This is a genomic window from Pseudoalteromonas sp. AOP7-A1-14, assembly GCF_052376275.1.
Taxonomy (GTDB): Bacteria; Pseudomonadota; Gammaproteobacteria; order Enterobacterales; family Alteromonadaceae; genus Pseudoalteromonas.
The window spans coordinates 1-88,901 of record NZ_JBQSVO010000002.1 but is presented as its reverse complement, the minus strand read 5'-3'; the positions used below and the strand labels follow the sequence as shown (position 1 = coordinate 88,901).

The 88,901-nt window shown below is 41.0% G+C and carries 82 protein-coding genes, 2 pseudogenes and 1 riboswitch; of the genes and pseudogenes, 20 read left to right on the top strand and 64 right to left on the bottom strand.

Annotation, left to right across the window (positions count from 1 at the left end; translation table 11 throughout):
- The coding region (locus tag ACT3RM_RS00895; protein ID WP_444511299.1) for an EAL domain-containing protein at window positions 1-1,340 on the top strand (1,340 nt) is incomplete at its 5' end.
- Window positions 1,341-1,362: 22 nt separating this feature from the next.
- Here ACT3RM_RS00895 and trmB read toward each other — a convergent pair.
- The 8 genes from trmB to folB all read right to left on the bottom strand — a co-directional run bounded on the left by trmB (window position 1,363) and on the right by folB (window position 7,513).
- Window positions 1,363-2,034, bottom strand: coding sequence for a tRNA (guanine(46)-N(7))-methyltransferase TrmB (gene trmB, locus ACT3RM_RS00890; protein WP_441835914.1), 672 nt, complete (start codon window positions 2,032-2,034; stop codon window positions 1,363-1,365).
- Window positions 2,034-2,801 carry an ABC transporter permease gene (locus ACT3RM_RS00885; protein ID WP_441835915.1) on the bottom strand — a complete coding sequence of 256 codons (768 nt, stop codon included), beginning with the start codon at window positions 2,799-2,801 and terminating at the stop codon, window positions 2,034-2,036. Before ACT3RM_RS00885 ends, trmB begins: the two co-directional genes overlap by 1 nt.
- Window positions 2,802-3,728 carry an ABC transporter ATP-binding protein gene (locus tag ACT3RM_RS00880; RefSeq protein ID WP_441835916.1) on the bottom strand — a complete coding sequence of 309 codons (927 nt, stop codon included), beginning with the start codon at window positions 3,726-3,728 and terminating at the stop codon, window positions 2,802-2,804. It lies immediately after the preceding gene.
- Window positions 3,725-4,348, bottom strand: coding sequence for a flavin prenyltransferase UbiX (locus ACT3RM_RS00875; RefSeq protein ID WP_441835917.1), 624 nt, complete (start codon window positions 4,346-4,348; stop codon window positions 3,725-3,727). The genes ACT3RM_RS00880 and ACT3RM_RS00875 overlap by 4 nt, the downstream gene beginning before the upstream one ends.
- Before the next feature lie 17 nt (window positions 4,349-4,365).
- Entirely contained in the window at window positions 4,366-5,703 is a 1,338-nt protein-coding gene (mpl, locus tag ACT3RM_RS00870; protein WP_441835918.1) for a UDP-N-acetylmuramate:L-alanyl-gamma-D-glutamyl-meso-diaminopimelate ligase, read from the bottom strand.
- A gap of 156 nt (window positions 5,704-5,859) precedes the next feature.
- Entirely contained in the window at window positions 5,860-6,660 is an 801-nt protein-coding gene (locus tag ACT3RM_RS00865; RefSeq protein ID WP_441835919.1) for an undecaprenyl-diphosphate phosphatase, read from the bottom strand.
- Entirely contained in the window at window positions 6,657-7,145 is a 489-nt protein-coding gene (folK, locus tag ACT3RM_RS00860; protein ID WP_441835920.1) for a 2-amino-4-hydroxy-6-hydroxymethyldihydropteridine diphosphokinase, read from the bottom strand. Before folK ends, ACT3RM_RS00865 begins: the two co-directional genes overlap by 4 nt.
- Window positions 7,146-7,156: 11 nt before the next feature.
- Complete coding sequence (gene folB, locus ACT3RM_RS00855; protein ID WP_441835921.1) at window positions 7,157-7,513, bottom strand: dihydroneopterin aldolase; 357 nt, start codon at window positions 7,511-7,513, stop codon at window positions 7,157-7,159.
- A 232-nt stretch (window positions 7,514-7,745) separates the two neighbouring features.
- Here folB and plsY point away from each other — a divergent pair, with 232 nt between their 5' ends.
- Window positions 7,746-8,354 (top strand): glycerol-3-phosphate 1-O-acyltransferase PlsY, encoded by a 609-nt coding sequence (plsY, locus tag ACT3RM_RS00850; protein WP_441835922.1) that lies wholly within the window; start codon window positions 7,746-7,748, stop codon window positions 8,352-8,354.
- Between the two features lie 19 nt (window positions 8,355-8,373).
- Here the strand turns inward: plsY and tsaD are convergent, their stop codons facing one another.
- Genes tsaD through ACT3RM_RS00835 form a run of 3 tightly spaced genes read right to left on the bottom strand, consistent with a single transcriptional unit; the run spans window position 8,374 to window position 10,365 of the window.
- A complete protein-coding gene (gene tsaD, locus ACT3RM_RS00845; protein ID WP_441835923.1) occupies window positions 8,374-9,387 on the bottom strand; it encodes a tRNA (adenosine(37)-N6)-threonylcarbamoyltransferase complex transferase subunit TsaD in 1,014 nt (337 codons plus the stop codon).
- 38 nt (window positions 9,388-9,425) lie between these two features.
- The gene (locus tag ACT3RM_RS00840; protein ID WP_441992758.1) at window positions 9,426-10,016 is read right to left on the bottom strand and encodes a YjaG family protein; all 591 of its coding nucleotides are present in this window, start codon (window positions 10,014-10,016) and stop codon (window positions 9,426-9,428) included.
- On the bottom strand, window positions 10,009-10,365 hold the full coding sequence (locus tag ACT3RM_RS00835) for a putative signal transducing protein (protein WP_441835925.1): 357 nt from the start codon (window positions 10,363-10,365) through the stop codon (window positions 10,009-10,011). The genes ACT3RM_RS00840 and ACT3RM_RS00835 overlap by 8 nt, the downstream gene beginning before the upstream one ends.
- Before the next feature lie 64 nt (window positions 10,366-10,429).
- On the opposite strand from ACT3RM_RS00835, the gene ACT3RM_RS00830 reads away from it, so the two are divergent.
- The gene (locus ACT3RM_RS00830; protein ID WP_441835926.1) at window positions 10,430-10,837 is read left to right on the top strand and encodes a DUF2721 domain-containing protein; all 408 of its coding nucleotides are present in this window, start codon (window positions 10,430-10,432) and stop codon (window positions 10,835-10,837) included.
- A 505-nt stretch (window positions 10,838-11,342) separates the two neighbouring features.
- Window positions 11,343-11,979, top strand: a pseudogene (locus ACT3RM_RS00825) (2OG-Fe(II) oxygenase).
- 23 nt (window positions 11,980-12,002) lie between these two features.
- Here the strand turns inward: ACT3RM_RS00825 and ubiA are convergent.
- Both ubiA and ACT3RM_RS00815 read right to left on the bottom strand, forming a co-directional pair.
- A complete protein-coding gene (ubiA, locus tag ACT3RM_RS00820) occupies window positions 12,003-12,881 on the bottom strand; it encodes a 4-hydroxybenzoate octaprenyltransferase (protein WP_441834497.1) in 879 nt (292 codons plus the stop codon).
- Window positions 12,878-13,420, bottom strand: coding sequence for a chorismate--pyruvate lyase family protein (locus ACT3RM_RS00815; protein ID WP_441834496.1), 543 nt, complete (start codon window positions 13,418-13,420; stop codon window positions 12,878-12,880). Before ACT3RM_RS00815 ends, ubiA begins: the two co-directional genes overlap by 4 nt.
- Before the next feature lie 212 nt (window positions 13,421-13,632).
- Here ACT3RM_RS00815 and ACT3RM_RS00810 point away from each other — a divergent pair.
- A pseudogene (locus tag ACT3RM_RS00810) lies at window positions 13,633-13,885 on the top strand (hypothetical protein).
- On the opposite strand, the gene glpG reads toward ACT3RM_RS00810, so the two are convergent.
- The 6 genes from glpG to ACT3RM_RS00780 all read right to left on the bottom strand — a co-directional run bounded on the left by glpG (window position 13,882) and on the right by ACT3RM_RS00780 (window position 19,225).
- Window positions 13,882-14,703, bottom strand: a complete 822-nt coding sequence (glpG, locus tag ACT3RM_RS00805) for a rhomboid family intramembrane serine protease GlpG (RefSeq protein WP_441834495.1) — start codon at window positions 14,701-14,703, stop codon at window positions 13,882-13,884. The pseudogene ACT3RM_RS00810 and the gene glpG overlap by 4 nt on opposite strands.
- Window positions 14,700-15,017, bottom strand: a complete 318-nt coding sequence (gene glpE / locus ACT3RM_RS00800; RefSeq protein WP_441834494.1) for a thiosulfate sulfurtransferase GlpE — start codon at window positions 15,015-15,017, stop codon at window positions 14,700-14,702. The genes glpG and glpE overlap by 4 nt, the downstream gene beginning before the upstream one ends.
- A 68-nt stretch (window positions 15,018-15,085) precedes the next feature.
- Window positions 15,086-16,111: an L-threonine 3-dehydrogenase gene (gene tdh / locus ACT3RM_RS00795; protein WP_441834493.1), complete on the bottom strand. Its 1,026-nt coding sequence runs from the start codon at window positions 16,109-16,111 to the stop codon at window positions 15,086-15,088.
- 52 nt (window positions 16,112-16,163) lie between these two features.
- Window positions 16,164-17,360: a glycine C-acetyltransferase gene (locus tag ACT3RM_RS00790; protein WP_441834492.1), complete on the bottom strand. Its 1,197-nt coding sequence runs from the start codon at window positions 17,358-17,360 to the stop codon at window positions 16,164-16,166.
- Between the two features lie 252 nt (window positions 17,361-17,612).
- Complete coding sequence (gene gmhB, locus ACT3RM_RS00785) at window positions 17,613-18,170, bottom strand: D-glycero-beta-D-manno-heptose 1,7-bisphosphate 7-phosphatase (protein ID WP_441834491.1); 558 nt, start codon at window positions 18,168-18,170, stop codon at window positions 17,613-17,615.
- Window positions 18,167-19,225 carry a glycosyltransferase family 9 protein gene (locus ACT3RM_RS00780; protein ID WP_441834490.1) on the bottom strand — a complete coding sequence of 353 codons (1,059 nt, stop codon included), beginning with the start codon at window positions 19,223-19,225 and terminating at the stop codon, window positions 18,167-18,169. The genes gmhB and ACT3RM_RS00780 overlap by 4 nt, the downstream gene beginning before the upstream one ends.
- Before the next feature lie 129 nt (window positions 19,226-19,354).
- On the opposite strand from ACT3RM_RS00780, the gene ACT3RM_RS00775 reads away from it, so the two are divergent.
- Complete coding sequence (locus tag ACT3RM_RS00775; RefSeq protein ID WP_441834489.1) at window positions 19,355-20,074, top strand: 3-deoxy-D-manno-octulosonic acid kinase; 720 nt, start codon at window positions 19,355-19,357, stop codon at window positions 20,072-20,074.
- Here ACT3RM_RS00775 and ACT3RM_RS00770 read toward each other — a convergent pair.
- Entirely contained in the window at window positions 20,067-21,152 is a 1,086-nt protein-coding gene (locus ACT3RM_RS00770) for a glycosyltransferase (RefSeq protein ID WP_441834488.1), read from the bottom strand. The genes ACT3RM_RS00775 and ACT3RM_RS00770 overlap by 8 nt on opposite strands.
- Window positions 21,149-22,222, bottom strand: a complete 1,074-nt coding sequence (locus ACT3RM_RS00765; RefSeq protein ID WP_441994527.1) for a glycosyltransferase family 1 protein — start codon at window positions 22,220-22,222, stop codon at window positions 21,149-21,151. Before ACT3RM_RS00765 ends, ACT3RM_RS00770 begins: the two co-directional genes overlap by 4 nt.
- Window positions 22,223-22,419: 197 nt before the next feature.
- Between ACT3RM_RS00765 and ACT3RM_RS00760 the strand changes: the two genes are divergently transcribed.
- Window positions 22,420-23,928, top strand: coding sequence for a capsule assembly Wzi family protein (locus tag ACT3RM_RS00760; RefSeq protein WP_441834499.1), 1,509 nt, complete (start codon window positions 22,420-22,422; stop codon window positions 23,926-23,928).
- A gap of 103 nt (window positions 23,929-24,031) precedes the next feature.
- On the opposite strand, the gene hldE is transcribed toward ACT3RM_RS00760, so the two are convergent.
- Window positions 24,032-25,471 carry a bifunctional D-glycero-beta-D-manno-heptose-7-phosphate kinase/D-glycero-beta-D-manno-heptose 1-phosphate adenylyltransferase HldE gene (gene hldE / locus ACT3RM_RS00755; protein ID WP_441994525.1) on the bottom strand — a complete coding sequence of 480 codons (1,440 nt, stop codon included), beginning with the start codon at window positions 25,469-25,471 and terminating at the stop codon, window positions 24,032-24,034.
- Window positions 25,471-26,061, bottom strand: a complete 591-nt coding sequence (locus ACT3RM_RS00750; RefSeq protein ID WP_441834486.1) for a D-sedoheptulose-7-phosphate isomerase — start codon at window positions 26,059-26,061, stop codon at window positions 25,471-25,473. The genes hldE and ACT3RM_RS00750 overlap by 1 nt, the downstream gene beginning before the upstream one ends.
- Before the next feature lie 190 nt (window positions 26,062-26,251).
- On the opposite strand from ACT3RM_RS00750, the gene waaA reads away from it, so the two are divergent.
- Entirely contained in the window at window positions 26,252-27,535 is a 1,284-nt protein-coding gene (waaA, locus tag ACT3RM_RS00745; RefSeq protein ID WP_441834485.1) for a lipid IV(A) 3-deoxy-D-manno-octulosonic acid transferase, read from the top strand.
- Window positions 27,532-28,092, top strand: a complete 561-nt coding sequence (locus ACT3RM_RS00740; protein WP_441992760.1) for a DUF1415 domain-containing protein — start codon at window positions 27,532-27,534, stop codon at window positions 28,090-28,092. Before waaA ends, ACT3RM_RS00740 begins: the two co-directional genes overlap by 4 nt.
- Window positions 28,093-28,117: 25 nt before the next feature.
- Here the strand turns inward: ACT3RM_RS00740 and ACT3RM_RS00735 are convergent, their stop codons facing one another.
- The 4 genes from ACT3RM_RS00735 to purL form a co-directional block, all read right to left on the bottom strand.
- Window positions 28,118-28,450, bottom strand: a complete 333-nt coding sequence (locus ACT3RM_RS00735) for a YdbL family protein (protein WP_441834483.1) — start codon at window positions 28,448-28,450, stop codon at window positions 28,118-28,120.
- 9 nt (window positions 28,451-28,459) lie between these two features.
- A complete protein-coding gene (locus ACT3RM_RS00730) occupies window positions 28,460-28,642 on the bottom strand; it encodes a YnbE family lipoprotein (RefSeq protein ID WP_441992761.1) in 183 nt (60 codons plus the stop codon).
- Window positions 28,635-31,115 (bottom strand): intermembrane phospholipid transport protein YdbH family protein, encoded by a 2,481-nt coding sequence (locus ACT3RM_RS00725; protein ID WP_441992762.1) that lies wholly within the window; start codon window positions 31,113-31,115, stop codon window positions 28,635-28,637. The genes ACT3RM_RS00730 and ACT3RM_RS00725 overlap by 8 nt, the downstream gene beginning before the upstream one ends.
- 119 nt (window positions 31,116-31,234) lie before the next feature.
- Complete coding sequence (gene purL, locus ACT3RM_RS00720) at window positions 31,235-35,119, bottom strand: phosphoribosylformylglycinamidine synthase (protein ID WP_441994524.1); 3,885 nt, start codon at window positions 35,117-35,119, stop codon at window positions 31,235-31,237.
- A 274-nt stretch (window positions 35,120-35,393) separates the two neighbouring features.
- On the opposite strand from purL, the gene mltF reads away from it, so the two are divergent.
- Together mltF and ACT3RM_RS00710 are read left to right on the top strand one after the other, a co-directional pair.
- Entirely contained in the window at window positions 35,394-37,007 is a 1,614-nt protein-coding gene (gene mltF, locus ACT3RM_RS00715) for a membrane-bound lytic murein transglycosylase MltF (RefSeq protein ID WP_441834479.1), read from the top strand.
- A gap of 504 nt (window positions 37,008-37,511) precedes the next feature.
- Window positions 37,512-37,727 (top strand): hypothetical protein, encoded by a 216-nt coding sequence (locus ACT3RM_RS00710; protein WP_441834501.1) that lies wholly within the window; start codon window positions 37,512-37,514, stop codon window positions 37,725-37,727.
- Here ACT3RM_RS00710 and tadA read toward each other — a convergent pair.
- Entirely contained in the window at window positions 37,724-38,227 is a 504-nt protein-coding gene (tadA, locus tag ACT3RM_RS00705; protein WP_441834478.1) for a tRNA adenosine(34) deaminase TadA, read from the bottom strand. The genes ACT3RM_RS00710 and tadA overlap by 4 nt on opposite strands.
- Before the next feature lie 387 nt (window positions 38,228-38,614).
- Here tadA and ACT3RM_RS00700 point away from each other — a divergent pair, with 387 nt between their 5' ends.
- Window positions 38,615-39,919, top strand: coding sequence for an inosine/guanosine kinase (locus tag ACT3RM_RS00700; RefSeq protein ID WP_441834477.1), 1,305 nt, complete (start codon window positions 38,615-38,617; stop codon window positions 39,917-39,919).
- Window positions 39,920-39,946: 27 nt separating this feature from the next.
- Here the strand turns inward: ACT3RM_RS00700 and glsB are convergent, their stop codons facing one another.
- The 16 genes from glsB to ACT3RM_RS00620 all read right to left on the bottom strand — a co-directional run bounded on the left by glsB (window position 39,947) and on the right by ACT3RM_RS00620 (window position 57,259).
- Entirely contained in the window at window positions 39,947-40,873 is a 927-nt protein-coding gene (glsB, locus tag ACT3RM_RS00695) for a glutaminase B (protein ID WP_441834476.1), read from the bottom strand.
- 26 nt (window positions 40,874-40,899) lie between these two features.
- Window positions 40,900-41,988: an alanine racemase gene (alr, locus tag ACT3RM_RS00690; RefSeq protein ID WP_441834475.1), complete on the bottom strand. Its 1,089-nt coding sequence runs from the start codon at window positions 41,986-41,988 to the stop codon at window positions 40,900-40,902.
- Window positions 41,988-43,367, bottom strand: coding sequence for a replicative DNA helicase (dnaB, locus tag ACT3RM_RS00685; protein ID WP_441834474.1), 1,380 nt, complete (start codon window positions 43,365-43,367; stop codon window positions 41,988-41,990). The genes alr and dnaB overlap by 1 nt, the downstream gene beginning before the upstream one ends.
- 334 nt (window positions 43,368-43,701) lie before the next feature.
- Complete coding sequence (gene rplI, locus ACT3RM_RS00680) at window positions 43,702-44,154, bottom strand: 50S ribosomal protein L9 (protein WP_441835542.1); 453 nt, start codon at window positions 44,152-44,154, stop codon at window positions 43,702-43,704.
- A 35-nt stretch (window positions 44,155-44,189) separates the two neighbouring features.
- Window positions 44,190-44,417: a 30S ribosomal protein S18 gene (gene rpsR / locus ACT3RM_RS00675; RefSeq protein ID WP_006793721.1), complete on the bottom strand. Its 228-nt coding sequence runs from the start codon at window positions 44,415-44,417 to the stop codon at window positions 44,190-44,192.
- 12 nt (window positions 44,418-44,429) lie between these two features.
- A complete protein-coding gene (priB, locus tag ACT3RM_RS00670) occupies window positions 44,430-44,732 on the bottom strand; it encodes a primosomal replication protein N (RefSeq protein ID WP_441835557.1) in 303 nt (100 codons plus the stop codon).
- Window positions 44,733-44,800: 68 nt separating this feature from the next.
- Window positions 44,801-45,142 carry a 30S ribosomal protein S6 gene (rpsF, locus tag ACT3RM_RS00665; protein ID WP_441835543.1) on the bottom strand — a complete coding sequence of 114 codons (342 nt, stop codon included), beginning with the start codon at window positions 45,140-45,142 and terminating at the stop codon, window positions 44,801-44,803.
- 278 nt (window positions 45,143-45,420) lie between these two features.
- A complete protein-coding gene (lpdA, locus tag ACT3RM_RS00660) occupies window positions 45,421-46,848 on the bottom strand; it encodes a dihydrolipoyl dehydrogenase (RefSeq protein ID WP_441835544.1) in 1,428 nt (475 codons plus the stop codon).
- A 184-nt stretch (window positions 46,849-47,032) separates the two neighbouring features.
- Complete coding sequence (gene aceF, locus ACT3RM_RS00655; protein WP_441835545.1) at window positions 47,033-48,970, bottom strand: pyruvate dehydrogenase complex dihydrolipoyllysine-residue acetyltransferase; 1,938 nt, start codon at window positions 48,968-48,970, stop codon at window positions 47,033-47,035.
- An 11-nt stretch (window positions 48,971-48,981) separates the two neighbouring features.
- Window positions 48,982-51,648, bottom strand: coding sequence for a pyruvate dehydrogenase (acetyl-transferring), homodimeric type (gene aceE, locus ACT3RM_RS00650; RefSeq protein ID WP_441835546.1), 2,667 nt, complete (start codon window positions 51,646-51,648; stop codon window positions 48,982-48,984).
- A 76-nt stretch (window positions 51,649-51,724) separates the two neighbouring features.
- Complete coding sequence (gene pdhR / locus ACT3RM_RS00645; protein ID WP_441994523.1) at window positions 51,725-52,474, bottom strand: pyruvate dehydrogenase complex transcriptional repressor PdhR; 750 nt, start codon at window positions 52,472-52,474, stop codon at window positions 51,725-51,727.
- 296 nt (window positions 52,475-52,770) lie between these two features.
- The gene (locus ACT3RM_RS00640) at window positions 52,771-54,624 is read right to left on the bottom strand and encodes a TonB-dependent receptor domain-containing protein (protein ID WP_441835548.1); all 1,854 of its coding nucleotides are present in this window, start codon (window positions 54,622-54,624) and stop codon (window positions 52,771-52,773) included.
- A 49-nt stretch (window positions 54,625-54,673) separates the two neighbouring features.
- A riboswitch (cobalamin riboswitch) is annotated at window positions 54,674-54,849 on the bottom strand.
- Between the two features lie 134 nt (window positions 54,850-54,983).
- Window positions 54,984-55,991 (bottom strand): NAD(P)H-dependent glycerol-3-phosphate dehydrogenase, encoded by a 1,008-nt coding sequence (gpsA, locus tag ACT3RM_RS00635; RefSeq protein WP_441835549.1) that lies wholly within the window; start codon window positions 55,989-55,991, stop codon window positions 54,984-54,986.
- Between the two features lie 3 nt (window positions 55,992-55,994).
- On the bottom strand, window positions 55,995-56,486 hold the full coding sequence (secB, locus tag ACT3RM_RS00630) for a protein-export chaperone SecB (protein ID WP_441835550.1): 492 nt from the start codon (window positions 56,484-56,486) through the stop codon (window positions 55,995-55,997).
- 52 nt (window positions 56,487-56,538) lie between these two features.
- On the bottom strand, window positions 56,539-56,796 hold the full coding sequence (gene grxC, locus ACT3RM_RS00625; protein ID WP_441835551.1) for a glutaredoxin 3: 258 nt from the start codon (window positions 56,794-56,796) through the stop codon (window positions 56,539-56,541).
- A 31-nt stretch (window positions 56,797-56,827) separates the two neighbouring features.
- Window positions 56,828-57,259 carry a rhodanese-like domain-containing protein gene (locus tag ACT3RM_RS00620; RefSeq protein WP_441835552.1) on the bottom strand — a complete coding sequence of 144 codons (432 nt, stop codon included), beginning with the start codon at window positions 57,257-57,259 and terminating at the stop codon, window positions 56,828-56,830.
- A 194-nt stretch (window positions 57,260-57,453) separates the two neighbouring features.
- Between ACT3RM_RS00620 and gpmM the strand changes: the two genes are divergently transcribed.
- The 4 genes from gpmM (at window position 57,454) to ACT3RM_RS00600 (ending at window position 62,235) form a co-directional block, all read left to right on the top strand.
- Window positions 57,454-58,998, top strand: coding sequence for a 2,3-bisphosphoglycerate-independent phosphoglycerate mutase (gene gpmM, locus ACT3RM_RS00615; protein ID WP_441835553.1), 1,545 nt, complete (start codon window positions 57,454-57,456; stop codon window positions 58,996-58,998).
- A 6-nt stretch (window positions 58,999-59,004) separates the two neighbouring features.
- On the top strand, window positions 59,005-60,141 hold the full coding sequence (locus ACT3RM_RS00610) for a murein hydrolase activator EnvC family protein (protein ID WP_441835554.1): 1,137 nt from the start codon (window positions 59,005-59,007) through the stop codon (window positions 60,139-60,141).
- A gap of 35 nt (window positions 60,142-60,176) precedes the next feature.
- Window positions 60,177-61,412, top strand: coding sequence for a S41 family peptidase (locus ACT3RM_RS00605; protein ID WP_441835555.1), 1,236 nt, complete (start codon window positions 60,177-60,179; stop codon window positions 61,410-61,412).
- A 64-nt stretch (window positions 61,413-61,476) separates the two neighbouring features.
- Window positions 61,477-62,235, top strand: coding sequence for a divergent polysaccharide deacetylase family protein (locus tag ACT3RM_RS00600; protein WP_441835556.1), 759 nt, complete (start codon window positions 61,477-61,479; stop codon window positions 62,233-62,235).
- A 164-nt stretch (window positions 62,236-62,399) separates the two neighbouring features.
- On the opposite strand, the gene lpxC is transcribed toward ACT3RM_RS00600, so the two are convergent.
- From lpxC to mraZ, 16 genes are all read right to left on the bottom strand, one after another.
- A complete protein-coding gene (gene lpxC / locus ACT3RM_RS00595) occupies window positions 62,400-63,311 on the bottom strand; it encodes a UDP-3-O-acyl-N-acetylglucosamine deacetylase (protein ID WP_441835433.1) in 912 nt (303 codons plus the stop codon).
- A 104-nt stretch (window positions 63,312-63,415) separates the two neighbouring features.
- Complete coding sequence (gene ftsZ / locus ACT3RM_RS00590; protein ID WP_441992861.1) at window positions 63,416-64,660, bottom strand: cell division protein FtsZ; 1,245 nt, start codon at window positions 64,658-64,660, stop codon at window positions 63,416-63,418.
- A gap of 24 nt (window positions 64,661-64,684) precedes the next feature.
- On the bottom strand, window positions 64,685-65,917 hold the full coding sequence (ftsA, locus tag ACT3RM_RS00585) for a cell division protein FtsA (RefSeq protein ID WP_441835431.1): 1,233 nt from the start codon (window positions 65,915-65,917) through the stop codon (window positions 64,685-64,687).
- Window positions 65,914-66,693 carry a cell division protein FtsQ/DivIB gene (locus ACT3RM_RS00580; protein ID WP_441992862.1) on the bottom strand — a complete coding sequence of 260 codons (780 nt, stop codon included), beginning with the start codon at window positions 66,691-66,693 and terminating at the stop codon, window positions 65,914-65,916. The genes ftsA and ACT3RM_RS00580 overlap by 4 nt, the downstream gene beginning before the upstream one ends.
- Before the next feature lies 1 nt (window position 66,694).
- Window positions 66,695-67,615 carry a D-alanine--D-alanine ligase gene (locus ACT3RM_RS00575; protein ID WP_441835429.1) on the bottom strand — a complete coding sequence of 307 codons (921 nt, stop codon included), beginning with the start codon at window positions 67,613-67,615 and terminating at the stop codon, window positions 66,695-66,697.
- Window positions 67,612-69,021: a UDP-N-acetylmuramate--L-alanine ligase gene (gene murC / locus ACT3RM_RS00570; RefSeq protein WP_441835436.1), complete on the bottom strand. Its 1,410-nt coding sequence runs from the start codon at window positions 69,019-69,021 to the stop codon at window positions 67,612-67,614. The genes ACT3RM_RS00575 and murC overlap by 4 nt, the downstream gene beginning before the upstream one ends.
- Before the next feature lie 39 nt (window positions 69,022-69,060).
- Window positions 69,061-70,167 (bottom strand): undecaprenyldiphospho-muramoylpentapeptide beta-N-acetylglucosaminyltransferase, encoded by a 1,107-nt coding sequence (gene murG / locus ACT3RM_RS00565; protein ID WP_441835428.1) that lies wholly within the window; start codon window positions 70,165-70,167, stop codon window positions 69,061-69,063.
- Entirely contained in the window at window positions 70,164-71,339 is a 1,176-nt protein-coding gene (gene ftsW, locus ACT3RM_RS00560) for a cell division protein FtsW (RefSeq protein ID WP_441835427.1), read from the bottom strand. The genes murG and ftsW overlap by 4 nt, the downstream gene beginning before the upstream one ends.
- Window positions 71,336-72,673 (bottom strand): UDP-N-acetylmuramoyl-L-alanine--D-glutamate ligase, encoded by a 1,338-nt coding sequence (murD, locus tag ACT3RM_RS00555; protein WP_441835426.1) that lies wholly within the window; start codon window positions 72,671-72,673, stop codon window positions 71,336-71,338. Before murD ends, ftsW begins: the two co-directional genes overlap by 4 nt.
- Window positions 72,674-73,756 carry a phospho-N-acetylmuramoyl-pentapeptide-transferase gene (gene mraY, locus ACT3RM_RS00550; protein ID WP_441835425.1) on the bottom strand — a complete coding sequence of 361 codons (1,083 nt, stop codon included), beginning with the start codon at window positions 73,754-73,756 and terminating at the stop codon, window positions 72,674-72,676. It abuts the gene before it with no gap.
- Window positions 73,750-75,138 carry a UDP-N-acetylmuramoyl-tripeptide--D-alanyl-D-alanine ligase gene (locus ACT3RM_RS00545; protein WP_441835424.1) on the bottom strand — a complete coding sequence of 463 codons (1,389 nt, stop codon included), beginning with the start codon at window positions 75,136-75,138 and terminating at the stop codon, window positions 73,750-73,752. Before ACT3RM_RS00545 ends, mraY begins: the two co-directional genes overlap by 7 nt.
- Window positions 75,135-76,613, bottom strand: coding sequence for a UDP-N-acetylmuramoyl-L-alanyl-D-glutamate--2,6-diaminopimelate ligase (gene murE / locus ACT3RM_RS00540; RefSeq protein WP_441835434.1), 1,479 nt, complete (start codon window positions 76,611-76,613; stop codon window positions 75,135-75,137). Before murE ends, ACT3RM_RS00545 begins: the two co-directional genes overlap by 4 nt.
- Entirely contained in the window at window positions 76,606-78,423 is a 1,818-nt protein-coding gene (locus ACT3RM_RS00535) for a peptidoglycan D,D-transpeptidase FtsI family protein (RefSeq protein ID WP_441994522.1), read from the bottom strand. Before ACT3RM_RS00535 ends, murE begins: the two co-directional genes overlap by 8 nt.
- Window positions 78,420-78,746 carry a cell division protein FtsL gene (ftsL, locus tag ACT3RM_RS00530; protein WP_441835422.1) on the bottom strand — a complete coding sequence of 109 codons (327 nt, stop codon included), beginning with the start codon at window positions 78,744-78,746 and terminating at the stop codon, window positions 78,420-78,422. The genes ACT3RM_RS00535 and ftsL overlap by 4 nt, the downstream gene beginning before the upstream one ends.
- Window positions 78,746-79,681: a 16S rRNA (cytosine(1402)-N(4))-methyltransferase RsmH gene (gene rsmH, locus ACT3RM_RS00525; protein ID WP_441994521.1), complete on the bottom strand. Its 936-nt coding sequence runs from the start codon at window positions 79,679-79,681 to the stop codon at window positions 78,746-78,748. Before rsmH ends, ftsL begins: the two co-directional genes overlap by 1 nt.
- 28 nt (window positions 79,682-79,709) lie before the next feature.
- Window positions 79,710-80,168 (bottom strand): division/cell wall cluster transcriptional repressor MraZ, encoded by a 459-nt coding sequence (gene mraZ / locus ACT3RM_RS00520; protein WP_441835420.1) that lies wholly within the window; start codon window positions 80,166-80,168, stop codon window positions 79,710-79,712.
- 836 nt (window positions 80,169-81,004) lie between these two features.
- Here mraZ and ACT3RM_RS00515 point away from each other — a divergent pair.
- Genes ACT3RM_RS00515 through ACT3RM_RS00505 form a run of 3 tightly spaced genes read left to right on the top strand, consistent with a single transcriptional unit; the run spans window position 81,005 to window position 82,079 of the window.
- Window positions 81,005-81,340: a DUF883 domain-containing protein gene (locus tag ACT3RM_RS00515; protein WP_441994520.1), complete on the top strand. Its 336-nt coding sequence runs from the start codon at window positions 81,005-81,007 to the stop codon at window positions 81,338-81,340.
- 5 nt (window positions 81,341-81,345) lie between these two features.
- A complete protein-coding gene (locus tag ACT3RM_RS00510) occupies window positions 81,346-81,795 on the top strand; it encodes a hypothetical protein (protein WP_441835418.1) in 450 nt (149 codons plus the stop codon).
- 29 nt (window positions 81,796-81,824) lie between these two features.
- Complete coding sequence (locus tag ACT3RM_RS00505) at window positions 81,825-82,079, top strand: hypothetical protein (RefSeq protein WP_441835417.1); 255 nt, start codon at window positions 81,825-81,827, stop codon at window positions 82,077-82,079.
- A 77-nt stretch (window positions 82,080-82,156) separates the two neighbouring features.
- On the opposite strand, the gene ACT3RM_RS00500 is transcribed toward ACT3RM_RS00505, so the two are convergent.
- From ACT3RM_RS00500 to ACT3RM_RS00490, 3 genes are all read right to left on the bottom strand, one after another.
- Window positions 82,157-83,137: a glutathione S-transferase family protein gene (locus ACT3RM_RS00500; protein WP_441835416.1), complete on the bottom strand. Its 981-nt coding sequence runs from the start codon at window positions 83,135-83,137 to the stop codon at window positions 82,157-82,159.
- 62 nt (window positions 83,138-83,199) lie between these two features.
- Window positions 83,200-83,373, bottom strand: coding sequence for a hypothetical protein (locus tag ACT3RM_RS00495; protein WP_441994519.1), 174 nt, complete (start codon window positions 83,371-83,373; stop codon window positions 83,200-83,202).
- A gap of 218 nt (window positions 83,374-83,591) precedes the next feature.
- A complete protein-coding gene (locus ACT3RM_RS00490; RefSeq protein ID WP_441836509.1) occupies window positions 83,592-84,566 on the bottom strand; it encodes a YihY/virulence factor BrkB family protein in 975 nt (324 codons plus the stop codon).
- A 173-nt stretch (window positions 84,567-84,739) separates the two neighbouring features.
- On the opposite strand from ACT3RM_RS00490, the gene ACT3RM_RS00485 reads away from it, so the two are divergent.
- Window positions 84,740-85,873, top strand: coding sequence for a mechanosensitive ion channel family protein (locus tag ACT3RM_RS00485; protein ID WP_441994518.1), 1,134 nt, complete (start codon window positions 84,740-84,742; stop codon window positions 85,871-85,873).
- A gap of 74 nt (window positions 85,874-85,947) precedes the next feature.
- Here ACT3RM_RS00485 and ACT3RM_RS00480 read toward each other — a convergent pair whose 3' ends face one another.
- A complete protein-coding gene (locus ACT3RM_RS00480; protein ID WP_444511298.1) occupies window positions 85,948-88,899 on the bottom strand; it encodes a TonB-dependent receptor in 2,952 nt (983 codons plus the stop codon).
- Window positions 88,900-88,901: the final 2 nt, after the last annotated feature.

Here is an 88,901-nt window from a genome sequence, read left to right as displayed (position 1 = left end):
GCGACCTTAATCAGCGATTACAGCACAGTGCGACTAAGGCTGGGGTAATGGCTAGCTTCTTTTTTGCTATCGCATTACTCCTTGCTGGTATTTATGTTTACTTGGTAAAGCGAGCGATTTCAAGTGATACCAGCACCGGTTTTGCAAACCACATAGCTCTTGAGTATTACATAAAAAAATCACCTACTCACCATATGCAACTCGCCGTTATTTGGGTTAATGAACTTGAAGATATAAACAGTTTTTATGGTACTGAAATTGGTGACACCGTGATTAAAAGTTTACTCAATCACTTTGATAAGCGCCGGCCACCAGGTAGTCAATTATTTCGTTTAGCTACCAATAAAATAGTGATGATTGGTCCATTTTCGGATAGTGACAACCAGTTTTGTGACTTAATAGAAGCCTATAATTGCAGTACCCCGTTAATGACAGAACCATTTATTTACGTCACATTGTGCGCCGGTATTGCCAGTGGAAATAAATCTTTATTACTAGAAAATGCACATATCGCAGCGCTGCAAGCAAAGCAAGGTCGCCACATCGCTATTAACTTTTCTAAAGCATTACATGATGTAAAAAACCAATATCAATATAATGTAGCTATGGCAAAAGAAGTATTAGAAGCATTTGAAAATAACCGTATTGTGGCTTATTTTCAACCCATAATAGATACCCAAAATAATACCGTTATCCAGTATGAATGTTTAGCACGTATGGTTACAAGCCAAGGTAAGGTGCTAATACCGGAAGCATTTTTAGATGTAGTAAATCGGTCTCGAATGGACGGGCGATTAACTAGAACCATGTTTATGCAGTGCATTGAACGCTTTCGTAAGACAGATACTTGCTGGAGTTTAAATATCACCGCGCAAGATATACTCGATCCAAGCTTAACTGAGTTTTTAGACCATGAACTTAAGCGCTACCCCAACCCAAGTAATATCACCTTAGAAGTGTTAGAGACCCAAGCCATTGCCAATTACTCAGAAGTAAAAGCATTTATCACTATGGTTAAGAACAGAGGCGTACGGGTAGTGATTGACAATTTTGGGACGGGTTATTTAAATATATCTAACGTGCTGAAACTTGATGTTAATGCCATCAAGCTAGATGGTACGCTAATAAAAAAAATAACCGACGACAATGACATTTATCTTTTTGTAGAGCACATAGCCTGCTTTGCCACACAACTAAAGTTACAACTTATTGCTGAACATGTTGAGAGTAAAGCGATTGCTAACACCTTAAAAAAAGCTAATGTAAGCTTAATGCAAGGTAATTACTTTGCCGAGCCTATGCCTCATGTGGCTAATTTATATAATTTAAAAACTAAATAAAATATATTTTAATAATTTTTAATCAATCACCTAAGTCTATAACTAAACGATGGCTTTGTTGTCCACTAGCCCAATACTTACGCTCAAAGGGAGTAATTGGGGTGTCGCTCCCGTACAGCTCAACGGCACATTCATGACCTGTCAGCAGCAATGCATGAGCAAACTCTTTAACGTAAATATCCCAATTGCTACGTACTTCTAAAAGCCCGCCTAATTTCACAATAAATGGAAATATTGCCGCCCCATGCCAGCGCCTTTGAATGTGCTTAGCTTTTGGCCACGGATTAGGGTAAAGCAAATAATGGTGCGTTGGCTGCCAATTAGCAGCTACAGCTAAGCGCCAAAAGTCATTTAGATCAGCTTGGACTAAAATGTATTGGCCTGACTCGGTTTGCTTATATTCTACATCGTGCTTTTCAAGACGGTGTGAAGACTTATCAATACCAATCACCAAAGCATCTGGGTGTCGCTTAGCTAAATTGGCTGTGCTTTCGCCTACGCCACAACAAGAGTCTAAAATAAGAGGCCCGTTAAAGGCGCGTACCTTTGCATCAACTTCGTCAAATGCCGCTTGCGTATGTGCCGCAATCGGCTTTTTAAACTCCGCATTTAAATGCTTAGTAACAATGTCGTCGAGCTTGTCATGAAGACCAGGTTGATTAGATACAATACTGCGTGAATTTGCATCGCTCATTAATGTCTAAGCCCTACACCTTTTTTAATTAACGTAAGCGCTAATGTAAATAAACCAACAATAAATAGCCCAAGCACACTAAAAGCAACACCTAAGCCCACATCCGATACCCCTAAAAAGCCATAACGAAAAGCATTAACCATATAAATAATCGGATTGATTTTCGATACTCCCTGCCAAAGTTCAGGTAATAAAGTAATTGAATAAAACACTCCACCTAAGTATGTCAGTGGCGTTAAAATAAAGGTTGGAATAATACTAATATCATCAAAGCTATTAGCATAAATAGCATTGATCAGGCCCCCTAAAGCAAACACTGCAGAGGTTAAAATAACCGTTGCCACAATCACAAAAATATTATGAATTTGAATATCCACAAATAATAATGACACACAGGTAACAAGTAAGCCCACCAGCATGCCACGAGTCATACCACCGCCCATATAGCCCAGTACAATTATGTAATTAGGCACCGGAGCTACAAGTAACTCCTCGATACTTTTTTGAAATTTATTAGAATAAAAACTAGAGGCCACATTGGAGTAAGAGTTGGTGATCACCGACATCATAATCAGTCCTGGAACAATAAATTCCATGTAACTAAAGCCGCCCATTTCACCAATTCGTGAACCGATTAAGTTACCAAAAATAACAAAATACAAACTCATGGTAATCGCTGGCGGTACCAAGGTTTGCACCCAAATACGTAAAAACCGAATACACTCTTTGTACCATAAACTCTTTAAGGCTACGCCGTATTTAAACATTTATTCCCGCCCTTGTTCTAATAAACCAACAAATAACTCTTCTAAACGGTTTGCTTTATTACGCATACTCAGCACCGTATTACTTTGTTTTGTAAGCGCTGTAAAAACCGCATTTAAGCCTTGCGATTTAGCAACTTCAACTTCTAATGTATGCTCATCTACCATCGTAAATTTATAGCCATCAAGTTCAACTGGTTGCACTGGTTGCTTTAAATCAAGTATGAAGGTTTCCTTATCAAGTTTCGCTAACAGCGCTTTAATAGTGGTATTTTCAACAATAATACCGCTATCGATAATGGCGATGTTTTTACACAATAATTCGGCTTCTTCAAGGTAGTGAGTAGTTAAAATAATGGTCACTCCTTGTTTATTGATTTCTCGTAAAAAATCCCACATAGAGCGTCGCAGTTCTATATCAACCCCTGCAGTTGGTTCGTCTAAAATAAGCAGTTTAGGCTCATGCATAAGTGCGCGAGCAATCATCAAACGGCGTTTCATACCGCCTGATAATGTCCGAGCTTGCTTATCTTTTTTCTCAAATAAGCCCAGCTGTTTTAGATACTTTTCAGCACGCTGGTGAGCAAGTGCTCGTGGCACACCGTAATAACCAGCTTGATTAACTAATATTTGGTTAAGGGTTTCAAATTGACTAAAATTAAACTCTTGTGGTACTAAGCCTAAATGCGATTTTGCCGCCTCTAAGTCGGTATCAATATCGTGACCAAATACCTGCACTTGACCTTGGGTTTTATTAACTAGTGAGGAAATAACCCCTATGGCTGTTGATTTACCCGCGCCATTAGGTCCAAGTAAAGCAAAGAAATCGCCTTCTTGTACTTCTAAATCAACACCTTTAATGGCTTCAACACCGTTTTTATAAACCTTAGTCAGGCCTTTGATATTTAATGCTATTGACTGTTCGCTCACTTTTTACCTTCCCCATAACCCCAACGCTTAGTCAGGGTATGTTCTATATTTAAATGATCTAAAATACGCGCCACCATAAAATCGACTAAATCGCTAATTGACTGTGGCTGATGATAAAACCCCGGAGCTGCAGGCATAATAGTTACACCCAACCTTGCCAATTTGAGCATATTCTCAAGGTGAATTTCATTAAATGGTGTTTCTCGTGGCACTAATATTAATTGTCCACGCTCTTTAATAACTACATCGGCTGCGCGCTCAAGTAAGTTGTCTGATGCGCCTACTGCAATAGCCGAAACGGAGCCAGCACTACACGGGCACACCACCATCTTTTTAGGTGCAGCAGAGCCTGAAGCAACGGGGCTAAACCAGTTATCTTTACCATATACTTTTAATTGTTCAGGCTGAGCATCAAGCAACGTACTTAATTGCTCTGTGGCTTTATCTTCATTACCGGATAATTTAATGTTTGACTCGGTATCAAGCACCACTCGCGCAGCGCTTGAGATAAGCACATACACTTGAAATTGCTGTGCAAGTAATACTTCAAGCAGGCGAAGCCCGTAAGGTGCACCTGACGCACCGCTAAAGGCTACAGTTATTGTATCTTTATATTGCAAGGTAACCTTCCCATTATTTATGTTAAAGCATCGATTAAGCGTTGGTGAATTCCTTCAAAACCGCCATTACTCATAATTACAATATGTTGCTGTGGCGCAGCTTGTTCAGCCACCTCACTGATAATCTCATTAGTATCAGCGTAACAATTCATACCTGCACGCTCGGCTTGTTCTTTCAACGACCAGCTTAAGTTATCAGGTTCAAATAAATATACTTCGTCGGCAGCGCTTAACGAATCTAATAATATATGTTGATGCACGCCCATTTTCATAGTGTTAGAGCGAGGCTCTAAAATAGCAATTATTTTATCATTACCTACTTTAGCACGAAGCCCAGCAAGGGTGGTTTTAATTGCAGTTGGGTGATGAGCAAAGTCGTCATACACATTAATATTATTAACCTGTGCTTTTAGTTCCATGCGCCTTTTTGGGCTAATAAACTCCCTAAGTGCTGCAATACTATGCTCAATGGCTATTCCTACATGGCGCGCCGCCGCAATAGCCATCATTGCATTTTTAACATTGTGCTCACCCATTGCTTGCCAGTTTACAACGCCTTGCGGTTGATTATTTAATAACACTGTAAACTCGCTGCCATCTGCATTTATTAAATCATAACCCCAATCATCACCTAGGGTTTCACTATTGCTCCAGCAACCCTGCGCTATAACGTCACTCAGCGCGAGTTCATTACTCGGCCATATCACTTTGCCGCTTGCAGGTAATGTACGCATCAAATGATGAAATTGTTTTTTGATGGCGTTTAAATCGTCAAAAATATCAGCATGATCAAATTCAAGATTATTTAAAATAAGAGTTCGTGGCAGGTAATGTACAAATTTACTGCGCTTATCAAAAAAAGCCGTGTCGTATTCATCGGCCTCAATAACAAAAAAAGGCGTATCTCCTACTTTGGCCGATACGCCAAAGTTTTGCACTATGCCTCCGATTAAAAAGCCCGGCTTTAAACCTGCATATTCTAAAATCCACGCTAGCATACTCGCGGTCGTGGTTTTACCATGTGTACCCGCAACAGCTAACACCCATGAGCTTTGTAATAAATTATGCTTTAACCATTCTGGTCCTGAGGTGTAAGGCAGGCCTTTATCAAGGACATATTCAACACAAGGATTTCCGCGACTCATCGCGTTACCAATAACCACCATATCAGGGGCTGGTGTTAACTGTGCAACATCGTAGCCTTTGGTTAATTCAATGCCAAGATCTTCAAGTTGCTTACTCATTGGAGGGTAAACGTTTTGATCTGAGCCTGTTACTTTATGACCGAGTGATTTTGCAATAGCCGCTATCCCGCCCATAAACGTGCCACAAATACCTAAAATATGAATATGCATTGGGTTCCTTGCAGGTTAATAAGATAGCTTTAAAGATAAAACCAACTAATGACTATGATGCCAAATATAAACGTGTGTTACCATGCTCTGTAGGCAATAGTGTTTTGCATAATGGCAATTTAAAACACCTCTGGAAAGGCGTTTTAAATACTTATTTTACCACATCAAAAATGCGATTAGGCCAGCTCCTAATAACAAGCGATAGATTACAAACGGCATCATACCCATGCGCTCAATAATTTTTAGAAATAGGAAAATACAGGCATACGCTGACACAAAAGATAAACCCGCGCCCAAGATTAACGTATTCCAATCAACTATGTGATCCCCTAAAGCAAGCTCTATTGTGTAATATAGCCCCATCATCGAAATAACAGGGATGGCTAATAAAAATGAAAAACGTGCAGCACTTTGTTTATTCATACCCAGCATTAATCCTGCGGTCATGGTTATACCTGAACGAGATGTGCCAGGGATCATAGCCATTGCTTGCGCCATCCCTATCATTAACGCAGACTTCCAATTTAGTTGATAAATCGTTTTGGTTTGCTTACCTTTCGCATCGGCATACCAAAGCAATAAACCAAACAAAATAGTAGTTATAGCTATTACCCACGCACTACGTAAATACAGCTCTATTAAATCTTTAAAAATTAGCCCCAACACAGCAGCGGGTATAGTGCCTAATATAATCCACCAGCCTAATTTACTGTCATCCGTCGTCCCCTGCTTGCCAAATGATTTAAACCACGCGCCAAGAATTTCGACCACTTCTTTACGAAAATAAATCACTACGGCGACTAACGTACCAACATGTACAGCAACATCAAACGCTAAGCCTTGGTCGTGCCAGCCTAAAATTTGTGACGGCAAAATAAGGTGCGCCGAGCTTGAAATAGGTAAAAACTCAGTCAACCCTTGAATTAGGGCTAAAACAATAATTTCGATAATACTCATGGGTTAGTAAACTCCACCTTCCATAGTTTTTGCTGGGGGTTGTTGTAGGCACTCCATAACTGGGCAATCGTTTGCTTTGCTGTGGGATGATAAAAATTTGGGGCGATTTCAGCCAATGGCTGTAAAACAAAAGCATTTTTTGTTATTTCGTCACGCGGTAATTGTGCGGGCGAATCACAAATAATTTCATCATAAAATAATAAGTCTAAATCAAGAGTCCGCGGGCTAAACTTTTTATCACTTGCGGTGCGGCCATTATTTTGCTCTATCTTTTTTAATAACTTACACAGTGCGGGAAGTGAAATATCGGTTGTTGCAGCCACCACTGAATTATAAAAATTATTACCGGCAAATCCTACCGCTTCACTTTCATAGACCGAGGAATGAGTAAAATCAGCAAGGTGCTCTTTTAAGGCAATTAACGCCTGACGTAAATAATGTTTTTTATTAACGTTAGAGCCTAAACTGATAAAAATTTGTGCCATATTAATAAGCCTTAGTTTGCTTTAGCACGGGTGATCTCAACCCCTACCGTTTGCGCTTTAGCAACGGCAGCCGGTTTACTCACCCGAATCATCACTTGCGTGGTAGCAAACTCAGTTAAAATAATTTCTGCGAGTTGCTCAACTAGCGTTTCTAGTAACTCAACCGGTTTTGCGGTGGTATGGTCAATAACACGCTCACTCACTTTGGCGTAATCTAACGCAAGATTAATGTCATCGTTTGTAGCTGCGGGTTTAATATCGCAAAGCATTTCAATATCAAAATATAAACTTTGTTTGCTGAGCTTTTCAAAATCGTAAACACCTATGATAGTGTCAACCTGTAGTTGTGATATAAAAACCTTGTCCATGATGACTCCAACTTGCAAACTGTTTTAAACATCCGAGCTATAATTTAAATAAATAATCTTTATACACGAATACTGTGTTTTATTATACAAAAATTAACCATACAATAGCAGACCGGTACACCCATGTGTTGACAGGTTTGGATAACGACTATTTTGGTTAACTAGTAATGCCCAGATTTATTTTTGCGGCCAATGATAGCCGAAAAATGCAGATTAAAAAATAAGGAAGCGCGTGATAGCTGTTTTAATGTTAGTTTTAGCCTACTTACTGGGGTCGATTTCATCGGCTATTCTAGTATCTCGGCTATTTAGACTACCCGATCCACGCACTCATGGCTCTAATAATCCGGGGGCGACAAATGTTTATCGCCTTGGTGGTAAGCTACCCGCTGTAATGGTGCTTATTTTTGATATTTTAAAAGGCACGATCCCGGTGTGGGCCGCATACTTTTTAAAATTAGATCCACTTTTGTTAGGTTTAATCGGTGTTGCAGCCTGCCTCGGTCACATGTACCCGTTATTTTTTAGTTTTAATGGCGGCAAAGCAGTCGCAACTGCATTTGGTGCGTTATTGCCGATTGGCTTATCTCTTGGCGGGTTACTTATTTCAACATGGCTTATTATAGTTGCAATAACGCGTTACTCATCGCTGGCTGCTTTAGTAACCGTTTCGCTAGCGCCGCTTTACACTTGGTGGATAAAGCCACTTTATACCCTACCTGTTACTTTTTTAACGATACTGATTATATTCAGGCACCGCGCTAATATCACTCGCTTATTTCAGGGTCAAGAGCCGCGAGTCGAGGCTAAAAAAGCCTCGAAGGATGATACAAAGAGCTAAGCTACATAGTTCAAATTAACTATATAGCTTCTAAGCTATCTATTGGCCACCGCGGTTTAGTTTTCATATCTAAAGTTGCAAATTGTCCTGCTTTTAAACGCTGCATACCTGCATAGGCAATCATTGCGCCATTATCAGTACAAAACTCAGTACGCGGATAATAAACCTGCCCCTGCATACCTTGCATTACTCGTTCAAGCTGTGCACGTAACTGCACATTTGCACTGACACCCCCGGCAATAACTAAACGTTTGATCCCCGTTTTCTTAAGCGCACGCTTACATTTAATCACTAAGGTATCTATGACTGCGGTTTGAAACGCATGGGCGATATCTGCTTTGGTTTGCTCATCATCGTCGTTGTTACGAATCGAAATAGAAGCTGCTGTTTTTAATCCACTGAAACTAAAGTCAAGGCCGGGTTTATCGGTCATTGGCCTTGGGAAAATAAAGCGTTTGGGTGTACCTTGCTCTGCAAGTTTGGCAAGACGCGGGCCACCTGGGTAATCAAGGCCAAGTAATTTAGCTGTTTTATCAAATGCTTCACCAGCAGCATCATCAACAGACTCCCCTAGCACTTCATATTGGCCAATACCGGCTACTTTTACCATCATGGTGTGGCCGCCAGAAACTAACAGCGCAATAAAAGGGAATTCAGGTATATTTTCTTCCAACATCGGGGCTAATAAATGCCCTTCCATATGGTGTACGGCAACCGCTGGAATATCCCAACCATAAGCAAGTGAGCGCCCAATAGACGTGCCAACCAATAAAGCACCGACAAGGCCAGGCCCTGCGGTGTAGGCTATACCATCTAAATCTTCAGGACCACAGCCCGCCTGTGCAAATGCGGCATCAATTAACGGTAACGTTTTGCGCACATGATCCCGCGATGCAAGTTCTGGCACTACACCACCGTAGTCGGCATGTACTTTTACTTGGCTATATAATTGATGAGCAAGCAAGCCTTGTTCATCATCATAAATAGCGATACCGGTTTCATCACACGACGATTCAATGCCTAAAATCCGCACTGCTGTTTCTCCTTCTACCTTTTAATTCTTAGCAAACTTTAAAGTGTTAAACCTATATTAGTCTGCCCATCCGCGATAACGTGTTGTTTTAGCGCTTTAACATTTTCTGAGGTAATGCGCCCCATTTGTTCAACAAAGTCTATCAGCTCACCGAGTACGGCTATTTCATATTGCATTAGCGGGTGCTCGCGCACGGCTTTGTTATCAGCAAGTTCACCTTCTACTGTCATTTGATACTCAATAAAACGTGCGACAGTCGCTTGTGATATTTTACTTATACTGATGAATTCTTGCTCGTCTTTGGTCATTAAGCCATGCAATAGCCCTAACAGAGCCGTTGCGACATCTATCGCAGGGTATGTACCAAACATATCAAAATCAGCGAGTTCAGGCACATTTGGTTCAATTTTTTCGATTTGCTTTTCGAGGCTTATTTTACTTTTTGGTAGGAGTATTTTTTCCCAGCATAAATTTAAAGCACTGCGCAATGTTGCTTCATCACCAAACTCGGTCGCTTCACTAAATAAGCCATAATTAGGTAGCATACGTTCAATTAACGCAGCTGCTAATACCGCTTGCTGTAAATAGTTAAGCTCTCTAATTCTTTGGAAATTATTCGCTTTAGTCATTCTTTGGTGTCCTACAGGACCAACAAAAATCAAATGTTGACCCGTTATGCTCATTACAATTGGGACAAACCCAATCAGGAGCGGATTGTTGTACTTGTCTATAGTTTACCAATATTTCTGCCGCCTGGCGCTGTTTAATCGTAAAAACCTGCACTTTCACTTCAGTTTGATCAAGCGGGATTTCACCCACTGCTCCTTGCAGCGTTTCACCTAGTAACTGACACTCTACATTATTACTAATTAATAACCCTTTAACGATATTGGCCTCTACCACATTGGCAGCGCTATAAACTGTCACCCACGCAAAAGGAGCTGAATTTACAGACTCTTCATTATTATTTGTTTTCAAAGTAAACCTCTTTTACTATATCTAAGCTAGTATAAGCAAAGTAACTGTTATTTAGGAAAGAATCATGACCCTCACCACTCCAGGATTACTATTTCCTGCCATCTCGTTATTACTTTTAGCCTACACCAACCGCTTTTTAGTGTTGGCACAATTAATTCGTGGGCTCAATGACCGAGAAGGCGATACTATTCGCCCCTTAGTTGTGGCGCAAATTACTAATTTAAGAAAACGCATTAAACTTGTCAGAACCATGCAAGTTTATGGCGTTGCCTCTTTTTTATTATGCACCATTTCTATGTTCGCGTTATTTATTGAGTTCAAAACAACGGGAATTATTTTATTTGGAGTAAGTCTAGGCTGCTTGGCGTTATCCCTTTTAACATCTTTATATGAGATTCATATTTCATGTGATGCTATAGAAATTGAGCTTAGAAACATTGAAGAAAAACCACTCGCAAATAAGGCGGACTAAAATACAGTCTCGACACTCCAAAAGGCATAAATAAACTTGCCTATCGGATTCTATTAATCGTTGGTGATGGAGGCATTCAGCAAGTTAACAAATCGGAGAGCTTGCTTTAGTTTTGAAAATAAAGCTCTGCGCTTAGCGTTACGTACAGACAAATCCAATGAGTGCCATTACTTAGAAGCACTAATTACTGGAGTGTTTAGCCAACCATATAGCTTTTTGGCTGATATTTGATGCGCGAGAAAACCGTGAATATAAAAAAGCATGCCCTATTTAATGACACCCGGTGTCTAATAAATAAGCAATTGAACATAAAAACCAGTCACCAAGTCGTTGCTACAGAGCAGACAAAGCAATTGCTTTGGCTAATAGAAAAAGCAGCATCATCATTAAAAAGTTAATATCCCAGAAAAAATAAATTTAAAAACCTGATTTATTGAGGTTTATAAAACTCGCTTTTATCAATTTTTAGGCTAAACTAGCGACCCCTCAATTATTAAGTACCTAGATGAACGCCCGTTCTATTTCAGAAATCTATTTAGATGATATTGAAAGCCGCGGTTATACCGTCATACACAATGCCATAAACAAACCGCTATTAGCGAGGTTAATGCTTGACTGTTACCGTATTAATCCTGACTTTAGTTTGGCGGGAATTGGTCGGAAAAATGAGCTACAAATTGACAAAACTATCCGTAATGATAAAACTTTTTGGTTTGACGGTACAAGTGATGCACAACTTGAATACCAAGCACTGATGGAGCAAATTCGAATCACCCTTAACCGTACTTTCTTTTTAGGGTTATTTGATTACGAGTGTCATTATGCAAAATACCAACGAGGTGACTTTTATAAAAAGCATTACGATGCTTTTAAAGGCCGTTCTAACCGTGTTTTTACAACTGTGCTATATTTAAACACTCCGCCTTCTGGCGTTAAGCTAATAATTTATAAACAAAGAAGTAGAGAAGTAGAGAAGTAAAGAAGTAGAAATTAGTATAAGCCCGCAAGCTGGCACATTACTAATGTTTGAAAGTGAATGCTTTATGCATGAAGTATTACCCGCGGTGGACGAGCGTTACTCTATTGCAGGCTGGTTTAGAAAAAACACCTCAATCAGCGGGATTATCGACCCGCCAAGATAGCTTATAATAAAAGTTTACTTTTATTATAAGCTAAGTGGCAATGACGCCGCCAAACCAACAAACACAACCAACCCGACATAGTGATTATTTAAAAATGCTTTAAAGCAACGAGCTTTATCACGATGATGTATTAAGTATTGCTGATATACCAAGAATCCACCCGCAACAATAAGCCCTAACCAATATGGATAACCAAGTGTATAACTATGCCCAACATAGGCAAGTAAACCAATAAACGTGCTGTTAAGCATAAAAATAATGTGGCGATCATAATCGCCAAATAAAATAGCCGTAGACTTTACGTCAATTTTTAAATCGTCATCTCTATCGACTATGGCATACATGGTGTCATAAGCCACAGTCCAAATAACATTGGCTAAAAATAAAAACCAGGCTACGACAGGCACATTATTACTTACTGCCATAAATGCCATAGGAATAGCCCAACTAAATGCAGCCCCTAAAAATACTTGCGGTAAATTTGTATAGCGCTTCATAAATGGATAGCAAAACGCCAATGCCAGTGCTGCGAATGATAAAAGTACGGTTTGCCAGCTCAATATCAACACTAAACCAAATGCAATTACAATTAACAGTATAAATAAACTGAGCGCTTCACCACTACTAACAAGCCCCGTCGCTAAAGGTCGCTGATTGGTACGAGTCACCTCACCATCAACTTTTCGATCAGCATAGTCGTTGATGACGCAACCGGCACTACGCATTACAAACACCCCCAAGCTAAACACAATAAAATGCATAAAGCTTGGTATACCATCGCTTGCAAGCCAAAGCGCCCAGTAAGTAGGCCAAAGCAAAAGCAATGTGCCAATTGGCTTATCAGTACGCATGAGCTGCTTATAATAGGGAATATTTTTAATCTTTAACGCAGTGAATTTCATAAGTAAATGTATGCTCCAGGTAAGAATACTTCGGCAACTAAAAACTGGCTTTGTTTTAATGAAAATATACTGCGCCTCCCCCATAAGGGAGTCGTATTTTGTTCTAAACTGGACTGAAACTGCTGAAACTGCTGGCTGTCAAAATAAGCAATTTCAATATCGATTCGACTAAGCTCTGGGTGTTGAAAAATAATATCACCTAGCGGTTTATCTCCTAAGCCCAACAATCGTTGTTGCTCCATTGCAGAGCTTATTGGTAGCCAACTTTGTGCATATACCATTGCAACATCATCACATAATAGTAAAACCTCACGATTCATTGCATGGCTGCATGAGCAATTAAGCAGTCGCTGTTGATGCTCACTTAAAGCAAAGCGCTGCTCACTGAGCACTTCAACAGCAAAAGTGGCTGCGTTTGATTTTAATTTAGCGGTTAGAGAACCCGGCTCAAGCAGCCAGTCTCGTTGGACTTTTGATAAGTCAGCGACGCTATGACCTAGTTGCCAATTTGCTTTGAGAGAGAGGGGAAATCTGTTCACGATAACTCTTTATAATAACAATCACCTAAATAATACCATTGCGGTGACACTTGAAAAAGTGGTGATTAAAACAAATACTATTCTCAGCCTGCTTTTAATTGGTATCAATTCTTAACGTATAAACTCATACATATATTACAATTAATACTGGGCTTTGAATTAAATATGATGAAAACCACCTACACTACATTACTTATTACTGCCTACTCGCGATGAGTTTTACAGCGAAGAGTAAGCCTACTGTAGACTACTTTGGCTTTAAGCTTTAAGCCTGACATTATCGCCAATTACCTTGGCAACAATAATAAAAAGCTCGATCATTTACGTATTAGCGTTGATCTTATGCTCACTGATATGAAAAAAATCGCTAATATTGAGCACCACACACCATTTTTACGTGATGCCTTTGTCAATATTATATCAAAAGAACGCGAAGTATTATTTACTAAGTACTTGTATCACTAAGCTGGTTTTTTATTAAACAAGTGTGTGGTAAGCCCATAGGCCATACCGCCAATTAAACCACCTAAATGAGCCCAATTTGCCATATTTACAGGAAGCATATTTACAAAACCAAGTACAAGCCAAATAAGCATAAATCCTACAACACTATTCGTAACTAATGGCGGTTGTTTAGGATTAAGTAAACTATATACCCAACAAAAACCGAGCAAACCATATACCACGCCGCTTAAGCCGCCAAAATTAGGGCCAACCAGTAAAAACTGTACCCAATTACTGATAAAAGCAGTTACTAAAAACAATCCCACTAAGGTTAACTTACCACTATATTTTTCTATGTCATTGCCTAATGTCATCCACCAAATTAAGTTAAAAATTAAGTGGATAGCACTAAAATGTACGATGGCTGGGGTAAACCAACTAAGCGGTTGAGCTGGGTTAAACTGCAATAGTGCATAAATTTTTTCAAACCCGCCCAATAGAAATGCTACAAAAATAGCAATAGATACGAGTGTAACGGTACGGTTTAACCAGCTTAGTGCTTTAAAGCGCGCTTTAATATTAAACGCTTGCCCCTGATAACTAAGTGAAGACTCAGTACTGCCAACTTGCCAAGAAGCCTCTTGATAACGAGCGTGATGAGGGTTTTCTGCAAACTCTAGCCATAGCGGCTTTACTTGATGAAAGTGCTCTGGCGTAATACTAATGATCACCTTTTGACCATCTGTAGAACGCAATTCACCTACTAAGCCTTTACTTTTAATATAATCGATAAAGCCTTGAGCAGCACGGGGGTTATTGATACTACCAAGCTCGATCATTTTTCAACCAATTCCGGTAATTCAGTTTGCCACTGAGTAAAACCACCATCCATACTGTACACATCTTCAAAGCCTTGCTCTACTAGGTAGTTAGCTGCACCTTGCGAGCTCATACCATGGTAACAAACAATAATAATTGGCTGTTCAAAATCCTTATTCATCATAAATTCGCCAATATTGGCGTTTGATAAATGCTCAGAGCCTGAAATATGCCCTGCTTGATAAGAATTAGGATCACGAATATCTGCTATCACCACACCTTCTTGTTTCAGCAATGCTTGCGTTTGTGTAATCGAAATATGTTTAAATGCCATTACTGCCTCTTGAAAATAAATAAAAAAAGCGGCATAACGGCCGCCTTTAGCTACCTACTATTGGAAGTTTAATTCCAATTAAGAATAACTTTACCTGATTGACCTGAAATCATCATATCAAAGCCAGCTTGGAAGTCATCTATTGAGTACTGATGGGTAATAATTGGCTTTAAATCTAACCCAGATTGAATAAGGCTGGCCATTTTATACCAAGTCTCAAACATCTCGCGACCATAAATACCTTTAATCACTAAGCCTTTAAAAATTACTTGATTCCAATCAACAGCCATATCTGACGGTGGAATACCTAACATGGCAATTTTACCGCCATGGTTCATATTATTAAGCATACTATTAAATGCAGAAGGAACACCTGACATTTCAAGGCCAATATCAAAGCCTTCGGTCATACCGAGCTCTTTACTAATATCTTCAAGCTTTTCATTAGCGACATTCACGGCGCGTGTTGCGCCCATTTTACGCGCTAAGTCTAAACGGTATTCGTTCACGTCAGTTATCACGACATGACGAGCACCTACATGTTTTGCTACTGCAGCGGCCATAATACCAATGGGTCCTGCTCCAGTAATAAGTACATCTTCACCAACTAAATCAAACGATAATGCAGTATGTACAGCATTACCAAACGGGTCAAAAATTGACGCCAGTTCGTCGCTGATATTGTCGGGAATTTTAAAGGCATTAAATGCCGGGATCACTAAATATTCAGCAAAGGCTCCCTCACGGTTAACCCCTACGCCGGTGGTGTTACGGCATAAATGCACACGGCCCGCGCGGCAGTTACGGCAGTGGCCACAGGTAATATGACCTTCGCCTGAAACTCGGTCACCTATAGCAAATCCACGAACTTCTTGACCCATATCAACAACTTCACCCACATATTCATGGCCAACAACCATAGGTGTAGGAATCGTATTTTGTGCCCACTCATCCCATTTATAAATATGTACGTCAGTACCACAAATAGCCGTTTTACGAATCTTAATCAATAAATCGTTATGGCCTACTTCTGGTTTTGGCGCATCGGTCATCCAGATGCCAGTTTCTGGTTTTAATTTAGATAATGCTTTCATCAGTCACACTCAATTAAACAAACCGCAGCTAGCTGCGGCTTACAAAAAAAATTTAAATTACGCCCATTTCTTTACCAATGCGGGTAAAGGCGTCAATCGCGGTATCAAGTTGCTCAATGGTGTGCGCCGCAGAAATCTGCGTACGAATACGCGCTTGCCCTTTAGGCACTACCGGGAATGAGAAACCAGTTACATAAATGCCTTCTGCCAATAGCTTATCAGCCATTAGCGATGCAACTTTAGCATCACCAAGCATCACCGGAATAATAGCGTGATCTTTACCTGCGCAGGTAAAACCGACGGCTTCCATCTGCTCACGAAAATACTTTACATTGCTCCACAATTTAGCGCGTAGCTCACCACCGTTATTAAGCATTTCAAGTACTTTGATTGATGCCGTTACAATTGATGGCGCTAGTGAGTTAGAAAATAAATAAGGACGCGAACGTTGGCGTAACCACTCAACAATCTCTTTTTTACCTGAGGTATAGCCGCCCGAAGCGCCGCCAAGAGCTTTACCTAAAGTACCGGTCACAATATCAACGCGATCAATCACATTACAATATTCTGGCGTACCTTTACCGTTTTCGCCAACAAAACCAACAGCATGAGAGTCATCAACCATGACTAACGCATCGTATTTATCAGCTAGGTCGCACACAGCCTCAAGACTGCAAATAACACCGTCCATTGAGAATACACCGTCAGTGGCGATAAGTTTTGTTTTAGCACCCGCTTCATCGGCAGCAATTAGTTGTTTTTCAAGATCGCCCATGTCGTTATTAGCATAACGAAAACGCTTTGCTTTACATAAACGTACGCCATCAATAATTGACGCATGGTTTAATGAATCTGAAATAATTGCATCATCAGGGCCTAAAATTGTTTCAAATAAGCCGGTGTTCGCATCAAAACATGAAGAGTATAAAATGGTGTCTTCAGTTTCTAAAAACTCAGATATTTTTTGCTCAAGTGTTTTATGAATATCTTGCGTACCGCAAATAAAACGCACAGACGCCACGCCAAAGCCGTGATCGTTTAGACCTTGTTGCGCAGCATTTATTAATTCAGGGCTATTTGCTAAACCTAAATAATTGTTGGCACAAAAATTAATAACCTTATCGCCAGAAGCAACTTCAATTTTTGCTTGCTGTTGCGAGGTAATAATACGCTCATTTTTATATAGGCCTTCGGATTTAATTTCTTCAATTTGCTGTTGTAGCTGGTTAAAAAATGCAGATGCTCTCATCTGTAACCTCCAAGTTATTGAACGGGTAAGTAGGCATTATTAATGCTCGCGGCTCATCATTGTGTCTATTGTAAGAGTTTAGCCAAATAAATGCACTGTTTGTAGCTAAGTAGGTATAGTTAAACTGACAACTTAAGCTGCCAGTCTATACCCTACCCACCTCAAGATACAGAGTTCATAGCTTCACAAGGGGTTAAATATCAAGGCGTTGCCTTATAAGCATGGCAGTATTAATTATCGGTATATTCTCAATTAACTAGATAAAATAGTCGGTAGATCAGCAAGGGAATCAAAAATATAATCCGCAACTTTAACTGTATGCTCATCAAAGCTTTGCCCTGTTCGAACAAGTACCCGAGTAGCTATATTTGCAGCACTTGCAGCTTGCATATCACTGAGCTTATCACCCACCATAATACTAAGCGCAGGATTTATATTGTGCTCTTTTATGCCTTGATACAGCATACCGGGCGCTGGTTTACGACAATCGCAGTCTTGTAAATATTCAGGCAGTGCTTTTTTAGGGTGATGCGGACAAAAATAAACGTCAGTGACCGGCACATCATTTTTAACAAATTCACTAATCATCCACTTAGTTAATGCATGAAAGTCCGCTTCTGTGTAATACCCACGACCAATTCCAGATTGGTTAGTCACGATGATTAGTTTAAAACCAGCCTCAACAAACGCTTTACAAGCTGAAAATACGCCGGGTACAAACTCAAATTTATCAGGCTGATAAACATAACCATGGTCGATATTAACGACCCCATCGCGGTCTAAAAATAGGGCTTTATTAATATTTTTCATAACTGCTCTTTTTTCACGACTAAATTAAATATTGAGGTAACATCGTCAACCGTAATTTGTGACATTAAGTCTGCGCCTTTAACACGGATCCCCCATGGTAATTCGGCTGCGGTTTTTCCAGTTTGCTTAAGTAGATTTTGATGATAAACCTCAACCACATAATCTTGATATAAATAAGGACCTGTGCGTTTTGGGTTAGAATGTGCGTATAAACCAATAACCGGCGTACCAACAGTTACCGCCATGTGCGCAGGCCCTGTATCTGGCGCCAAGACCAAGGCCGCACGCTTTAATACACACAGTAATTCTTTTAATTTAGTTTTACCGACTAGATTTAAAATAGGTATTTTAGTGCTGGCAATAATTTGCTCACTTAGTTCAACTTCAAGTGGAGTCGGTCCGCCAGTAATAACCACTGTAAAGCCTTGCTGATGAGCATGCTCTGCAAGTAGCGCATAACGCTCAGGTAACCAGTTACGCTCTTTTTTACTCGCTGCGGGGGAGATAACAAAAATACGTCCGGCTAAGCGCTCTGTACCGAGTAATTCATCGGCGCATTTTTGATCTTGCTCCGTATATGGCATTTGCCAGCTTGGCTGATAGTCGGTGACTCCTATCGCCTTGGCAAAACCTTTAAACCCTTCAAGCACGTGTGACTCAGGCTCCGCTGCAATGCGTTTATTAATAAACAAACCATGTAACTCTTTTGAGCGCGCCCAATCAAAACCTATTTTTATTTTTGCCGGAATACAGCGCGCAACTAAATTGGCCCTCAGTGCTACTTGCATATGCAGCAACACATCAAAAGTATGCCCTTTAAACTGCTGTTTTAATTGTTGATAAGCTGCTTTACCTTGCTTTTTATCAAAGACCACCAGCTCAACACCCGGTAAATCAGCAAGTAGCATTGCTTCAACTTTACCAACCACCCAAGTAATTTTGGCATCTGGATAGGCCTTTTGAATTGCTTGCACAGCCGAAATACCATGGCAGACATCACCAATAGCTGAAAGCCTTAAAATACAAATATCTGAATAACGAGGTGTTTGGCTCACGGGCGCCCTTTGCATTGTAATTAACTAAGCTTTGATCTTAAATTAACCACTCACTTTTGCAAGCACTTATGCTTAATCTCAAAAATACGATACTATTAGTGCTAACATTCGCAGGTATTGAATTTCATTATGTTTAATCAGCACACTATTAATCAACACATCATTTTAAGCCACCCCGAATATAGCGCCGAAATTAGCTTAAACTGGTTTGACGCTGATTACTGGCAACAGCAAGGTCAAATTGTTGGCGCAAAAAAAGGCCGTGCTACAGCGTGGTTTTTTAACTACCACGAACTTACCGCTGTGCTCAGACATTACTGGCGAGGTGGGCTAGTTGGTAAGTTGCTCAGTGATCAGTATATTTTTTTAGGACTTGAAAAAACTCGTGTTTACCGTGAGTTTTCGCTAATGGTAAAACTTTGCGAACTTGGCCTGAATGTACCTAAACCCATCGCAGCAAAAATCACCCAATCAGGGCTAATTTATCGCGGTGATATTATTACGCAAGCAATTAATGGTGCACAAAGCCTGCTTGATGTATTAGTTACTCGTCCACTCACTGAGCAAGAGCTTATAAAAGTTGCCAACACCATTGCGCAGTTTCATAACCATGGCATTTATCACGCCGATTTGAATATTAATAATATTTTGTTTGATGAAACAGGTGTAGTTTACATTATTGATTTTGACCGCGGCAAAATAAAAGCCCCCGATACCCGATGGCAACTAGCTAATATGGCCCGCCTTGAACGCTCATTTAATAAAGAGCAAAGCCGTAATGAAGTGATGCATTGGCAACAAAGTAATTGGCAACAGCTATCAAGCTATTACCAGTCTAAAATTAACTAGCAAGTTTCAAATACTGCTTAACAACTGGTTCGGCAGTTACTTTTTTTAAAATATCAGCATCAAGAACATTAGGCTTATCTCTATGTACTTGTTCAATAGCATTAGCTAGCTCATCAGGTGACTGAATAGGAACTAAGTACTTAGCAAGAGCGTTTGTCAGTATTTCTTTAGGGCCATGATTACAATCAGTACTCACCACAGCAGTGCCGACTGCCAGCGCTTCAATTAACACTGTAGGTAGCCCTTCAAAATCTGAGCTGAGGACCAACGCATCGGCTCTTTTTATCCATTGATATGGGTTTTGTTGAAAACCGGGTAAAACCAACTGCTCAGCAATACCATATTGTTGCGCCAATTTAAGTGCTTTCGCGGGCTTATTACACAGCAGAACCAGCTTATAGCGCTTATCTAACTGAGCAAAAGCTGCAAACAATATATCGTGCCGTTTTTGTTTTGCTAGCCGCCCCACGTGGATTAAATAAGGCGAATTAGGAATAGCACTATTCTCTTGCTCTGCTAGCTCTCTAATTGCTGGTATATCAAATGGGTTATAAATTGTTGTAATAAATTTTGGCTCAATAATGTTGCCTTGAGTTATTTCTTCTTCAATCCCTTTTGAAACACATATAAGCGACTTATCAGATAGATTTCTCTTACTTTTTTTAAGGTATAAATGAGCAAAAGGGCCTAATTTTTTCTGCCTTGCAAGCTCTCCCTCAACTGAGTTATGAATAACATAATGCACATTTTTAATGCTACTTTGTGATAGCAGATTGTTACTTCTGTCAAGATTAGACAACACAACATCGAACTCACCATAGTTTTGTTGCTCTGCTGAAAACCAACTTTCAAGTTTTTTGATGCTGGCTTTTTTATGCCAAAAACGATCAACTTTAGAAGCTCTATGGTTAAATAAAAAAGCCACTTGGATAGTACTTGCGATATCATATTCAATACTATTAGCTAAAGATAAAATAGTCACTGTATGCTCTTGGCGTACTAGTTCTGTCGCAAGTGTAAGCATAACCTTCTCCGCCCCACCACCGACTAAGGAATCAATAACAATCGCTACTTTCAATTTTTATCTCCAAATAGCATTGTTTCTAAAGCACTGAGCATAATCGCTTTCCCTTGCATATTAGGTTGTATAGCAAGCTGCGTTAATTGTAACTTAAGATTAGTGGGTAAAAGTAAGGCTTGTGCTTTTTCGGCTAAGTCATTCGCCGTTGTTTTAGCTACAACAACAAGCCCTTCATCTTCACATTTAGCTAAACGATAAGGTTGATCTTTAGAAATAGCAGAAGCAACTGTCGGCACATTGAGTATAATAGCTTGTAATAGGCTATCTCCCGCACTTAACACAGCGCACTGAGCGCCTTTTAATAAAGTAATAAACTCATTACTCGACAAGCTTTTGAGCACTAATAGTTCATCGTTTTCTGGTAACTTTTTAGGGTAGTTGGCCCCTAATACAACAACACCTTTGAGCCCTGTTTTTTTAGTAATTAGCCTTGCAGCTGCTAAGTAAATATCTGCACACAATTGATTACCAATAAGGTGTCCACCAGAACCAGCATTAACTAAAAAATAATTATTTTTTTGCAGTTGAAAACGGCCTAAAAACTCACCTTCCTGCGGCTTATTTAAATCATTGAAATACGCGCCAACATTTTCAGGTACCGTTAATGGCAGCATTTTCAGCATGAGCTTTTCTTTAAAACTTAAGCCTTCTAAACAAAAGTCTGGCTGCACCACCCAGTGTTTATCTATTAAGTTAATACGATTAAGTTTTAGCCCTTTCGCTCTTTTTTTAGCATGCTGAGATATAAACACCACTTTTGCGCCCACGGCTTTGGCTTTTTTCATTTGACTAGAGCGTCCTGCGCAGTCAAAAACCACTACATCAGGGCGGTAAGTATCTATTAATGCATTTACTTGTTGATGTTCTTTAGTCGCTGAGTGCTCAAGTAACGTCACAGAAAAAGGGCATGAAGCAGCATAGCTAGTATGTTTATTTAGCACAAAATGGATCGTTAAATTGTTGGGGTATTTCTCATTTAATGCCTGTGCGATTGATAACGAGCGCACGTACTCACCAATCCCTTCTGGTGATGATACGGGAATAAATAACAGCCGCTTTTTTTCCATGCTAATCTCTAATGTCTCTTTAATGGGGATTGTATGCAAATTCACTCCTTTTTACGATAACACTTAACCACCCATAAATTGAAATTTTACTGTATTCATAACGAGAAATTGGTAAACTCAATGCAACTTGAATTGCAGGGAATTGAGCATTGCATAATAAAACTTTTCTTTTTTGTACGCTTACATCATTACTTAGTATGCCACTCGTCGCTGAACCATGGGTTAAGCCAGACGATTATGGGCTAAGAGCTGATATACAAAGACTCGCTGATGCCGGGGTTATCAATAGCCCAGTAACCACTTACCCGCTGATGTGGAAAAGCTTTATTGGCGAAGTACGCAGCATGCCACTAGAGAAGCTATCACCTTCCTTACAAGATGCAATATTACGCGTAAAAAATCGTTACAGCTCAGAAAATAACAGTGCTCATAACTTTCACGTTGACGCTTATGTGAGCTCCGATACTCGCACGGTAACCAGCTTTGGCGCAGCCAACACACAAGAAACGGAATTGCTAACATCCTACAGCTATATGGGTGAAAATTTTGCGGCCAAGGTTGCGGTTAACCATCGTGACAATGGCAAAAAATGCTATGTTACAGGTAAAACTCAAACTGATATTGCAAGCAACGAACAAGCATTAGAAGACTGCGATGATACTTCATTTGATCACAGCTATATCGCTTACCGTTTGGGAAATTGGATACTAAGAGCTGGCGCTATTGAACAGTTCTGGGGTCCAGGTGTTGATAACAGTTTAATTATGTCAACAAATGCAAAACCACTCCCTGCACTGAGTATTACTCGTGAGCAATCGAGCGCTTTTGAAACTCCGTGGTTAAGCTGGATAGGCCAATGGAGCTTTACTAGCCAGATGGCAGAGCTTGAATCTAATCGGGCCATCCCTGATGCACTCCTTTGGAGTAGCCGTTTAAACTTTCGTCCTTTACAACAACTTGAAGTAGCATTTAGCTGGTCAGCACAATGGGCAGGTGAAGGACAGGCTAGCTCAGGAAAAGACTTTTTTGAAATGATCACCGGTGGCACATATTGCATTAATGGCGAGGAAAACTGTGATAGTCAGCTTGAATCAAAATTAGGCAATCAATTAGCCGGTATTGATTTACGTTGGTCTGACACTTTATTTGAGCAACCTTATGCTTTTTATATCAGTGCTATAGGTGAGGATGCTAGTAGCTACTTTAAACCCGCCGATCGCGCTTATTTAGCAGGTATTGAAACTACAGCTAGGTTATTTGACCAAAATCTAATGTTTAACCTTGAATATATTGATACCGGTGTAAGTTGTACTGCGGGCTTAGAGAATCAAAACTGCTACTACGAGCACTCAGACTATAACTCTGGTTACCGCTATCATGGTAAAACCATAGGTTCGACTTATGATAATGACAGCCAGTCTCTAGTTTTTACCGCATTAGGGCAGCTTAGTAATGGTGATGACTGGCAAGTTAAACTTCGCCAAGTTGACTACAACAACGACAATGCAGACCGTTACCCCAGTAACCCTGATTTAGGAAATACCATTACGAAACAAGCACTCGATAGTAAGCAATTAGAGCTTCGCTACAGAATGCTGGCATTTAATGGTCGTTTAAGCTTAGGTGCACTTACGGCTAAAAATAAAGCAACAAATGAGAGCAACACCGACACCTCTGGATTTCTCAAGTATGAGTATAACTTTTAGTCCTTAACTTTTAGTCCTTAGTTTCTAAACTTTAACTTGAATGCAACTCTATAAAAAAATCGACCCGTGGGTCGATTTTTTTATATTTAAGTAATTTTAAAAATTAACGTTTAATTTTACTGATCACTTTTGAAGTCGAGCAGCCATTTAAGAATTCTAGTACTTCTACTTTTCCACCATGGCGAAGCACATGCTCAGCACCTGCTATCTGCTCTATGGTATAATCGCCGCCTTTTACCAATACGTCAGGACTAATTTTTTCAATAAGTTTAGCTGGTGTGTCATCTTCATCTACGGCACCAAAAGGAAGCACCCAATCAACCGATGCTAAAGCACTTAATACCATCGCTCGCTCATCAAGCGGGTTTATGGGTCGCTCAGGGCCTTTTAACCGCGTGATTGACTCATCGTTATTGAGCCCTACTACCAAACGATCGCCACGCGCCTTTGCCTGTGCTAAATAACGTACGTGACCAGCATGTAAAATATCAAAGCAACCATTAGTAAAAACAATAGTTTCACCATTTTGTTTCGCAAAGTCAATATGCTGGAGTACATCATCAAATGGGGTTTGATAATGCTCCCCCGTTTTTTGTAAGTATTGACCAAGTTTGCGGCTAAGCTCTTCTGGCGATACAGTTGCAGCGCCTAATTTACTAACTGCAATACCGGCTGCTAGATTAGCCACTTCAACAGCATCTTTGGCTTTCATGCCCGCACCAAGCATCACTGCAAGCGTTGCAATAACTGTATCACCCGCGCCGGTTACATCACTTACTTCTAACTGCTGCGCTGCAAAATCATACTTTTCATCAGCACTTATTAGTGACACCCCCTGCTCAGAGCGTGTTAATAACATTGCGACTACACCGGCATCTTTAATAAGCTCACGCGCACTGTCAGCTAGGCTTTGCTCTGAACCTGCTTTACCACCGGCAAGCTTAAATTCATTTAAGTTAGGCGTAATATAATCAGCACCGCGGTATAAGTTTAGATCTGAAGATTTAGGGTCAATCAACACTGTTTTTCCAGCACCTTTTGCCACCTGAATCATTTTTTGAATCAGGGTTAAAGAGCCTTTACTGTAATCAGAAAACAATACAAAATTATACTCATCCAGCACTAACTCTAAGCGATTTAATAATAATTGGCTGTGTTGCTCTGTGAAGGTTTCTTCCAAGTCTAAACGCACTACTTGCTGATGGCCGCTGATCACCCGCATTTTTGAAATAGTCGGTAAATCACAAACACTAACTAACTGCGAGTCTATACACTCATCGCCCAAAATAGCTTCCAGGATTTGGCCGCTTTCATCTTCACCAATTAACCCAAGCAATCCAACTTTACCATCTAAACGAGCAATGTTTTTTGCCACATTCGCTGCGCCACCGGCTTTATCTTCAAACTTACTGACTTTAACAATTGGTACGGGGGCCTCTGGTGAAATACGTCCAGAGTCACCATGCCAATAGCGGTCAAGCATCACATCCCCCACCACAAGAATTTTTGCCTGTGATAAGTTTTTAAGTAGTGCTAAATCCATTATTGCTGCTCCGCCACAACCATATCTATGGCTTCACAGAGCCAATGACCAATAAACATATGTGCTTCTTGTATACGCGCAGTTTCATCATTTTTAATAATAATAGGTAACTTGGCAATATCTTTCACTTTACCGCCATCACGACCTGTAAATGCAACAGTGTAAGCACCAATTTCGTTGGCTGCAGCCAGCGCTAAATTAATATTTACACTAGTCCCAGAGGTGGTTAAGCCAATCACTAAATCTTCTGGTTTACATAACGCTTGTACTTGACGTTCAAACACCGTGTCAAAATGGTAGTCGTTACTGTGCGCGGTTAAAATAGAGGTGTCGGTGGTCAATGCTATAGATGCCAATGGACCACGTTCTAATTTATAACGTACTACAAATTCAGCGGCTAGATGCTGCGCGTCGGCTGCACTTCCACCATTACCAAACCAAATGACTTTACCACCAGCTTGTAATGCACTGTGGCATACTTCAAGTAACTGCATAACATCGGGATGATAGATCTCCATCGTTTCAAATAATTCTTGATGGCGCGTTAAGCTTTCTAGGTAGCTGGTTGCTACAGAATCAATATCAGACATGAAAGTTCCTCTTTGGAATCAAAATGGCAGGAAAAATTAAATTCATTATTCCATAAATTTATTTACTTGTGTGCATTTTATCGTGTTTTACTGAACTGATGATGGATAAAAAGCGATTTATTTAGCGCTATGCTTGGAAAATACATTTATCAGGTTAAACTAGCACAATTAACACTTTCAAAAGTATCTGATGGCACGTTTTTTCTACTCGCTCGTTATTTATCTACTCAGCCCGTTGATTATTTTTTATCTTTATATGATCAGAGGTAAAAAGAACCCAGCTTACCGGGAGCACTTTACTGAGCGCTTTGGTTTTGTGACTACTAAAAATACACCTAAACAAAATACTCAACCCGTTATTTTTCACTGTGCTTCTGTAGGTGAGGTTTTAGCGGCCACACCACTTATCAAAGCATTACAAATAGCTCAGCCAACGTTAGCTATAATGATTACTTGCAATACACCAACAGGGCGTGAGCAAGTAATTAATAATTTTAAAGACTCAGTGCAAGTAGCCTACCTTCCTGTAGACTTTCCTTGTGCGACCTGGCGTTTTTTAAAGCGCATTAATCCACAGATATTATGTATTTTAGAAACTGAGTTATGGCCAAATTTAATGACGCAGGCTTTTAAGAAGCAAATTTCTGTGCTGGTGCTTAATGCACGACTATCTGAAAAATCCCAGCGTGGGTATAAAAAAGTACAACCGCTAACCCGTGTAATTATGAATTCTATAACGACTCTTGCCAGCCATAATGAAGAAGATGCAAAACGTTTTATTGAGCTTGGTCTGAAAGAATCAAAAGTAACTGTTACCGGCTCGATAAAGTTTGATATTACCCCCTCAAAAGAACAACTAGACAAAGTTACCAACCTAAAAGAACAGTATAAAAATGAGCGTTTTATTTGGGTGGCAGGCTCAACTCATCCTATTGAGCATGAGCTAATATTAGCCGCACATCAAACTCTTTTAAACACACAGCCTAATGCATTACTGGTTATTGCACCGCGCCATCCTGAGCAATTTGATAAAGTCGCTAAGCTACTTGAAGAAGCCGAACTTACTTACTGCCGCAGAAGTACTAATCACTTGCCATATAAGAAAGAGCAAGTGCTCTTAGCTGACACCCTTGGTGAGCTACAATGCTTATATGGCATGGCTAACATTAGCTATATTGGCGGCAGCTTAATTGAGCGCGGTGGTCATAATCCTTTAGAATCCGCGGCCTTTAATGTTGGGGTTTTAAGCGGGCCACATACTTATAACTTTAATCACGTTTATCCAGAGCTAATTGCGCTTGGCGGCTGTTTAATTGTCAAAAATGTCGATGAACTTAGCAAGCAATTAATTACACTTTGCCAACAACCTGAACAAATTGAAAACCTTGGCACGCAAGCCGCAAGGTGCGTCAACAATAATCAAGGCGCAATTGCGCGTACACTTTCTATTATTAAGCAAAGTTTAAAACTATGACTAATTCAACTTCAACGCTTGCTGAGCGTCAAACCCGCGAATGGGTATCTAGTGTTATTGTAAAATTTAACTTTTGTCCTTTTGCCCGAAAAGAGGTTGAAAACAACTGTATTCATTATCAAACAAGTACTGCTACCCGTGCTGATGATGCTGTAATGGAAATGCTTGAGCAATGCAACGAGCTTGATCAGCAACAAATGCGTGAAACTACATTACTAATATTTGAGCAAGGGTTTAGTGACTTTGATGAGTTTCTAGATTTAGTCGATTTAGCTCATGCTCTTTTGGTTGCCCAGGGGTTCGAGGGGAAATATCAAATAGCTAACTTTCATCCAGACTACGTATTTGCTGATAGTGATGACGCCGACGCGGCCAACTATACAAATCGCGCGCCCTACCCCACTTTGCATTTAATTCGTGAAGCGAGCATGAGCGAAGCACTTGAAAACTATAACGAGCCCGAGTCCATTCCTGAGCACAATATCAGCCTAGCAAGGCGTAAAGGGATTGATTTTTGGCATACCTTATTAGCAAACTGTAAAAAGCCGAGAACTTAACTCTCGGCTTATATAAATCAACTAATTACTTTTTAACCCACTCGCCATTCACTTCAATAAAGTGACCTGATTGGGTTTTTTTAATAGTTTTTGCAGCGGCTAACGCCTCCACCTGTGCTAAAGATAAATCGTTCTTTTTAGCTAATTTCAAATATTGCGCTTTACGCTTTTCATTGATTTCGTCAACAACTGCTTTTGCCTCTGCATTTTGTACTACAAGACCTAAATAACCAGAGCTATCTTCGCCAACTAAGCCTTGGTCTTTTGCATTATCTAGACTAATTGCCCACGCTGAAAACGATAAACATACAGCGCTTAATAGGGTAATTAAATTTAGCTTTTTGTTTTTAATAGTCATTATAACTCCTTAGAATAATTCACTGTCATCACTAAATAGACTATCAAGCTCTTTGTCTACTTTTACACGAATTTCATGATCAACCTTTACGTTTAGGTTAATGGTAATGGGCTCTTTAGCGGCTACTTCAACACGGTGCGTACAAGCACTCAATAGCCCAAGCACTGATATTATTACTAACCATTTAGTCATTCTTGCTTCCTTTTGTTGAATACTGTTGCTCTACTTTTTGGGTGATTTCATCGCTTAACCTGAGCGCCCGAAGTAAAGTAAATACGTTCTCTTCGTGATTATAGTTAAAGTTCACTTGCTGTTTTTGTACTTGGTTATAACCTTGTAAGCTAACTCCTAAGTACAACCAACCATCGGGCTTTAAATTAACGCTACTTTTTAAACTTTGAATATCTAAGTTCTCTAATAAACCAATAATAGGTTCTAACTCTTGCTGCTGCGCTTTAACAGCATTAAAAGCGGCGTTGTCGGCAATAATTAACTTACCATCACCTTGGTTATGTAACTCGCCCTCTTTAACTTCAACGCCTTGCTCATTAAAATGTACAGGTAAAGTACCATTAACTCTACCCGTTAAGGTAATACCCGATTTATCGTCTAGGGTAATTACTTTACTAGCATCAATATTATTAAAAGTCACTAAAGCTTGCTGAGGAGTATGAAACAGGCGGTACTTATCTAGCTTAAAACTGCCGCCCATTACTTCACCTTCCAGATTACTCACTTGAGGTACGGTATTGTTAACCTGCCATTCGCTACTGATATTTTTAACTATAGCGCCCGCTCGTAACTCTAAAAGTGTAAATGTAGTAGGTGCAACATTAAGCTCTCCTGAATCATAACGGCCACTTAACTGACTGCTAAAGTGATCACCTAAATAATCATTGTACAGCCCACTGGCTTTATTTATTTGGGCGTTAAAATCAGCACGCTGTAAATTAACATCACCTTTAACCTGTCCATTTAAAGTGCCATCAGTGAGTATCACTGAAGGTAAAAACTGTTGGATCAACGGATTAAGTTTTGTCATCGCTTGGCTTGGAATAATCACCTCAAATGGATGCGCTACTGCCGATACATTATGATTAGCAAGAAGCTCGACTCCATCAATAAATATATGATGAGATGCTTGCAATGCACGACTTTGCAGACCTTTAGAGCTAACTCGGATATTATTTAAATTAACCACGTCACTTTTAAATTGCTTAAGCTTAGTTTCACTGACTAAATCAATAAACAGCTCACCTACACGCAATGTGGTATTTGCCGTTAACTGATTAGTGGCACCTGTTAGTTGATAGTCGTTAAACTTTACAGAATCCAGCTTACTATCAAGCTGCAACTGTGTTTTTTTCGCTTTATCAATATTGGCTGAAAATGTTGCTTGGTATTTTTTTAACTTAAGTTCATTTTCGTTTGCTATGTAATTTGCTGAGTCTAAAGATAATTGCGTATTAAATATGAGGCCTGTTAGCGGCGTTAATACATTAGCTATATTAAAGCTACCTTGGCTTTTAAATCCCTCGCCGTTCACAGGTAAAAATACAGGTAGTGTGTCAATTTTTAGTAAGTAATCACCCTCAACAGCCCCTTCTTCTAAAGCTCCATTAAGCGTTAAGTTATTAATATCATCTGTTTGCATTACTAATGCAAGCTGCCCTTTAGCGCTATTGAAGGGATCATTCAAGGCTATACTTACATTTTCAGCTGTAACTATTGTTTGGTTACTTTCAGCTTTAAGCAATACTTTGTCAGTAGCTAGCTGCTGTTTATTTACAGTGATTTTTTCAGGAAGCGATAATTGCCAATCCAGAGAAAGCTGCTTACTTAAGTAGTTACGTTGCGGCTTATTATTGGTAATTAAATCAAAACAGCTTTCATGTGCTTTAATTTGGCTCGTTAATTGGCTGGCATCAAGGATTAATAGCTTTTCGTTAAGCTCATAATGTGTTTTAACATCACCATTAATATTAAAAGTTAACGGGCACTCATCAAGCTCTTTTGTATAGCGAGCTTTAATTGTGCTGTTTAAATCAACCGATACACCATCAAAACTAAAGTTGTGTTCACCAGTAAGTTGAATCTGTTCAATAGGGAACGCTTTTGCAAGTAGCTCATCGTTAACTTTAATAGTACCGGATATAAGCTCAGAGCTTGCCTTGATTGTCGCATTGATATCGCCGTTAAGCGTAAACATATTAAGGGTTGGCTCTTTTATAGCAGTAATTAAAGGTTTACTTAACTGAGGGTGAGAAACCTCAAGCCGCTCTATACTTAAAAGAGGTCGTTTTGCAGGTAACTCTAGTGCAAGCTTTTTAAGTTGTGCGGTTGTAACAGTATCCTTTTCGTCGCTGCTGCCCCCTGCAAAGGAGTCCTCACTTAAGCGTAAGTTAGCGCGGTGCACTGATACTTTCTGGCTGTTGGCTACAATACCACCTAACTCTAATTGGTGGTCTAAATAGGTAATACACACTCGCTCAACATGTAAATTTAAATCACTATTAATTGACCAGTCCAAGCAATGTAACTCGATACCCGACTGACTTAACGTGGGAGCAATGAACCACTGCGTTAATGGCATACGAAATACATAGCCAAGTGTTAGAACACTTAGTATTAAAAACAGTAAACCCCAAGCAGCACGTTTGATCATATTATCCTTAAAATTAATTTTTGAATCTTGAAGAATCAGTGTAGACAAAAAAGGCTGCACAATGCAGCCTTTTTTATTTTAAACGGTTTTTATTAACCTATGGTTTATAACCAAAGCTATTAACCTACATTTTTACGTGCATTACGGAACATACGCATCCATGGACTATCTTCTTTCCATTCATCTGGATGCCAAGAATTAGCTACAGCGCGGAACACGCGTTCAGGGTGTGGCATCATCACTGTTGCACGACCATCTGTTGATGTAAGACCTGTAATACCTTCTGGCGAACCATTCGGGTTGTTAGGATATTGCGTTGTTGGGTTACCGTAGCTATCAACAAACTTCACTGCCACAGAGCCTGAGTCAAGTGCAGCTTTAACAGCAGCATCGTTTGCAAATTCAGCATGACCTTCACCGTGCGACACAGCAATCGGCATACGCGAGCCTGCCATACCTTTAAAGAATACCGATGGACTCTCTTGCACTTCAACTAGACTAAAACGCGCTTCAAAACGCTCAGACTTGTTCGTCACAAAACGTGGCCAATGTTCAGTACCTGGGATCAGCTCTTTAAGGGTTGATAACATCTGACAACCATTACACACACCTAAGCTGAAAGTATCTTCACGGTGGAAGAAGTTTTGGAACTGATCGCGTGCCATATCATTAAATAAAATTGACTTAGCCCAACCTTCACCCGCGCCTAATACGTCACCGTAAGAGAAGCCACCACAAGCCACTAGACCTTTAAACTGTTCAAGCGTTAAGCGCCCTTCAAGAATATCACTCATGTGCACATCAACAGCTGCAAAACCAGCACGGTTAAATGCCGCCGCCATTTCAAGGTGCGAATTTACACCTTGCTCACGCAAAATAGCCATTTTAGGCTTAGCGCCCGTTGCAATATAAGGTGCAGCAACATCTTCGTTTAAGTCAAAGTTCAGTTTAACGTTAAGGCCTGGGTCCTTTGCATCAAACTTGGCATCGAACTCTTGCTTAGCGCAATCAGGATTATCACGACGTGCTTGCATTTGGTACGTTGTTTCAGCCCAAATGGTACGAAGCTCAGTACGGGTATTGCTTAGTACTGAGTTACCAGCGCGGTTAAATATGACTGCGTCATCGTTATTAAGCGTACCAATTTCGTGGCTAATTGCTGCAATGTCATGCTCAGCTAATACCGCATTTACTGCGTCTAGGTCGCTGTTAGCAACTTGAATTACCGCACCTAGCTCTTCATTATAAAGTGCTTCGATGTCTGAACCGGTTAAACCATCAAGATTTACAGTGACACCAGTGTGTCCTGCAAAAGCCATTTCAGTTACAGTAGTAAATAAGCCTCCGTCTGAACGGTCATGATAAGCAAGTAGTTTACTGTCAGCGACAAGTGCTTGCATGGCGTTGTAGAAACCTTTTAATAGCTCAGGGTTATCAACATCAGGTGTTACATCACCTAACTGCTTGTACACTTGTGCCAAACTTGATGCCCCTAGACGGTTTTGACCGGCGCCTAAATCAACTAAAATAAGTGATGTTTCACCTTTATCAGTGCGTAGTTGCGGTGTCACTGTTTTACGTACATCATCAACACGGCCAAACGCAGTAATGATAAGCGATAACGGCGCTGTGACTGATCTATTTTCGCCATTTTCGTCCCACTGGGTTTTCATCGACATTGAGTCTTTGCCCACAGGAATAGTTAAACCAAGCGCTGGGCAAAGTTCTTCGCCAACCGCTTTTACGGCTTCATAAAGGCCTGCATCTTCACCCGGGTGACCTGCCGCTGCCATCCAGTTTGCAGAAAGCTTAATATTTTCAAGGCTACCAATATTAGTACACGCAATATTAGTCAGTGACTCAGCAACCGCTAAACGGGCAGACGCCCCATAATTTAAAAGTGCTGCTGGCGTACGCTCACCCAGAGACATAGCTTCACCGTGATAAGTGTCGTATGTTGCTGCAGTTACTGCGCAGTTAGCTACAGGTACTTGCCAAGGGCCAACCATTTGGTCACGAGCTACAAGGCCTGTTACCGAGCGGTCTCCGATTGTGATTAAAAAGGTTTTTTCTGCAATGGCTGGTAAACGCAGTAAACGTGTTGCCGCTTCTGCAACATCAATTAAACTGGTATCAAGCGGATCGCTAAGTGCTTTTTTAGAGTGTGCTTCGCGGTGCATTTTAGGCGCTTTACCTAGTAATACATCTAACGGTAAATCTACTGGGCTATCATTAAAATGGCTGTCAGCAACGGTTAGATGACGTTCTTCTGTTGCTTCACCAATTACTGCGTACTCTGCACGCTCACGCTTACAAATAGCTTCAAAACGATCATAGTCTTCAAGGGCTACAGCAAGTACATAGCGCTCTTGAGATTCATTACACCAAATTTCATGCGGTGCCATACCCGGCTCATCATTTGGGATATCACGCAGTTGGAATTTCCCCCCACGACCACCGTCATTTACAAGCTCAGGAAATGCATTTGATAAACCGCCTGCGCCCACATCATGGATAAACGCAATAGGGTTTGCATCACCAAGCTGCCAGCATTTGTCGATCACTTCTTGGCAACGGCGTTCCATTTCTGGGTTTTCACGTTGCACAGAAGCAAAATCTAAATCTTCGTTCGATTGGCCAGAAGTCATGCTTGATGCAGCACCACCACCTAAACCAATGTTCATTGCAGGACCACCTAAGGCAATAAGTTTAGCGCCTACGGGAATATCGCCTTTTTGCACATGGTCGGTACGAATATTACCTAAACCACCAGCAAGCATAATTGGCTTGTGGTAACCACGTACTTCTAAACCATTATGGCTGGTTACTTGTTCTTCATAAGTACGGAAATAACCCACTAAATTAGGGCGGCCAAATTCGTTATTAAATGCCGCGCCACCCAAAGGGCCTTCAGTCATAATATCAAGCGCCGTTACAATACGTGCAGGTTTACCAAAGTCAGTTTCCCAGGGTTGTTCATAACCTGGAATACGCAAATTAGATACCGTAAAGCCCACTAAACCCGCTTTAGGTTTAGAACCTCGGCCTGTGGCGCCTTCATCACGAATTTCACCACCAGATCCTGTCGCCGCACCAGAGAATGGCGCAATAGCGGTTGGGTGATTATGGGTTTCAACCTTCATCAAGATCTCAATATCCTCTTGATGATATGCATATTCACCTTCAAAATTAGGGAAGAAGCGACCTGCTTTTGACCCTTTCATTACCGCTGCGTTATCTTTATAAGCCGATAAAACATTTTCAGGGTTTAACTCGTAGGTATTTTTGATCATTTTGAACAGAGACTTAGGCTGCTCGATGCCATCAATAGTCCAATCGGCATTAAAAATCTTATGACGACAATGTTCTGAGTTTGCTTGGGCAAACATAAATAATTCGATGTCGTTTGGGTTACGCCCTAACTTTTTAAAGTTTTCTACCAAGTAGTCAATTTCGTCATCGGCCAGTGCAAAGCCTTGCTCTATGTTTGCGTTCGCTAATGCTTCACGGCCACCACCTACAATATCTACAGATGACATTTTGTTGGGCGTATCAGTACGGAATAACTGTCCAGCGTCAGCAAGTGCGCTGTGTGTAGATTCAGTCATACGGTCATGTAATTGAGCCGCAACGGCTGTTAACTGCTCAGTGCTTAATTTACCCTCGATGTAGTAAGCAACACCACGCTCAACACGGTGAATTTGGCTCAAACCACAATTATGCGCAATATCCGTTGCCTTAGAGGCCCATGGTGAAATAGTACCTGGACGAGGGGTAACAAGAATTAACGTGCCGGCAGGTGTGTGCTCAGCAATCGTTGGGCCATAAGTTAACAACTTTTCAAGCTTAGTATGCTCATCAGCAGAAAGTTCGGCTGTTAAATCAGCAAAATGTGCGTATTCGGCATAAACATTAGTGACAGGAAGTTGCGCTTGTTGGCAACGGGCTAAAATTTTCTGAACTCTAAAATCGGAAAGTGCAGGTGCACCACGAAGGATCAACATAGGTATTTTCATCCGGGGTTAGGGATTGAACGATATTTTAGGCGCATAGTATACCCAAATCACCTCAAAATGCGAGTTTCAGTTGAAGTTAAAAGTGATTTAAGTAAGACATTGATTGCGATAATAATGGTTCTGTTTTTAAAATCAATAACGTAGTATAAGTCGCTTTAAACCAACACATGGGCGTAATTATACACCCCAATAAAACTAATCGTGCAGTGACGCCAGAGCGAAGTTTTGATATAACGGTATTATGGCACTCATGGGGCGCATTATGTTTAAACAAAAGCTAATAATAATCATTACGTTAGTAACACTTTTATGTGCCTGCAATATGCAGGAAGAACCGTCGCAGTTAAGCCAAATAAAAGCCGATAATAAAATTCGTGTAGGCACTCTCGCAGGCGCAACTAACTACTACCAATCGCCACAAGGCGAGCAAGGTTTTGAATACGAACTAGCGCAAGCATTTGCCGACCATTTAGGTGTTGAGCTTGAGATGGTACCGTTTTTTAATTTATCAGATATGTTTTCCCGATTGGACAGCGGCGACTTAGACATTATTGCCTCGGGTTTAACTTACGATAATGTCCGCGCACAAAACTATCGTTTTGGCCCAACATATCGCACCATAAGCCAAAAGCTCGTTTATAAACAAGGTCGCGTTCGCCCTCGTGAATATAGCGATTTAACAGGTAATTTAACGGTGCTTTCAAAAAGTAGCCATTCACTGGCGCTGCAAAAAGTACAGCAAAATCAACCTGATTTAACCTGGCAAGAAACCGAAGAATTTGACGAAGAAGAATTACTACAAGCTGTTATTGATGGCGATATTGACTACACCCTAGCTGACTCCCATACCCTTTCGCTATTTCGTCGCTACCACCCCAATTTAAGTATTGGTTTTTCAGTTACCCGTAACGACCCTATTGCATGGTTGTTGCGTAAAGATGGCGACGATTCACTATACGCGCTGATGGTGCCATTTTTTGGCGACGTTAAACAAAATAACCAACTTTATGTACTCGAAGAAAAGTACTTTGGACACGTGCGTCAATTTAATTATGTAAATACCCTCGCTTATATAGAAGCGATAAAAGACACCTTGCCTAAATACCAACCTTGGTTTGAGCATTACGCAGGCAGTTTAGACTGGCGTTTATTGGCCGCATTAAGTTATCAAGAATCGATGTGGAACCCACGAGCAAAATCGCCTACGGGGGTACGCGGAATTATGATGCTCACGTTAAATACAGCTAAACAAGTGAATGTTACAAACCGTTTAGCTCCTGAGCAAAACATTCGCGGTGGCGCCGATTATTTAACAACGTTAGTTAATCGCATACCCGATCGTATTCCACAGCCAGATAGAACTTGGTTAGCACTGGCCTCGTATAATGTTGGTTGGGGACATGTGAATGACGCGCGTATTATTACTGAAGTTCAAGGTGGCAGCCCTGACAAATGGGCCGATGTAAAAAAACGCTTACCCCTACTTATTAAAAAGCGTTATTACCGCACCACCAAATACGGTTATGCGCGCGGTGATGTAGCGGTTAAATACGTTGATAATATTCGCCGTTATTACGATGCACTCGTCTGGCTTGACGAAAATAATGCGATAGCCACTAACAAAAGTGAGACTGAACAAAAAGATTCAGAGCAAAACACTAAAGCAAGTACTACTGCTGAAGATACTACCGAGGGCAATAATTCAGAAAAAGCAGCTCAAAAAGACGAGAATAATAGTGCTGTTCTAGAAAGCAATGCCGATCCAAAAAACACCCAAAAGGAAAAGAATACCGAAAAAGTTATAACGCAAGACGAAAAACCGAAAACAGATAAAAGCACTGAGCAAATTAAAGAAGATGAGTCGAAAAAGAAGTAAGAATTAATGAAAGTGAGGATATTAAGATATCAGGAACAATTTTTAAAAAGTCGAATATACAATTTAAGTTTCAAGAGAATGCAAATGACTACTTTGAAATGGGCGTATATATAGGAAAACTTAAAAGTAATGTTTTATCAATCAGCTATACGTGCGTAAAAGGCGGTAAACAGTGCGCTGTTGCACGTGATGCAATTGAAAGTTCAGTATTTCAAAAAATACAACCAGGCTATCCAGGTTAAAATTTATTTAGCTAAAAGTTTTTTGCTTGTAATGAAATGATCATTACATTTGCGTATAAAGGGTGTACAGGCTTACCATAGTTCGATTTAGAAGCACTTTAATCGCGGCGCTATAGTATTATCGTTGCTTTATGTAATAAAGTCCGAGTAAAGCTACCGGTCCTGTTCAGGTACCTTACCGACATCTATACAGACAACAAAGAGTAAGGCGTCCCTAGGTAAAACAGTGCCTTCTTTCTCTCACACTCAAGGACATCTCATCATGTTAAAACGCAGACATCCCACACACAAATTTAAACGCAATATTATTTATTCAACAGCGACTCGTCGGCGTATTATGTTACGTAATTTACATAAAAAAGTTATTTGGCGTCGTCGCATGTATGCAATGCAGCAAATGGACGAAATTAATAATATCGCTCCCCAGCAACCAGACTTAGTGTCTACCCCCGACAAAAACAAAGCTAATTCAGATTAATCAGGTTTGTTACGTGCTGCCAGTTTGGCAGCTTTTATTTCTTGGCGGCGACGCTTAAAAAATAGCGAAATAACCTCACCGCATTGCTGAGCAAGTACTTCTCCTTGCACCTCAACTTGATGATTTAATTTAGGCTCTTGCAGTAAATTCATAATCGACCCTGCCGCGCCCGTTTTGCCGTCTTTTGCACCAAACACTAACCGTTTAATTCGGCTATGCACCAACAAACCAGCGCACATCGAACACGGCTCAAGTGTTACATATAAGGTGCAATCAATTAGCCGGTAGTTATCAAGTGCTTTACCGCCTTCACGAATAGCCATCATTTCAGCATGAGCAGACGCGTCATTATCCGTAATTGAACGATTATAGCCTGTAGCAATCAACTGATTATCTTTAACAAGTATCGCACCTACTGGTATTTCATTTAACTGCTCAGCCTGCGCTGCATATTCAAGCGCTTTTGCCATCCAGTATTCATCACTAAAATCTTTACTCATTCAATTTATTACTTACTTAAATAATTTCCTAAGTATATTAACTTAATGTGTAGAAATACCAAGCATACCGATTAACAACAAAAACGAATAAACCAATAATACCAATGTGACTAACTAGATAGCCATTTTGCTATCAGCTAAAACAATCCAGTTTGAGCTTATTCTAATGAAACCAAGTACCTGTAAAAAGAACAAGCATCTTCTTAAATTCATCAAGTACAACCCCCTTACAAACGAAAATATTAATCTCTAGACGGTGAATTTAAAAACATAGAGTGCCGGAGAACAAAAATAAAACGAATAAAAACACCTTTAACATGGCTCTAAAGTGTTAATTTACGCTATAATCACTCGCTTTTTTTATTTACCTCACCACACGGGTAGCAAATGAAATTTCCTGGACGCCGCAGGCATAAACACTATTTTCCAGTAGAGGCTAAAGACCCTCTTACTAATCAACTCAACGCCAGTGATCGCTTACAGCGAAGTTATATTACTGGTATAGATCAGATTGTTGTTGATATAGAAGCCAAAGTCGATCAAGCCTTCCTAGACGAATTTAAACTGCGCCGAGGAATGTCGCAAGTTATCGATAGTGATATCACAAATGCACTTTACGATCGCTTAAAACTTAACGACATGGTCGATTATGAGTTTGCTGGCGGTACAGTAGGTAACACCATGCACAACTACTCAGTGCTGGCAGACGATCGCTCTGTGTTATTGGGTGTAATGAGTGAAAACATTAAAATTGGTAGCTACGCTTATCGCTTTTTATGTAATACCTCAAGCCGTGTTGACCTAGACTATCTACAACCGGTTGATGGCCCCATTGGCCGATGTTTTACCCTTATTGATGAAACAGGTGAACGTACTTTTGCGATCAGTGCGGGTTTAATGAATCACCTTCGCCCTGAGTCCATCGATAAAGACTTGATTGAAAACTCATCGGCCTTAGTGATAAGCGCCTACTTAATGCGTACCCAAGGCGCAGAAACGATGACCGAAGCAACAATGCAAGCCGTTAAATATGCCAATGATGCGGACGTGCCTGTCGTACTCACACTAGGAACAAAGTTTTTAATTGAACAAGATCCGAGTTGGTGGGCCAGTTTTGTGGCTGAACATGTTGATATTTTAGCAATGAACGAAGAAGAAGGCTTTGCGATTACTGGTTTTGAAGATCCATTACTCGCGGCGGATAAAGCTCTTGATTGGGTTGATTTAGTTATTTGCACTGCCGGTGAAAAAGGTTTATTTATGGCAGGTCACGTAGATGATCAATTCAAGCGTGAAACCGAGTACCCACTTCTACCGGGCGCAATTGCTGATTTTAACCGTTACGAATTTTCTCGCGCAATGCGAAAAAAAGACTGTGACAATGCCTTACGTGCGTACAGCCATACAGCCCCTTTTATGGGCGGGCCAGATTCAATTAAAAACACCAATGGTGCGGGAGATTGCGCATTAGCTGCGGTATTACATGACTTATCAGCAAATGTTTATCATAAGCTTAATGTAGGTAACTCGGCGAAGCACCAACAACCGGCGATGACTTACTCGTCACTTGCGCAAATTAGTAAATACGCTAACCGCGCCAGTTATGAAGTGTTGGTACAGCATTCACCACGATTGTCACGCGGACTGCCAGAGCGAGAAGATTGCCTTGAACAGGTATATTGGGAGCAGTAAGCTCCCAAGCCTTAACTTCAAAAAGCGTTAGTTAAAGATAGAAATATCAAGCTTACTCGATAGCAGCTCAAGGGCTGCTATGCCTGCCACAGAGTTACCATAACTATTTAGTCCCGGCGAATAAACTGCAACTGTAAACTTTCCCGGTAATACGGCTAAAATAGTCCCAGAAACGCCAGATTTACCAGGCATCCCCACACGATAACCAAAATCACCTGCAGCATCGTACAAACCACTGGTAAATAATAATGAATTAAGTTGCTTAGTTTGCAGATTTGAAAGCACCCGCTTATTGGTGACGTTATTTATCCCTTTGTTCGCTAAGAAGTTATACGCTTTAGCCAACTCAACACAATTGAGCTCAATAGCGCAAAAGTTAAAATAAGCCCATAGCACATCATCTACTTCATTATCAAAGTTACCGAACGACTTCATCAAATGCCCCATAGCCGCATTACGATGGCGAAATTCGTACTCTGAGTTCGCCACCTTTTTATCGATCATGATACTGGGATTGCCTGACAACATACGAAACATTTCAAGCATTGAGTGTATTGGCGCTGAAAGCCGACTATAAAGCGCATCACAAGTTACAATAGCGCCTGCATTTATAAACGGATTGCGTGGTACACCTTTTTCAAACTCGAGCTGGGTTAATGAGTTAAAGGCAGTGCCAGAAGGCTCTTTACCCACTCGTAGCCATAGCTCATTACCATAGCGCTGTAGTGCCATGGTTAAAGTCATTACCTTAGATACTGACTGAATGGTAAAGTACTGAGAGCAATCACCAGCACAAAATGTTTGTCCGTCAGTGGTATAAATAGCAATCGAAAATAGGTTTGCATCCACTTCTGCCAGCGCAGGAATATAATCAGCCACTTTGCCTTGACTCAATAATGGCTTTACCTCATTGGCAATATCCGTAAGTACTTGTTGGTAATCAGTTGTTGGCAAGTTATACCTCAAAAAATAAACGCTGTTTAGGTGAGTGAGTCACTATATTCATAACTTACACGTGGGGTAATATTACACAATAGTTCATACGCAATGGTGCTGGCGCAATGGGCAATTTCTTCAACAGGAAGCGCTTCCCCCCATATAGTGACTTCATCACCGACTTTAACCCCTTTGGCGTTGTCGCCAATATCAACACTTATCATATCCATTGAAACACTTCCCACAATTCCATATCGCTGATTATTAATAATGACTGGTGTGCCTTGCTTAGCATGGCGCGGGTAACCATCACCATAACCCATGGCAACTACCGCTAATTTAGTGGCCTTATTACTTTGCCAACGTCCGCCATAGCCAACACATTGTTTGGCATCAACATCACGAATGGCAATCACTTTAGTGCTTAAGTTCATTACGGGCTTAAGGTTATGCTTGCGACCAGTGCTGTTTAACATAGGCGATACGCCATACATCATTAAACCAGGACGTACCCAGTCACCATGCCCCTTAGACCAACCAATAATACCAGCAGAATTTGCTAAGCAGTGCGATTGGTTTTTTCCTATTACTAAGGAGTTAAACAAAGCAATTTGCTCAGCGGTTTTAGTATCATTAACATCATCGGCGCAAGAAAAGTGCGTCATTAAATTAAGAGTATTTTTAGCGTTTGGTGTCGTTTGCAAACGCTTGTAAAAATCATCTAATTGCGAAGGGTCAATACCTAAGCGGTGCATACCAGTATTTATTTTTAGCCAGCAACTAATGGACGCACCAAGGTTTGCTTGCTCTAGAGCTTGTAGTTGGTTTTCATCATGGATAACTGTTTGAAAGTTATTAGCCAGTAATATCGCTAAGTCATCTTTATGGAAAAAACCTTCTAGCAATACAATTGGCTTCGTTAGGCCCCCAGCACGCAGCGCAAGTGCTTCATCAATTCGCGCTACAGCAAAAGCATCAGCTTCATTTAAGTGCTGAGCTATTTTAACTAAACCATGACCATAAGCGTTTGCCTTTAATACCGCCATAACCTTTGCATGCGGCGCAAATTGCTTAACTTGCGCCAAATTATGCGCAAGGGCTTCTAAGTTAATTTTTGCTACAGCTAGGCGCATTAATAATCATCATCTACAGCAGGTCCGGCATAGTTATCAAACCGCGAAAATTGTCCTTGGAAGGTAAGTCGTACTTTCCCTATTGGACCGTTACGTTGTTTACCAATGATTATTTCAGCTACGCCTTTGTCGGTGCTGTCTTCGTTATAAACTTCATCACGATAAATAAACATAATTAAATCGGCATCTTGCTCAATTGAACCTGATTCACGTAAGTCTGAGTTAATTGGCCGTTTATCCGCACGTTGCTCTAGTGTACGGTTTAGCTGCGATAGCGCTACAACCGGACACTTCAGCTCTTTAGCAAGAGCTTTGAGTGAACGCGAGATCTCAGCAATCTCAAGCGTTCGATTATCAGATAGGCTCGGCACACGCATTAACTGCAAATAATCGACCATGATCATACTAATACCACCATGTTCACGGGCAATACGACGAGCACGGGAACGCACATCAGTTGGCGTTAGCCCTGACGCGTCATCAACATACATCTTACCTTTTTCCATTAACAAGCCCATGGTTGAAGACAGACGAGCCCAATCTTCGTCATCCAGTTGGCCTGTGCGCACCTTAGTTTGATTAATCCGCCCAAGAGATGCCAGCATCCTCATCATGATTTGTTCAGAGGGCATCTCTAATGAATAAATAAGTACCGGCTTGTCTTGCGTCATTGCCGCATGCTCAGCCAAGTTCATGGCAAAAGTGGTTTTACCCATTGATGGACGCGCCGCAACAATAACTAAATCAGATGGCTGCAAGCCAGTGGTCATTTTATCAAGGTCTGAATAACCGGTACTTACTCCAGTGACACCATCTTGCGGGGATTGATATAACTCTTCAATTTTATCAACAGTTTTTTCTAAGATGCTGTGTAGGTTTTGCGGTCCTTCGGTACTTTTAGTGCGTTGTTCAGCAATTTTAAATACACGACTTTCTGCAAAGTCTAATAAGTCATGACTAGTACGCCCTTCAGGGTTAAAGCCCGCTTCGGCAATTTCATTGGCTACGCCAATCATCTCACGTACTACAGCACGTTCGCGAACAATAGTGGCATAAGCGTCGATGTTAGCCGCACTTGGCGTATTTTTAGCTATTTCAGCTAAATAAGCAAAACCACCGACACTGGCAAGTAAATTATTTTCTTCTAGGCTTTCAGAAATAGTGATCAAGTCAATGGGGTCACTCGCCTCAGCAAGCGATATCATGGCTTCAAATATAAGCTTGTGAGTGCGGGTATAAAAATCTTGTGCAACTACTAACTCTGCAACACGGTCATAAGCTTGATTATCAAGCATTAAACCACCTAATACAGATTGCTCTGCTTCAATGGAATGAGGGGGAACTTTAAGTGTGTCGACTTGTTTATCTGGTTTAGCCATAACTTCGCAATACTAACAGTGAATAACCCTATTCTATCGACTTGCGAGAGCTGTGCAAATAGCAAAGCGGGAAATCTTTTTCTGTACTGGTAATCAACTTTCATGAACCTTAAGCATTAGGCGCAGGTAAAAACGGTAACGAAATTAAAATTTGAATCTAGATAGTGTAATTAATGTATAAAAGTCGCTGCTTAACGACTAGCTAGACAGTAAACAGTGAACCTAAATTCCCTGTACAAATTAAATAATTCACTAATTCAGAATTACTGGTATTCACTTTTTAAACATAAAAAAACCGCACTAAATAGTGCGGTTTTTATCACTTAACTAAAAATTAAGCTTCAGCGATTACGATTACTTTAATAGTAGCCGTTACGTCTGAGTGAACCGAAATTGATACGTCAAATTCACCAGTGTCACGGATAGTGCCTAAAGGTAAACGAACTTCTGACTTAGCAACTTCAACACCAACAGCTGAGATAGCGTCAGCGATATCACGAGTACCAATTGAACCGAATAGCTTACCTTCGTCACCAGCTTTAGATACTAAAGTAACTTCTGCTAATGCTTCAAGTTTGTCAGCGCGTGCTTGTGCAGCAACTAACTGCTCAGCGATTTTTGCTTCAAGTTCAGCGCGACGAGCGTCAAACGTTTCAATGTTAGCTTTAGTCGCAGGAACTGCCTTACCTTGCGGGAAAAGGAAGTTACGTGCGAAACCAGATTTAACTACAACCTGTTCACCTAGGCTGCCTAGGTTAGCGATCTTATCTAGTAGAATAACTTGCATGTTTCTACACCTTTTAAAAACTGTTAATCCGCTGCTTACTTATGTAAGTCAGTGTATGGAAGAAGGGCTAAGTAGCGAGCACGCTTAATAGCTGTTGCTAGCTGGCGCTGGAATTTTGCGCTAGTACCTGTGATACGGCTAGGTACGATTTTGCCACTTTCTGTAACATAGTTTCTAAGAGTAGCGAGATCTTTATAATCGATTTGTTGTACGCCTTCCGCTTTAAAGCGGCAGAACTTACGACGTCTGAAATAACGTGCCATGAGATAAATTCCTCAATTAATTCTTTCTATATGCTGAGCATGCAAAACCAATTGGCTAAGGCCGTTACGACCTTCGTGGCGATTTAAAAAACCACTCACTTGCAATGCCTGCCCAACATTCAAATGTTGAGTCTGTTGTTGCATCTGCTTACCACTTGCAACCACTTGAAGCCTAACGTAACTATTACGGTTAAGATCTGCTTCAGTTTGCATCGATTTATGTTCTACAACAAAAATACAATGCGGTATGCCAGCAGGGCTTTGGCTATATTTGGGCGTTTTACAAACGACTCCAGATATCGTCAGTTGATTCATAAACGGATTAAGCTTTTGGCTCATCTTAATAACTCAACCGAACAATGCCATGCTTGGACTCAAAACAATTAAGCAGCTGGTGCTTCTTTCTTCTCTTCTCTTGCAAGAGGAGACGCTTCAGTTACTACGTTTTTAGTACGCATAACTAAGTTACGAAGCACTGCATCGTTGTAGCGGAAAGTAGTTTCTAGCTCGCTGATTACTTCAGTAGGTGCTTCAACGTTCAATAGAACATAATGAGCTTTATGAAGCTTGTTGATAGGGTAAGCCAGTTGACGGCGGCCCCAGTCTTCAAGACGGTGAATAGTACCGCCTGCTTCAGTGATAGAACCAGTATAACGTTCGATCATACCAGCAACTTGCTCACTCTGATCAGGGTGAACCATGAATACGATTTCGTAATGACGCATGGATATTCCTTACGGTTAATAGAGCCTTCTACCGTTTCGGCCGGTCGGTTTAAGGCAAGGAATTAATAGTTTAAAAGCCGAAATGAGGGCGCATTTTACGCTTAGTTGGATAATTAAGCAATATAAAGTTTAGCTAAAGGAAAAAGTATCAAAGTAAAAGTCCTATCAGCTAAAGTCGTTGCTATTTAAACCTTAAGCGCCAATAGAAGTATTGGCAGCGACTAAAACAAAAAACCCAAGCCAAAGCTTGGGTTTTATAAGCAATTAATTAAAAACTATTACTTTTTCTTTTTAACTGCTTTTTTATTAGGCATGTCAGTGATTGAACCTTCATAAATTTCAGCAGCAAGGCCGATTGACTCGTTCAATGTTGGGTGAGCATGAATAGTAAGCGCTAAGTCTTCGCCATCTGCGCCCATTTCAACCGCTAGGCCTATTTCGCCAAGCATTTCACCTGCGTTAATACCCACCATAGCACCACCGATTACGCGGCCACTGTCTTTATCAAAGATAAGCTTTGTTTGACCTTCTGTACGAGCAGATGTAATAGCACGACCTGATGCAGCCCACGGAAATACCGAAGTTTCAATGCTTAAGCCTTGCTCTTTTGCTTCTTTTTCTGTTACACCAACCCAAGCGATTTCAGGGTCAGTATACGCGATTGAAGGAATGCACTTAGGGTCAAAGAAGTGTTTCTGACCAGAAATAACTTCAGCAGCAACATGACCCTCATGAACCGCTTTATGAGCAAGCATAGGTTGACCCACAATATCGCCAATTGCAAAAATGTTATCAACATTCGTTTTAAGCTGCTTATCAACATTAATAAAGCCACGCTCATCAACATTAACGCCCGCTTTATCAGCATCAAGTAGCTTACCATTCGGTGTACGGCCAACTGCTACAAGTACTTTATCATAACGTACTGGCTCTGCAGGTGCGTTTTTCCCTTCAAACGTGACATATAAACCGTCATCTTTTGCTTCAACGTCTGTTACTTTGGTTGAAAGCATTACGTTGAACTTTTTGCTTACGTATTTTTGGTAGATCTTAATTACGTCTTTATCAGCCGCAGGTACAAGCTGTTCAGCAAATTCAACGACATCAATTTCTGAGCCAAGTGCACGGTATACTGTGCCCATCTCAAGACCGATGATACCACCGCCTAATACAAGTAATTTTTCTGGTACGTCTTTAAGCTCAAGCGCGCCTGAAGAATCAATCACACGGTCATCTTCTGGGATGAACGGTAAGTTTACAGGTTGAGAACCTGCCGCGATAATAGCATTATCAAAGCTAATTGTAGTTTCGCCATCAGCGCCTTCAACAGCAATAGTATTGCTGCCAGTAAATTTGCCGTAACCGTAAACCACTTTAACTTTACGCATTTTAGCCATGCCGTCTAGGCCGCCAGTTAATTGGCCTATTACAGAGTCTTTCCAATCACGAACTTTGTCTAAATCAATTTCAGGCTTACCAAATGTAACACCGTGAGATGACATATCAGCTGCTTCATCAATTACTTTAGCTACGTGTAAAAGCGCTTTTGAAGGGATACAACCAACATTAAGACATACACCACCTAATGTGTCGCGAGACTCTACTAATGTAACTTCTAAGCCCAAGTCAGCAGCACGGAAAGCCGCAGAGTAACCACCAGGACCACCACCTAGTACAACAACTTGGGTTTTTAATTCGTTGCTCATGCTATTACCTTAATTATTTGAACGGGACACTGCCCCAAAGTTTAACTGCCCCATTTCTACAAGACAGAAAGTCAGAGCAGATCAAAAATTTATGCAAGATAGGTAAATATTGTATCATTGCAATTGGTAAAAATCCCAGCTAAAAACGACTGGCTGGGATTTGATTCTATATATTAATTAGTGTTTACATCACCAATTGGCGAATATCGCTCATGTAACTTGCAAGAGTGACAGTAAAGCGAGCAGCCAGTGCGCCGTCAATCACTCTGTGATCGTATGACATTGAAAGTGGAACCATTAGTTTTGGTTCAAACTCTTTGCCATTCCATTTTGGTTTCATTTCAGATTTAGACACACCTAAAATAGCAACCTCTGGCGCATTTACAATTGGTGTAAACGCTGTACCACCGATACCGCCAAGGCTTGAAATAGTAAAACAGCCACCTTGCATATCAGACGAGGCCAATTTACCGTCACGAGCTTTAACTGACACATCCATTAGCTCACGTGATAACTCAATAATACCTTTTTTATCAACATCTTTGAATACTGGCACAACTAAACCATTAGGCGTATCAACCGCAACACCAATATTTATATACTTTTTAAGGATTAAGCTTTCGCCATCGTTAGAAAGTGAAGAGTTAAATGTAGGGAACTCAGCAAGTGCTTTAGCAGCTGCTTTCATTACAAATACCAGCGGTGTTATTTTAACGCCCAGCTTTTTCTTCTCGTTAAGAGCGTTTTGCTCTTTACGGAATGCTTCAAGGCTGGTGATATCAGCTTCATCAAACTGAGTAACGTGAGGAATTTGTACCCAGTTACGATGTAGATTTTTACCCGATAATTTTTGGATACGAGAAAGCTTCTTCTCTTCGACTTCACCAAACTTAGCAAAATCAACTTTTGGCCAAGGAATAAGGCCTAACTCACCGCCACCCGCATTACTTGTACCTGACACTTTGCCTGATTCAACTTGCTTAACTACGTCTTTGACATAGTTTTGCACGTCTTCTTTGATCACGCGATTTTTACGACCAGAACCTTTAACGTTTGCAAGGTTAATACCAAACTCACGTGCTAAACGGCGAACTACAGGCGATGCATGCGCATAAGCACTATTATTCTCAAAGCTTTCGTTACTTGCTTTAGTTGGAGCATCACTTGACTTTGATTCTTTTTCAGCCGCTTTTGACTCAGTTTCTTCAGCAGCTTTTGTTTCTGCTTTTGGTGCTTCGCTTGACCCGCTACCAGCAACTTCAAAAACAAATACTAGTGAACCTGTTTTTACTTTATCGCCCGTGGCTACTTTGATTTCTTTTACTGTGCCTGCAAATGGCGCAGGTACTTCCATTGCTGCTTTGTCGCCTTCGACGTTTAAGATTGATTGTTCCTCTTCAACCTTATCGCCAACCGCAACCATCACTTCGGTCACTTCAACTTCATCATCACCAATATCCGGTACGCTCACTTCTTTAGAGCTTGGTGCTGAATCACTTTCAGTTGAAGAGTCTTCAGTCGCAGACTTTTCATCTGCTTTTGAATCACTTGCAGGTGCGCTTTTATCATCCCCTGCAACTTCAAAAACAAAGACTAGTGAACCAGTTTTAACCGTGTCACCGGTACTCACTTTAATTTCTTTCACTGTGCCTGCGAATGGCGCAGGTACTTCCATTGCCGCTTTGTCGCCTTCGACGTTTAAGATTGATTGTTCTTCTTCAACCTTATCGCCAACCGCCACCATCACTTCAGTGACTTCAACTTCATCATCACCGATGTCTGGTACGGTCACTTCTTTATTTGAAGAAGTAGACTCGGTCGATGCGGTCTCTGCTGACTTATCATCACTTTTTGGCTTTTCTTCGCTATCATCTGCATCTTCGTCTGTTGCTTCGCCTTCAAAGATCATAAATAAGCTGCCAGTTGAGATCGTATCGCCTTCAGACACTTTAATTTCTTTTACCGTACCCGCTTGTTCAGCAGGGACTTCCATTGAAGCTTTATCACCTTCAACAGTTAGTAAAGCTTGCTCAACTTCAACTTTGTCACCAACGCTTACTAATATTTCGGTTACTTCAACTTCATCGCCACCGATATCTGGTACATTAATTTCAATACTCATTGCAAAACCTCTTATGCGTACAGTGGGTTAAGTTTGTTAGTGTCGATATCAAATTTCTTGATAGCGTCAACCACAACCGACTTTTCAACATCACCGCGTTTAGCAAGTTCAGATAACGTCGCAACGACAACGTAGCTTGCGTTAACTTCAAAATGACGGCGTAAGTTTTCACGGCTATCAGAACGACCGTAACCATCTGTACCTAATACTTTATAGTTGCTGCTTGGGATGAATGAACGCGCTTGTTCAGCATAGTTTTTCATATAATCCGTTGCAGCAACAGTTACTGCATCACTTAATACGCTTGTGATAAACGGCGTTTTCTGCTCGCTTTCTGGGTTAAGCATATTGAAACGCTCAACATCTTGACCGTCACGCGTTAACTCATTGAATGATGTTACTGAGAATACATCTGAAGCTATACCGTAATCTTCACTTAAGATTTTTGCCGCTTTACGTACTTCAGTCATAATAGTACCTGAGCTTAATAATTGTACGTTGGCTTTTTTACCTTCGTAGTTTTCAAGCTTATAAATACCTTTACGAATACCTTCTTCAGCGCCTTCAGGCATTGCTGGCTGCGCGTAATTCTCATTCATTAATGTAAGATAGTAGTAAATATTCTCTTGATCGTCACCATACATACGACGAATACCGTCCTGTACAATAACAGCAACTTCAAACGCGTAAGTTGGGTCATATGAAATACAGTTAGGAACCGTATTAGCAAGAATGTGGCTGTGACCATCTTCGTGCTGTAAACCTTCACCATTAAGCGTTGTACGACCCGCTGTTGCACCTAGTAAGAAACCACGCGCTTGCTGATCCCCTGCCATCCATGCCATATCGCCTACACGTTGGAAGCCGAACATTGAATAGTAGATATAGAATGGGATCATCGGTAAATCGTTAGTACTGTATGATGTTGCAGCAGCAACCCATGATGACATTGCACCTAACTCGTTGATACCTTCTTGAAGTACTTGGCCTGATGTTGCTTCTTTATAGTATGAAAGGGTGTCACGATCTTGAGGCGTGTAGTTTTGACCATGTGGGTTATAAATACCTATTTGGCGGAATAAACCTTCCATACCAAAAGTACGCGCTTCATCGGCAATGATTGGCACGATGTTTTTACCAATGCCTTTGTCTTTTAGTAACACGTTAAGTGCACGAACAAAGCCCATGGTGGTTGAAATATCACGCTTTTGCTCTTCAAGTAATGGCTTGAATGCTTCTACTCCTGGTAGCTGTAACTTTTCAGAGAAATTAGGGATACGCGTTGGTGTATAACCCTCTAATTTTTCACGACGAGCATGTAAATACTTGTACTCTTCTGAACCTTCTTCAAGCTCTAAATAAGGTAAGTCTTTTAATTGCTCTTCAGATACCAAATCATCAAGGCCTAAGCGTGAACGTAAATGAGCCACATGCGACATGTCCATTTTTTTCACTTGGTGAGCAATATTTTTACCTTCAGCTGCTTCACCCATACCGTAACCTTTTACTGTTTTTGCAAGAATAACAGTTGGACGATCTTTGGTTTCTTCTGCTTTTTTAAATGCAGCAAACAGTTTAGATGACTCATGCCCACCACGCTTAAGCGCGAAGATTTCATCATCAGTCATATCAGCAACAAGCGCCGCTGTTTCTGGGTAACGACCGAAGAAATGCTCACGTACATACGCGCCATCTTTAGCTTTATATGTTTGATAGTCGCCATCAACGGTTTCGTTCATTAATTGCAATAACTTACCTGTGGTATCTTTAGCCAGTAAAATATCCCAACCACTACCCCAAACAAGTTTGATAACGTTCCAGCCAGCACCTTTAAATAAACCTTCAAGTTCTTGAATGATTTTACCATTACCCATTACTGGGCCATCCAAACGCTGTAAATTACAGTTAATTAGGTAGCAAAGGTTATCTAGTTTTTCACGAGCCGCAAAAGAGATAGCACCACGTGATTCTGGCTCATCCATTTCACCATCACCTAAAAACGCATATACACGCTGGTTTTTAGTTTCTTTTAAACCGCGACCATCTAGGTACTTTAAAAAACGTGCTTGGTAAATTGAAGCGATTGGACCTAGGCCCATAGATACTGTTGGGAACTGCCAAAACTCAGGCATTAATTTAGGGTGAGGGTAAGACGGTAAGCCTTTGCCATCTACTTCTTGGCGGAAGTTATCAAGCTGCTCAGAAGTTAAGCGCCCTTCAACAAATGCACGCGCGTAGATACCCGGAGAAATATGACCTTGATAATAAACTAAGTCACCACCATCAACATCGTTTGGCGCTTTAAAGAAATGGTTAAAACACACTTCATAAAACGCTGCAGACGACTGGTAAGATGCCATATGGCCGCCTAAGTCGAGATCTTTTTTAGACGCACGCAATACGATCATAATCGCATTCCAGCGGATGATTGAACGGATTCGACGCTCAACATTCACATCACCCGGATACGCCGGCTCTTGATCTACAGGTATAGTATTAACGTAGTTAGTCGTTGTGCCAGTTGGCATATCAACGCCATCTAAACGGGCTTGCTCTAACACTTGCTCAAGTAAAAACTGAGCTCGTTCAACACCTTCTTCGCGCACAACTGATTCAAGAGCTTGTAACCACTCTTGGGTTTCTAGCGCGTCTACGTCAATTTTATTGACTTCAGACATATGGAGGTTTCCTTATGTTTAAAATACGAATGTTTTTAATTAATACTGTTTATTGCGTGTCAAATACAGTACTTGCTTAATTTTGTTTGGTGCGTCTTAAACTGCGTTCAATTCGCGAATGCTCTTTGCCTGCTTCAAGTAACGCTTCTTCAATAAAGGCTAAATGCGCATTACTAGCAAGACGGGCCTGCTCTGGATTCCCTTCAATCACTGCATCCATCAATAAACGGCGATGTTCTGCTAGCTGCTTACTAATGTGCTGCTTTTCTAACAAGACCGTTAAATTCTGTAAAACATTTTGTTCTAGCAGTGCCTGCATACCTCTTACTAAATGTAGTAAAACCACATTATGAGACGCTTCTGCAACACTAAAGTGAAATGCATTAATCGCTTTGGCTTTTTGCTGTAAGTTATCATTAACCAAAGCAATTTTATCAAAGTTTGCTTTTACTTTAATAAAGTCATTACGCGTACCTCGCATCGTTGCGTAGTAAGCGGCTATACCTTCTAACGCATGACGAAATTCAAGTAAATCAAACTGTGACTCAGGGTGCTTGCTAATCAAATCAAATAACGGATCAGTGAGTCCTTCTTCGAGCTGATTTTTCACAAAAGTTCCCCCGCCTTGACGACGAGTAACCAGCCCTTTTGCTTCGAGTTTCTGAATGGCTTCACGTAAAGAAGGGCGAGACACTTCAAATTGCTTTGCAAGTTCACGCTCAGGAGGCAACTTTTCTCCCGGTGCTAGCGAGCCCTCAAGAATCATATTCTCAAGTTGCTGTAAAATAACATCCGAAAGTTTTGCTGATTTAATCTTTAAAGACATTCGTCAACGCCCGTATAATATACATTTAAAGAGAAATAAATATCAGTTTAACTGCATAGCCAAGACCAAAAGGTAAATTGGTCATACCAAATTTAAACCATACGTTATCAAAAAGCCCGTTTGCTGTCAATTTAGCTAGGCTATAGCGCAGCTAAACTAGACTAACGTATTTTGCATAAAGATTAAACAGGGTCAATAAACACAAGAGATAGAGAGTAGTTTAGGGCCAAAATTCAAATGGTCTGACCAGACAATATACCCAAGTCAGCTTAAGATGCGGACTTGGGTATTGGGGGTTAGAACTGGTAGCTTGCACCAACAAAGAAGCGACGATCGGGCGTATTATAATAATTGACCCGTCCTGTGGTGAAATCAGTATTGGCATCTACAGCGTTATATTCTTTATCAAGTAAGTTCTCAATGCGTAACGATAATGCCAACTCGTCAGTTAGCTGATAGTTAGCCGCTAAGTTCCACAGTGTATAAGAACTCAACGTGGTTACTTTGCCCTCACGAGCACTACGGTAAACCATATCGAGGCTAGTATCGAAATCTTGCCACTGCTTAGCAAGTGACCAGTTGACTGTACGCGGTGCTACATATACTAACGACTGACCTGTTTCGGTATCTTCGGCAGTTAGGTAGGTAAAATTAAATAGGTGATCAAAACCCCAAATATGCTGCTCAAAGCTAAATTCGACCCCTTCGTGGCGTGCTTCATTTATATTGCTCGGTTGCCACTGTCCTGCATCGTTAGGTGCCCACGCTATTTTATTTTCAAAATCATTTCGAAATATAGACACATCAACCGCAACATCCGTAAAGTTAACAGCTAGGCCTAGCTCTTGGTTTTTTGATATTTCAGGCTGTAAGCTTGCATTACCAGAGCCTGGAAAGTACAAGTCATTAAATGTAGGCGCTTTAAAGCCAGTACTTTGGCTTGCTCTAAAAGTAGCACGGTCGTTTAAGTGGTAACCTGCAGCCGCCGTATAAGTTACTTCACTACCAAACTGTTCATCATCGTCATGACGAACGGTGATGTTTGCAAGTAGCGCGTCATTATCATAATAACCGCCTAGAAAACCCGCCAAAACCTTACGGCTATCTTTGCTATAACAACTGCCCGTTTCAATACAGTCTGGGTTTGTTTCTATATTATCTTTATACCAGTTAACACCGCCGCTGATATTAAAAGTAGATGAAACCAAGTACTGGCCGTTGTAATCTACTTGCTCACGCTTTGTATCAAACGTATCTGTAGTGGCATTACCCGTATAAGCAATATACGTGTTGTCTGAGTTATCACTAGATAACGCAACATCGACACTGTGAGTTTGCTTATTGAATGATTTAGCCCACCCTAGCAATGCCTGGTAATTTTCAAAATCATTCTGCTCAATGGTGCTATCGGCTGGTGAAAAAGCGCTATCATATTGTGCATAGCCTTCACTGTATTGCCCACGCGCTTTAAATACACCCAATGCAGCAGCATCAAAACGAGCATTAAAGCCAATGTTTTTATTCTCATAACTATCTTCATCAGGTGCAACACCTTGCAAGGCATCAAAACCATCTGTTTTTTCAAAGCCTGCATTAACACCGGCGCTAAATCCATCGACCTGAGTACTCGCCGCAACTTGATAATTTTGATAAGCATCAGAGCCAAAAGTTGCATCAAGGATCACGTTTTCCGCTTGGCGAGTAATAATGTTGATAACCCCAGCTAAGGCATCCGATCCATAAACTGCCGCTCGAGAGCCTTTAATAACCTCAATGCGTTCAATTGAATTTAGCGGAATATTACTAATCGCTTTATAACCAAGGGTGGCCGAGCCGACTCGCACACCATCAATCAAAATAAGTGTATGGCGAGAGCCCGAACCACGCAGCGAAACACCTGAATTTTGCCCAAAACCACCATTATTATTGATTTGAAAACCGACTTGAGTCGCTAGTAAACTAGGCAAGTCACGCACATTGGTTTGCTCAATATCACTGCGTTCAATAACATCAACGCTTGCCAGTACATCGGTGATCGACTGCTCAAATTTGTTTGCTGACACAGTAATACGTTCGATTGGTTGCTGTGCAGACACAGAAAAAGACAACGCAGCAGACACAGCTACGCCTAAAGTAGATTTAGTTAACATGATTTCCCCTAACCCGCGCCCACCGCACAAGTACTAGTAGTAAATTTGCTTCAGGGCCGGTCTCCGGACTTAGGGATTATCATTAATAAAATAGATAAAACCCATCACCGTTGCGGGGGCAGTGCTGGATTAAGTATCACAATCCTGTGAACTTCACCAACTTCCCGATTATCTCATGGTATTTATCAACTCTCCTGAAAAATAAATAACCACAAGCACCCTGAAAATAGGCCGCTATTGTGATTATTTTAGGGAACAATGTCAATGGACGTCTATACAGCTATAAAGCCAGAATCGAAAACATAAAAAAAGCGCTACAAAAGTAGCGCTTATAATTAACATTAAGTATTTACAGTGTATTACTCTGAGCGTTGCTCGCGTCCCAGTAATGCCATTGCGGCTTCCTTAACGTCTTTATTCTCATAAAGCACTTGGTAGATTTGCTCAGTAATAGGCATTTCAATACCGGCACGCTGGGCAAGTAAATACACTTCTTTGGTATTACGATAGCCTTCAACCACCTGACCAATAGATTCGATAGCAGCTTCAACGCCTTCACCTTTACCAAGCGCTAAACCAAAGCGACGATTACGCGATTGATTGTCGGTGCAAGTTAAAATCAAATCACCTAGCCCAGCCATCCCCATAAAGGTTTCTGACTTAGCACCGAGTGCGCAGCCTAATCGGCAAAGCTCTGCTAAACCTCGAGTGATCAAGGCTGTGCGTGCATTAGCACCAAAACCAAAACCATCTGACATTCCCGCACCAATCGCAATTACATTTTTAACTGCCCCACCGAGTTGAATACCAATAAAGTCATTATTGTTATACACCCGAAATGAACGCCCGCAATGCAGTAAATCTGCAAGCTGTTTAGCAAACACTGTTGAGGTTGATGAAACAGAAATAGCCGTTGGTAGCCCTATTGCCATTTCTTTGGCAAATGTCGGGCCTGAAACAACCGCCAGCGGCACGTCATCACCGAGCTCTTGCTGTGCCACTTCTTGTAACAAACGTCCTGTATCAGGTTCAAGCCCTTTAGTCGCCCACGCAACTTCAGCGCCTTCACGAAGAGAGGGTTTTATTTGCTGTAAAGTATCACCAAAAGCATGGCTTGGTACGACCACTAATATAATTTTACTGGCACTAACGGCGGTATGTAAATCGGCTTCAAGGTGAAGCGTGTCAGGGAAAGTGACATCGGGCAAGTAACGTTGATTTTTCCGCTCAGCTGCAAGCGTGGCAACGTCGTCGCTATTGCGCCCCCAAAGCGTCACGTAGTGACCATTTCGGGCTAAGCAAATAGCAAGGGCGGTGCCATACGACCCCGCCCCTAATACTGTAACAGCTGAATTTGCTGTACTCATGGCTTATGCGTCTGCAGGAGCCTGTTCAGCTTGCGCTGCACGTTGCTGCATATATTGTGCGAATAACGCATCAAAGTTTACAGGTGCAAGATTAAGCTGTGGGAATGTACCACGGTTAACTAAGTTTGATACCGCTTCACGTGCATACGGGAACAATACGTTCGGGCAAAATGCGCCTAACATATGCGCCAGCTGTACTTCTTCAACTTCAGCAATAGTAAAAATACCCGCTTGTTGAATTTCACATAAGAATGCCGTTTCTTCACCAATTGAAGCTGTTACCGTTAAGGCTAAAACAACCTCAAACACGCCTTCATCTAATTTGTTTGAACGTGTATCAAGGTCAAGCTTAACTTCTGGTGTCCATTCTTTTTGAAAAATAGCCGGTGAATTTGGCGTTTCAAAAGACACGTCTTTAGTATAAATACGTTGAATAGTAAATTGTGCGCCGGCGTTTTCTTGTGCAGCTGCTGGTGTTTGATTTTCTTCGTTCATTGTAATTCCTAACTTTAATCGTTTTTATAATAAATATTTTTATTAGTAATATTTAGGCGTTTAATTTGGCGTCAAGTTTACCTTGTGCCTCAATTGCCATCATTTCGTCACAACCGCCGATATGCTCATCATTAATAAAGATTTGTGGCACGGTGCTAGCCCCGCCTGCTTTAGCAATCATTTCGTCTCGTAATTCAGGTTGCACACCAATATCAATATTTTTGAAATCAACACCTTTACTTGTTAATAACGCCAGTGCGCGTTGACAAAAAGGGCAATATGCTTTGGTGTACAGTACAACATTACTCATAAATATTCCTCAATCAGCCTGCTAAACTAAATTAACGACCTGTGGTTGTTGGTAGGCTCGCACTTTGCCAAGCACCCATACCACCTGATAATACATAAACCGACTCAAAACCCGCTTTATGCATTGCGGTTGCGATACCTGAGGCAGTCATGCCTGTGGTACATACCAATATAATGGGTTTACTCTTAAACTTTTCAAGGCTTGAGAAGTCAGATTGTTTGGCTTTTTCAGGACTAAGGTGCTCAGCACCTGAGATACGGCCCGCATTAAATTCTTTTTGCGCACGTATATCGACGACCTGACCATCTTCACGGTTAATTAATAACGTGAGCTGTTGCGGATTTATTTGACGAATGGCTGAAAACTTACTCTTAAACCAGCCGCCGATGATCATTGCCACCAATGCCAGCCAAATAATGCTTAAAATCGGGTGATTGCCGATAAATTCAATGTATTGATCCATGTATTTTCCACTATCAAGTTTTGCTCATAAAATGGGTATTAATAAGCGTGTTAAACTACTGCCACGCAAGTATACGTGCTTGGTTTTAAATTACCAGTGAGTGAAATATTTTAATATCGGCCTTTGCATGCTGATCCAGAACTTAAAACACGGTATGCTAAGCGTCCAACAGGTGGCAATTTTCAGGAGCTAAAATGACACAACATAAAAAACCTTTAGTATTAATGATTTTAGACGGTTGGGGATACCGTGAAGATACGCAAAGCAATGCAATCTTAGCGGCTAATACACCCGTTTTAGATGAACTTTGGGCGACTCGTCCACACACTCTAATTTCAGGTTCAGGTTTAGATGTTGGGCTTCCTGATGGTCAAATGGGCAACTCTGAAGTAGGTCATGTTAATTTAGGCGCAGGGCGCGTAGTTTACCAAGACTTTACTCGCATCACTAAAGCGATTGAAGACGGCGAATTCGATAGCAACCCAGTACTGGTTGAAAACATAGACAAAGCTGTAAATGCAGGTAAAGCCGTGCATATTATGGGTTTATTAAGCCCAGGTGGTGTTCACAGCCATGAAGATCATATCGTGGCAACCATTGAGCTGGCTGCAAAGCGTGGCGCTAAGGAAGTTTACTTTCATGGTTTCTTAGATGGCCGCGACACTCCTCCTCGCAGCGCCAAAGCATCAATAGAGCGTATCGAAGCATTATTTGCAACGTTAGGCTGCGGTCGTTTAGCGTCATTAGTGGGGCGTTACTATGCCATGGACAGAGATAACCGCTGGAACCGTGTAGAAAAAGCCTATAACGTAATGGCTTGTGGTGTAGGCGAGTATAACTACACGACAGGTGTAGAAGCTATTGACGCAGCCTATGAACGTGACGAAAACGATGAATTTGTTGAAGCAACCACCATTACTCCTAAAAGCAAGTCAGCTGTTCAAATAAATGATGGCGACACGCTTATATTTGCAAACTTTAGAGCCGATCGCGCTCGTGAAATTACTCGCGCTTTCGTCGAAAAAGAGTTTGATGGCTTCAAAAAACAAAAATCACCAAACCTCAGTGGTTTTGTGATGATGACCGAATACGCCGCCACTATTGATGCACCATCGGCGTTTTCACCAGAGCCACTAACTAACGTGCTTGGTGAATGGTTTGAAAAACACGAAAAAACACAGCTTCGTATATCAGAAACTGAAAAGTACGCTCATGTAACATTCTTCTTTAGTGGCGGCCGTGAAGACGAATTTAAAGGCGAAACCCGCGAACTTATTCCTTCACCACAAGTAGCAACTTACGACCTACAGCCTGAGATGAACTCAGAAATGCTTACCGACAAGCTTATTGAAGCGATTAAAGGTGGCCAGTACGATGCCATTATTTGTAACTATCCAAACGGCGATATGGTTGGCCACTCAGGTGTATTTGAAGCCGCAGTAAAAGCGTGTGAAGCTGTTGATAATTGTATTGGCCGCGTTGTTGCAGCCTTAAAAGAATACGGCGGCGAAGCACTGATCACAGCTGATCACGGTAATGCAGAGCAGATGACAAACCCTAAAACAGGCCAAGCCCACACCGCGCATACCAGCGAGCCAGTACCTTTTATTTATGTTGGCCGTGATGCAAACGCAAGTGAAGGCAAAGCGTTGAGCGATGTTGCACCAACAATGCTACATTTAATGGGCATGGAACAACCCAGCGAAATGACTGGCAAACCTATCATGAAATTGAAGTAAGGTATTATGAATAGTATTAACAAATTCTTATGTCGTACGTTAATACTTACTTCGTTAGCTGTTACTGCGGTAACAGCTAACGAAGATCGTACTAAAAAAGACCTATCAGAAATTCAAAGTGCACTTGAAAAAAGTCAAACAGAGCGTAAAGCCCAACAGCAAAAAATTGTCACGTTAAATAAAAACCTCAAACAGCATGAGCTCGATATAGCTAAAAATGCCAAAGCACTCAATATCGCCCAAAATTCGATTAAAAAAACGCGGCAGCAACAGCAACAACAACAACAACAAGCCGATGCATTAACTAATAAGCAAAAGCTAATGCAAAAAGCGCTCGCGGCACAGTTACAAAGTGCCTATATGGCTGGCAGTCATGACTACTCAAAAATGTTACTTAATCAACAAAACACCGCCCAAGTCGAACGTACTCTTAGCTATTACAACTACTTAAATAAAGCTCGTGTTGAACAACTTGATGAACTCAAAGCACTGTTAGTCGAAATTAAACAAGTACAAGCTGAACTTGAAAAAACTGAACTGCACTTAACCGCTCTATATAAAGAACAAAAAAACCGTCAACAAGCGCTGGTTAATGCACAAAACGACAGACAAAAAAATCTTAAAAGTTTAAAAGCCAAACTAAACAGCACCGAAAGCTCAATTAACTACTTAAAAGAAAATGAGCAAACCCTAATCGCCACGCTTGCCGAGCTTGAAAAAGCAAAAAATCAAAAGGTTGAATTAATCGGCCTGTCAAAAGCAAAAGGAAAGCTAGACTGGCCAACAAAAGGCAAACTAAGCCATAAATTTGGCCAACGAAAGCACGGCGGAATTGATTGGAAAGGAGTGCTGATTGATGCCAACGAAGGGGTAAACGTTAATAGCATTCAAAACGGCCAAGTAGTTTATGCCGATTGGTTGAATGGCTTTGGCTGGGTTATTGTAATTGACCATGGCGATGGCTTTATGAGCCTTTATGGACATACACAAACACTCTTAAAAGACGTAGGTGATATGGTTCGCCAGGGTGAATCAGTAGCACTTGTTGGTAAAAGCGGCGGACAATCAAGTTCTGGTCTATACTTTGAGATACGCCATAAAGGACGCGCAGTAAACCCTGAAAAATGGTGCAGACGCATTTAATTGATTAAACAGCTGCACCCCACTGGGAGCAGCTGATGCTAAATTTTAATACCCATTCATACCCACGCACAGTCATAAGCAATAACTCACTGTGCTTGCTGCTTCTAATTCTAAGTTTTGTTACTCACTCAGCAACGTCAATAAAAGACTTAAAAAGCCCACAAAGAAACGAAATTATTTTTAATATTCATACTTATTATGTTGAAGATTTAGCATTACAACAAAGCTTTGAAGATATTAACCAATTTGAAATGCTATTAGCCAGCCTTGACCCTTATTCTAAGTATCTTGACGAGAAAGAACTTGATGCTATTTTTAATAATAATAACGGCCGCTACACAGGCCTAGGTATCGAAGTTAAAGAGCAAAGCAACCAAATCTACATTGTGGGTACTATTAAAGACTCTCCAGCGGCAAAAGCAGGCATAAAAGCAAACGATATGTTGATTGCTATTAACCGGAAAAATATTAACAAGCATTCGATTGAGCGGGTTGCAGAGCTCATTCGCGAAAGCCAAAACCCCACTATTACTTTGACTGTAAAGCGTGGTAATGAGCAGCATATTGAGCTTGCCGTAACGCGGCAAGAAATCAATATAGAAAGCGTCACTAGCTCGTTGGCAGAGTTTGGTATTGGTTACATAGCCATTAAAAGCTTTAATAACCACACGCTACACAATGTAGCTCGCCAAGTGACTATATTACAAAGTAATAACGGTGATGAATTAAGTGGGCTGGTACTGGATTTACGTGATAACCCAGGTGGCACATTGCAAAGTGCGGTCGCGGTTTCAGATTTATTTTTACAAAGCGGCACAATAGTTACTACCCGAGGGCGTTTTTATGACGCCAACCAGGAATATAAAGCACAACACGGTGATATTCTCAGTAATGTGCCGATAGCAGTACTCATCAACGAAAAATCAGCATCAGCCGCAGAAATTTTAGCCGCAGCGCTTAGGGATAATGACCGTGCAACCTTAGTTGGCAACCAGTCTTTTGGTAAAGGCTCTGTACAATCTCTCATCCCACTTGGTAATGGCAATACGGCATTAAAACTGACTACAGCCAAATATTTTACCCCACTAGGTAAGTCAATCGATGGGGTGGGTATTATGCCTGATGTGACGATTAATCAAACAACACTTCCACAAACAGCAAAAGCCGTTATAATAAAATATGAACAAGGAATGGTCAGCCAACAGTCACTACAAGAAAGCTTACCTGATCGTCAATTATTAAAAGCAACACAGCTACTTACCATAAAGTGATTATATTTATGATAAACATAGCTGGCGTAGCTGCAAGCACACAAGAAGAAAATAATAATAAAACGTGAAATTACTTCTAGCGCTACTGATAGCTATACTCTACCTACCTGCTACTTGCTTTGCCAAGCAGGTAGCTATTGTTATTGACGATATAGGCTATCACCAACGTGATTTAGATATCCTGAATTTACCAGGCCAAGTATCCTACTCAATTTTACCACATACTCCATATTCACAAGCTTTTGCAGATCTTGCCAGCCAATCTAATAAAGAGATATTGCTGCATATTCCCATGCAATCAATTGATAGTAGCAAAGCACTTGGTCCCGGAGCTCTCACCACTGATATGAATAAAGAACAACTACAACATACTTTAGGTAGTGCGCTGGCAAGCCTGCCACAAGTCAAAGGCGTTAATAATCACATGGGATCAAGGCTGACTCAGCAAAGCCTTCCCATGAAATGGACTATGGAAGTGCTTAAAAAGCACAACTTATATTTTTTAGATAGCCGTACAACCAACTTAAGCCAAGCCCAACACGTGGCTAACTTATACGGCGTAAAAAATGTTAGTCGCCATGTTTTTTTAGATAATATACTGACTAAACAGCAACTTAACCTTCGCCTAAATGAACTTAAATATAAAGCTGAGAAGTTCAGCTTTGCCATAGCCATTGCCCACCCTTACCCTGAAACAATCGCTTTTTTAAAGAAAGCTCTGCCTGAGCTTCAAGACCAAGGGTTTGAACTAGTGCCTTTATCTGAACTGGTTGAGCGAAAATATATACAACTCGCAGAAGCCGAGCAAAACAAGCCTAAATAAGATAGTCTTTATAGTTAGAGCTTTATATTAAATGATCAAATCTATTTTATTTAAAATGCTCCCACTCGCGCGCCTAAAGCACTCTTGTTTAAAATAAATTGTAGGCAAAAAAAATGACGCTTGAAAGCGTCATTTTTTATAACTGTAAACTTGTGTTGCAGCGATTAAGCTCTCGCTACTTCTAGGCCGGGAGCTGGCATAGTGACTGGGGTATCGAAAGTTGCCCATTCCCACGCTGACTCAGTAGCCATAATTTTACGTAGTAGCTTGTTGTTTAAGTCATGGCCAGATTTAAAGGCAGTTACTTTGCCTAAAATATTGTGGCCTGTCATAAACATGTCACCAACACAGTCTAAAATCTTATGCTTAACGAACTCATCGCTATAACGTAAACCGTTAGGATTAAGTACTTTGAACTCATCCAATACCACGGCGTTATCCATGCTGCCACCTAATGCTAGGTTATTTGCATGCATATACTCAATATCTTTCATAAAGCCAAAAGTACGTGCGCGACTAATTTCTTCAGTGAAGCTTTGTGCCGTAATATCTAAACCGATACGTTGGCGGCTTTCATTGATAGCCGGATGATCAAAGGCAATTTCAAAGTCGATATGGAAACCGTCATACGGTTCAATCTCGGCCCATTTGTCATCTTCTTCAATACGTACTTTTTCTTTAATACGAATAAAGCGTTTGGCTGCACCTTGCTCTTTAATGCCGCCTTTTTGTAACAAGTAAATAAATGGCAATGCACTACCATCCATAATCGGCACTTCTGAGCTGTCTAATTCTACAATTAGATTATCAATGCCCATTGCAGCAACGGCCGCAATAAGATGCTCAGTGGTCGATAAGCGAACGCCATCTTTATTGGTTAAACAAGTACATAACTGTGTATCACCAACGGCTTCAGGTGTTGTTTCAAAATCAACAACAGGATCAAGGTCGACACGACGAAATACAATCCCAGTATTTGCGCTCGCAGGTCGGAGAGTTATTGTGACCTTCTCACCTTTATGAAGTCCAATTCCTATGGCTTTGACTACTTCTGCAATCGTACGCTGTTTAATCATAGGTTCGCTCACTTATAGTTACAGTTAGGCGGCAAATTGTATCATAAATACGACCAGCTGCCAAATTTGTTCACTTTTCAAACAAAACAGTTTTAACGTTTTGTTTAATCAGCTTGTTTTCTTAAAAAAGCGGGGATGTCAAAATAATCGCCACCATCAGACTTTTCAGATTTCTTATTACTTTCAGCAGCTTTATTACTGCTTCCACTGCTTGTTGAAGCTTGCTCTTTGCTTTCAGTTTGCGTGCTTGTAGTGGTATCTTCAGAACTAGTCCCTTGTGATGCAAAGCTTGGCACATACATGCTGCTAGTTGCTTGATTGCTGCTGGCGTTAACATCAGAACCCGACGCTTTTTTAAAGCCATTATCAACAATACCAAACTGTGGACGACGTTCGCCGCCAAGGCCTGTTGCAACTACAGTTACACGTAGCTCATCTGTCATTTCAGGGTCGATAACTGCACCAACAACCACGGTTGCATTTTCTGAAGCGAGTGCTTTAACGTGATTACCAACAATTTCAAACTCTTCAATAGCGATGTCCATACCCGCAGTGATATTAACCAAGATACCTTTAGCACCTGTTAAATCAACGTCTTCAAGTAGAGGGCTTGAGATAGCCGCTTCTGCCGCTTCTTGCGCACGGTCCGGACCTGAAGCAGAGGCAGTCCCCATCATTGCAGTACCCATCGCTGACATTACTGTACGTACGTCGGCGAAATCCACATTGATCAAACCAGAACGAGTAATTAACTCTGCAATACCTTGTACCGCTCCAAATAATACGTCATTAGCTTTAGCAAAGGCATCTAGAAGTGTAGTCCCTTTTCCTAAAACTTTAAGCAATTTATTGTTAGGAATTGTAATAAGTGAATCTACAATTTCTGACAATTCATTAATACCTTGTTCAGCCGCTGCTGCACGCTTTTTGCCTTCAAAGTCAAATGGTCGTGTTACTACAGCAACCGTTAATATACCTAACTCTTTAGCAAGTTTAGCGACTACTGGCGCAGCCCCTGTACCCGTACCGCCACCCATACCGGCTGCGATAAACACCATATCCGCACCTTCAAGGCTGGCGCGAATGGTTTCTTGATCTTCTTCTGCTGACTCGCGACCCACTTCAGGGTTTGCGCCCGCACCTAGCCCAGAGGTAATTTGTGTACCTAGCTGCACGGTTACATCCGCAGATGAATTTCGTAATGCTTGTGCATCCGTATTAGCGGCAATAAAACGCACGCCTTCAATTTGTTGTTTCACCATGTGCTCAACAGCGTTACCGCCGCCACCGCCCACGCCAATTACTTTAATTACAGCTTCTTCGCTGTGTTGTTCCATCATATCAAACATGTTTACTCTCCGACTTGAGTAGTACTAAAACTCGCCTTGGAACCATTTAGTAATGCGGTTCCACCAATTGACATCCCCATCAGACTTCGACTTTTGTGCATTCATCGACTGCATCGTACGGCCATATTGTAATAAGCCGACCGCCGTTGCGAATGAAGGGTCATCTACATAATCAGTCAAACCAACCATCCCGATTGGCTTGCCTATTCTTACTGGCATTTGGAAAATGTCTTCTGCCACTTCCATCGCGCCAGCCATTTTAGCAGTTCCGCCCGTAATAACGAGTCCTGCTGCAATTTGGTCTTCTAAACCTGAACGACGAATTTCTTCCATCGCTAATTCAAATAATTCTCTAAAGCGCGGTTCAACCACCTCTGATAAAGTGTGACGCGACATTAAACGTGCAGGCCGCCCACCTACGCTAGGCACCTCAATGGTATCTTCACTACTGGTCATTTGGCTACTTGCACAGGCGTATTGTACTTTGAGTGACTCGGCATGTGATATAGGTGTACGAAATATTTTTGCTATATCACCCGTCACTTGGTTACCCGCCACAGGAATAACCGCGGAATGACGCAGCGCACCATTTATATAAATGGTGATATCCATAGTACCACCACCAATATCGAGTACCGCTACGCCGAGCTCCTTTTCATCATCGGTTAAAACCGAATAACACGAAGCAAGAGCTGTAAATATTAATTGGTCCACTTCAAGGCCACAACGTTCAACACATTTTTCAATGTTTTTTGCCATATCGTTTGAACAGGTAATAATGTGCGCGCGGGCTTCCATACGTACGCCACTCATTCCTAAAGGGTTTTTAATTCCTTCTTGCATATCAATACTATATTCTTGCGGTAAAGCATGGAGCATTTTACGCTCAGCAGAAATCGGTACCGAACGAGCAATATGAATTACATTTTCAATATCGTCCTCGGTTACTTCAGTGTTATTAATCGCCACTACACCGCTTTCGTTTTGACATTGAATATGTTTGCCTGAAATCCCCAAATACACCGAACTGATTCGGCAATCCGCCATAAGTTCTGCTTCATCTATCGCGCGACGAATCGACTCAGAAACAAGGTTTAGGTCATTAACGCCGCCTTTATCCATACCATAAGATACTTGGCTGCCGACCCCAACTATGCTGAGTTTGTTATCTGCGGTGATTTCACCAACCGTGGCCACTACTTTTGCAGTACCAACGTCTAATCCAATCACTAGGTTTCTTTCTGCTGACTTAGTCATGCCTTACTCTTATTTTTTAATTGCTCTTCTTGCAGTGGCTTCCAGCTCACTGCAAGGCCGGTATCATACCGTAAATCGACAACATCTAGTTGTGCATCTTCGCGCTTTTGCATACGCGGGTAAACATCAATAAAGCGTTGTACTCGTTTTGCTTTATTTTTGCGACCTAAGTTAAGTCGCACGCCATTATCTAACCATAATTGCCAAGCAAACCGCTCAGATAAGGCCAAACTGGTTAATTTTAAACTGTTTAACGCCAACATGTCATCAAACTGTTTAAATGCTGCCCAGGCTTCACTTTCGCTACCTTTTGGGCCATATAATTGGGGCAACTTGCCCACTAATTCTTCTGCGTTCGCCTCAAACACATTACCGTCTTGGTTTAGTAAAAAGTCACTATTCCAAATAGCCTTAGCTTGATGCTCTACCACATAAACCTGAATGGTATCCGGCCATTGTTTACGTACCGAAGCAGTTGCTACCCAAGGTAACTCTTGGACTAGGTACTGAATTTTTTTTACATCCAACTCAAAAAAGCTCGATAGATCTGCTTTTTTGATAGCACTAATAATGGCTTTTTCGTCGGTATACATAGGGCTACCTTGAACCGATAAATGCTTAATTTGCGCATCTTTATTATCTACAAGCCACTGAGTAACACCGCTGGTTATTTGCACCAAACTAAATACCACAAATAGAAAAAAGCTCACGCCAAAAATCAGCGACCAATTTAGTTGCTGTTTAAGTTGTTGTGTTTTTTCTAAAAAAGGATGCATATTAAAGTGTTTGCTCCAAAATACGAACAACTAATTGCTCAAAACTCGCACCATTTGCTTTTGCTGCCATGGGTACCAGTGATTTTTCAGTCATACCTGGTACAGTATTCACTTCTAATAAATAAAACTCACCGCTTTTATCTTGCATTGCATCAACGCGTCCCCAACCACTAGCCCCCACTAAAGCAAACGCTTCGAGTGACATTGCTTGTAGCTTTTTTGTATCTATCGCTGATAAATCAGCCGGACAATGATACTGCGTGGTCGTTGACTGATACTTAGCTTGATAGTCATAAAAACCATTCGGGGTGGTCATTTCAATAACGGGTTGTATCTCATCCCCCAGTACTGCAACGGTAAATTCACGCCCAGTGATCCACTGCTCTACTAATACTTGGCTATCAAACTTAAAAGCATCATTCAGTGCCTTAGTTAATTCATCAGCATTGGTTGCTTGTGCCATACCAATGCTTGAGCCTTCATGCGAAGGTTTAACCATCACTTTTTTAAACTCACCCATAATAGCGTTAGCATCAAAGCCCTTTTTAGCATCCACTACGGCAAAAGGGGCTGTACTCAACCCCACTGATTTAAACAATTGTTTACAACGCACTTTATCCATACCCAAGGCTGAGCCTAAAACATTACTGCCAGTGTATGGTATGTTCATAAATTCAAGCGCACCTTGAATGGTGCCATCTTCACCACCACGACCATGCAGCGCAATAAAAACGCGCTCAATGTTAAGTTCTTTTAGTTGCCACAAAGGCTGTATTTGCGGATCAAACGCAATGGCATCAATGCCAGCACTTTGTAGCGCTTTTAATATCGCTTGACCTGATTTAAGTGACACTTCACGCTCTGCTGAATCGCCACCTAAAAGTACCGCAACTTTACCAAATGTTGCTGCTAACTGGCTCATACGTCCACCTGCTTAAGCTGCTCAATAGATAAAGAAGTCGCTGCGAGCTTTTTAACCAACTGACCAATATTACCAGCCCCTTGAGTGAGTACTAAATCGTTGTCTTGTAAAGTATCAGCGAGCACACCAGCAAGCTCGGTACTACTTGCTACATGTAACGGCTCTTTACCCCTTAAGCGTAAACTACGGCATAAGCTTTTACTGTCAGCGCCAACGATAGCTTCTTCTCCTGCAGCGTAAACATCCAACAGTAATAGCTGGTCCACATCAGCAAGCACTTTAACAAAATCTTCATATAAGTCGCGCGTACGACTATAACGATGTGGTTGATAAACCATCACTAAACGCTTATCTGGCCACCCCTCGCGAACCGCCGAAATAGTTGCAGCGACTTCTGATGGGTGATGACCATAATCGTCTACTAACATCACTTTACCGCGTTCATTTTCAAAATCGCCATAGTGTTGGAAGCGACGACCAATGCCTTCAAATTTTTGTAACGCTTCTAAAATTGCATGATTAGCAATGTTTTGATCTTTAGCTACTACAATGGCTGCCGTGGCATTTAATGCATTATGTTTACCTGGCATATTCAACGAAACAGTAATGCTTTCGCCTTGCTTGCTATTGACGGTAAACGTACAACTATTTGCCGTTTGGCTAAATTCAGTCATTTGATAGTCAGCCTCACGCGATTCACCATACGTAAGTACTGGACGACCAAAACGAGGAAGAAGCTCTGCTGCTACATCAGAATCTATACACACAACAGCCAAACCATAAAACGGTAAGTTATGAATAAAATCCACATAGGTGTCTTTCATTTTTTCAAGGCTACCGCCGTAAGTGTCCATGTGATCTTCTTCAATATTAGTGATCACTGATACCATGGGTTGTAAATGTAAGAACGACGCATCGCTTTCATCGGCTTCAGCAATTAAAAAATCACTGTTCCCTACTTTTGCATTACTGCCCGCACTATTAAGTAAGCCACCTATTATAAATGTTGGATCAAGCCCAGCTTGGCCGTAAATACTAGCAATTAAACTAGTTGTGGTGGTTTTACCATGAGTGCCAGCTATCGCAATACCATGACGAAAACGCATTAATTCGGCCAGCATTTCAGCACGACGGACCACAGGTATACGCGCAGCCTTAGCTGCCACTATCTCAGGGTTTTTTTCATCAATGGCGCTTGATACCACGACCACATTGGCATCTTTAACATTATTTTCATGATGACCAATAAAAACCTCTGCGCCAGCTTTAATCAACCGTTCAGTCATTGCACTGTGAGCAATATCAGAGCCAGTAATACGATAGCCTTCAAAAGCGAGCACTTCAGCAATTCCGCCCATGCCTGCGCCACCTATACCAATAAAATGGATAGTTTCGATACGTCTCATTGCTGGACGAGTACTTTTCTCTATTGCCGTTTCTTTCACTTAGCTATCTCTTTTTTCTGTTACTTGCAGTGGCTCTTTTTCGCTTGCAGCTGCTACGCAATACTTTGCGACATTTGCAGTCGCATCAATTACTGCTAATTGCGAGGCTGCAGTCGCATGCTCACTGATCAATTCTGGTTGTTCTAAATAAGGCGTTAACAACTCAACTACTGAGTGCGCATTAAATTGCTCTTGAGGCATAATAAGCGCGGCCTTACCATCGACTAAAAATTTTGCGTTGGCTGTTTGGTGGTCATCCACCGCATGCGGATAAGGCACAAATACCGCCATTCGTCCCGCTACAGCAATTTCACTAACTGTCAATGCTCCGGCGCGGCAAATAACAATATCAGCCCACTCATAGGCGCTGTCCATATCATCAATAAATTCGGTTACTTTTGCCTGCTCCGATGTAAAGCCTTGTTGTTTATATGCTTCACGCACTGCATTTAGGTGCCCTTTGCCCGTTTGATGCCGTATCACTACAGAAGAAGTTTCACCTAACATCTTAAACGCAGTGGGTAATGTATCATTGAGCACCTTAGCGCCTAATGAACCACCAACGACTAACAATTTGATTGGGCTAGAAATTGTATGTTTTTTTACATCAGCAACACTTGCCCTTACAGGATTTCCGACTACTTCACTTTGACCCTTTTCAAAAGCCTCTGGAAAAGCGGCAAGTACTTTATTAGCAAACTTAGCTAGGTATTTATTACTCATTCCAGCCACTGCATTTTGCTCATGGATGACTAATGGAATACCTAAACTTTTTGCAGCCACACCTGTTGGTCCAGTAACATAACCACCCATGGCAAGTATCACGTCTGGGCGTTGCTTTTTTAATACTTTTCGTGCTTGCAAAATAGCATTTATCACCATAAAAGGCGCTTTAACTAAACGTGTAATACCGTTACCACGTACACCTTTAACATTAATAAAATCAATATCTATATTATGCTTAGGGACTACATCTGCTTCCATCCGATCAGCCGTACCAATCCAATTCACCTGCCAACCCGCTTTTTTTAAATAATCAGCAACAGCAATACCAGGAAAAATGTGACCACCGGTGCCGCCGGCAACAATAACTATTTTCTTACTCATCGACGACCTCCTCGTGACGTTGCTTGCTTGGTAGCCATTTTGGTTTCAAAATCAACTCGCATCAAAATACCAGCAGCAATAGTCATTATTAATAAGCTGGAACCACCATAAGAAACAAATGGCAGAGTTAATCCTTTGGTCGGCAATATACCTACACTTGCACCGACATTCACCATGGTTTGAAAAGCAAACCAAATACCTATCGCAAAACTAAAATAGCCTTCGTATTCTTTACCACATTTAAGTGCTTGCTCAGCAATCAGTAATGCTCGAAAAACTAACGTACCAAACAAAATTAAGATACTAACAACACCTACAAAGCCAAGTTCTTCACCTATAACGGCAAAAATAAAGTCATTATGTGCTTCAGGTAAGTATTGTAACTTTTGTACGCTATTACCCAACCCTTGACCAAACCAACCACCTTGACTGTATGCCATTAGCGATTGTACTAATTGATAACCCTTGCCAAATGGGTCGTCCCAAGGCTCTAAAAAGCCCACCACCCGAGCCATCCGGTACGGTTCAACTATGATTAGCAACACCACTAAAGCAATACCAGTTAAGATCAACGCAAAAAACTGCCACAACTTAGCTCCGGCTAAAAATAATAATCCGACTGTAGTGACAAACATCACTACCACAGTCCCTAAGTCGGGCTGTAATAAAACCAATAACGCATAAACCGCAAAGACCGCAATCGGCTTAGCAAAACCTTTTAAGTTTTCTTGAACTTCTTCACGTTTACGTACTAAATAGCCCGCGATATAGCTAAAAAAGAATAACTTTGCCAGCTCCGCCGCTTGAATTCCTACAGGACCGATTGGTATCCAGCGTTTTGCACCGTTAACTTCGCGCCCAACAATTAATACCACTACTAATAGCGCTAAACCCAATAGTAATAAATAAGGGTTTGAGCGCTTCCACCAAGTCATCGGTACACAGGACGTGATCCAAAAAAGCACAAAGGCCATAACTAAAAATAAACTGTGGCGAATAATAATATGGTACGGGTCATCGAATAGTCGCTCAGCAGTAGGCATTGAGGCACTCATAACCATCACAAAGCCCAAGCCAATGAGCATAACAACACAATATAATAGCGGTACATCATATAACTGCGCTGATGGACGCGGAGTCAGAGACTCTTTAATATTAGCAAAAGCGATCATGAGTCTTCCTTAACACATTGGCTATTTACACACTCGCTAAAATGCTCACCGCGCTGCATATAATTTTTATACATATCGATACTGGCGCACGCCGGTGCTAATAAAACAATATCGCCTTCAGTGCTAAGCTCTTTAGCAAGACTGACTGCTTCGTCCATGTTAGCCGTTAAGTGGCCTTTTTCTGTTAAAGCAACCAGCGCTTTGGCATCTTTACCAAAACAGATCAGAGCTTTAAGCTGCTCTTGCAAGTAAGGTTTAAGAGCATTTAAATCAGCACCTTTTGCATCGCCACCAGCAATAACAACCAATTGCTTTGCTTGATTGGCTAAGCTTGCGATTGCAGCAATAGTTGCACCTACATTAGTGGCTTTTGAATCATTAAAATACTTAACGCCGTTAAGCTTTGTAACAAACTGGCAGCGATGCGCAAGACCGGTAAATTCACTAAAAGCTCGGCGGTAATGCTCACCGCTGATAGTGAACGGGCTTAATAAAGCCATCACAGCAAGCGCATTTAACTGATTATGGCGACCAACAACATTTAAACAACTGACGGGCAATAACGACTCACCTTTTACGGTAAAATAATCTTCACCTTGGTGACTCTTCAAACAGTAATCACCCGAGGTTAAACCAAAGCTCACCTGATTTGCTGTATCGGTATAAGTTGCACTATCGTCTTTATTCACTACAGCTAGAGACGCATAGCGATAAATAGTCTGCTTTGAATTAATATAACCTTGATAATTTTCATAGCGATCAAGGTGATCTTCAGAAACATTTAATACGCTGGCACTGATTGGTTTTAAACTAGTGGTGGTATCAAGTTGAAAGCTTGATAGTTCCAGTACAAACACATCAAAGCCATCATTTAATAAATCAAGCACTGCAGTACCAATATTACCACCTAAGCCGACTTTATAACCTGCCGTTTTTAATACATCGTAAGCCAGTGTCACTACGGTAGATTTACCATTAGAGCCAGTCACTGCAACGACGGGTTTATCTGTTAAGCGAGCAAATAGCTCTACGTCACCAATCACTTCAACACCTGCATCAATTGCTTTGGCAACGGCATCTGTGCTCAAGCTAAGCCCTGGGCTGATAATAATAATATCGTTATCACTAAGCGCAGTATTATCTAAATCACCAAACTGAGTTGTCAGTTCTGGCGCATGCTCAAGTAACCAATCCCCGCCCGGTGGCGTATTTCGACTATCAGCAACAATAGGCAACACATTATGAGATAACAAAAAACGCACAATGCCCAGACCTGTTACACCGAGTCCGAGCACCGTTATACGCTTATTTTTTATCTCATTTAAATATTTCATTTATCTTATCTTTAATGTTACGAGACCAGCCAGTACAAGTACGATTGATATAATCCAAAAACGCACAATAACCCGCGGCTCTGGCCAACCTTTTAATTCGTAATGATGGTGAATGGGTGCCATTCTAAAAATTCGTTGTCCTCGAAGCTTAAATGAGCCCACTTGCAAAATAACCGACAGCGCTTCCATTACAAACACACCGCCCATAATCACAAGCACGAGTTCTTGGCGTACTAACACGGCAATAATTCCCAGCGCACCACCTAAAGCTAGTGAACCCACATCGCCCATAAATACTTGTGCTGGATAAGTGTTAAACCATAAAAACCCTAAACCGGCGCCAACAATAGCTGTACATACCACCACCAATTCGCTCGCAAGGGGTAAATGTGGAATATGTAAGTACTCAGAAAAATTAACGTTACCGGTTAAATAAGCAATAATTGCTAATGCCGCTGCGACTAAAATAGTTGGCACAATCGCTAAGCCATCAAGGCCATCTGTTAAGTTTACCGCGTTTGAAGTGCCAACAATTACAAAGTAAGTCATTACAATGTAAAACAAGCCTAGTTGCGGTAGGACATCTTTAAAAAATGGCACCACTAATGATGTTTCACTGCCTTGTTGAGCGGTAAAATAAAGTGCACTTGCAACCACTAAAGCAATGACTGACTGCCAAAAGTACTTCCATTTAGCAATTAAGCCTTTTGGATCTTTACGAATAACCTTACGGTAATCATCAATAAAGCCCACTAACCCCAGTGTTCCAATTACAAACAAGGTAGCCCATACATATTTATTTGATAAATCAGCCCACAATAATGTGCTAGTAAAAATAGCGCCTAAAATAAGTAGCCCGCCCATGGTTGGGGTGCCTTTTTTAGATAGGTGCGACTCAGGCCCATCATCACGTACTATTTGACCAATTTGCATTCTTTGCAAAGCACGAATCAATTTTGGACCAAAATAAAGCGATATTAATAACGCGGTTAAAATGCCTAATACAGCGCGCACCGTCAGGTACGAAAAAATATTAAAACCACTGTAATATTGTGTTAAATACTCAGCCAGCCAAACTAACATGATGATACTCCATTGCTGCCAAGTTGCTGGCTATTAACTAAATCTTGTACAAGCAATTCCATACGAGAACTGCGAGAACCTTTTACTACGATGGTGGTTTTTCGCCCAGATTTAGCCAGTTCACTTTGTAACTGTTGTAATAGCTGGTCACGACTCGAAAAGTGGCGATTCGGCTTTTCAAATTCATCGCTGGCGGACTTACTTAATACCCCTAAAGTATAAAGCTCATCAATACCTTTTAATTTTGCATATTCGCCCACTTGCTGATGGTACATGCGCGCATCTTCACCTAACTCGCCCATATCACCAAAAGCTAAAATACGTTGGCCTGATATATCGCTGAGTAAATCTATTGCCGCTTTTACCGACTCAACATTAGCATTGTAGGTATCATCAATAACCGTTAGGTTGTCATCTACTTTAATAATATTTACACGGCCTTTTACTTCAGCCATATTAGCCAAAGCGCTAGCAATGCACTTAAGATCAACATCAAATTCAAGCGTAAGTGATGCAGCTATCAGCGCATTAGCCACGTTATGCTTACCTGGTAAAGCAAGTTTCACAGGCACTCGTTGAGTGGCTGTACACATGTAAAACGAGGCATGAGCTTGCTCATCTAGGCTAACTTCTTCAGCCCAAATATCTAACTTTTCACTGGTTGAAAAACGCTTAACTTGACGACCTTGCAATTTATCCAGCCAATAGTCACTATAATCACTATCGCTGTTAATAATGGCTACGCCATGCTCTTTTAAACCGTCGTAAATTTCACCTTTGGCGGTTGCTACACCTTGTAAAGAGCCAAAACCTTCAATATGCGCGGCGGCCACATTACAAACTACCGCGACATCTGCTTTAGTCATCGCTGCGGTATAGGCTATTTCACCAATATGATTCGCACCCAGCTCTATCACCGCATATTGATGCTTGGCTTCTAGGCGCAATAAAGTCAGTGGCACACCAATATCGTTATTAAAATTGCCCTCGGTAGCAAGCACTTCGCCATGACCCGATAGAATAGCCGCGCACATCTCCTTTACAGTGGTTTTACCCACACTGCCGGTAATTGCAATGGTCTTTGGCGACACTTCAGCCATAACGGCTGCGCCGATTTCACCGAGCGCCAAACGCGTATCCGCTACCACAAACTGTGGTAAATCAATATCAACTTCACGGCTAACAATCGCTGCTATCGCGCCTTTTTCTTTAGCTTGTTGCACAAACTTATGGCCATCAAAATTAGGCCCTTGTAATGCTAAAAACACTTCACCAGCGCACAAGCTGCGGGTGTCAGTATTTATGTTCGTTACTTGTTGATTACCACCTTGGTAATCTGTTGCTAGCACTTTGGCAAGCCAATTAAAATCCATTGGGATCATAACTGTGATCCTCGTGATTTTTTTGTTAATTGTTGTTGTACATATTGGCGATCACAAAAGTCGATGCGTTGATCGCCAATAATTTGATAATCTTCATGGCCTTTACCAGCAATTAAAATTACTTCTTCAGAGCTTGCTTGTTCAATAGCGTAACTAATAGCGGCACCACGATTTTCTTCAAGATGCGCTTTTTCTGGTTGTGCAAGCCCCGCTGCAACATCGTTAATTATTTGCATAGGTTCTTCGCTACGCGGGTTGTCACTGGTAATTATAAGTTTATCGGCATTATCTTCTGCGGCTTTTGCCATCAGCGGGCGCTTACCTTTATCACGATCACCACCACAGCCAAAGACACAACTTACGCCGCCGGGAACATGTTTTTGCAGTGCTTGTAATGCCAAGGCAAGTGCATCTGGAGTATGAGCGAAATCAACAATACAGGTTGGTTTGTCATTAGCGCTATAAGCTTGCATACGTCCTGCAACAGGTTCAAGTGTTTTACAGCCCTCAGCTAAACGCGTAAGTGGATAACCTAAACCTAATAAGGTGGCGATCGCTGCAGCTAAGTTATATAAGTTAAACTCACCAAATAAGGGGGACTCTATTTTAATATCACCCCAGCTGGTATTTAAAAGAGCAGCAATACCGCCCTGATGAAAGTTGACCTCGCTAAAATACACATATTTGGCTGCTTCTGGCGCTAAATTTTTATGCCCGTAACAAATAAGATTATTAAAGTTGTACTTTTCAAGCCATAGCTCTGCTTGGTTATCGTCTTGATTAAGCACCACAAGCTCAGCATTATAGTCACGCATCAGCATTAACTTAGCATCACCATAATTTTGCATGTCACCATGGTAATCTAAGTGGTCTCGGGATAAGTTAGTAAACACGGCGGCTTTAAACTGACATTGGCCAACTCGCTGCTGCACTAAACCGTGGGATGAGACTTCCATTGCAACTAGTTTATTATTTTTCGCTTTTAAGTCAGCTAGAATGCGCTGCAGCTCAACACTTGAAGGTGTGGTATTTAGAAGTGGTATTAAGTTATCAGTTTGACCATAACCTAAAGTGCCAATAATAGCGGCTTGAGTATCGCAATATTCAGCTAGGTGGGCAATCATTGCTGTCGTTGTTGATTTACCATTGGTGCCAGTCACACCAACAAGCTCAAGTTTCTGGCTTGCGTGCTGGTAAAATGCACTAGCAAGAACGGCTAGCTTTTTATCTAAATCAGTGACTAAATAAAGTGGTTCAAAGTCGCTTTCAAACTCACACAGTCTATCGGCTACAATGGCTATAGCGCCATTTTCAATCGCTTTTTCTATAAAATGTCCGCCATCAAGTTGATGGCCTTTAATTGCTACAAATACATCGCCGGGTTTAACTTCACGGCTGTCTAAACGCAGCTGATTCACCTGTAGGCTACTAGCGTCCACTTCAATCTGTTTAAGAATCGGCTGTAAATCACGCATCATTATCTTTACCTTTCATATAGGCAACAGCATCTTTGTCTGGAGCCACATTTAAAATTCGTAAAGCATTTGACACTATTTCAGCAAAGGCAGGTCCGGCGGTAGCACCGCCAGAGTAAACATCGCCACCGGGTTCATTAATCATCACAACGACCGCTAAACGAGGGTTACTCGCTGGCGCTACGCCGGCAAAATAACCAACATATTCATCACCATAACCACCCGCAGCAGCTTTTTTAGAAGTACCGGTTTTACCCGCAGCACGGTAACCATCTACATTAACATTACGCGCTGTGCCGCCGTCTTCAAAAACGCTTTCCATCATATGAACAACGGCTTCAACATCTTTTTGTTGAAAAACACGCTCACCTTCAGGTGCATGTTCTTGCTTTAATACAGTCAGTGGACGATTTATGCCGCCTGCACCTAACATGGCATAAAAACGTGCCATCTGAGCGGTACTTACCGCAATATTATAGCCAAAAGATAGCGCAGCAATTTCATGATCAGACCAACGCCTATTTGGATAGAATAAACCACTACTTTCACCGACCATCCTGGTGCCGGTATCGCTACCAAACCCAACCTTTTGAAACAAACCAACAAAATAATCTTTTGGCACAGTTTGCGTGACTTTTGTAACGCCCATATTGCTGGAGTACTTTAAAATCTCACGTAAGCTCATTTCACCATGGTTACGGGTATCTTGTACTAATGAGCCGCCTAAACGCATCCAACCTGGATACGTATCAATAGTGTCATCGACTTTAACTGAGCCGTAGTCTAGCCCAGCTAAAATGGCTAGCGGCTTAACAGTTGAGCCAGGTTCAAACAAATCAGTGATTGCACGGTTACGACGTTTGTGTGGTGAGGCATTACGCATATTATTTGGGTTAAATGAAGGGCTATTGACCATCGCCAACACTTCGCCAGTTTTAACATCGACCACCATCGCTGACCCTGAGGTAGCTTTGTATGTAAGTACAGCCGATTTAACCGCTTTATAAGCAATGGTTTGAATACGTTGATCAATACTCAGTTGAATATTTTCTGGCTCCACACGCTCTCGTTCATCAAGCACTTCAACTTCACGGCCTTGTGCATCTTTACGAATAGTACGACGGCCTTCAACCCCGGTTAACGGTTTTTCATAAAGCTTTTCAATCCCTTCGATACCTTTACCATCAATATTGGTAAAGCCAAGTACGTGAGCGGTTATTTCCCCAGCCGGGTAGTAACGTTTTGACTCATCAAGCAAATGAATGCCAGGCAAGCGCAGATCGCCAATGTAATTTGCAACCGCTGGTGTTACTTGACGTTTTAAGTATACAAAACGGCGGGTTTCATCATCCCGTAAACGGCTATTAATTTTTTTCGGTTCAATGCGCAGCACATCAGCCAGTTCACGCCAACGTAAGTCGTTTTTGTAATAAATAGCACTACGCTTGGTCAGTTCGGATTGGTTTTCTGCCAATGTTTGATAATCTTCGCCATTCTTACGCGCTTGTCTAAGCACTTTACTTACCAGTGATTTATTTAGTGCTTTAGGGTCGGCATAAACACTTACAACCGGTACGCTTACCGCTAATTCTTTACCATTACGGTCAAAAATCATACCCCGTTGCACATGAAGTTTCTCTACTCGAACTGTGCGTTTATTGCTTTCTGAACGAGCTTTATCTGGCTCTATTACTTGTAAATAGGCTGCACGCGACACAAGCGTTACAAAAATAAGTAACACCACAGTACACACCAACATAAAACGCCAGGTGATTAAAGTTGTAACGGGCTTTTTGCCTCTACTATTCATGGCAGAATAATTACCTGTTCATCTCGGCTTGACGGCCGCTTCATTTCTAGTTGCATAGTGGCAATTTCTTCAATGCGCACATGCTGCGAATAAAACTCTTCTTCGACCAGTAAATAACGCCACTCTAAGTCGAGTTCATCGCGCTCTTGTAGTAACTGATCTTGTTCGATTAACTCTTGGCGTGCTAGGTGAGTTACCTGCACAACCGCTAAACTTGTTACGAATATCATAAGCAATAAGGCCGAGGTTAGCTTATTAGCTCCTAGGCCTTTGATAATTTCATAGAATAAATTGGGCTTTCGATGATTCGCTTTAGCTTTCATTACAGCCTCTGTGCAACTCTAAGTACTGAACTGCGTGAACGTGGGTTTGCCGCAATTTCAGTATCACTAGGTTTAATCGCTTTACCCACTGCTTTTAACGTTAGGTTTTTATTTATTTGTGCATCCGTTAAAGGCAGACCTCTGGGTACTGCTTCTCCCTTACTCTGTTTTTTAATAAACTGTTTTACTATGCGATCTTCTAATGAATGGAAAGAGATCACTACCAAACGTCCACCCGGTTTTAATACAGTAATTGCCGACTGTAATGCTGTTTGAATTTCTTCAAGCTCACTATTAATATAAATACGAATAGCCTGAAAGGTACGCGTTGCGGGGTGTTTATATTTATCTTTTACTGGCACCGCTTCATCAACCAAATCGGCTAATTGCTTAGTTGTAGTGATAGGTGTGTGCTCACGTGTTTCTAAAACTTTATGGGCAATACGACGACCGAATTTTTCTTCACCTAATTTTTTAATAACATGGGTAATATCTTCAAGTTCAGCCTCCGCTAACCACTGCGCTGCGCTGCGACCAGTACTTGGGTCCATACGCATATCGAGCGGCCCGTCTTTCATAAAGCTAAAACCACGCTGTGCATCATCTAGTTGCGGTGACGACACACCAATATCAAGCAAAATACCATCAACCTTACCAACTAAATCATTGTCTTGTGCAACCTCTAAAATATTTGAAAAACGTGTGTGGGCAATACTAAAACGTTTATCGTCGGCAAACTTTTCAGCAGCTTTAATTGCTTGTGGGTCTTGATCAATCGCTTGCAAGCGCCCCTGCTCTCCTAATCGCGCAAGTATTTGTCCAGAATGTCCGCCACGGCCAAAAGTACCATCCATATAAATACCGTCTTGCTTGATCGCAAGGGATTCGATGGTTTCGTCCATTAATACGGAAATATGTTCAAATTGCGCTGTCATTAGCTAATTATTGCCTTAAATTTGGTGACTAGAGCGATAAACTGTCTAAGTCTGGGGTAGATTCAAATTCACCGAGCATTTCTATTTCGGTGTCCTGACGCATCTGCTCTTGCCAGCGTGCTTCATCCCAAATTTCAAACTTGTTCATCAAACCAACCAACATGATCTTTTTGCCAAGCTCTGCATGTGCGCGCAATGAAGGCGCTAACAAAATTCGACCGTTTTTATCGAGCTGATATTCTGTGGCGTTACCAAGTAGCATGCGCTGCATACGTCTTGCACGGGGATTCATATTGGAGATCTTTGCCAATTTTGCTTCTATTTCAATCCACTCTGCTAGTGGATAAAGCCACAAGCACGGCTCGTTTAATGCGACTGTGCAGATCACAGTGCCCTGATCTTCGGACAATAGCGAATCACGGTACTTGGTAGGTACCGCAAAGCGTCCTTTATCATCCAAACTCAGTGAACTCGCACCGCGAAACATAAATATGCCTAATCTAATCGTTGGTATTCATCAACATTGGCATCTTGATCCAATTTGATCCACTAAAAACCACTTTTTACCACAGTGCTCCAGTTTAGGGCTTGACACGCTATTTTGTCAAGTCGGCAAGATCCTATAATGCGCTCTTAAACCTAGAAAAAATAAGGCTTCACGCAAAGCTACTGAATTATGTGGGAAAAAGTGGATAAAGAAGAAAAAAATAATTTTTTTATAAATTGCTTTAAGAATGAACAATTGTCACTGACTGAATACCTAGTGAATAATTACATTATTTTTATATTGTTTGATTAGGGATGCTAACCTTTCAATACTAAATCAAGACTAAAGCTTATTAATCAAGGGCGGTTAATCGCAGCGCGATATTTGTGCTCAATAACAGCTTCGACTTTATTCTACTGGCTTATATCCCCATCAGAATGAATAAAAACCGAATAAAGCTACCGCGTCCTAAATATTTATGTGAGCAAAAGTTCAATCGCCCTAAACAGGGTATTCCGGACACCACGTATTTGGTATTCATACTAGATTATCGCCTTTTTACGGAGGATAAACACTAGATAGGCTCTGCTTTTCTTGAAAATTAAACCTCAAAAAATAACAACAACAAAGACACTTAAACCATTACGATATGACTTGCGATGACTATGTAAAATTTACCCAAACCGCGAAAGTGTTACTTGAAAGGAAAGATATGAATCATATTAAAAAACATATAAAAAAATCAAACGGCTGATTTTAAATGTTTTTTAATGGCTGGTTTGATGATTGCATTAGTTATATTACTTTTCAAAGAAATGAACTATTAAGGATTGATTATGACTACTTCAACAGCTAAGCAAACAGCATCAAACTCTAAAGCAGCTCCACAAAAATCAGATGTGGATGCTCCATTTACTGAAAAAGCAACTTCAGCTGCGCATGAGGCTGTAGACTCACTTTCATCACGTGCAGCTACAGCTGAGAGCTCAGTTCGTCATGGAGCATCAAGCTCAGCGCAAACATTATCTGAAAAGCAATTAGAGGCACGTATTAAAATGGCTGAATATTCAGGAAAAACACGCCAGCTAGCCTCTGAAAATCCACTTGCAACCGCAGGTATCGCTTTTGCGGCAGGTATGTTAGTTACTTCTCTTCTTGGTCGTAGAAAGTAATTACTATGCAGCATACCGACGATAAAACATCGGATGAGCAAGCACAAAGTTCAGCAGAGCAATCTGCTGAACATTCTGCGCAGCTATGGCAAGAGCATTTAGCTAAATTATCAGGTTACAGCCAACAAATTTACCATGACTATAAAACACAGTCGGGACTATGTAAAAATATAGCGCAAGCTGAATTGCGCTTATCAACACGTTCATTGGCATTACTCATAATTTTACTGGTCTGCTTTGCCGGTGGTTTAGTGTTACTTTGGGCTGGGTTGCTGGCGACTCTCGGGTTTGCGGTGTTTGCATTTAGTGGCTCAGTTTGGCTCAGCGCTGCGTTATTAATATGTTTACAGCTTATTTTTTTAGTTTGGACTTGGAAGAATATTGGCTACATTAGTAATAAAATAGGTTTTACTAAAACATTACATAGCCTCAAACAGCTTTTAAATATTAAGTAAGACTTAGATATCCAGACCGGAGAAAAATCATGTTAATTGATTATTTTATTAAAAAGCCAAATCACAAAGTAACTCAACTCAGTAAAGAAATGGATTTACAGCAAAGTTTAAAAAGGCAGCATCAGAGTGCATTTACTTACCGTTTAAAAAGGTTTGCGCTAACCAAAGTAGGGCTTGCCAGTGCATTTAGTGCGGGGGTAGGTTATCAAGCGCTTAAATCTGATGATAAAAGCAGTAAATCAAATTATCTCAGTAAGTTTACTTGGCTACTCAGGCTAATTTAAACCTCAAATCACTGAGGTTTAGCCGTTACACTGATCTATAAATTAATACCAATCCACTATAAAAAACTACTTTAAAGTCATCCCAATTTTTCCCTGTTATGATCACGCATATAATCAATATCAGGTCCTTTAGGAACAATCTGAGTCGGATTAATCATTGTCTGACTATAATAGTAATGACGCTTGATATGATAAAAATCAATGGTATCTGCCACACCCGGAACTTGATAAAGCTCTCTTAAATACTGACTAAGCGCGGGATAGCTTTCAATAGTACGTAAATTACATTTAAAATGCCCCACGTATACACTGTCAAAGCGAACTAGTGTAGTAAATAAACGCCAATCAGCTTCGGTTATTTCACTTCCTACTAAATAACGCGAAGTTGTTAAACGCTGCTCAACGTTATCAAGAGCACTAAATAATGAATCAAATGCTTGCTCATACGCATTAACTGTTGTCGCAAAGCCTGCGCGATATACGCCATTGTTGATATTTTCATAAATAAACTCATTTATTTCATCAATATCACTTTGTAATACAGCCGGATAAAAGTCGCGTTTATCATTGGTTATCTCATTAAATGCGCTATTAAACATACGAATTATATCTGCCGACTCATTGCTAACAATTTTGTTTTGCTGTTTATCCCAAAGCACAGGTATTGTAACGCGGCCACTATAATCACTTTTATGCTGAGTATATATTTGATGCATAAAATCATTATTAAACAACTTATCACCGCTACTGTGGTTATCGGTATCAAAACTCCAACCATGCGCAAGCATATCAGGACTAACCACTGAAACATCGATATGTGACTCAAGACCCTTTAGTTTTCTAAATATCAAGGTACGATGCGCCCAAGGGCAAGCCAATGAAACGTAGAGGTGATAACGCCCTGACTGCGCTTTAAAACCAGCCTCACCAGTTGGCCCAGCGGTGCCATCTTTAGTAACCCAATTACGTAATTGAGCGGCTTCACGTTTAAACTCCCCCTGATTACTCTCAGTGTCGTACCATTTATCTTGCCATTGACCTTTTACTAATAGTCCCATAAAGACCTCCGATAATTAAATTTGACCAAATATTCGCCACATCGATAATCACGCGTTACTGCCTAATCGTATTTTGCGTAGCCATTACAATGAACCTGATGTGCGCTATTGGTTTCTTTAAGTGACTCACCGGCCAAAATAAGTATGTCAGCGTTTTGCTCACTCGTGAACTCAATCTCGCTGCCAGGCTCTAGAGTCAATAATTTACCTGCCTCTAAACTACTGTTGTCAGCCATCAACAGGCAAGTACAAACTCACGACTTATGGGAATATGTACACCAGTTAAACCACTCAACTTAACACCAAAGTCATTGGTAAGTGGGGACAGATTCGACTCTGCACGCTAGGCTAACTTAATAACTTACAACGTTTATTTAATTACTAGCAACATACTTGCAACAAAAGAGTAGTAAAGGCAGCCCTAGCCCTTACCACTCTAGTTGAGTCGTGTAGACTACTCATCCCGGCTTTCTTGTTTGGCCTGCAACGTCGTTAAACGGTCGGCAACAAACGCACCTCGCTCCCCAGCATCTTTAGCTGGACCGATAGTGCTGTCATGCATCGTTTGCTGCTCTGTGCAGGCATTAACTGCTGCACCAAAAATAATAATATAAGCACTAATATACAACCACATCAACATAATCACTACACCACCAATAGAGCCATAGGTTTCATTATAAGAAGAAAATTGAGATACATAATATGAAAAACCTAAAGACGCAATAATCCAAAAAAACATCGCAATCAATGAGCCTGGGGTTACCCAGCACCATTTTGCAGGACTACGGTGTGGTGCATAACGATACAATAAAGCCAAAGCAAAATTAAATGTGATTGCCAATATAGGCCAAGAAATTAACTGAATAAGCGTATCAATATGAGCGTTAAGCCCCACTAAATTAAGCACGATAGGTAATATACCAATGATTAATAACGCAATAACCGCAACAACTATCGCCCCGAACGAAAACACAAAGCGTACAAATAACGCTTTAAAGAACTGCCTTTTATTATGTTGATGATACGTAATATTGCATGCTGTAATTAATGCCTGACAACCTTTACTGCTACTCCAAACAGCCAGTAACAATGTACCAATAGCACTCACACTCAGCTGTGTTTGTGATTTTTCTGTCACCTGCGAAACCTGCTCTAATATAATATCGCGACTACTTTGCGGTAATAATGTTACAAACCGGCTTAACAGCTCAGAAATATCCGCTGGCGACGCAAAATACGCATACGTCGAAACGAGTGCAGCAAGTGCAGGAAAAATAGCTAACAAGGCATAAAAAGCAACTCCCGCAGCAACAAATGAGAGGTTATCTTGCGATAAGCTGGTATAAACTCGCTTACTAATATCCCACCAACCCAATAATGGAATTTCAGTCGGTGTTCGTGCTTGATGCCCGCGTTCATCTTTCGACATGATGATAACCCCGCTATGATTACTTGCCGCGCAGCACATAAATAACTGCCCATTAATAACAGGGTGTAGCAAATAGTTTGCCAGCTCGAACTGGCCTCTTATTTGCTATTCTAATAAGTAATAAACCGATTAGTAAACGGTCTAATCACTTTTGTGTATTATGGAAAATGCCCATGCAATATAGCCATTTATATATAAATCAGAATATTAAAAGATTAATCGAAAATGAAAACATAAGTACCAGAAACGATGCATGGCAGTTTTTGTGGCCTGACTTAGAACAGCAAGTTATGCAGTTTTTACAAGCTGCTTGGCAAATGTTACCGGCTCTACTATTGGGCGTAGTGGTTATCATTGGCTGCTATTTTTTAGCTCGACCACTTTCAAAAATAATTATTAAGCCACTAGGTTATATGAGTGAAAGCCACTTGCTTAATTTAGTTGCACGACGCTTTGTTAGTATTTTAATTATCTTCTTTGGAATTTATATATTCTTACGCTTAGTTGGCCTCACTCAATTTGCTGTGGCCGTTATGAGTGGTACCGGGTTACTGGGTTTAATTTTAGGTTTTGCGTTTCGCGATATTGCTGAAAACTTTATTTCCAGTATGTTACTTAGCGTGCAGCGGCCATTTAAAATTGATGATGTTATCGAAGTTAATAATCATTTAGGGGTGGTAAAAAAAGTGACTGCTCGCGCCACAACCTTAGTGGATTTTGATGGTAATCATATTCAAATACCTAATGCGACGGTGTATAAGAATGTCATTAAAAACTTAACAGCAAACCCTAAAATGCGCGGTCACTTTGTATTGGGAGTTGGTTTTGATAACGACGTTCGCGCCGTGCAAAACCGCGCTCTTGAAATAATAAAAGCCCAGAGCGCTATTATAGACGATCCCGCTCCACAAGTATTGGTAGACAACTTAGGCGCAGCCACAATCAATTTAACCATTTACTTTTGGGTTAATAGCGAACAGCACAGCACTATTAAAGTTGCCTCGCAGCTTATGCGTACACTGGTGACTGACTTTATTGAACAAGGAATAAGTATGCCCGATGACGCTCGAGAGCGGATATTACTCAATAGCCAAGGCGACGATCTTTATTTACCTACAGCAACTCAGCCCGAAACAGGCGTCCCTCAAGCACAGCAAAAAAATCAGCCAGTGTCAGAAAAACCTAAAATCAATAAAAGTTATAATAATCAAAGGCATAATTTAGATGATGTTAGCAGTGATGTAGATGAAATCCGTGAGCAAGCAGATCAAGCCAGAGATCCAGAGCAAGGTAGTAACATTATTTAATGATATTTTTACGGTGGGTAAAGTAGAAAAAGGCAAAAATGCCTTTTCCTACTTATCTTAGCTTGGAAATAAACTTAGAGCTTAAAAGAAACTCCAGCAAATAAGCGTGGGCCATAGCTGTTTACTTCACCTAAATTATCTTCAGTGTAGAAATCCTGAGACTTAGGCTCACTAAATAGGTTAATAGCTTCAAACTTCACCCTTACGTGACTATTTATTCTGTATGAAGCGCGCATTTCCCACACACCTACCGCATCAACATAGCGTAAGCGTGTACCGTTACTAGTATAAGGTTGGAAGTACTCACTACGATATTTATAAATAACAGCCGTATCAAAATCACCAATTTGATAGTATACCTGACCACTAAATACATGCTCTGAGAATCCAGGAACCGCGCCCGGCTCAACAATCCCCTCTGTTAATTGAGAGCTGTTACCGTCTATATCAGTAACAAAGGTGTCCCCATAGTTGCTATCTTCAAACTCATAATCAGTGTCAGCATAGTTATAACCAAATTTTACACCTATACCGCTATCCCAGCGATAAGCAATCGAACTCTCAATACCATAAATATCACTTTCCTCATCGGTGGTAACTGAGTTAGTAATCGGTAGCTGATAGCTATTGCCATCTATTACAAATTCTTCTAGTACTGTTTGCTGCTGGAAACCACCTTGGAATTGCTTGTAATAGAAACCAAGAGAGAAAATAGAGTCATCATTTGGATACCATTCAATAGCTGCATCATAGTTCCATGACATTAACGGCTGCGTATTTGGATTACCTGAACCATTAACACCAACAAATAGCTCTTCTATAGTCGTCGGTGCAGCGTCGTCATCAGTTTGAAAGGTACGACTGTAGCTTAAGTTACCCGGTTCGACTCTTGACATACCACGGAATATACCACCACGGATTAAAATATCTTCGCTATAATCAACTACTAAGTTGAAGCTTGGCAGTATCTCAGTATAGTCACCGCCCCCTTCAATTTTATCAAGAGAATCGCCCGGTACTACATCCAATACACCTAGATCATCTGTAACCACTTCAAAAGTGTTTCTAAAACCAATTGAATTTACATCAGTATCAACAATACGAACACCGACATTACCACGAATGAACTTACCAAACATTTCAGTATCATAATTAGCCATTAAGTACGCTGCAGTGGTTTTTTCTGTGACATCTTTAGTACCTGCATTTTCATACTCAACTTCAGGGTAAACCCATTCCTCGCCCACAATTCCTGCCACTTCTTGTGAGAAACATGTATTGTCGTATGTAGCCCAAGAAGAACCTGTTCCACTATCTATTACATTCCCATCACTATCAACATTGGTGATAATGTCGCCATCAGATACGCTGGATAAGAAGCCTGATTCTGGAAAATCAATTTGACAACTTTCCAACACGCCTAACACAACATCCGGATCAACGTTATCATCCAATGCATACTCAGTACGTGAGCCATTACCATTACTGCCACCAAACTGTAAGAAAGTAAGTTCAGAAGCTCTAAAGCCACCTTGTATACTAGTGAACATGCCGCTATCGAGTAAATAAGTGAAATCTATTCGAGCCCCTATAACTTCATGTTCACGGCTGTTTTCACGGTCAATACGTGAACGTAAGCTATCAGTAAAGTTTGTGATATCTGTTACATCAAAATCTTGTGTAGTGAAATGAGGTATTTCATCTCCCATATCCCAAGAAAAAAATGGACGGTTAACTGTTCTACCGCGGTTCGATATTTGTAGCTCTTCACGTTTTGTTTGTGAGTAAGATACATCAAAGTTTAAACTTAAATTATCTGTAGCTTGGTGCTCTATGTTTAAACCATAACCAATGTAGTTTTCTTCACGTGAAAACTGTTCACCGGCTGATTCTATTCTTTCTTCACCTTCCCAGTGTAGAATGCTGCCCACGTCATTTGTTACAAGTGTAGGTCCAGTAACACCTGGCGTTGCACGTTTTTGTAAAAATTTAATATCATGTCGAGCTTCTGCTTGGATACGATCAGACACTTGCACATCAAAATTAATATCCCATGTATCAGACGGTTGATATTGCATAGCAAAGAAAATAGCATCACGCTCATCTGAAGTTTCATTTTGACGATAGCTACGGGTGCTCCCTGTCCAGGCATAAGGTACTCCATCACTAGTTGCTTTACCTGTGTCTGGGTCAATTTCCGTATCATAACCTTGGTTACTACCACCGGTGATACGGTCTTCACAGTCATCTGCTTCACCACGGTAGAAACCTTCATTAGTATTAGTTGGGTCGTTTAAACAAGCCCACAACGAGGATCCTGATGGGCTAGAGCTTCTATATTCGGATTCTGGCTGGTTGATATCTTGACGCTGAACACCAAAAGAAACACCAACAGCTTGACCATTATCAAATTCAAACTGATCTACGTAACTAAAAGTACCTCGAAAGCCAATATCACTTTGTAATGAATTCTCTACATTACTTTCATCAGGATTGTAATTTGCCTTCACTTCACCCTGAATTCTTTGCTTGCCGTAGTCAAGAGGTTGCACGGTTTCAAGTGCAATAACACCTGCCACGCCCCCTTCGATCATTGAGGCATCTTGGGTTTTATAAATGGCTATTTTTTTAACTAGCTCTGATGGAAACTGAGAAAAGTTTACCGAACGGTCACCACTACCATTAGTCGCTTCGCGCCCATTAATATGAGTAGCACTTAAAAATGGCCCCAGACCACGAATAGTAATCTCTGTAGCACCACCATTTTCACGGTGTGACGCAGCACCTGTGATTGACTCTAGTGCTTCACCAATAGATAGAGCAGGTAAATCACCAATATCTTCAGCTGAAAGCCCATCAACAACCGTTGTTGCTTCGCGTTTTATGGCTATTTGATCTTGAATTGTTCTGCGCGAACCGGTGATACTAATAATTTCAATACCATCATCTTCACTTGCTTGTGTATTTTCGGGGGCTTCTTGAGCCTGTGCAGCAAAAGCAAATGAACCCGCCAAACTTGCCACCAACG

Excerpts from the sequence above, each read along its gene's own strand:
- trmB (WP_441835914.1), bottom strand. The coding sequence starts at position 2,034 with ATGAGCGATGCAAATTCACGCAGTATTGTATCTAATCAACCTGGTCTT.
- ACT3RM_RS00885 (WP_441835915.1), bottom strand. The coding sequence starts at position 2,801 with ATGTTTAAATACGGCGTAGCCTTAAAGAGTTTATGGTACAAAGAGTGT.
- mpl (WP_441835918.1), bottom strand. The coding sequence starts at position 5,703 with ATGCATATTCATATTTTAGGTATTTGTGGCACGTTTATGGGCGGGATA.
- ACT3RM_RS00865 (WP_441835919.1), bottom strand. The coding sequence starts at position 6,660 with ATGAGTATTATCGAAATTATTGTTTTAGCCCTAATTCAAGGGTTGACT.
- folK (WP_441835920.1), bottom strand. The coding sequence starts at position 7,145 with ATGGCACAAATTTTTATCAGTTTAGGCTCTAACGTTAATAAAAAACAT.
- folB (WP_441835921.1), bottom strand. The coding sequence starts at position 7,513 with ATGGACAAGGTTTTTATATCACAACTACAGGTTGACACTATCATAGGT.
- ACT3RM_RS00840 (WP_441992758.1), bottom strand. The coding sequence starts at position 10,016 with ATGACTAAAGCGAATAATTTCCAAAGAATTAGAGAGCTTAACTATTTA.
- ACT3RM_RS00830 (WP_441835926.1), top strand. The coding sequence starts at position 10,430 with ATGACCCTCACCACTCCAGGATTACTATTTCCTGCCATCTCGTTATTA.
- ubiA (WP_441834497.1), bottom strand. The coding sequence starts at position 12,881 with ATGAAATTCACTGCGTTAAAGATTAAAAATATTCCCTATTATAAGCAG.
- glpG (WP_441834495.1), bottom strand. The coding sequence starts at position 14,703 with ATGATCGAGCTTGGTAGTATCAATAACCCCCGTGCTGCTCAAGGCTTT.
- glpE (WP_441834494.1), bottom strand. The coding sequence starts at position 15,017 with ATGGCATTTAAACATATTTCGATTACACAAACGCAAGCATTGCTGAAA.
- tdh (WP_441834493.1), bottom strand. The coding sequence starts at position 16,111 with ATGAAAGCATTATCTAAATTAAAACCAGAAACTGGCATCTGGATGACC.
- ACT3RM_RS00790 (WP_441834492.1), bottom strand. The coding sequence starts at position 17,360 with ATGAGAGCATCTGCATTTTTTAACCAGCTACAACAGCAAATTGAAGAA.
- gmhB (WP_441834491.1), bottom strand. The coding sequence starts at position 18,170 with ATGAAAAATATTAATAAAGCCCTATTTTTAGACCGCGATGGGGTCGTT.
- ACT3RM_RS00775 (WP_441834489.1), top strand. The coding sequence starts at position 19,355 with ATGTTTAATCAGCACACTATTAATCAACACATCATTTTAAGCCACCCC.
- ACT3RM_RS00765 (WP_441994527.1), bottom strand. The coding sequence starts at position 22,222 with ATGGAAAAAAAGCGGCTGTTATTTATTCCCGTATCATCACCAGAAGGG.
- ACT3RM_RS00760 (WP_441834499.1), top strand. The coding sequence starts at position 22,420 with ATGCCACTCGTCGCTGAACCATGGGTTAAGCCAGACGATTATGGGCTA.
- hldE (WP_441994525.1), bottom strand. The coding sequence starts at position 25,471 with ATGGATTTAGCACTACTTAAAAACTTATCACAGGCAAAAATTCTTGTG.
- ACT3RM_RS00750 (WP_441834486.1), bottom strand. The coding sequence starts at position 26,061 with ATGTCTGATATTGATTCTGTAGCAACCAGCTACCTAGAAAGCTTAACG.
- waaA (WP_441834485.1), top strand. The coding sequence starts at position 26,252 with ATGGCACGTTTTTTCTACTCGCTCGTTATTTATCTACTCAGCCCGTTG.
- ACT3RM_RS00740 (WP_441992760.1), top strand. The coding sequence starts at position 27,532 with ATGACTAATTCAACTTCAACGCTTGCTGAGCGTCAAACCCGCGAATGG.
- ACT3RM_RS00735 (WP_441834483.1), bottom strand. The coding sequence starts at position 28,450 with ATGACTATTAAAAACAAAAAGCTAAATTTAATTACCCTATTAAGCGCT.
- ACT3RM_RS00730 (WP_441992761.1), bottom strand. The coding sequence starts at position 28,642 with ATGACTAAATGGTTAGTAATAATATCAGTGCTTGGGCTATTGAGTGCT.
- ACT3RM_RS00725 (WP_441992762.1), bottom strand. The coding sequence starts at position 31,115 with ATGATCAAACGTGCTGCTTGGGGTTTACTGTTTTTAATACTAAGTGTT.
- purL (WP_441994524.1), bottom strand. The coding sequence starts at position 35,119 with ATGTTGATCCTTCGTGGTGCACCTGCACTTTCCGATTTTAGAGTTCAG.
- mltF (WP_441834479.1), top strand. The coding sequence starts at position 35,394 with ATGTTTAAACAAAAGCTAATAATAATCATTACGTTAGTAACACTTTTA.
- ACT3RM_RS00710 (WP_441834501.1), top strand. The coding sequence starts at position 37,512 with ATGTTAAAACGCAGACATCCCACACACAAATTTAAACGCAATATTATT.
- tadA (WP_441834478.1), bottom strand. The coding sequence starts at position 38,227 with ATGAGTAAAGATTTTAGTGATGAATACTGGATGGCAAAAGCGCTTGAA.
- ACT3RM_RS00700 (WP_441834477.1), top strand. The coding sequence starts at position 38,615 with ATGAAATTTCCTGGACGCCGCAGGCATAAACACTATTTTCCAGTAGAG.
- alr (WP_441834475.1), bottom strand. The coding sequence starts at position 41,988 with ATGCGCCTAGCTGTAGCAAAAATTAACTTAGAAGCCCTTGCGCATAAT.
- dnaB (WP_441834474.1), bottom strand. The coding sequence starts at position 43,367 with ATGGCTAAACCAGATAAACAAGTCGACACACTTAAAGTTCCCCCTCAT.
- rplI (WP_441835542.1), bottom strand. The coding sequence starts at position 44,154 with ATGCAAGTTATTCTACTAGATAAGATCGCTAACCTAGGCAGCCTAGGT.
- rpsR (WP_006793721.1), bottom strand. The coding sequence starts at position 44,417 with ATGGCACGTTATTTCAGACGTCGTAAGTTCTGCCGCTTTAAAGCGGAA.
- priB (WP_441835557.1), bottom strand. The coding sequence starts at position 44,732 with ATGAATCAACTGACGATATCTGGAGTCGTTTGTAAAACGCCCAAATAT.
- rpsF (WP_441835543.1), bottom strand. The coding sequence starts at position 45,142 with ATGCGTCATTACGAAATCGTATTCATGGTTCACCCTGATCAGAGTGAG.
- lpdA (WP_441835544.1), bottom strand. The coding sequence starts at position 46,848 with ATGAGCAACGAATTAAAAACCCAAGTTGTTGTACTAGGTGGTGGTCCT.
- aceF (WP_441835545.1), bottom strand. The coding sequence starts at position 48,970 with ATGAGTATTGAAATTAATGTACCAGATATCGGTGGCGATGAAGTTGAA.
- aceE (WP_441835546.1), bottom strand. The coding sequence starts at position 51,648 with ATGTCTGAAGTCAATAAAATTGACGTAGACGCGCTAGAAACCCAAGAG.
- pdhR (WP_441994523.1), bottom strand. The coding sequence starts at position 52,474 with ATGTCTTTAAAGATTAAATCAGCAAAACTTTCGGATGTTATTTTACAG.
- ACT3RM_RS00640 (WP_441835548.1), bottom strand. The coding sequence starts at position 54,624 with ATGTTAACTAAATCTACTTTAGGCGTAGCTGTGTCTGCTGCGTTGTCT.
- gpsA (WP_441835549.1), bottom strand. The coding sequence starts at position 55,991 with ATGAGTACAGCAAATTCAGCTGTTACAGTATTAGGGGCGGGGTCGTAT.
- secB (WP_441835550.1), bottom strand. The coding sequence starts at position 56,486 with ATGAACGAAGAAAATCAAACACCAGCAGCTGCACAAGAAAACGCCGGC.
- grxC (WP_441835551.1), bottom strand. The coding sequence starts at position 56,796 with ATGAGTAATGTTGTACTGTACACCAAAGCATATTGCCCTTTTTGTCAA.
- ACT3RM_RS00620 (WP_441835552.1), bottom strand. The coding sequence starts at position 57,259 with ATGGATCAATACATTGAATTTATCGGCAATCACCCGATTTTAAGCATT.
- gpmM (WP_441835553.1), top strand. The coding sequence starts at position 57,454 with ATGACACAACATAAAAAACCTTTAGTATTAATGATTTTAGACGGTTGG.
- ACT3RM_RS00610 (WP_441835554.1), top strand. The coding sequence starts at position 59,005 with ATGAATAGTATTAACAAATTCTTATGTCGTACGTTAATACTTACTTCG.
- ACT3RM_RS00605 (WP_441835555.1), top strand. The coding sequence starts at position 60,177 with ATGCTAAATTTTAATACCCATTCATACCCACGCACAGTCATAAGCAAT.
- lpxC (WP_441835433.1), bottom strand. The coding sequence starts at position 63,311 with ATGATTAAACAGCGTACGATTGCAGAAGTAGTCAAAGCCATAGGAATT.
- ftsZ (WP_441992861.1), bottom strand. The coding sequence starts at position 64,660 with ATGTTTGATATGATGGAACAACACAGCGAAGAAGCTGTAATTAAAGTA.
- ftsA (WP_441835431.1), bottom strand. The coding sequence starts at position 65,917 with ATGACTAAGTCAGCAGAAAGAAACCTAGTGATTGGATTAGACGTTGGT.
- ACT3RM_RS00580 (WP_441992862.1), bottom strand. The coding sequence starts at position 66,693 with ATGCATCCTTTTTTAGAAAAAACACAACAACTTAAACAGCAACTAAAT.
- ACT3RM_RS00575 (WP_441835429.1), bottom strand. The coding sequence starts at position 67,615 with ATGAGCCAGTTAGCAGCAACATTTGGTAAAGTTGCGGTACTTTTAGGT.
- murC (WP_441835436.1), bottom strand. The coding sequence starts at position 69,021 with ATGAGACGTATCGAAACTATCCATTTTATTGGTATAGGTGGCGCAGGC.
- murG (WP_441835428.1), bottom strand. The coding sequence starts at position 70,167 with ATGAGTAAGAAAATAGTTATTGTTGCCGGCGGCACCGGTGGTCACATT.
- ftsW (WP_441835427.1), bottom strand. The coding sequence starts at position 71,339 with ATGATCGCTTTTGCTAATATTAAAGAGTCTCTGACTCCGCGTCCATCA.
- murD (WP_441835426.1), bottom strand. The coding sequence starts at position 72,673 with ATGAAATATTTAAATGAGATAAAAAATAAGCGTATAACGGTGCTCGGA.
- mraY (WP_441835425.1), bottom strand. The coding sequence starts at position 73,756 with ATGTTAGTTTGGCTGGCTGAGTATTTAACACAATATTACAGTGGTTTT.
- ACT3RM_RS00545 (WP_441835424.1), bottom strand. The coding sequence starts at position 75,138 with ATGATCCCAATGGATTTTAATTGGCTTGCCAAAGTGCTAGCAACAGAT.
- murE (WP_441835434.1), bottom strand. The coding sequence starts at position 76,613 with ATGCGTGATTTACAGCCGATTCTTAAACAGATTGAAGTGGACGCTAGT.
- ACT3RM_RS00535 (WP_441994522.1), bottom strand. The coding sequence starts at position 78,423 with ATGAATAGTAGAGGCAAAAAGCCCGTTACAACTTTAATCACCTGGCGT.
- ftsL (WP_441835422.1), bottom strand. The coding sequence starts at position 78,746 with ATGAAAGCTAAAGCGAATCATCGAAAGCCCAATTTATTCTATGAAATT.
- rsmH (WP_441994521.1), bottom strand. The coding sequence starts at position 79,681 with ATGACAGCGCAATTTGAACATATTTCCGTATTAATGGACGAAACCATC.
- mraZ (WP_441835420.1), bottom strand. The coding sequence starts at position 80,168 with ATGTTTCGCGGTGCGAGTTCACTGAGTTTGGATGATAAAGGACGCTTT.
- ACT3RM_RS00515 (WP_441994520.1), top strand. The coding sequence starts at position 81,005 with ATGACTACTTCAACAGCTAAGCAAACAGCATCAAACTCTAAAGCAGCT.
- ACT3RM_RS00510 (WP_441835418.1), top strand. The coding sequence starts at position 81,346 with ATGCAGCATACCGACGATAAAACATCGGATGAGCAAGCACAAAGTTCA.
- ACT3RM_RS00505 (WP_441835417.1), top strand. The coding sequence starts at position 81,825 with ATGTTAATTGATTATTTTATTAAAAAGCCAAATCACAAAGTAACTCAA.
- ACT3RM_RS00500 (WP_441835416.1), bottom strand. The coding sequence starts at position 83,137 with ATGGGACTATTAGTAAAAGGTCAATGGCAAGATAAATGGTACGACACT.
- ACT3RM_RS00495 (WP_441994519.1), bottom strand. The coding sequence starts at position 83,373 with ATGGCTGACAACAGTAGTTTAGAGGCAGGTAAATTATTGACTCTAGAG.
- ACT3RM_RS00490 (WP_441836509.1), bottom strand. The coding sequence starts at position 84,566 with ATGTCGAAAGATGAACGCGGGCATCAAGCACGAACACCGACTGAAATT.
- ACT3RM_RS00485 (WP_441994518.1), top strand. The coding sequence starts at position 84,740 with ATGCAATATAGCCATTTATATATAAATCAGAATATTAAAAGATTAATC.